At 58.8% G+C, this 114041-nt stretch carries 112 protein-coding genes, 2 tRNA genes and 3 pseudogenes (1 of these 117 running past the window's edge); 63 read left to right on the forward strand and 54 right to left on the reverse strand.

The window, feature by feature from the left end; all coding sequences use genetic code 11:
• Window positions 1-342 precede the first annotated feature (342 nt).
• From HMPREF0183_RS02660 to dnaA, 9 genes are all read right to left on the reverse strand, one after another.
• Window positions 343-415, reverse strand: a tRNA-Ala gene (locus HMPREF0183_RS02660).
• Window positions 416-578: 163 nt separating this feature from the next.
• Window positions 579-652: transfer RNA gene (locus HMPREF0183_RS02665), tRNA-Ile, on the reverse strand.
• Between the two features lie 210 nt (window positions 653-862).
• Window positions 863-2137 (reverse strand): DUF3566 domain-containing protein, encoded by a 1275-nt coding sequence (locus HMPREF0183_RS13175; protein ID WP_245527087.1) that lies wholly within the window; start codon window positions 2135-2137, stop codon window positions 863-865.
• Window positions 2134-4782, reverse strand: a complete 2649-nt coding sequence (gene gyrA, locus HMPREF0183_RS02675; protein ID WP_005882566.1) for a DNA gyrase subunit A — start codon at window positions 4780-4782, stop codon at window positions 2134-2136. The genes HMPREF0183_RS13175 and gyrA overlap by 4 nt, the downstream gene beginning before the upstream one ends.
• A 60-nt stretch (window positions 4783-4842) precedes the next feature.
• The gene (gyrB, locus tag HMPREF0183_RS02680; RefSeq protein ID WP_005882568.1) at window positions 4843-6837 is read right to left on the reverse strand and encodes a DNA topoisomerase (ATP-hydrolyzing) subunit B; all 1995 of its coding nucleotides are present in this window, start codon (window positions 6835-6837) and stop codon (window positions 4843-4845) included.
• A gap of 206 nt (window positions 6838-7043) precedes the next feature.
• On the reverse strand, window positions 7044-7565 hold the full coding sequence (locus tag HMPREF0183_RS02685) for a DciA family protein (protein WP_005882570.1): 522 nt from the start codon (window positions 7563-7565) through the stop codon (window positions 7044-7046).
• Window positions 7565-8683, reverse strand: coding sequence for a DNA replication/repair protein RecF (gene recF / locus HMPREF0183_RS02690; protein ID WP_005882572.1), 1119 nt, complete (start codon window positions 8681-8683; stop codon window positions 7565-7567). The genes HMPREF0183_RS02685 and recF overlap by 1 nt, the downstream gene beginning before the upstream one ends.
• A 12-nt stretch (window positions 8684-8695) precedes the next feature.
• Window positions 8696-9835: a DNA polymerase III subunit beta gene (gene dnaN, locus HMPREF0183_RS02695; protein ID WP_245527088.1), complete on the reverse strand. Its 1140-nt coding sequence runs from the start codon at window positions 9833-9835 to the stop codon at window positions 8696-8698.
• 464 nt (window positions 9836-10299) lie between these two features.
• The gene (gene dnaA / locus HMPREF0183_RS02700) at window positions 10300-11730 is read right to left on the reverse strand and encodes a chromosomal replication initiator protein DnaA (RefSeq protein ID WP_005882576.1); all 1431 of its coding nucleotides are present in this window, start codon (window positions 11728-11730) and stop codon (window positions 10300-10302) included.
• Between the two features lie 452 nt (window positions 11731-12182).
• Between dnaA and rpmH the strand changes: the two genes are divergently transcribed.
• The 8 genes from rpmH (at window position 12183) to HMPREF0183_RS02725 (ending at window position 17335) form a co-directional block, all read left to right on the forward strand.
• Complete coding sequence (gene rpmH, locus HMPREF0183_RS12415) at window positions 12183-12320, forward strand: 50S ribosomal protein L34 (protein WP_005882578.1); 138 nt, start codon at window positions 12183-12185, stop codon at window positions 12318-12320.
• Window positions 12321-12665, forward strand: a complete 345-nt coding sequence (rnpA, locus tag HMPREF0183_RS12420) for a ribonuclease P protein component (RefSeq protein WP_083801424.1) — start codon at window positions 12321-12323, stop codon at window positions 12663-12665.
• A gap of 107 nt (window positions 12666-12772) precedes the next feature.
• The gene (gene yidD, locus HMPREF0183_RS12425) at window positions 12773-13054 is read left to right on the forward strand and encodes a membrane protein insertion efficiency factor YidD (RefSeq protein WP_342610868.1); all 282 of its coding nucleotides are present in this window, start codon (window positions 12773-12775) and stop codon (window positions 13052-13054) included.
• A gap of 11 nt (window positions 13055-13065) precedes the next feature.
• Window positions 13066-14025 (forward strand): membrane protein insertase YidC, encoded by a 960-nt coding sequence (gene yidC / locus HMPREF0183_RS02705; RefSeq protein WP_005882585.1) that lies wholly within the window; start codon window positions 13066-13068, stop codon window positions 14023-14025.
• Window positions 14026-14031: 6 nt separating this feature from the next.
• On the forward strand, window positions 14032-14535 hold the full coding sequence (locus HMPREF0183_RS02710; RefSeq protein WP_005882587.1) for a Jag family protein: 504 nt from the start codon (window positions 14032-14034) through the stop codon (window positions 14533-14535).
• 2 nt (window positions 14536-14537) lie between these two features.
• On the forward strand, window positions 14538-15167 hold the full coding sequence (gene rsmG, locus HMPREF0183_RS02715; RefSeq protein WP_005882589.1) for a 16S rRNA (guanine(527)-N(7))-methyltransferase RsmG: 630 nt from the start codon (window positions 14538-14540) through the stop codon (window positions 15165-15167).
• A gap of 151 nt (window positions 15168-15318) precedes the next feature.
• Complete coding sequence (locus HMPREF0183_RS02720; protein WP_005882591.1) at window positions 15319-16215, forward strand: ParA family protein; 897 nt, start codon at window positions 15319-15321, stop codon at window positions 16213-16215.
• Window positions 16208-17335 carry a ParB/RepB/Spo0J family partition protein gene (locus tag HMPREF0183_RS02725; protein ID WP_005882593.1) on the forward strand — a complete coding sequence of 376 codons (1128 nt, stop codon included), beginning with the start codon at window positions 16208-16210 and terminating at the stop codon, window positions 17333-17335. Before HMPREF0183_RS02720 ends, HMPREF0183_RS02725 begins: the two co-directional genes overlap by 8 nt.
• A 54-nt stretch (window positions 17336-17389) precedes the next feature.
• Here the strand turns inward: HMPREF0183_RS02725 and HMPREF0183_RS02730 are convergent, their stop codons facing one another.
• The 7 genes from HMPREF0183_RS02730 to HMPREF0183_RS02760 form a co-directional block, all read right to left on the reverse strand.
• Window positions 17390-18526 carry an N-acetylmuramoyl-L-alanine amidase gene (locus tag HMPREF0183_RS02730; RefSeq protein ID WP_005882595.1) on the reverse strand — a complete coding sequence of 379 codons (1137 nt, stop codon included), beginning with the start codon at window positions 18524-18526 and terminating at the stop codon, window positions 17390-17392.
• Between the two features lie 67 nt (window positions 18527-18593).
• Window positions 18594-18914 carry a thioredoxin gene (gene trxA, locus HMPREF0183_RS02735; RefSeq protein WP_005882597.1) on the reverse strand — a complete coding sequence of 107 codons (321 nt, stop codon included), beginning with the start codon at window positions 18912-18914 and terminating at the stop codon, window positions 18594-18596.
• A 14-nt stretch (window positions 18915-18928) separates the two neighbouring features.
• Window positions 18929-19867, reverse strand: coding sequence for a thioredoxin-disulfide reductase (gene trxB / locus HMPREF0183_RS02740; RefSeq protein ID WP_005882599.1), 939 nt, complete (start codon window positions 19865-19867; stop codon window positions 18929-18931).
• A 70-nt stretch (window positions 19868-19937) separates the two neighbouring features.
• Window positions 19938-22196, reverse strand: coding sequence for a protein kinase family protein (locus tag HMPREF0183_RS02745; protein ID WP_005882601.1), 2259 nt, complete (start codon window positions 22194-22196; stop codon window positions 19938-19940).
• A 94-nt stretch (window positions 22197-22290) separates the two neighbouring features.
• Window positions 22291-23904: a murein biosynthesis integral membrane protein MurJ gene (gene murJ / locus HMPREF0183_RS02750; RefSeq protein WP_040347822.1), complete on the reverse strand. Its 1614-nt coding sequence runs from the start codon at window positions 23902-23904 to the stop codon at window positions 22291-22293.
• Window positions 23905-23971: 67 nt separating this feature from the next.
• Complete coding sequence (locus HMPREF0183_RS02755; protein ID WP_005882605.1) at window positions 23972-26095, reverse strand: DUF6049 family protein; 2124 nt, start codon at window positions 26093-26095, stop codon at window positions 23972-23974.
• A complete protein-coding gene (locus HMPREF0183_RS02760; protein WP_040347783.1) occupies window positions 26092-26583 on the reverse strand; it encodes an NUDIX hydrolase in 492 nt (163 codons plus the stop codon). Before HMPREF0183_RS02760 ends, HMPREF0183_RS02755 begins: the two co-directional genes overlap by 4 nt.
• 107 nt (window positions 26584-26690) lie before the next feature.
• Between HMPREF0183_RS02760 and HMPREF0183_RS02765 the strand changes: the two genes are divergently transcribed.
• From HMPREF0183_RS02765 to rplI, 8 genes are all read left to right on the forward strand, one after another.
• On the forward strand, window positions 26691-28208 hold the full coding sequence (locus HMPREF0183_RS02765; RefSeq protein ID WP_083801429.1) for a tRNA nucleotidyltransferase/poly(A) polymerase-related protein: 1518 nt from the start codon (window positions 26691-26693) through the stop codon (window positions 28206-28208).
• A 42-nt stretch (window positions 28209-28250) separates the two neighbouring features.
• Complete coding sequence (locus HMPREF0183_RS02770) at window positions 28251-29963, forward strand: AMP-binding protein (RefSeq protein WP_005882610.1); 1713 nt, start codon at window positions 28251-28253, stop codon at window positions 29961-29963.
• A 234-nt stretch (window positions 29964-30197) separates the two neighbouring features.
• Window positions 30198-32504 (forward strand): transglycosylase domain-containing protein, encoded by a 2307-nt coding sequence (locus HMPREF0183_RS02775; protein ID WP_005882612.1) that lies wholly within the window; start codon window positions 30198-30200, stop codon window positions 32502-32504.
• Between the two features lie 83 nt (window positions 32505-32587).
• A complete protein-coding gene (locus HMPREF0183_RS02780; protein ID WP_005882614.1) occupies window positions 32588-33901 on the forward strand; it encodes a diguanylate cyclase family protein in 1314 nt (437 codons plus the stop codon).
• 107 nt (window positions 33902-34008) lie between these two features.
• Entirely contained in the window at window positions 34009-34299 is a 291-nt protein-coding gene (gene rpsF / locus HMPREF0183_RS02785; RefSeq protein ID WP_040347787.1) for a 30S ribosomal protein S6, read from the forward strand.
• An 88-nt stretch (window positions 34300-34387) separates the two neighbouring features.
• Window positions 34388-35023, forward strand: a complete 636-nt coding sequence (locus HMPREF0183_RS02790; protein ID WP_005882618.1) for a single-stranded DNA-binding protein — start codon at window positions 34388-34390, stop codon at window positions 35021-35023.
• A 23-nt stretch (window positions 35024-35046) separates the two neighbouring features.
• Window positions 35047-35286, forward strand: a complete 240-nt coding sequence (gene rpsR / locus HMPREF0183_RS02795) for a 30S ribosomal protein S18 (protein WP_040347790.1) — start codon at window positions 35047-35049, stop codon at window positions 35284-35286.
• Window positions 35287-35303: 17 nt separating this feature from the next.
• On the forward strand, window positions 35304-35762 hold the full coding sequence (gene rplI / locus HMPREF0183_RS02800) for a 50S ribosomal protein L9 (protein WP_005882622.1): 459 nt from the start codon (window positions 35304-35306) through the stop codon (window positions 35760-35762).
• 130 nt (window positions 35763-35892) lie between these two features.
• Here the strand turns inward: rplI and HMPREF0183_RS12020 are convergent, their stop codons facing one another.
• Window positions 35893-36813, reverse strand: a complete 921-nt coding sequence (locus HMPREF0183_RS12020; RefSeq protein ID WP_005882625.1) for an endonuclease domain-containing protein — start codon at window positions 36811-36813, stop codon at window positions 35893-35895.
• Window positions 36814-37065: 252 nt separating this feature from the next.
• Between HMPREF0183_RS12020 and HMPREF0183_RS02810 the strand changes: the two genes are divergently transcribed.
• The 6 genes from HMPREF0183_RS02810 to HMPREF0183_RS12735 all read left to right on the forward strand — a co-directional run bounded on the left by HMPREF0183_RS02810 (window position 37066) and on the right by HMPREF0183_RS12735 (window position 42779).
• The gene (locus HMPREF0183_RS02810; protein WP_005882627.1) at window positions 37066-38376 is read left to right on the forward strand and encodes a DUF445 domain-containing protein; all 1311 of its coding nucleotides are present in this window, start codon (window positions 37066-37068) and stop codon (window positions 38374-38376) included.
• Between the two features lie 109 nt (window positions 38377-38485).
• Window positions 38486-39292: an ABC transporter ATP-binding protein gene (locus tag HMPREF0183_RS02815; protein ID WP_005882629.1), complete on the forward strand. Its 807-nt coding sequence runs from the start codon at window positions 38486-38488 to the stop codon at window positions 39290-39292.
• Complete coding sequence (locus HMPREF0183_RS02820; protein ID WP_083801425.1) at window positions 39289-40797, forward strand: FtsX-like permease family protein; 1509 nt, start codon at window positions 39289-39291, stop codon at window positions 40795-40797. The genes HMPREF0183_RS02815 and HMPREF0183_RS02820 overlap by 4 nt, the downstream gene beginning before the upstream one ends.
• 51 nt (window positions 40798-40848) lie before the next feature.
• A complete protein-coding gene (gene dnaB / locus HMPREF0183_RS02825; protein WP_005882633.1) occupies window positions 40849-42225 on the forward strand; it encodes a replicative DNA helicase in 1377 nt (458 codons plus the stop codon).
• Between the two features lie 63 nt (window positions 42226-42288).
• On the forward strand, window positions 42289-42477 hold the full coding sequence (locus HMPREF0183_RS02830; RefSeq protein WP_005882635.1) for a hypothetical protein: 189 nt from the start codon (window positions 42289-42291) through the stop codon (window positions 42475-42477).
• A complete protein-coding gene (locus tag HMPREF0183_RS12735) occupies window positions 42456-42779 on the forward strand; it encodes a hypothetical protein (RefSeq protein ID WP_005882636.1) in 324 nt (107 codons plus the stop codon). The genes HMPREF0183_RS02830 and HMPREF0183_RS12735 overlap by 22 nt, the downstream gene beginning before the upstream one ends.
• A gap of 50 nt (window positions 42780-42829) precedes the next feature.
• Here HMPREF0183_RS12735 and HMPREF0183_RS02835 read toward each other — a convergent pair whose 3' ends face one another.
• Complete coding sequence (locus tag HMPREF0183_RS02835) at window positions 42830-43369, reverse strand: DUF2306 domain-containing protein (RefSeq protein WP_005882638.1); 540 nt, start codon at window positions 43367-43369, stop codon at window positions 42830-42832.
• Window positions 43370-43452: 83 nt separating this feature from the next.
• Between HMPREF0183_RS02835 and HMPREF0183_RS12025 the strand changes: the two genes are divergently transcribed.
• Window positions 43453-44061: a MerR family transcriptional regulator gene (locus tag HMPREF0183_RS12025; RefSeq protein WP_005882639.1), complete on the forward strand. Its 609-nt coding sequence runs from the start codon at window positions 43453-43455 to the stop codon at window positions 44059-44061.
• Window positions 44062-44082: 21 nt separating this feature from the next.
• Here HMPREF0183_RS12025 and udk read toward each other — a convergent pair whose 3' ends face one another.
• Complete coding sequence (gene udk / locus HMPREF0183_RS02845) at window positions 44083-44688, reverse strand: uridine kinase (protein WP_005882641.1); 606 nt, start codon at window positions 44686-44688, stop codon at window positions 44083-44085.
• A gap of 165 nt (window positions 44689-44853) precedes the next feature.
• Here udk and HMPREF0183_RS02850 point away from each other — a divergent pair, with 165 nt between their 5' ends.
• Genes HMPREF0183_RS02850 through HMPREF0183_RS02860 form a run of 3 tightly spaced genes read left to right on the forward strand, consistent with a single transcriptional unit; the run spans window position 44854 to window position 47207 of the window.
• Window positions 44854-45681, forward strand: a complete 828-nt coding sequence (locus HMPREF0183_RS02850) for a trimeric intracellular cation channel family protein (protein ID WP_005882643.1) — start codon at window positions 44854-44856, stop codon at window positions 45679-45681.
• Window positions 45682-45690: 9 nt separating this feature from the next.
• Window positions 45691-46764 (forward strand): phosphotransferase, encoded by a 1074-nt coding sequence (locus HMPREF0183_RS02855; RefSeq protein ID WP_005882645.1) that lies wholly within the window; start codon window positions 45691-45693, stop codon window positions 46762-46764.
• Between the two features lie 32 nt (window positions 46765-46796).
• Entirely contained in the window at window positions 46797-47207 is a 411-nt protein-coding gene (locus tag HMPREF0183_RS02860) for a Rieske (2Fe-2S) protein (protein WP_040347792.1), read from the forward strand.
• A gap of 58 nt (window positions 47208-47265) precedes the next feature.
• Here HMPREF0183_RS02860 and HMPREF0183_RS02865 read toward each other — a convergent pair whose 3' ends face one another.
• The 4 genes from HMPREF0183_RS02865 to HMPREF0183_RS02880 are packed head-to-tail and all read right to left on the reverse strand — an operon-like array spanning window position 47266 to window position 50013.
• Entirely contained in the window at window positions 47266-47688 is a 423-nt protein-coding gene (locus tag HMPREF0183_RS02865) for a hypothetical protein (protein WP_005882650.1), read from the reverse strand.
• Window positions 47685-48734 carry a serine hydrolase domain-containing protein gene (locus HMPREF0183_RS02870; protein WP_005882652.1) on the reverse strand — a complete coding sequence of 350 codons (1050 nt, stop codon included), beginning with the start codon at window positions 48732-48734 and terminating at the stop codon, window positions 47685-47687. Before HMPREF0183_RS02870 ends, HMPREF0183_RS02865 begins: the two co-directional genes overlap by 4 nt.
• Window positions 48735-48770: 36 nt before the next feature.
• Complete coding sequence (locus HMPREF0183_RS02875) at window positions 48771-49343, reverse strand: ArsR/SmtB family transcription factor (protein ID WP_005882654.1); 573 nt, start codon at window positions 49341-49343, stop codon at window positions 48771-48773.
• A 25-nt stretch (window positions 49344-49368) separates the two neighbouring features.
• On the reverse strand, window positions 49369-50013 hold the full coding sequence (locus HMPREF0183_RS02880) for a hypothetical protein (protein WP_040347796.1): 645 nt from the start codon (window positions 50011-50013) through the stop codon (window positions 49369-49371).
• Between the two features lie 112 nt (window positions 50014-50125).
• On the opposite strand from HMPREF0183_RS02880, the gene HMPREF0183_RS02885 reads away from it, so the two are divergent.
• The gene (locus HMPREF0183_RS02885; protein ID WP_050775325.1) at window positions 50126-50698 is read left to right on the forward strand and encodes a hypothetical protein; all 573 of its coding nucleotides are present in this window, start codon (window positions 50126-50128) and stop codon (window positions 50696-50698) included.
• Between the two features lie 19 nt (window positions 50699-50717).
• Here HMPREF0183_RS02885 and HMPREF0183_RS02890 read toward each other — a convergent pair whose 3' ends face one another.
• The 3 genes from HMPREF0183_RS02890 to HMPREF0183_RS02900 form a co-directional block, all read right to left on the reverse strand.
• Window positions 50718-51923, reverse strand: a complete 1206-nt coding sequence (locus HMPREF0183_RS02890; RefSeq protein ID WP_245527089.1) for a sensor histidine kinase — start codon at window positions 51921-51923, stop codon at window positions 50718-50720.
• Window positions 51924-51968: 45 nt separating this feature from the next.
• On the reverse strand, window positions 51969-52769 hold the full coding sequence (locus HMPREF0183_RS02895; RefSeq protein ID WP_005882662.1) for a response regulator transcription factor: 801 nt from the start codon (window positions 52767-52769) through the stop codon (window positions 51969-51971).
• A gap of 68 nt (window positions 52770-52837) precedes the next feature.
• Window positions 52838-53470: a hypothetical protein gene (locus HMPREF0183_RS02900; protein WP_050775326.1), complete on the reverse strand. Its 633-nt coding sequence runs from the start codon at window positions 53468-53470 to the stop codon at window positions 52838-52840.
• 46 nt (window positions 53471-53516) lie between these two features.
• Here HMPREF0183_RS02900 and HMPREF0183_RS02905 point away from each other — a divergent pair, with 46 nt between their 5' ends.
• From HMPREF0183_RS02905 to HMPREF0183_RS02920, 4 genes are all read left to right on the forward strand, one after another.
• Window positions 53517-53774, forward strand: coding sequence for a hypothetical protein (locus HMPREF0183_RS02905; protein WP_005882666.1), 258 nt, complete (start codon window positions 53517-53519; stop codon window positions 53772-53774).
• A 67-nt stretch (window positions 53775-53841) separates the two neighbouring features.
• Window positions 53842-54048: a heavy-metal-associated domain-containing protein gene (locus HMPREF0183_RS02910; protein WP_005882667.1), complete on the forward strand. Its 207-nt coding sequence runs from the start codon at window positions 53842-53844 to the stop codon at window positions 54046-54048.
• Window positions 54049-56202, forward strand: coding sequence for a heavy metal translocating P-type ATPase (locus tag HMPREF0183_RS02915; RefSeq protein WP_005882669.1), 2154 nt, complete (start codon window positions 54049-54051; stop codon window positions 56200-56202).
• Window positions 56199-57953, forward strand: a complete 1755-nt coding sequence (locus HMPREF0183_RS02920) for a sensor histidine kinase (RefSeq protein WP_083801426.1) — start codon at window positions 56199-56201, stop codon at window positions 57951-57953. The genes HMPREF0183_RS02915 and HMPREF0183_RS02920 overlap by 4 nt, the downstream gene beginning before the upstream one ends.
• A gap of 55 nt (window positions 57954-58008) precedes the next feature.
• On the opposite strand, the gene HMPREF0183_RS13475 is transcribed toward HMPREF0183_RS02920, so the two are convergent.
• A complete protein-coding gene (locus tag HMPREF0183_RS13475) occupies window positions 58009-58716 on the reverse strand; it encodes a CPBP family intramembrane glutamic endopeptidase (RefSeq protein ID WP_050775328.1) in 708 nt (235 codons plus the stop codon).
• 182 nt (window positions 58717-58898) lie between these two features.
• Between HMPREF0183_RS13475 and HMPREF0183_RS02930 the strand changes: the two genes are divergently transcribed.
• Window positions 58899-59621, forward strand: coding sequence for a response regulator (locus HMPREF0183_RS02930; RefSeq protein ID WP_005882675.1), 723 nt, complete (start codon window positions 58899-58901; stop codon window positions 59619-59621).
• A 91-nt stretch (window positions 59622-59712) separates the two neighbouring features.
• On the opposite strand, the gene purB is transcribed toward HMPREF0183_RS02930, so the two are convergent.
• Window positions 59713-61131, reverse strand: a complete 1419-nt coding sequence (gene purB / locus HMPREF0183_RS02935; RefSeq protein ID WP_005882677.1) for an adenylosuccinate lyase — start codon at window positions 61129-61131, stop codon at window positions 59713-59715.
• Between the two features lie 245 nt (window positions 61132-61376).
• Here purB and HMPREF0183_RS02940 point away from each other — a divergent pair, with 245 nt between their 5' ends.
• The 6 genes from HMPREF0183_RS02940 to HMPREF0183_RS02965 all read left to right on the forward strand — a co-directional run bounded on the left by HMPREF0183_RS02940 (window position 61377) and on the right by HMPREF0183_RS02965 (window position 67264).
• Window positions 61377-61631, forward strand: coding sequence for a hypothetical protein (locus HMPREF0183_RS02940; protein WP_005882679.1), 255 nt, complete (start codon window positions 61377-61379; stop codon window positions 61629-61631).
• On the forward strand, window positions 61628-62188 hold the full coding sequence (locus tag HMPREF0183_RS02945; RefSeq protein ID WP_005882681.1) for a hypothetical protein: 561 nt from the start codon (window positions 61628-61630) through the stop codon (window positions 62186-62188). Before HMPREF0183_RS02940 ends, HMPREF0183_RS02945 begins: the two co-directional genes overlap by 4 nt.
• Window positions 62188-63630, forward strand: coding sequence for a hypothetical protein (locus tag HMPREF0183_RS02950; RefSeq protein ID WP_005882683.1), 1443 nt, complete (start codon window positions 62188-62190; stop codon window positions 63628-63630). Before HMPREF0183_RS02945 ends, HMPREF0183_RS02950 begins: the two co-directional genes overlap by 1 nt.
• 140 nt (window positions 63631-63770) lie before the next feature.
• Window positions 63771-64907, forward strand: a complete 1137-nt coding sequence (gene pdhA / locus HMPREF0183_RS02955) for a pyruvate dehydrogenase (acetyl-transferring) E1 component subunit alpha (RefSeq protein ID WP_005882685.1) — start codon at window positions 63771-63773, stop codon at window positions 64905-64907.
• A 2-nt stretch (window positions 64908-64909) separates the two neighbouring features.
• Window positions 64910-65884 (forward strand): alpha-ketoacid dehydrogenase subunit beta, encoded by a 975-nt coding sequence (locus HMPREF0183_RS02960; RefSeq protein ID WP_040347797.1) that lies wholly within the window; start codon window positions 64910-64912, stop codon window positions 65882-65884.
• Window positions 65885-65893: 9 nt separating this feature from the next.
• Complete coding sequence (locus HMPREF0183_RS02965) at window positions 65894-67264, forward strand: dihydrolipoamide acetyltransferase family protein (protein WP_005882689.1); 1371 nt, start codon at window positions 65894-65896, stop codon at window positions 67262-67264.
• A gap of 95 nt (window positions 67265-67359) precedes the next feature.
• On the opposite strand, the gene HMPREF0183_RS12740 is transcribed toward HMPREF0183_RS02965, so the two are convergent.
• Complete coding sequence (locus HMPREF0183_RS12740) at window positions 67360-68181, reverse strand: hypothetical protein (protein ID WP_156798072.1); 822 nt, start codon at window positions 68179-68181, stop codon at window positions 67360-67362.
• A gap of 394 nt (window positions 68182-68575) precedes the next feature.
• Between HMPREF0183_RS12740 and rpmB the strand changes: the two genes are divergently transcribed.
• The 7 genes and pseudogenes from rpmB to HMPREF0183_RS03005 all read left to right on the forward strand — a co-directional run.
• Window positions 68576-68812, forward strand: a complete 237-nt coding sequence (gene rpmB / locus HMPREF0183_RS02975) for a 50S ribosomal protein L28 (protein WP_005882693.1) — start codon at window positions 68576-68578, stop codon at window positions 68810-68812.
• The gene (rpmG, locus tag HMPREF0183_RS02980; protein WP_005882695.1) at window positions 68812-68979 is read left to right on the forward strand and encodes a 50S ribosomal protein L33; all 168 of its coding nucleotides are present in this window, start codon (window positions 68812-68814) and stop codon (window positions 68977-68979) included. Before rpmB ends, rpmG begins: the two co-directional genes overlap by 1 nt.
• A 3-nt stretch (window positions 68980-68982) precedes the next feature.
• A complete protein-coding gene (gene rpsN / locus HMPREF0183_RS02985; protein WP_005882697.1) occupies window positions 68983-69288 on the forward strand; it encodes a 30S ribosomal protein S14 in 306 nt (101 codons plus the stop codon).
• Between the two features lie 60 nt (window positions 69289-69348).
• Window positions 69349-69633: an HU family DNA-binding protein gene (locus HMPREF0183_RS02990; protein ID WP_005882699.1), complete on the forward strand. Its 285-nt coding sequence runs from the start codon at window positions 69349-69351 to the stop codon at window positions 69631-69633.
• A gap of 124 nt (window positions 69634-69757) precedes the next feature.
• Window positions 69758-70624 carry a nitrilase-related carbon-nitrogen hydrolase gene (locus HMPREF0183_RS02995; RefSeq protein WP_040347848.1) on the forward strand — a complete coding sequence of 289 codons (867 nt, stop codon included), beginning with the start codon at window positions 69758-69760 and terminating at the stop codon, window positions 70622-70624.
• A 34-nt stretch (window positions 70625-70658) separates the two neighbouring features.
• Window positions 70659-72779, forward strand: a complete 2121-nt coding sequence (locus tag HMPREF0183_RS03000) for a bifunctional copper resistance protein CopD/cytochrome c oxidase assembly protein (protein WP_005882703.1) — start codon at window positions 70659-70661, stop codon at window positions 72777-72779.
• A gap of 137 nt (window positions 72780-72916) precedes the next feature.
• Window positions 72917-73831: pseudogene (locus HMPREF0183_RS03005) on the forward strand (MFS transporter); the annotation flags it as partial.
• Here the strand turns inward: HMPREF0183_RS03005 and HMPREF0183_RS03010 are convergent.
• From HMPREF0183_RS03010 to merA, 6 genes and pseudogenes are all read right to left on the reverse strand, one after another.
• Entirely contained in the window at window positions 73826-74827 is a 1002-nt protein-coding gene (locus HMPREF0183_RS03010) for an IS481 family transposase (protein WP_005882707.1), read from the reverse strand. The pseudogene HMPREF0183_RS03005 and the gene HMPREF0183_RS03010 overlap by 6 nt on opposite strands.
• Window positions 74828-74896: 69 nt before the next feature.
• Window positions 74897-75442 (reverse strand): hypothetical protein, encoded by a 546-nt coding sequence (locus HMPREF0183_RS13180; protein ID WP_005882709.1) that lies wholly within the window; start codon window positions 75440-75442, stop codon window positions 74897-74899.
• A gap of 377 nt (window positions 75443-75819) precedes the next feature.
• Entirely contained in the window at window positions 75820-76344 is a 525-nt protein-coding gene (locus tag HMPREF0183_RS03020) for a TlpA family protein disulfide reductase (protein ID WP_005882713.1), read from the reverse strand.
• The gene (locus tag HMPREF0183_RS03025) at window positions 76341-76640 is read right to left on the reverse strand and encodes a hypothetical protein (RefSeq protein ID WP_005882715.1); all 300 of its coding nucleotides are present in this window, start codon (window positions 76638-76640) and stop codon (window positions 76341-76343) included. The genes HMPREF0183_RS03020 and HMPREF0183_RS03025 overlap by 4 nt, the downstream gene beginning before the upstream one ends.
• A gap of 29 nt (window positions 76641-76669) precedes the next feature.
• Window positions 76670-77331: pseudogene (gene merB, locus HMPREF0183_RS13480) on the reverse strand (organomercurial lyase MerB).
• A 45-nt stretch (window positions 77332-77376) separates the two neighbouring features.
• Window positions 77377-78801, reverse strand: a complete 1425-nt coding sequence (merA, locus tag HMPREF0183_RS03035; protein ID WP_005882720.1) for a mercury(II) reductase — start codon at window positions 78799-78801, stop codon at window positions 77377-77379.
• Between the two features lie 105 nt (window positions 78802-78906).
• Between merA and HMPREF0183_RS03040 the strand changes: the two genes are divergently transcribed.
• The 4 genes and pseudogenes from HMPREF0183_RS03040 to srmL all read left to right on the forward strand — a co-directional run bounded on the left by HMPREF0183_RS03040 (window position 78907) and on the right by srmL (window position 82408).
• Window positions 78907-79296: a heavy metal-responsive transcriptional regulator gene (locus HMPREF0183_RS03040; protein ID WP_040347802.1), complete on the forward strand. Its 390-nt coding sequence runs from the start codon at window positions 78907-78909 to the stop codon at window positions 79294-79296.
• Window positions 79297-79626: 330 nt separating this feature from the next.
• Entirely contained in the window at window positions 79627-80808 is a 1182-nt protein-coding gene (locus HMPREF0183_RS03045) for a Cmx/CmrA family chloramphenicol efflux MFS transporter (RefSeq protein ID WP_005882723.1), read from the forward strand.
• 17 nt (window positions 80809-80825) lie between these two features.
• Window positions 80826-81080: pseudogene (locus HMPREF0183_RS13200) on the forward strand (helix-turn-helix domain-containing protein); the annotation flags it as partial.
• A 209-nt stretch (window positions 81081-81289) separates the two neighbouring features.
• The gene (gene srmL, locus HMPREF0183_RS03050; RefSeq protein ID WP_005882727.1) at window positions 81290-82408 is read left to right on the forward strand and encodes a PheS-related mystery ligase SrmL; all 1119 of its coding nucleotides are present in this window, start codon (window positions 81290-81292) and stop codon (window positions 82406-82408) included.
• A gap of 31 nt (window positions 82409-82439) precedes the next feature.
• Here srmL and HMPREF0183_RS03055 read toward each other — a convergent pair whose 3' ends face one another.
• The gene (locus HMPREF0183_RS03055) at window positions 82440-82904 is read right to left on the reverse strand and encodes an anthrone oxygenase family protein (protein WP_245527090.1); all 465 of its coding nucleotides are present in this window, start codon (window positions 82902-82904) and stop codon (window positions 82440-82442) included.
• Between the two features lie 29 nt (window positions 82905-82933).
• Window positions 82934-83803, reverse strand: a complete 870-nt coding sequence (locus tag HMPREF0183_RS03060; RefSeq protein WP_040347804.1) for an NmrA family NAD(P)-binding protein — start codon at window positions 83801-83803, stop codon at window positions 82934-82936.
• A 145-nt stretch (window positions 83804-83948) separates the two neighbouring features.
• On the opposite strand from HMPREF0183_RS03060, the gene HMPREF0183_RS03065 reads away from it, so the two are divergent.
• The gene (locus tag HMPREF0183_RS03065) at window positions 83949-84905 is read left to right on the forward strand and encodes an AraC family transcriptional regulator (RefSeq protein WP_005882732.1); all 957 of its coding nucleotides are present in this window, start codon (window positions 83949-83951) and stop codon (window positions 84903-84905) included.
• A 15-nt stretch (window positions 84906-84920) separates the two neighbouring features.
• On the opposite strand, the gene HMPREF0183_RS03070 is transcribed toward HMPREF0183_RS03065, so the two are convergent.
• Window positions 84921-85502 (reverse strand): CDP-alcohol phosphatidyltransferase family protein, encoded by a 582-nt coding sequence (locus HMPREF0183_RS03070; RefSeq protein WP_005882733.1) that lies wholly within the window; start codon window positions 85500-85502, stop codon window positions 84921-84923.
• Window positions 85499-86134 carry a DedA family protein gene (locus HMPREF0183_RS03075; protein WP_245527091.1) on the reverse strand — a complete coding sequence of 212 codons (636 nt, stop codon included), beginning with the start codon at window positions 86132-86134 and terminating at the stop codon, window positions 85499-85501. Before HMPREF0183_RS03075 ends, HMPREF0183_RS03070 begins: the two co-directional genes overlap by 4 nt.
• Window positions 86135-86215: 81 nt before the next feature.
• On the opposite strand from HMPREF0183_RS03075, the gene HMPREF0183_RS03080 reads away from it, so the two are divergent.
• Window positions 86216-87637: a sensor histidine kinase gene (locus tag HMPREF0183_RS03080; protein ID WP_239271272.1), complete on the forward strand. Its 1422-nt coding sequence runs from the start codon at window positions 86216-86218 to the stop codon at window positions 87635-87637.
• Window positions 87634-88311: a response regulator gene (locus HMPREF0183_RS03085; protein WP_005882736.1), complete on the forward strand. Its 678-nt coding sequence runs from the start codon at window positions 87634-87636 to the stop codon at window positions 88309-88311. Before HMPREF0183_RS03080 ends, HMPREF0183_RS03085 begins: the two co-directional genes overlap by 4 nt.
• Window positions 88312-89075: 764 nt before the next feature.
• Here HMPREF0183_RS03085 and tet(33) read toward each other — a convergent pair.
• Complete coding sequence (tet(33), locus tag HMPREF0183_RS03090; RefSeq protein WP_074436872.1) at window positions 89076-90299, reverse strand: tetracycline efflux MFS transporter Tet(33); 1224 nt, start codon at window positions 90297-90299, stop codon at window positions 89076-89078.
• A 38-nt stretch (window positions 90300-90337) separates the two neighbouring features.
• Here tet(33) and HMPREF0183_RS03095 point away from each other — a divergent pair, with 38 nt between their 5' ends.
• The 4 genes from HMPREF0183_RS03095 to HMPREF0183_RS03110 all read left to right on the forward strand — a co-directional run bounded on the left by HMPREF0183_RS03095 (window position 90338) and on the right by HMPREF0183_RS03110 (window position 94572).
• A complete protein-coding gene (locus HMPREF0183_RS03095; RefSeq protein WP_005882738.1) occupies window positions 90338-90907 on the forward strand; it encodes a TetR/AcrR family transcriptional regulator C-terminal domain-containing protein in 570 nt (189 codons plus the stop codon).
• A gap of 347 nt (window positions 90908-91254) precedes the next feature.
• Complete coding sequence (locus HMPREF0183_RS12750; protein ID WP_069408167.1) at window positions 91255-91455, forward strand: hypothetical protein; 201 nt, start codon at window positions 91255-91257, stop codon at window positions 91453-91455.
• Window positions 91456-91549: 94 nt separating this feature from the next.
• Window positions 91550-94099, forward strand: a complete 2550-nt coding sequence (gene mobF / locus HMPREF0183_RS03105) for a MobF family relaxase (protein ID WP_005882740.1) — start codon at window positions 91550-91552, stop codon at window positions 94097-94099.
• 56 nt (window positions 94100-94155) lie between these two features.
• Window positions 94156-94572: a recombinase family protein gene (locus HMPREF0183_RS03110; protein ID WP_005882741.1), complete on the forward strand. Its 417-nt coding sequence runs from the start codon at window positions 94156-94158 to the stop codon at window positions 94570-94572.
• Here HMPREF0183_RS03110 and HMPREF0183_RS03115 read toward each other — a convergent pair.
• Both HMPREF0183_RS03115 and HMPREF0183_RS03120 read right to left on the reverse strand, forming a co-directional pair.
• The gene (locus tag HMPREF0183_RS03115; protein ID WP_040347806.1) at window positions 94561-95562 is read right to left on the reverse strand and encodes an IS481 family transposase; all 1002 of its coding nucleotides are present in this window, start codon (window positions 95560-95562) and stop codon (window positions 94561-94563) included. The two genes, HMPREF0183_RS03110 and HMPREF0183_RS03115, sit on opposite strands and share 12 nt — an antisense overlap.
• The gene (locus tag HMPREF0183_RS03120; protein WP_005882743.1) at window positions 95559-96734 is read right to left on the reverse strand and encodes a Cmx/CmrA family chloramphenicol efflux MFS transporter; all 1176 of its coding nucleotides are present in this window, start codon (window positions 96732-96734) and stop codon (window positions 95559-95561) included. Before HMPREF0183_RS03120 ends, HMPREF0183_RS03115 begins: the two co-directional genes overlap by 4 nt.
• A 181-nt stretch (window positions 96735-96915) precedes the next feature.
• Here HMPREF0183_RS03120 and HMPREF0183_RS03125 point away from each other — a divergent pair, with 181 nt between their 5' ends.
• The 3 genes from HMPREF0183_RS03125 to mmsB all read left to right on the forward strand — a co-directional run bounded on the left by HMPREF0183_RS03125 (window position 96916) and on the right by mmsB (window position 99455).
• A complete protein-coding gene (locus tag HMPREF0183_RS03125) occupies window positions 96916-97425 on the forward strand; it encodes an MFS transporter (RefSeq protein ID WP_005882744.1) in 510 nt (169 codons plus the stop codon).
• A gap of 166 nt (window positions 97426-97591) precedes the next feature.
• Window positions 97592-98476 (forward strand): LysR family transcriptional regulator, encoded by an 885-nt coding sequence (locus HMPREF0183_RS03130; protein WP_005882745.1) that lies wholly within the window; start codon window positions 97592-97594, stop codon window positions 98474-98476.
• Window positions 98477-98546: 70 nt separating this feature from the next.
• Window positions 98547-99455, forward strand: coding sequence for a 3-hydroxyisobutyrate dehydrogenase (mmsB, locus tag HMPREF0183_RS03135; protein WP_005882746.1), 909 nt, complete (start codon window positions 98547-98549; stop codon window positions 99453-99455).
• Window positions 99456-99470: 15 nt separating this feature from the next.
• Here mmsB and HMPREF0183_RS03140 read toward each other — a convergent pair whose 3' ends face one another.
• The 5 genes from HMPREF0183_RS03140 to moaA form a co-directional block, all read right to left on the reverse strand.
• A complete protein-coding gene (locus tag HMPREF0183_RS03140; RefSeq protein WP_005882747.1) occupies window positions 99471-100187 on the reverse strand; it encodes a YggS family pyridoxal phosphate-dependent enzyme in 717 nt (238 codons plus the stop codon).
• Window positions 100184-101461: a MalY/PatB family protein gene (locus HMPREF0183_RS03145; RefSeq protein ID WP_005882748.1), complete on the reverse strand. Its 1278-nt coding sequence runs from the start codon at window positions 101459-101461 to the stop codon at window positions 100184-100186. The genes HMPREF0183_RS03140 and HMPREF0183_RS03145 overlap by 4 nt, the downstream gene beginning before the upstream one ends.
• Window positions 101458-102303 (reverse strand): fumarylacetoacetate hydrolase family protein, encoded by an 846-nt coding sequence (locus tag HMPREF0183_RS03150; RefSeq protein WP_005882749.1) that lies wholly within the window; start codon window positions 102301-102303, stop codon window positions 101458-101460. The genes HMPREF0183_RS03145 and HMPREF0183_RS03150 overlap by 4 nt, the downstream gene beginning before the upstream one ends.
• Window positions 102304-102375: 72 nt before the next feature.
• The gene (locus HMPREF0183_RS03155; RefSeq protein ID WP_245527092.1) at window positions 102376-102669 is read right to left on the reverse strand and encodes a MoaD/ThiS family protein; all 294 of its coding nucleotides are present in this window, start codon (window positions 102667-102669) and stop codon (window positions 102376-102378) included.
• A gap of 1 nt (window position 102670) precedes the next feature.
• Window positions 102671-103813, reverse strand: coding sequence for a GTP 3',8-cyclase MoaA (gene moaA / locus HMPREF0183_RS03160; RefSeq protein WP_005882751.1), 1143 nt, complete (start codon window positions 103811-103813; stop codon window positions 102671-102673).
• A 39-nt stretch (window positions 103814-103852) separates the two neighbouring features.
• Here moaA and HMPREF0183_RS03165 point away from each other — a divergent pair, with 39 nt between their 5' ends.
• Both HMPREF0183_RS03165 and HMPREF0183_RS03170 read left to right on the forward strand, forming a co-directional pair.
• Window positions 103853-104848, forward strand: a complete 996-nt coding sequence (locus tag HMPREF0183_RS03165; RefSeq protein ID WP_005882752.1) for a molybdenum cofactor biosynthesis protein MoaE — start codon at window positions 103853-103855, stop codon at window positions 104846-104848.
• Entirely contained in the window at window positions 104845-106050 is a 1206-nt protein-coding gene (locus HMPREF0183_RS03170; RefSeq protein ID WP_005882753.1) for a ThiF family adenylyltransferase, read from the forward strand. Before HMPREF0183_RS03165 ends, HMPREF0183_RS03170 begins: the two co-directional genes overlap by 4 nt.
• Here the strand turns inward: HMPREF0183_RS03170 and HMPREF0183_RS03175 are convergent.
• From HMPREF0183_RS03175 to HMPREF0183_RS03200, 6 genes are read right to left on the reverse strand one after another with little or no spacing between them, the layout of a single operon-like run.
• Window positions 106047-106706, reverse strand: coding sequence for an ATP-binding cassette domain-containing protein (locus HMPREF0183_RS03175; RefSeq protein ID WP_005882754.1), 660 nt, complete (start codon window positions 106704-106706; stop codon window positions 106047-106049). The two genes, HMPREF0183_RS03170 and HMPREF0183_RS03175, sit on opposite strands and share 4 nt — an antisense overlap.
• Entirely contained in the window at window positions 106703-107518 is an 816-nt protein-coding gene (locus HMPREF0183_RS03180) for an ABC transporter permease (protein ID WP_005882755.1), read from the reverse strand. The genes HMPREF0183_RS03175 and HMPREF0183_RS03180 overlap by 4 nt, the downstream gene beginning before the upstream one ends.
• On the reverse strand, window positions 107515-108264 hold the full coding sequence (gene modA / locus HMPREF0183_RS03185; RefSeq protein WP_005882756.1) for a molybdate ABC transporter substrate-binding protein: 750 nt from the start codon (window positions 108262-108264) through the stop codon (window positions 107515-107517). The genes HMPREF0183_RS03180 and modA overlap by 4 nt, the downstream gene beginning before the upstream one ends.
• Before the next feature lie 39 nt (window positions 108265-108303).
• On the reverse strand, window positions 108304-108705 hold the full coding sequence (locus HMPREF0183_RS03190; RefSeq protein ID WP_005882757.1) for a TOBE domain-containing protein: 402 nt from the start codon (window positions 108703-108705) through the stop codon (window positions 108304-108306).
• Window positions 108698-109246 carry a cyclic pyranopterin monophosphate synthase MoaC gene (gene moaC, locus HMPREF0183_RS03195; RefSeq protein ID WP_005882758.1) on the reverse strand — a complete coding sequence of 183 codons (549 nt, stop codon included), beginning with the start codon at window positions 109244-109246 and terminating at the stop codon, window positions 108698-108700. The genes HMPREF0183_RS03190 and moaC overlap by 8 nt, the downstream gene beginning before the upstream one ends.
• Before the next feature lie 44 nt (window positions 109247-109290).
• Complete coding sequence (locus tag HMPREF0183_RS03200) at window positions 109291-110598, reverse strand: molybdopterin molybdotransferase MoeA (protein ID WP_169309655.1); 1308 nt, start codon at window positions 110596-110598, stop codon at window positions 109291-109293.
• 139 nt (window positions 110599-110737) lie between these two features.
• On the opposite strand from HMPREF0183_RS03200, the gene HMPREF0183_RS03205 reads away from it, so the two are divergent.
• Complete coding sequence (locus tag HMPREF0183_RS03205; RefSeq protein WP_040347813.1) at window positions 110738-112654, forward strand: NHL domain-containing thioredoxin family protein; 1917 nt, start codon at window positions 110738-110740, stop codon at window positions 112652-112654.
• Between the two features lie 4 nt (window positions 112655-112658).
• Here the strand turns inward: HMPREF0183_RS03205 and HMPREF0183_RS03210 are convergent, their stop codons facing one another.
• Entirely contained in the window at window positions 112659-113612 is a 954-nt protein-coding gene (locus HMPREF0183_RS03210; protein ID WP_005882761.1) for a hypothetical protein, read from the reverse strand.
• Between the two features lie 85 nt (window positions 113613-113697).
• Between HMPREF0183_RS03210 and HMPREF0183_RS03215 the strand changes: the two genes are divergently transcribed.
• Window positions 113698-114041: the beginning of an acyl-CoA thioester hydrolase/BAAT C-terminal domain-containing protein gene (locus HMPREF0183_RS03215; protein ID WP_005882762.1), read on the forward strand. The gene runs 676 nt beyond the window's last position; 344 of the gene's 1020 nt are visible here — the first part of the coding sequence; it begins with the start codon at window positions 113698-113700; the stop codon falls past the right edge of the window.

Consider the following 114041-nt stretch of genomic DNA (forward strand, 5'->3'; position numbering starts at 1 on the left):
AAAATGGCTAACAAGCAACCAACCCCGCCACGACTTCAGTACCAGCACCCGTTCGTTTACCCGGCATACACAGTGGTGCTGGAATGTGGCACCAACCGTGGTGCCTACCAGTGAAATACACCACCAGATCATGCTTGATGGCACCTACTTCAACGGGTGGTGCGTACTCATCGCACACACCGGCACCCATGTCATTGACTGGCAATGGTGCGACCGCGAAAAACTCGCCTCCTGGACAACACTACTAGCCCGAATCCCACCACCGGACGCAACGCAAAAGCCCTGGTGGGTTTTCCCACCAGGGCTTTTGTTTTATGAGTGCTGTCTCACTAGCTTCTCGAGTGGAGGTAAGGGGACTCGAACCCCTAACCCTCTGCTTGCAAAGCAGATGCGCTACCAATTGCGCCATACCCCCAAGCGGTGAAATCTACTCTATACCGAGTCGGTGTAAGATTTCCACTCCTGGTGGCCACGCTGCCGCTGTGATCTTAGTCGCAACACACAACCCAAAAGGGCCACTAACAGTGTGACCGGCAACCATTTCTTCACGTCGTTTCCTCCGATCGGATGTGGTCACGTGGGCCTACCTGGACTTGAACCAGGGACCTCTTCATTATCAGTGAAGCGCTCTAACCGCCTGAGCTATAGGCCCTGAACCGAAAATCAAATATACACACGTTTCAAACACTTTGCAAAACACGTACTCGCACCCGCTCAAACCGTGCACATTTCACACCTAAAACCCCACACCGCACACTCAAAAAACAATTCTCGCCCGGACACTGCAAACAGCATCCGAGCGAGAGCTCACACACTCAGCCAGCGTCAACCGCCAGCCAGGGCCGCAGCCACAAAATCAGCCTCAGTCGTCGACCAGCGTCAAGCGGAATCCGCCCACCATCGACGATCCGATGTTGTACAAGAACCCAAATAGCGTCGCCAGCGCCGTCATAAGCACAACGTTTACCACGGCCAAAATCACCGCGAAGCTCACTACCGGGCCAAACCCAAGCAGCTTCAGCATTTCTTCTGCCGACTCAGGTCCCGCGATCTCACCCAAGGTTCCACGGATGCTCTCCAGCGTTCCCGTCGCCTGCAACACCAGCCACAGAATAATGAACGCCACAATCGTCGCAATACCCAGCGCCACCGACAGCAGCAGCGTCATCTTCGAGACCGACCACAGGTCAACACTGGCCACCGTCAGGTTCACACTACGCGGCCCCGACTTCTTGTTGCCCTTCATCTTCACGCCGGCAGAGCTCGCGCGCACGCCATCCTTGGACTTCTTCGCGCCACTGGTCTTCGCAACGTTGGAGTGGTCCGGCCCGGACCCTGACTGGTTTGCCGCCGCCGAGGTCGCAACACCACCCGCTGCAGACGCACCCGCGCCTGCCCCGGCTACAGCACCTACACCGCCAACCTGCGTGGGAGCCGACCCGCGCTGCGTCTGTGAGGACGGGTGCGATTCGCCACCTCGGTCGCGGGACGTATCTGGTCCTGAACCCTGCTGTGTTGGCGCCCCGGAACCACGTCCAGCCGCAGCGCCTCCGGTACCTCCGCCGGCACTGCCAGCGTTACCACCAGCCCCGCCCGAGGTCGCTACCACCTGAGTCTGCCCAGCATCTGACTTGGAACCGCCCAGGCGAACTCCCTGCGATGTGGAGCGCACACCCGAACTGTTTGCCTTGGATGCGTCAGTAGCTTTCGCGCCAGTAGCACGCGAGTTGCCAGCCGTGCCAGCGTTGCCCCTCGCACTACTATCTCCCGCACCGGACTTTCCAGAGCCGGAGGCGCTTGCAGAGTCAGTTCCAGCGGCTGGAGCCTGCGCAGGCTTCGCGGGCTGTGCCTTCACGGGTTGCTCCCGCTGTCCCGACGGCTTCCCTGCCTGTCCTGCTGACCCAGCCTTTGCCGGCGTCTGTGCCTGCGTCGACGTCTTTGGCTGAGCATTCTGGCCGGCCTGCTGCGACTGCGCCGGTTGCTGTGGCTTCGCCGGCTGACCGCCGCCAGCCCCAGATGCCTGCTTGTTCTCAGTAGCACCACTCTGCGACTGACCAGTGTCAGACGACCCCGCCGTCAAGCGGGTCTTCCCTGCTGAGGTCCTGAGGACCCTTGGCTTGTTCTCGTTATCGCTCACTGGTGTCCATCACCTTCGTCTGCTGATTGAGTTTCGGCTGACTGGTCGTCCTGAGTTTCGGTTGACTGGTCCGAGTCTACTGACTCGCCATCAAGCTCAGCATCAGAAACCGTACTTTCGTCGACTTCATCCAGAATGTCTTCAGCTTCCGGTCCCCGAGTCACCGCAATAATACGGTCCTTCTTACCCGGTTTCGCAAACACAACTCCCATCGTGTTACGGCCCTTGGCAGGAACCTCATCGATCTTGGAGCGCACAACCTTGCCCATTTCCATGACAACAAACACGTCGTCACCCTCGGACACGATCAGTCCGCCAACCAGATCTCCGCGCTGTTCAGTGATCTTAGCGACCTTAATTCCAAATCCGCCACGTCCCTGCAAACGGTATTCCTCAACCGGGGTGCGCTTGGCGAATCCGGCCTCCGTCACCACGAACACGTACGTGCCTGGGGTGACGACGTCCATGGTGAGCAAGGTGTCTTCACCTTTGAACTTCATTCCGGTAACGCCCGAGGTGGCACGGCCCGTTGGCCTGATTGTCGAGTCGTCCGCGGCGAACCTGATCGACATGCCTTTACGGGACACCAGGAGCAGGTGGTCTTCAGCGTCGACCAAGCGCGCTGAAACCAATTCGTCAGACTTTCCATCTGCCATTTCGCGCAGGTTGATTGCGATGACACCACCGGTGCGGTTGGAGTCGTATTCAGACAGGCGCGTCTTCTTCACCAGACCAGACTTCGTGGCAAGCATCAAGTACTGCGCCGCGTCATAGTCCGGGATCGACAGGACTTCCGCAATCTCTTCATCCGGCTGAAGCGCCAACAGGTTCGCTACGTGCTGACCCTTAGCGTCACGCATACCTTCTGGCAGCTCATACGCTTTCGCACGGTACACACGCCCTGTGTTGGTGAAGAACAACAACCAGTTGTGCGTCGACGTCACGAAGAACTGCTCCACCACATCGTCCCCACGCAGGCGGGCACCCGTGATGCCCTTACCACCTCGGTGTTGGGCCCGGTACAACGCAGACTGGGTGCGCTTCGCGTACCCTCCGCGAGTAATGGTGACGACCACTTCTTCTTCAGGGATCAGGTCCTCCATGGACACATCACCGTCGAAACCAGCCAAAATCTTGGTACGGCGGTCATCCCCGTAGCGCTGCACAACCGCGTCAAGTTCTTCAGACACAATCTCACGCTGACGCGCAGGCGTCGCCAGGATCTCGTTGTAGTCCTTGATCAGCTCTTCAATCTTCTGCGCTTCTTCTTCGATCTTGAGACGTTCAAGCGCTGCCAGACGGCGCAACTGCAAGTCCAAAATCGCATTTGCCTGGATTTCATCGACGTCCAACAGCTCCATCAGGCCGGTCCGTGCTTCATCCGAAGACGGCGAACGACGGATCAACGCAATCACTTCATCAAGTGCAGAAAGTGCCTTGAGGTAACCGCGCAGAATGTGAGCGCGTTCTTCGGCCTTCTTCAAGCGGAAACGCGTACGACGCACAATCACGTCAATCTGGTGCTTGACCCACAGACGCAAGAACGCGTCAATGGACAAGGTACGCGGCACATTGTCCACCAGCGCCAGCATGTTCGCTGAGAAGTTCTCCTGCAGCTGCGTGTGCTTGTACAGGTTATTCAGCACGACCTTTGCGACCGCATCGCGCTTCAGGACAATGACCAAGCGCTGACCGGTACGCCCAGAAGACTCGTCACGCAGGTCAGCAATACCAGCAACCTTGCCGTCCTTAACGTACGAAGCGATCTTGTTCGCCAACGTGTCCGGGTTCACCATGTACGGAAGTTCAGTCACCACCAGGCACGTGCGTCCCTGGATCTCTTCCACTTCCACAACCGCGCGCTGCGTGATCGATCCACGGCCGGTACGGTACGCGTCCTCAATTCCCTTGCGCCCCAAAATGGTGGCGCCGTTGGGGAAGTCTGGCCCCTTGATAATGCCGAGCAACGCTTCAAGAGCTTCGTCGTTTGTGGCATCCGGGTGGGCCAACAACCACTGAGCACCGGCTGCTACTTCACGCAGGTTGTGCGGCGGAATGTTCGTGGCCATACCCACCGCAATACCGGCCGAACCATTGACCAGCAGGTTTGGGAACCTAGCCGGCAGGTACACCGGTTCTTGGTTACGCCCGTCGTAGTTGTCCTGGAAGTCAACCGTGTCTTCTTCGATGTCACGCACCATCTCCAAGGACAGTGGCGCCATTTTGCATTCCGTGTAACGCGGAGCAGCCGCCCCATCATTACCGGCCGAACCGAAGTTACCCTGCCCGTCAATGAGCGGATAGCGCATGGCCCATGGCTGAACCAAACGCACCAACGCATCGTAAATCGCGGAGTCACCGTGTGGGTGGTACTGACCCATCACGTCACCCACAACACGTGAGCACTTGGAGTAGTTGCGGTCAGGGCGGTACCCACCGTCATACATCGCATAAAGAACGCGACGGTGAACCGGCTTCAAACCGTCCCTGGCGTCAGGAAGCGCACGCCCCACAATCACACTCATTGCGTAGTCCAAATAACTACGCTGCATTTCAAGGTTGAGGTCAACCTTTTCAACCCGTGAGGCCACTACACCTTGCGCGTCTTCCGGTGTATGATCCTCACCGTGAGTTTCGTCGGCCACTTAAGCCCTCCTCATGTCTGAACGCTGACTCGCACACGCGAGCTGGCAACGTCGTATGTCTTAAATGTCTAGGAAGCGAACGTCTTTTGCGTTCTCTTGAATAAAGCGTTTGCGCGAATCCACGTCATCGCCCATGAGCACCGAGAAAATCTCGTCGGCCACCATCGCGTCGTCCAGCGTGACCTGCTTGAGCAGACGGTGATCAGGGTTCATGGTGGTCTCCCACAGTTCGTGGTAGTTCATTTCACCAAGACCCTTGTAGCGCTGGATACCCAGTTCTTTAGGCAACCGCTTCCCGTTGGCACGCCCGTCAGTCAGGAGCGCGTCACGTTCCCGATCTGTGTACGCAAATTCATCCGCAGCATTCGACCACTTGATGCGATACAGCGGCGGGGTAGCCAAGTACACGTGACCACGCTCGATGAGCGGCTTCATGTACCGGAAGATCAGCGTCAGCAACAGCGTGGTGATGTGCTGGCCGTCAACATCGGCGTCAGCCATCAGCACAATCTTGTGGTAGCGCAGTTTCTCGATGTCGAATTCGTCGCCGATTCCGGTTCCAAACGCCGTAATCATCGACTGCACTTCCAGGTTCGACAGCGCACGGTCAAGCCTAGCCTTTTCAACGTTGAGGATCTTTCCACGCAACGGCAGAATCGCCTGCGTCAGTGGGTCACGGCCCTGCACCGCCGAACCACCAGCGGAGTCACCCTCCACAATGAACACTTCTGAAATCGACGGGTCCTTTGACTGGCAGTCTTTGAGCTTTCCAGGCAGACCCGAAGACTCCAATAGGGACTTCCTGCGTGTCGCCTCGCGAGCCTTGCGGGCAGCCATCCGTGCTTGGGAAGCCTGGATTGCCTTGCGGACGACCTCTTTGGCTTGCATGGGGTTGGATTCCAGCCAGTGCCCGAGGTGGTCGCGGACTACCCGCTGCACAAACCCGCGTGCTTCTGAGTTCCCCAGCTTGGTTTTGGTTTGACCTTCGAACTGTGGTTCACCCAGTTTGATGGAGATAACCGCAGTGAGTCCTTCACGCACGTCATCACCAGTGAGGTTGGTGTCCTTTTCCTTTAAGAGCTTTTGTTCACGCGCGTACGCGTTGATCAAGTTAGTCAACGCGATGCGGAAACCTTCTTCGTGCGTTCCACCTTCGTGGGTATTAATGGTGTTGGCATACGTGTGAACCGATTCTGCGTAGCTCGACGTCCACTGCATTGCGACTTCAAGCGCAATGGTTTCTTCAGTGTCTTCGGCTTCAAACGAAATGATGTCTTCGTGAACTGGCTCAGACTTCTTAGTGGAGTTCAAGTACTTCACGTAATCAAAGAGTCCGTTGTCATACTTAAACGTGACTTCACGTGGCTTGAACTCTTCTTCTTGTTCTTCTAACTGAACGTCGTCGTCATTGACCTGTTCGGCGCGTTCGTCGCGCAGAGTAATGCTGAGTCCCTTGTTCAAGAACGCCATCTGCTGGAAGCGAGCGCGCAACGTTTCAAAATTGAACTGGACGGTGTCAAAAATCTCTTCATCCGGCCAGAACGTAATGATCGTTCCGGTGTGGTCAGCCGCTTCGCCCTTGGTGACCTCACCCGTGGGTACACCACGTTCGTAGCTTTGGCGCCACACAAACCCGTCGCGGTGAACTTCTGCGTCCATCCTCTTCGACAGCGCGTTAACCACTGAAGAACCCACACCGTGCAAACCACCGGATACTGCGTATCCGCCGCCACCGAACTTACCTCCGGCGTGCAGGATCGTCAGAACCACCTGCAAGGTGGGGACCTTCTCAGTGGAGTGAATGGCAACCGGGATACCACGACCTCGGTCTTCTACCCGCACTCCCCCATCAGCCAAAATGGTGACGTGGATTCTGTCGTTGAACCCGGCCAGAGCCTCATCGACAGCGTTGTCGACGATTTCATATACCAAGTGGTGCAGACCACGTTCGGACGTTGACCCGATGTACATACCGGGACGCTTACGAACCGCTTCTAAACCTTCCAGGACGGTAATATCGTCCGCGTCATAATGCCGGTTGTCGTCCGCTGTCATGGGTCTCCTCGTCTGAACAATACGTACTGCTCAATAGTACCGTGTTCGCGGCCCTCATACCTTTATATAAGGCGTTTGAACCGGGCAAATTTGGAAGTTTATCCCGATTCACACACCGCCCCTTAGCTCCACGGGTGTGCGGCCGTTATTTGGGCGTTCAGCGCTTCGCCAGTTTGCGGACTTTTCAGACGTACAAACGATGCCTTCTATCCGTACGTATCCCTGGGTCCCCGACCTTTAACTGAGCGTCTTCCACGCTTCCACGACTTCTGAGTTGGACCCAGAATTTCAATGTCGTCAATGATGCGCCTGCCCAGCTCCTTTTCTAGCCGATCCAAAAGCATCATCGACATCACCCGCATCTGCGTAGCCCACGTACTCGAACTCGCACGCACTACCAACTTGGGCGGTTCACACACGACCGGTACACAGTGCTCAGCCACATTTGCACCCACAAGTTGCGGCCACCTACCCATCAGCTCACCCACATCGAGCTGGGTCTCCCACCCGAACTTCTTCGTCAGCGTAGCCAAGCTGATACCCAACTTCTGCGGATCCCGGGGATCCTTACCAGGACCGGAATAGACGACCTCGGCGCGGGTAAAACTACGCCACGAACGCTTTGCACCAGTTGCCAGATCCGCACCGTCCCCCATGCGGCGCACCCGGTCCAACGCCTCTAACACCGCGACCGAGGTGGTGGGATTCCCCAGGGTGTACTCCCCCACTACGCGTCCCGTAAGTTAATAATGGTCGAGTGCAAGGACTCCGGGACGTCACCAGGGACCGCGGCGGTGATCAGAACCTGTTGCGCAGGCTCAAGCATTCCAGCCAAGCGGTTGCGACGGCCCTCATCGAGTTCAGCAAAAACGTCATCGAGTACTAAAACAGCAGAATCATCCGGGCCACTGTTGTCTTCTTGAAGTACGTGCCAACCAGCCAACTTCAGCGCCAAGGCCACTGACCAGGACTCACCGTGCGAAGCATAGTGCTTTGCCGAAACTCCGCCGATCTCCAGTTCAAGATCGTCACGCTGTGGCCCCACTAGCGTGAGACCCCGGTCAATTTCGGGCACCCGACGGGACTCGAGTGCCTGAATAATTGCGTTCTTCGCATCCGTTGTATTGCGGATATCCGAATAATCAATCCGCGACGTATAGGTTGCGGTTACTGATTTGCGGTCTTCATTGGCATCCTGCGCCAATGTGGCAAAATCGTTCTGCAAAGGCTGGGTCAGGCGCTTCACCAAATCCATTCGCCCTACCACCAGCTGGGATGCAGCCTCCGCAAACGCCTCATCCCAAATTGCAAGCGTTGCCTCAAGACCTGGATCGCGGTTGTTTTTCAGTTCCTTCAGCAAGGCGTTTCGTTGCTTGAGCGCCCGGTCAGAATCTGCCCGCACAGCCACGAATCTAGGTGACTGAGTCACCAACAAGTCATCAAGAAAATCCCGCCGTTGAGCCGGTTCACCCTTCACCAGACCCAAGTCTTCTGGCGCAAACACCACACACGGCAACAGACCAACCAACTCACGCGGACGCACCGACTGACGCTGGATCCTGGCCGAATTGGCCCCTTTGGCACGGACGGTGACTTCTAAGGCCAACTGGCGGTCACCTCGGTGAGCCAAAACCGCAACCGTTGCCTCATCACAACCCGACCTCACCAACGGCAAATCCTGGGAAACTCGGTGGGACTTCAAGTGTGAGACATACGCCAACGCCTCAACAAGATTGGTTTTTCCCCATCCGTTAGGTGCAACGAACGTGCTTACGCCCTTTTCTAGAGCGACATCGAAGGACTCGTAGGAGCGAAAGTTACGCAGACGCAGCTGCGAAACCCACATGTTTTACCTCGCTTAGAAACGCAGAATCGGCATGAGCAGGTAACGGTAAGCCGAATCGACTTCGCCATCAGGTTCCTGCATACCAGAAATCACTACCGGTTTCTTGGGGTCCGTGAGGCTGAACCGCACATACGGAGTATCGATTGCGTTAAGTCCCTCGGAAATGTAGTGCGGGTTAAAGCCAGTGAGAATGTCGCCACCCTCGATTGTGGCCGGAAGCGCTTCGCTTGCTTGCGCATCGTCACCAGCGCCAGCACGAAGAACAAGAGAACCGTCGGTGAACTCAAACTTGATAGGAGTGTTGCGTTCAGCGACAAGTGACACACGGCGAACCGCTTCCCGGAGTGCTCCCACCTGCAAAACTGCAGTAATCGTTGATTCTTTAGGGAACAACGAACGCACCTTAGGGTAGTCACCTTCAATGAGAAGTGAGGTCACAACTCGGCCGTCGGAAGTAAATGAAAGCATTTCCTTGCCGTTGGATTCTGCAATCGAAATCTCGAGATCGCCCGACATTGACTTAGCGACTTCAGACAAGGTCTTAGCGCGAAGCAGGGCATTCGCAGAAAAGTCTGGTGTACGCGGGTTCCACGTGAACTGGCGAACGGCAAGACGGTAACGGTCAGTTGCAAGAAGAGTGACCTTGTCGCCCTCAATTTCAATGCGGACACTCGTCAAAACAGGCAATGTGTCATCACGTGAAGCAGCTACGGCAACCTGCGACACAGCGTGCTGGAAGGTGGATGCGCTCACAACACCTGTTGTGTCAGGAATTGTTGGCAGGTCAGGGTATTCCTCAACTGGCATGGTCATCAGCGAAAAGCGCGATGAACCACAGGAAATGTCTACCTTGCCATTGTTGAGTTCAAGAACAACTTGCTGAGGTGGCAAAGCACGCGCGATGTCAGCCAAGAGGCGACCAGAAACCAGGAATGTTCCCGGTGTTTCAACATCAGCTTCAACAGTGATGCGTTGAGAAACTTCCAAGTCATAGAACGCAAAGCGGACGGTGCCGTTACTATCTGCTGTTACTAACACACCTGTGAGAACAGGAATTACGGGACGCTGAGGCAAATTCTTGGCTGCCCAAGTCACTGCGTCGGCAAAGACGTCACGTTCAACTTTGAACTTCACGGTGCTGTCTGCGTTCACGTCTCTCCCCAAAGTTCGTACTTATTCGCAGATTGCAACTTTACACGCCGGTGATACCCCGAGCAATTCTTGTAATTACTCATTCGCAAATCGGTTCACAGCAGGGTCCTCAGAGCAGTGCGCGGCGTCCCTTCTTGTTATTCAACTTGAAAATATTTGCAGTAGTAGGACTTGTGGAAACTGTGGAATTACATCGATGTCGTCGAGCTTTTATGCGCCCGAGCGACTGATCAGCCGTGTGCACATGTGTGTGCGTAAAGTTCCACGTGTCAGTGGATGCTTGTGAGTTACATTGAGGTAGTTACACAGGCATCCACCGGAGGTCATGAGAAGTTCATTCATCACCCCACAGGAAAACATGCAATATGCACAGGCTTTTCCACAGTTGTGTACAACGCATTTTCTGTGTTAATTACGTGCGTGCGCACGTTTTATTGAGGACGTTGGCTCCTAGCCGCTGAGGCTTAAAGCCGGTGCTGTTGCTTGATCCGGTTAGTGAGTTCCGTGACCTGGGTGTAGATCGCGCGACGTTCAGCCATCTGGGTACCGATCTTGCGGTTGGCGTGCATGACCGTGGTGTGGTCGCGCCCACCAAAGGCTTCACCAATCTTGGGAAGCGATAGATCCGTGAGTTCACGACACAGGTACATTGCGATCTGACGCGCAGTAGTCAACGTGCGCGAACGACTAGACCCCTGCAGGTCCTCGATCGACAGATTGAAGTACTGGGCGGTCTGGCCCATGATGTCTGTCGCCGTGATTTCGGGCGTTTCATCGTGGGTGATGAAGTCCTTCAGCACGGTTTGAGCAAGTCCAACGTCAATAACCTGTTCGTTGAGGTTAGAGAACGCGGTGACGCGAATGAGTGCTCCTTCGAGTTCTCGAATATTCGACGAAACGCGGGAAGCGATGAACTCCAAGACCTCGTCTGGAACGGCCAAGTTCTCGTTGGCGGCCTTGTTACGAAGAATCGCAAAACGAGTTTCCAAGTCTGGTGGCTGGACGTCGGTAAGCAACCCAGACTCAAACCTGGACCGCAGTCGTTCCTCGAAGCCTTTCAGCATCTTCGGTGGCTGGTCAGACGTGATGATGACCTGCTTGTTTTCAGCGTGCAGAGCATTGAAGGTGTGGAAAAACTCTTCGACGGTTGCGTCTTTGCCCTGCAAGAACTGAATGTCGTCAATCATGAGAATGTCGACTTCCCGGTACCGGCGCTGGAACGCAGGACGCAACGTATTCGACGTCACTTGAGAACCAACCGTGTTGATGAAGTCGTTCACGAACTCTTCACTGGACACGTATCGCACCCTGATCTTTGGGTAGAGCTGGAGCGCATAGTGGCCCACCGCGTGCAACAAGTGAGTCTTACCCAGCCCGGAATCTCCGTAGATGAACAGCGGGTTGTACGCCTTGGCAGGTGATTCGGCTACCGCAAATGCGGCCGCGTGGGCGAAGCGGTTGGACGCACCAATAACGAAGCTGTCGAATGTGTACTTGGGGTTCAGATCTGAGCTTCCCACCTCGGGAGACTCTGTAGGCGCTACCACCGTGGGTTGGGCAGGTGTTGCAATCTGGGGTTCCGGCGCCGAGGTCGTTGCAGGTTCCTCTGCAGGTGTGGGATCGGTGTTCATACTGGAATCAAGCGCGAAAGCAAACGACACAGGCCTGCCAAGAGCTTCGCTGAAGGCCTGTCCCAACGGTTGCCGGAGTTCACGCTCAAACGTGTGGCGGGTGAGATCGTTGGGGACAGAGATCACCACTAAGTCTTCAACGATCGCTTTGGGGGCGGCGAGCCCCAAAAAGCCTTTCAGCCGAGGTTGAAGTTGTGAATCAGTGCGCATTCCTTCAACGACATCGGTCCAGATTTGTTGGAGGTTTTCGTTTTCATTGGTCATGTGGTTCCTAAGGGTGCGTGAACACACGTGTGGATAGAGATGGTTCCTACTTCCACATAGTTTTCCACACAATGTGGAATTCTCAACCCACTTCCCTTGATTTATCCACATCGGTGGACAACCTTGTGGATAACTACATGCTTGTCATTTGTGGAAGGGGTTGTTTAAAACCTCGTAGAACGACACACGTGTAATTGAAAAGAAGACTTGATGTGTACGTGAGGTAACGGGCAGGATGTGCAAGCAACGTAGAAATGACGAGACTGTGAACCTCAGCACCGATGAGTCAATAGGGTTTGACCTGCGAGGCTCACACGCTTTATGCTGGAGTGTCCTGTGTTGCGGGCCTTTGCATGATGTGACTGATCCGGCCTGGTCGCAGGAGCGCCGTAGATCGCGCACCGTGCCAATCATGGCACCGCAAACAGTTTCCACATAGACGGAGTATTAAAGTGAGCAAGCGTACTTTCCAGCCCAACACCCGTAAGCGTGCAAAGACCCACGGTTTCCGTGCGCGTATGCGTACCCGTGCCGGACGCAGCATCCTTGCTGCTCGTCGTCGCAAGGGTCGCGCTAATCTTTCAGCCTAAGTGTTACCGGTCGGGAACCGGGTTCGTAGCTCTGAGGACTTTCGGCGCGCTTTTCGCTCCGGTCTGAAAGCCGGGACCCGGAACCTGATCCTTCACGTAGCACTCAACTCGGAATCCCACGCCCCGCGCGTGGGGTTTGTTGTCTCTAAAGGTATTGGAAATGCTGTGACGCGTAACCGAGTAAAGCGTCGGTTACGTGCGATCGCTCATGAACGTTTGACTCACATGCCACCAGGAATCTACGTGGTGCGAGCACTCCCCCAGTCAGCTCGTAGTGAGTTTATCTACTTAGAACGCGACTTCGACGTTGCGCTCAGCCGGGTACTTTCAGAGGACAGCCAGTGAAGGATTTGGAGAACACTCCGTCATCGCTCCCACCGTGGCCGCGTGGCGTGTGGGCAAAGATTGGACATGCGTGTGTGATAGCACCACGGATGCCAGCTGTTCTTTTTATGCGCGGGTATCGAAAAACCGTGTCGAAGCTGTACGGGAACGTGTGTAAGTACTACCCCACATGTTCGAAATATGCGTTAGACGCGTTTGAAGTAAGAGGTTTGATTGTGGGTACGGCCATGACAGTGTGGCGACTGCTCAGGTGTAACCCCTTTTCGCAAGGTGGCGTCGACTATGTACACGGGTCGGTGCTTCACCAGCGGAGTTTGGAAATGAAGCGAGCGAACAATGGCACAATGGTGCCTGACGCTTTTACAGATGACGCTTCTCGCAGCGTCTAGGAGATTACTACATGGACTGGCTAGGCAAGCTACTTCTGCCCATTGAGTGGGTCGTCGCTTGGATTCTTGCATTTTTCCACATGGCGTTCACCGCGTTGGGAATGAGCCCAACCGCCGGGTGGACGTGGGTCGCAGCGATTGCAGGTTTGACCATCGTTGTGCGTGCTGTGCTGATTCCCCTGTTTGTCTACCAGATCAAGGCGCAGCGAAAGATGCAGCTTTTGCAACCAGAAATGATGGAGCTGCAAAAGAAGTACAAGGGTAAGCGCGACCAGTTCTCCAGGCAACAGATGGCAGAAGAGCAGCAGGCACTGTTTAAGAAGCACGGTACCAACCCATTCGCTTCATGTTTGCCGTTGCTGGTACAGATGCCTATCTTCTTCTCGCTGTTCCGCGTTATTCGCAACACTGAAGGAATCGGCAACGGTGACATTCCGCCCATCGGGGGTCTAACACAGGAGCTTGCAAGCCAGGCAACCCACGCCTCGATTTTCGGCGTAGAGCTTTCCGACACCTTCCTTCAGGGTGACCTTGGAACGAAGGTCCTCACCGCGATTCTGATCGTGATTATGGGTGTTACCCAGTTCATCACTCAGCGCCAGATCATGGCAAAGAACATGTCGGAAGCAGCTATGAACAATCCGTTCATGCAACAGCAGAAGATGCTTCTGTACATGATGCCAATCATCTTCGCTGTGGGTGGTATTTACTTCCCACTGGGTCTGATTGTGTACTGGCTGGTTTCAAACGTGTGGACAATGGTTCAGCAGTTCATTGTGATTCGCAATATGCCTACACCTGGTTCAAAGGCCGAAAAAGAACTCATTGCCCGTCGTGAACGCCAGGGCAAACCGCTTCCAAAGTCGATGCAGCCAAAGAAAGCTGCTGAGTCGGAGGCAAAGCCTAAGTCAGGCCAGCGTCGACAACCCATGAGCAAAGCTCGTCAAAAGAAGAAGAATAAGAAAAAGTAGAGAAGCATGACTGACGAAATCGTTGAAAAGAAGCCCACACGCGCCGAACTTCTTGAAGAAGAAGGCGACATTGCAGCGGACTATTTGGAAGAACTGCTCGACATTGCTGACATCGATGGTGACATTGACATCGATGTGAAAGAAGGTCGCCCGCAGGTTGCCATTGTCTGCGACGAAGAAGACTCCAACCTTTCCACACTGGTGGGTAAGGAAGGTCGCACTCTTGCAGCGCTTCAGGAACTGACCCGTTTGGCAGTGCAGTCTGCTACCGGTCAACGTTCATGGATGATGCTCGATATCGATGGTTTCCGTAACCGCCGCCGTGATGCGTTGAAGGACTTGGCACGCGATTACATTGAGAAAGTGAAGGCGTCTGGCGAACCGGTATCGCTCAAGCCCATGAACTCGTTTGAACGCAAAGTCATTCACGATCAGGTTTCCAAGGCCGGTTTGGTTTCCGAATCGGAAGGCGAAGGCGACCGCAGGCACGTGGTTATCTCAGCTGAGTAATCATGTCTCAGGTAGAACCAGTACCCGCATGCGCGGAACAGATTTTTGGCGAGCGTCTCCCCCACGCTCGCACCTATGCCGAACACTTGGCTACCACTGGTGTGGAATGGGGTCTTATTGGGCCACGTGAGCTCGATAAGTTGTGGACACGTCACATTCTGAACTGTGCAGTCGTAGCTCCCCTTATCCACGATGATGACGTCGTGGGTGATATTGGTTCGGGTGCTGGCCTGCCTGGCCTTGTCTTGTCGCTTGCACAGCCTCACGCCTCGTTCGTGCTTATCGAAGCAATGGAAAGGCGCGTTGACTGGCTAGGGATGGTTGTCGACGACCTTGGTATTGAGAACGTTCGTATCATTCGCGGGCGCGTTGAAGACCTGGTAGACGACGAAGTCTTTACTGTGGTGACCGCACGCGCAGTTAAAGCGTTGAACGTGCTGGTCGAATGGTCGGCCCCAGTTCTGAGCCCAGGTGGAAGGCTGCTGGCCCTCAAGGGACTTAAAGCTCAGGAAGAGATTGACAAGGCTAAGAAGGTCCTCAAGCGAGACAAGATGACTCCCCCGGTTATCAAACTCATGGGTGAGGAGTTCCTTGAGATTCCTACACGGGTCGTGGAAACCGCACGTCGCTAAATAGTACGTACATTCGATATATAGACGACTCTTAGTTATTGTCGAGTTTCCTTTTTGGAATGTTTCACGTGAAACATTCTGTTTAGATCGTTAGAAGTGACAGTTCGTATGTGGCCTAGAATGGAGTAGTCACGATACGAACGGAGTCAAAATGCCCATTTTGGATGATTCGACTCCCCTAGGTGCAGAGATCGCTCGAAACAGTCGTCGAGCTGAGCGTCTAGAGGCGAAGCGCTTCCCCAAACCGCAAAGTACACGTATATTTACGATCGCTAACCAGAAGGGTGGAGTCGGTAAAACTACGACGACTGTCAATATTGCCGCTGCCCTGGCCAAGCACGGACTGCAGGTCCTTGTCATCGATATTGACCCACAAGGCAACGCAAGTACTGCTTTGGGTATCGAGCACTCAACTGATGTGAATTCAGTTTATGAAGTGCTACTGGACGGTATGGAAATGGCCGAGGTCGTCAGCGATTGCCCTGATATTGAAAACCTAAGCGCTGTGCCGGCAACAATAGATCTTGCAGGTGCTGAAATTGAGTTGGTATCCGTTCACGCGCGTGAATTCAGGTTGAAACGAGCTCTCGAGAGCTACTTGGAACAACGGAAAGCTGACGGTAACCCAGTTGATTATGTGTTTATCGACTGTCCGCCAAGCCTTGGACTGCTCACAGTGAACGCATTTGTCGCTGCAGAAGAAGTTCTGATCCCTATCCAATGTGAGTATTACGCGCTTGAGGGCCTTAGCCAGCTACTGAACAACATTCAGCTCATTCAGAAGCACTTGAACCCTCAGCTGTCAGTAAGCACTATTCTTTTGACGATGTATGATGGGCGGACCAACCTGAGTTCACAAGTGGCTGAAGACGTGCGCGCTCACTTCCCAGCGCAGACTCTCAATACCCCTATCCCCCGCAATGTACGAATTTCAGAGGCGCCTTCCTATGGGAAGACCGTCATTACTTATGATCCAAACTCCCCCGGAGCGCTTTCGTATCGAGAGGCTGCGGAGGAAATAGCTGAGCGAGGAGCACAGAATGGCTGAGCGTAAACGAGGACTAGGCCGCGGAATTGGATCACTCATTCCTGATGTGATCAATGAGGACCGCCCTGTGGATGTCTTTTTTCCTCAATCCAACAAGAGTGTTTCACGTGAAACATCTAAGGATCCCGCGGAATCGATGCGACAGTCACGCGCTTCGAAAAAGCTACTCCCCCGCACGACACACGAAGGTAACGCGACAGCTTCAAAAAATAACGCTACAAGAAAGAAGACAACGACAGCGAAGGCGTCATCAACTCGCAAAACGACGAAGCAAGCTTCGAATGACGATGTTTCACGTGAAACAGAGCTAGTCGCAGTACCTGGAACCGCATTCGGAATGCTAAGGCTTGATACGATCTCACCGAATCCGCGACAGCCAAGGACAGTTTTCGACGAAGATGATCTCGACGAGCTCGTTACCTCAATTCAAGAGGTAGGCGTTTTGCAACCAGTCGTCGTTCGCGTCGTTGACACCAAGAAGCCGGCATACGAGCTAATTATGGGTGAGCGAAGGCTGCGCGCATCAAAGTTAGCTGGGCTGAAAGAAATCCCTGCTATTGTTCGCGAAGTAAGTGATGACGACCTGTTGCGTGATGCACTGCTTGAAAACCTGCATCGATCGGACCTCAATCCGCTTGAAGAGGCAGCGGCGTACCAGCAATTGCTGGACGACTTCAAATGCACACAGGAAGAGCTTTCTGAACGAATTGGCAGGTCGCGCCCTCAGATTGCGAACACGTTGCGTCTTCTGCGACTGCCGGGGTTAGTGCAACGCCGAGTAGCAGCGGGTGTTCTTTCACAAGGTCATGCACGTGCGTTGCTAGGACTCAATGATCCTGCTCAAATGGAAGAGCTTGCACAGCGCATCGTCGCAGAAGGTTTATCCGTCCGAGCCACCGAAGAAGCTGTAGTTCTTCTGAATCGTGGTGATCAAAAAAATGTTTCACGTGAAACACGGAAAGCAGACGCTGAGCTGGTGTCGTTAGCTCAATCAGTTGGTGACAAGCTCGACACCAAGGTCAATATAGTGATGGGGAAGCGCAAAGGGAAGATGACAGTTGATTTTGCTAATCAACAGGACCTAGAGCGAATTCTCAAGGTACTAGGTCTTAACGAATAGCTTCAGTATGCAATAGCCGTCGGTCGAAGGACCGGCGGCTATTGTCATTAAAAGCTACTTTGCAGAATAAAGATTGCGCATTTCACGGATTGACTCGACATTCAAAGTTCCGGTGTCGTAGTCATTGTCCTTGTGCAAAAACAATCGCTGAACAGCTACGGAAATACCTTCTGCAATTGAATCCCGGACGGACGTTTGCGCTAACAGCTCCCGGTCATGTTCGTTGGACGTATACCCTGCGAACACTTGAACCTTTGGCGCTTTGACGTTGCGTAAACTTTCCCACGTACGCGCATGAACACCACAGTTCAACAGGGGAGTGCGGGCAACAACCTCACGGTGTACTAGGCCACCCAAAGAACGACCGATAGGAGAGACCATGTTTGAGTCTTTGTTCTGTCCAAAGTAAAAAGTGGCTATACCGTTTGGGGCAGGGGAGGGAGCGTAATCTTGATTAACCGTTATAACTGCCGCCGCGTTTAGAACGTCGGCGAGGTGCGGTTTATCGCTGGGAATGTGCACAATCGATGCGCCAAGAGCACTCAAACGGCCTTCGACACGGGAAGCGATGTCGCTACTCCAGGTTCTTTCTTGTTCAAGTGACTGCGAGGTGGCAGTGGTGTTCACAAAATCGCGCGCGGTTGTACCAGACTCAATCACAATGGTGCGCCCGGTCAATGACTCGCCTGAAGCGGTTACACGTGCACGTTCTTGGAGCGCCCACAAGTTGCCATGCGACGACTGGCGATACACGGCCGAAAGCGCAGCTAAGGTAGACGGCCCAACAACGCCATCGGGGGAGAGGCCCAGCTCATTCTGAATTTCGCGCACTGCGTTGTGTGTGGCTGAACCGAACTCAAATGTGATTGATTCCGTGTAGACACCTAAGCGTGAGAGTCGGTGTTGAAGTTCAGTGACGTCGTCACCTTGCAACGGCCTAACAGGATCAAAGCGGAGAACACGATCACCTAGCTTGTAGCGCGCAATTTCTAGTTCTTTAAAAGTCTCCGCGCCAATCACACCGTCTACAACGATCCCACGGGACTGTTGAAACTCCCGAATCACGGATTCGAACTGGTGATCGAATAAGTCAGAGCTAGGGTCGCACTGATAACCCAACCTGTGAAGTTGGGCTTTGACCGTTGCGACTAACGGGTCTGAATCGCCAGGGTGAATCGAGGAAACTGTCATGATCCTTACCGTGAAGAAGGGTGCCTGTTGAGTTTACAACAGGCACCCGTAAAGAGTTCTCAATGGATTAACCGATGAATTCGGCCAGTTCCTGTTCCAGTGCAGGCTTAGGACGTGCACCAATAATGGTCTTGGCCACTTCGCCGCCCTTAAACACGTAAAGTGCTGGGATGGAAGTAATGCCATAGGCCGAGGCGGTCTCCAGGTTATCGTCGGTGTTGAGTTTGACGACCTTGAGTTTGTCTGCCTGTTCCTGGGCGATTTCGTCCACGATCGGTCCAACCATGCGACAAGGGCCACACCATGGTGCCCAAAAGTCCACGAGGACAGGAAGATCGCTCGAGAGAACTTCTTCCTTGAATGTTGCGTCAGTAACTTCCTGTGCCATGTTTTCTCCTTTGTTTATGACTGGTCAGTGAGTTCGGCCAGGTAATGTTCGGCGTCGAGAGCTGCCACACAGCCGGAACCTGCTGCTGTGACTGCCTGACGATATACGGGATCAATGACGTCGCCTGCTGCAAAGACTCCCTCGACCGATGTCTTGGATGTACGTCCGTCAACGGCCAAGTAGCCGTCTTCTCGCAGATCAAGAGTGTCTTTAAAGAGATCTGTGCGTGGGTCTGAACCGATCGCTACAAACAGACCAGTAACTGGAAGCTCGGATTCTTCCCCGGTAACTGTATTGCGGACGGTGAGGCCCGTGACAGAGGTGTCACCGTGGATGCTTGCGACCTCGGAATCCAAGAGAAACTCCAACTTGGGGTCTGCTTCAGCGCGCTTCTGCATGGCCACTGACGCTCGGAATTCCTGCCTGCGGTGAATGAGGGTCACCTTTGAAGCAAAACGGGTGAGGAAAGTGGCTTCTTCAAGAGCAGAGTCGCCCCCGCCAACTACAGCGATGTGCTGATCCTTAAAGAAGAACCCGTCGCACGTGGCGCACCAGCTCACACCGTGTCCAGACAGTGCTTCTTCACCGGGGACATTCAAGTGACGATAAGCCGAGCCTGTAGCCAGAATTACAGCCTGCGCTGTGTACTCGCTTCCAAGCGCGGTGGTGAGCTTGTGTGCACCTGGTGTGAAATCAATTGAAGCGACGTCGTCATACACGACCTGGGCACCAAAGCGTTCAGCTTGTTGGCGCATGTTCTCCATGAGGTCGGGCCCTTGAATTCCTTCTGGAAATCCGGGGAAGTTTTCAACATCAGTGGTGTTCATGAGTTCACCACCAGCGGTGACTGACCCGGCGATAACGACGGGGGATAGGCCGGCGCGTGCGGCGTAGACGGCAGCCGTGTACCCAGCTGGCCCTGAACCTACGATGACGAGTTGTGTCTGAGTCATTGATCTCCTTTGTCGTTCAAGGCAACACTGTGCGTTACTCAGTTATTCCATGTGCTTAGTGCTGCGTGACTTAAGACAGTGTGACGTTAGGAATGACGGCACGGTAACCGTCGCCGACTTTAGGAAGTTCTTTAATCCAGATGAACACGTGAGTGGCTTCTGCGGGATCATCGATCGTTACAGTGGTCACTTTACCTTTTTGGAATTCGCCAGATCCCACTTTTTGAGCTTTGTCGATGTTTTTATCGGTTCCTACAAGGATGTCAAAGGATCCGCCGCCTACTTCGGACTCAACTCCGACTTCCTTGACTGTAGTGCGCTCTTTCAGCTCAAGAGCGATTCCCACTCCCTTTTTGAGCTGGCCAAACTCCTTTGAGTTATACCGGTCAGTCTCCCAGCTTCCTGCTTCACCAGGGATCAGATTCTTCGCTTTCGCGTTACCCTCTTTACCGTCACCTTCAGGGTCTAGGGGCGTGGCCTTGTTGATTTCAGGTGCGGGACCTTCTGGCTCCTTGGGAGCGGGAGGCTCCGCTTCTTCCTCGTCTTGTTTATCCTCGCTTTGGTCTTCCCCTTGAGATTCTTCGTGGTTCTCTTGTGAGGCGGTAGTGGTTTCGCCGGACCCCACTGATCGCACAATCACGACACCCACCAAAACGAGAGCCGCAATAATGGCTACAACCCCGAATAAAACTCCAAAGCGACGCTTCCCTGATTTGTCGGACTGCTCCGGCTTCTCGGACTGTATTTTGCTCGAATCTGACGGTTCCGACTCGGCTACTTTCTCCGAACGCGTTGGTGTCACGACTTTGGGGCTCGTCGCGGCTGCTCCGCCCGCCGCCGAGGTGACCGCCGGCTGAGTTCGTCGGGCACGTTCGCGTGCCTGTCGCTCCAGTTGGCGTTCACGTTCAAATTCGGCTTGTTGTCTGGCAAAGGCTTGTTCGCGGGTTTGGAATACCCCTCCCATGAACCAGTCGTTGCTGTTGTCCTCAGATTCTGCAGTGGCATCTGATTCGGGACTGTCGTCGAGGTTGTTTTCCGGTTCGTCCCAAAGACGGTCTTCTGAGTCTTCGGTCTCGCCACCGTATGCATACCCGTCCCGCGCGTAAGCACCTTCAGCTACACCGGGTTCAGTAGCGCTACCCGTGAACGCGTCATCGCGGTTGAGGATTCGTGCGGTCTGGTGTGGGTCTTCTTCTGATACGTCCCCGGGCCCCTGTGGCCGTTCTTCTGACCATTCTTCGACCTGCGGGAGCTTGTCGGGAGCGATAGGGAACGTGCTTGCTCGGCGCATCTGGATGCGGTCGGCGTAACGGTCGGGGTGGGCGGTGTTGACGCCCGCGGCTGCCCCGTGCATTCCGGGTCGTGTGAGGCCAATGCGTTCCAGTGCGACTGCGAGCTGAGCTGGTGACGCACCGGGGGAGTGGTCGGACTTTGCTTCGCCTCCAGTTTCTGGCGCCACAACGGTCTGGGGGTCGTGGGCTCGGACTGAAAACAGTTCGTCTTCGGTGCGTGAAGACTGGTCGACTGTGCTGAGGAGGCGAGTGTCCCAGGGTTCGAGGAACCGCACAACTTCACTGGGGGAGCGGGGGCCTGGGTCTTGTTCGCCCATAACTCCTGAGGCGAACTCTTCGATCGATTCAGGAACCGTGTCTACGAAGTGGCTAACGGGCAAGATTCGGTTGTTTTTGCGTCCCGAGGCGTCAAGTCCTGCCCGTGGTTCGTCACCTGGCCATTTGCCAGTGAGGCACGCATAGAGGATAGCGACAAGTGCGCGGGCGTCCGTTTGGCTGAGTTCGGATTCGGTCATGCTTCCCGTGCCCAGGTTCAAGGGTTCCTGAGCGACGGCCGCATCGAGTGAAATACCTCGGACCACAATATCGCCGTCGGCGGTGATGGCAACTGATTCGGGCCCTAGAACCCCGTGGTGGAGACCTCGGGAGGCAGCGTGCGTTAGAACTGTGGCAAGTTCACCCACTACAGCGGTTGCAACGGGTGTGTCAAGTGGGCCGTTTGCGAGTACTCGAGCTAGTGACGTTCCACCCGTGCGTTGGACAACAACGTAGTCGAAGTCATTCCACGTGCCCGCATCTTCGATGGCTGGTACGCGTGGGTCGGCGAGGAGTGCGCTTCGGCCGGCTCGTTCTAGCAGGGGTCCGGAGTATTCGGTGGGGGAAACGTAGACAATGCGAGGTACATCCAAGATAGCGTCGAGTGCTAAAAGGATTGACCCACGCTCGGGGAAATCTACGAGCCAGGGACGTAGGATTTCGGACACGACGTACCGGTCTGCGATAGCTGTGCCTCGTTGGATCTGTGGCAGTTTCCTCACCTCCTGCTCATGTCATCTTAACGGACTGCGAACCTCACATGTCTGCCACCGAGCTGAGCTCGGCAAAGTAGTGTCCTGAACTTTCAGGGGTCGCTTACCGCCCTAATTTGGTGCGGACAGCTGTGACGAGCGAACGCATTTCTGGAACTCGGATCAGCCACGCGGCCAGCATGAAGACAGCCAGCATGACACATCCAATAACGGCGCACACGATGAATGCGCGTGCACGCCCTGCCCACATGGGATCGGGCAGGAACCACATCATGGCAAACCCAACCGCCCCGCTGACCAAGCCAGCGAGTCCAAATCGAAGGTGGGCAAAAACGGTGGATGCAATGGGAAGTGCCGGCAGACGTTTACGTAAACACCAGACTGCCACGGCCAAAGCGAAAACATAGCCCAGTGACATGGAGGCACCAATTCCAGCGACGATGTACTGCTTGGGAAGGAATGCCGAAGCGATCACACCGGCTGATTGAATGATGATCTGGGGAACCTGGATCCAAAACGGTGTCCGGGCGTCTTCGTATGCATAGAAAACACGTTGTGTGAGATACATGCCACTAAACGGAATAAGCCCAATGATCATGGTGATCACGATGAGACCAACCGCATGGGCCTGTGTCTGGTTCGCTCCCGCCATGACCATCGACATGGGGGCAGCCAGCACAATGAATGCCACGGTGAAAAACGTGTTGACAAACCCCACAACTCGCACACCTTGTGTGTAAGTATCAACCAACTTTTCGTCGTTCTGATCAGCTGCCGACTGCGACAGGTCAGTAAACAGTGCAGTAGACAGTGACACCGCGACCAGCGAGTGCGGAAGCATAAACGTCATGTACGCAGCCGTGTACGCTGCCAAGGAAGGGGTCACCTCGGTGCCGGAAGACGATGCCGTGGACGCAACCTGCGAGGTCACAATGAATCCCAACTGGCCCACAAGGACCGCGGCGAACGTCCACCCGGCTACCTTGCCAGCGGTACCCAAACCCACACCTCGGAACCCGAAAGTAGGGGTGTACTTGAAGCCGATCCGTTTGAGCGGCCAAATGAGAATGAGAGCCTGAGCGACAACGCCCAAGGTTCCGGTTCCGGCTATCACCCAAATCTTGGCGGCGTCCCACGTTCCCACGGCATGTTGTCCCAGGTCACCAGGGCCAAACAAGAAAATGAACAAGCCCAGCCCCGCAATGGAAACCAGATTGTTCAGAACGGGCGCCCACATGTATGGCCCAAAATTTTCCTTTGCGTTGAGCACTTGGCCCAGCATGGTGTACAGGCCAAAGAAGAAAATCTTGGGAAGAGAAATAAACGCAAACGCAACTGCTAGCGCAATCTTGTCAGCATCCCATGTGGGGCTGGCATAAATGCGCACAAGAATTGGGGCAGCCAGCGTTGCGACCGCGGTGAATCCAGCCAAAAGCAGAATCGACAGGGTGAGCAGACGGTTGATGTAGTCGGCGCCACCGTCAGCCTGTTTGGACGCGCGCACAATTTGAGGCACCAGAACCGCGTTGAGAATACCGCCAGCCAACAACATGTACAGGTTGTTGGGCACCTTGTTAGCTACGTCAAAAGCGTCCGCTGCACCTCCGATAGCCAGTCCGATCGCGGCGGTGAGAAGAACAGTCTTCACCAGACCCAAAATGCGTGAAACCAGCGTACCCGCAGTCATGACCGCTGAGGATTTCGCAAGCGATGACATCGATGCCACGGACTGCCCTTTCGATATGCAAGAAAACGGAAACTCAAACAGAGGCTAAAAGCTTCATCTACTGTTCGGCGCGGGCCAGAGCAGCTTCGAGCTGGCTCTTTGGAATCTTGGGGCGTCCGCGACGCACAGAGAAAAACAATGCAACCACAAAAACGATCGACAGCGAAATACCAATTGCCGCTATACCGATGTTTTCCCAGTCAACTCGCACCTGAACCTGTAGGGGCGAGGAGTCGCGCACGGTGTAACCGTCGGTGGCGACAATATGGATCGTGGTGTCGAGGTTCGCATTCGCTAGCCCGGTGACCGGAACTTCGACGCGCGCTCGCTGCCCAGGTGGAATTTCAACTAGGGGTGAGTTCCCCACTTTCAGTTGTGGTGATGCGGAATTGATGCGTACGCGCAACCGGGCTGCGTGGTGCGTGGTGTTGTGAATTGTGACGGGGATGGTGGTCTTTTCACCCGTCACCAAAAGGACGTTCGACCCGCGTTCAATGTTGAGTCCCGACATTGTCGAACCAGCTGACTTTGCGAAGTTTTTGGTACACGTCTTCGCACTGGGTTGGGTGCGCCACGCAATCGACGTGCATGTTAGCGCTGAACGGTTGAACTCTTGTCGCACGTCTGCGCGGTGAACGAAAACTGAGGAAAACTCGTTGAGGTTCGCGCCGGGTTCTTTTAGGTCGTTGAGCGCCGTACTGATGTCAGAGGGAACGTCGCCGTCTTGTAGGGGAAGGCGGGTTCCGGGTTCAGCTTTCAGGGTGTCGTCGAAGGTCTGTGGTTTCACCCACGGCAGTGACGCCAGAGTGCGAACTTGCTCGGTCCATGTTTTCTGGGTGCCACCTCGGGGGAGCGCCAGGACGAGGGAACGCTGGTCAAAGGGGCGTTCGTTGGTGATGAGGGCGCTTTTAGCGGCAAGTTCGGCGACGCGTGTGGCGCGGCTGGATCCGGGGGTGACAAAGGTTTCTGCCAAGTTCGCCGAGGTGGCAACGGTTGTCATGTCCGGCTTGCGTTCGCGTGGGATGGTGGTGAGTGGGGTAGTTGCGCTGTCTCGTTTCCACAAGTGTTGGACGGCATTGACCGTGCCGCTGTCGGAGGTGGGGAGTTGGGTGTCGCTGAGCATGACGTTGGTGACGCCGTCGTTGGCGAATTGGGCCAGACTGTCCATGCTGGCGCTTCCCGTTCCGACCCAGGCCCACGAGTCGAGGGCGTTGGGGAAGTGGCTTTTGACGATTGAACGCGAGCGCAGGGCTTCTTTTTTGTAGTTGCTTAAGTCGTGTTGTTGCAGGCCAACGAGGTCGGCGTCGGCCCAGGGGAGGGCCACTACGGTAGAGGCTTCGGCTTCTTTTTTGAGTGCGTCCCACCAGTCGGTGATGCTGCGGGGAAGTTCTTCGGGGTCTTGTGGTGGTGCGGTTTGTTCCGGTTGCTCCACCTGTGGTGGGTTGAGTGCTCGGTCGACGGATTCGACCACCCGTGGGTCGATTGCCAGAGTGGCGTCCGGGTAGGAGCGCGCGATGTCGAGTGCGGTTTTGAGCGGTCCGTCGTCGGTTGCTGTAGCTAGTTCGTCTTGGCTGATGAGGCCGTCTTCGCTGTACCCGGTCAAGGTGATGGGGACGACCATGTTGATGCGGGTGGGGTCGATTTTGGGGTGTGGGTACCACGTTGTGAATGTGGTTTGGGGTTTGGCGACGGTGTCGTTTTGGGTGTCGCCGCTCAACGCGACGGCGATTCCGCGCACGCCCCATGTTGAAAGCGGGTTTCCTTTGCGCAGTCCCATTTGGGTGGGTGTGAGTTCGAACGAGAACGAGGTTGTGGTGCCGGCGCGCAGTTCTTTGGGGAGTTCTTCTGCGGTGGCGAGTTGGTGGGTGCCTGTTGGTGTGCCTTCTTGCCAGGTGCGGGCGGAGTCCACGCTGGAGAGTGAGTTGCGTGTCATGCGCAGACTGAGGCGCGGGTTCTTGATGTTGGCTGTGGTTTCGATTTTTCCGGCGAGTTTAAACGTGCCGTTTTCGTCTAGCCATGGGGTGGCTTCGGCGATGTGGATGGTCGCCGAGGTGTCAGCAGCTTCTGTACTGTCAGTGGGCTGTGGGGTGGGGCTGTTGGGTTGCGCTAGGGCCCCGGTGGAGGGCGTGACGATGAGTATTAAGGCCAGTAGCAGTGAGCCTAGTGTGGTCAGGATTTTCATGACAGGTCGAAGCGCGGGAGGGTGTGGCGGGCTGCGATGACGATGCGCCGTTCATTTGCGAATGACAGGCGTTGGGGGAGTTCTTCGAACGGAACCCATGCGGCAGCGACGGCTTCGTGGTCAGGGTCGTTTTCAATCGTGAGTTCGCCGCCGATTGCGCGGAGCAGAAAATGGTGGACGACCTTGTGTACACGGAAGCCGGCTGCGGAAAACCAGTAGTCCACACTGCCTAAGGGTGCTAAGACTTTTCCCACGATTCCGGTTTCTTCTGCGACTTCGCGCATCGCTGCTTGGGCGGGTGTTTCTTCACCCTCCAAGTGTCCCTTAGGTAGGCACCATTCGAGGCGACCGGCACGGTTAATTCGAGCAATAACTGCGACTTCGAGCGCGGGAGAGTTGAGGTTGACCACGATTCCACCAGCGGAGGTTTCCTCCACTGTGCGTGATAGGGCCGGGTAACGGCCCGGTCGCGGAAGTGGTCTACTCATACTTCCACCCTACGTTGCTAGTTTGAAGATTCCCTAGACGTGTAATCTTTCATGGGACGCAGGAAGAAAGGAACCCCGTGTTTGCTGCGGAAGCGCATGTCCGGCTCATGGATGTACTCGACTCATTGGACCCGATTGTGGGCGAGCTAGGGAACCGTTTTGACGAGGCAGGTTTTGAGCTTGCCCTGGTGGGCGGTTCGGTACGTGACGCTCTGCTGGGCCGGGAAATTCCAGATTTAGATTTCACTACTGACGCTCGGCCCGACGACATTGAGAAGATCATTGCACCGTGGGCTGATACGTATTGGGATATTGGCCGGAAGTTCGGCACTATTGGCATGATGAAGCGGGGTTATCAGGTAGAGATCACCACGTATCGTGCTGATTCGTACGACCCGCAGTCTCGCAAGCCCACCGTGGCTTTTGGCGACAATCTGGATGACGATTTGGTGCGCCGGGATTTCACGATCGGTGCCATGGCGGTGCGTCTTCCCAGCCGCGCATTTGTGGATCCGTACAACGGTCTGGGTGCGTTGGAGAGTCGCACCATTACTACCCCGGGTAGTGCAACGACGAGTTTTACTGATGATCCGTTGCGCATGATGCGGGCAGCGCGGTTTGTGTCGCAGTTGGGTTTTTCTCTGGCTCCCGAGGTGCGTGCCGCGATGTCGGATATGGCAGATCGCATTGCGATCGTTTCCGCTGAGCGGGTGCGTGATGAGTTGACCAAACTTATTGTGGGTGCTCAGCCGTGGGAGGGTATCGACGCCCTTGTTGATACGGGCTTGGCTGACCACATTCTTCCCGAGGTGTCAGGGCTGCGTTTGGAGCGCGATGAGCACCATCGCCACAAGGACGTGTATCAGCACAGTCTCACGGTGCTGCGCCAGGCTGTTCAGCTTGAAGCGGAGTATGCAAAGCGGGCGCTGAGTAACGCCGAAGGCGAAGCGGGAGATTCTGTGGCTGAGCAGGCGCAGGACACTGCGAAAAGAGCCACAGTGGACCCGGAATTTACCGCACCTGACTTTATCGTCCGTTTCGCTGCACTGATGCACGACGTGGGGAAACCGGCAACTCGCAAGTTCGCGCCCGGGGGTGCGGTGACGTTCTACCATCACGATGTGGTGGGCGCTAAGCTCACGCGCTCCCGCATGAAGAAGTTGAACTTCGATAAAGAAACGACAACCAAGGTGGCTCGTCTGGTGGAGCTTCACTTGCGGTTCTATGGCTACGGGGACGCCGGGTGGACCGATTCGGCCGTGCGCCGTTATGTCACTGACGCAGGTGATCTGCTCACGCGTTTGCATATTCTTACCCGGTCTGATGTCACGACTCGGAACCGCAGAAAAGCCGAACGGTTGGCTTTTGCCTATGACGATTTGGAAAGTCGGATTGAAGCGCTCGCACAAAAAGAAGCGATTGGTGCGATCCGCCCAGATCTCAATGGGCAGCAAATTATGGAGATTCTGGAGATTTCTCCTGGGCCGGTGGTAGGGCGTGCGTATAAGCACATGCTCGACATCCGGATGGAGCGTGGTCCGCTATCCTATGACGAAGCTCGGCTTCAGCTTCTCAACTGGTGGGAAAGTACGGAGATGGGCTCAGGTCAGCAACAAAATCCGTAATGTATATTGTGCGTTACAGCACATTCGTCATAGGAGAGCCGGATGAACCCACAAACAGAGCAGTTTCGTGAGGCACGTGACCTGCTGATCAACCTTCGAGAAGACTACGACGCCGCGTGTGAACAGTTCAGCTGGCCACGCTTTGAGAACTTCAACTTTGCCCTGGATTGGTTTGACCAGATCGCGCAAGGCAACGACAACCCTGCTCTGTGGATCGTGGAAGAAGATGGGGCAGAAGGAAAGTGGAGCTACCAAGAACTTTCTGAACGATCCAACAAACTTGCCAACTACCTGCGTAGCTGCGGCGTTAAGCGTGGCGATCACATCATGGTCATGCTCACCAACCAGGTGGAACTGTGGGAAACGATGCTTGCCGGCATCAAGCTGGGTGCCGTCATCATGCCCACCACCACACAGTTGGGACCCATTGACCTGTCTGACCGTGCAGAACGCGGTGAGGCCCAGTTTGTGGTTGCGAACGAACAAGATTGCGCCAAGTTTGACGACGTCGAACACCCGCTCGTTCGTATTGTGGTGGGAGCCGAACCTACTCGCGAAGGTGATTTCGCTTACGCCAACTACGTCGACGAGCCAGCCCAGTTCGACCCCCAGGGACAGAGCAAAGCTGACGATCTGATGTTGCTGTACTTCACCTCGGGAACCACGTCGAAAGCCAAGATGGTGGCGCACACCCACGTGTCTTACCCGGTGGGGCACCTGTCCACGATGTACTGGATGGGATTGGAACCCGGTGACGTTCACCTCAACGTCGCCTCCCCAGGATGGGCCAAGCACGCATGGAGCAACATTTTCACCCCGTGGATCGCTGAAGCGTGCGTGTTCCTCTACAACTACTCCCGCTTTGACGCCTCCAAGCTCATGAGTGTCATGGAACGGGTGGGAGTGACTTCCTTCTGTGCACCGCCTACCGTGTGGCGCATGCTTATTCAAGCGGATCTGCGTGAACTCAAGACGCCGCCCACAAAGGCGCTGGGTGCCGGTGAACCACTCAACCCAGAAGTTATTCAGCGCGTGCAGAGACACTGGAACGTCACTATTCGCGACGGGTTCGGGCAGACGGAAACCACTCTGCAGATCGGTAACTCCCCGGGCCAGGTCATGAAGCCCGGGTCCATGGGACGCCAGTTGCCCGGGTTCAACGTGGTTCTGCGTGACCCTGCCACTGGCGAACTTGGTGACGAAGGTGAAATCTGTCTGACCTTGGACCCACGTCCGGTGGGCCTTACCCAGGGCTACTGGAACAACGAAGCAAAAACGGCAGAAGCCTTTGCTGACGGCGTCTACCACACTGGTGATGTCGCAGCCAGGGATGCTGACGGCTACATCACGTACGTGGGCCGCGCCGACGACGTGTTCAAGGCTTCCGACTACCGCTTGTCACCGTTCGAACTCGAAAGCGTGCTCATTGAACACGAATACGTGGTCGAAGCGGCTGTGGTTCCGTCCCCCGACCCAGTTCGTCTGGCAGTGCCTAAGGCGTACGTGGTGCTGGCACCCGGAATTGAACCGGGACCGGAGACCGCTAAGGAGATTCTGCGCTTCTGCCGTGCAGAACTGGCGCCGTATAAGCGCATCCGGCGCATCGAGTTCACCGAACTTCCCAAGACTATTTCTGGAAAGATCCGTCGTGTTGAATTGCGTTCCCGCGAACAGCAACTGCACCCCGACTTTGGTGACCCTACCGTGACGGGACAGGAATACGCTGACACGGACTTTCCTGAACTCAAGGGCTAACTCGCTTTTCAACGTAAGGTGACACACACCCGCGCAAGGTGACACACACCTCGGCGGGGGTGCTTCACCGCCAAGCGGTCCACTCACATGCGACAATGTGAGTGGACCGCTTGTGCTGTACCGGGTCCCGAACATGTTCCAAGACTCATACAAAGTTAAACAAAGTAAACTCTCAACTTTGAATGGCAGAGTAGTGGGGCTAAGCGCACTGACTTTTGTGGTGAAGGGAGACGCGTGGGGACGCGGACACGAAAAGATGAGACCAAGAGCCTGCTGAACTACCCGCGGGCCGGGCACACGGGATGGGCCAAATGGTTCCCATCGTTGCGTCTGGTTGGCTTGGGTATTTTGACCGGTTTCGTTCTCATCATTGGTCTTTTCACCGTTGGTTACCTCAGCACATCGATCCCCGAGCCCAACGCCGAAGCGGCAGGTCAGACTTCCACCGTGTACTACGACGACGGAAAAACCGTGATCGGTACCTTCAAAGTTGAAGACCGCAAGAGCGTAGACATTCAAAACATCTCGCCCAGCATGCAACAGGCCGCGATCGCCGCAGAAGACCAGTCGTTTTATGAAAACCGCGGTATCAGCGTCAAGGGTTTGTCTCGTGCCGCCGTGGGTGTCATCACTGACAATTACGCTGGTGGTGGGTCCACCATCACACAGCAGTACGTCAAGAACTACTATCTGACCAACGAGAAAACGCTCACGCGTAAGCTCAAGGAAATGTTCATCGCGATCAAGATCGACCAAGAGAAGTCTAAAGACCAAATCATGGCCGATTACCTCAACACCATCTTCCTGGGACGAAAGTCCTACGGAATTGAAGTCGCGGCACACAACTACTTTGACACCTCGGCGAAAGAACTCACGGTAGAACAGTCCGCCCTGCTAGCAGCGATGATCCAGCAACCCAGCTTGGCTGACCCGTCCGAACACCCTGAAAAATACGAAAGCCGCTTCCGGTACGTTCTCAACAACATGGCCGAAAACGGGTTCATCACTTCAGAAGATGCGAAGAACGCGCAAATGCCCGAGGTGAAAAAACCGCGATCGGACAACGAACGTTTGGGACAGGCTGGCTACATGATGGACGCCGTTCGATCCGAACTGAAGAAACAGGGCATGAGCGACGACCAGATTGACCGTGGCGGACTGAAGATCACGTCCACATTCAACCGCGACATGATGCGTGACGCTCAAGATGCGATCGACACGTTACCCAAAATGAAAAAGGGTATGCACGCGGGACTTACCTCAATTGACCCCGCAACTGGTGAGGTCAAGGCGTTTTACGGTGGCCCTAAATACTTTGAACGGATGCAGAACAACTCGACGCAAGACACCGCGCAGGCTGGGTCTACGTTTAAGCCGTTTGCGCTAGTTGCGGGGTTGGAAGCGGGTTACCGTCTGAACGACACGTTTAATGGATCAGCTGTGACCTTCCCCAATAACGGGAACCCGTGGACACCAAAGAACTACGGTGGTGCGTCCTATGGTTCGGTGACGTTGCTCAAGGCGACGCAGAGCTCCATCAACACGGCGTACGCACAGCTCAACATCAATGTTGGTCCGGATAAGACCCGCGATGTAGCTGTTCGCGCTGGCCTGCCTGAAAACACGTTCGGGCTCGAAGGCAACGCCGCAAACGTGCTAGGTACTGCAAGTCCAACGACGCTGCAGATGGCTTCGGCTTTCTCAACCTTCGCAGCTGAAGGTATGTACCGGTCGCCTCACTTTGTGCGCGAAGCCGTAGACCCAAGCGGTGAAACACTGTACAAGCCCGACACCAAAGGTGAGCGTAAGTTCGAACAGGACATCATGGCGGAAACCACGTATGCCCTGTCGCAGGTGATTCAGAGTGGGTCGGGATCGTACGCGCAAAACCTGGGACGCCCAGCGGCCGGTAAGACTGGTACGTCCTCGGATGCGTATTCAGCGTGGTTCGTGGGGTACACCCCGGAACTTTCAACCGCTGTGTCCCTCTTCCGTGAAGACGAAGAAGGTCGTCCGCAGAGGATCGGGTCCTACGGTGGACGTGGCGAAGTCACGGGTGGGTCATTCCCTGTCCAAGTGTGGACAAAGTACATGAGTGATGCTTTAGAGGGAAAGCCCAAGAGCAAGTTCCCTAAGCGACCTGACCTGCCTGATAAGGAAAAGCCAACGAATAAGTCGGGAGTTTCAAAGTCCGCACCCAAGAGCAACTCGTCAGGTTCGTCAAGCAAGAAACGGAGCGATAAGGACGACTCGAAGGACAACAAGGACAATAAGGACGACGAAAAGAAGCCTGAAGACCAGAATGAATCAGACGATTCAGACAAGGATTTAGGCGACTCAGATGATTCGGGTGACAAGGGCTCTGAGGACAAGGGTGATTCCTCCGGGAACGACTCAGGTGGCAAGAAACCAGGGAACGACAAACCTGGTGGCGAAGATGGCAAGAACCCACCTAAGCAAAAAGAACCCAAGAAGCCACAGCCCAAGTCGAACTCTGACGGCAAATCTAAGTCGTCGAAATCCTCAACCACCACAGGGTAGACATGACACTATGAGTGGGTAGGGGCCACCGCGCGTGCGTAAGAGACACCTCGGGACGGAAGACAAGAGTGAAGGCGACATCCATGTACTCACCTGCTGAGCTTGCAGGCATTCCGCGTGGAAAATTCGTGGGTCCGGCAAACCGTCGGTACTTGATCACGAACGCGGTGGCGCTTCTGGCTCTGCTCTTCCTCAACCTGATGGCTGGTGTTGTGAAGCAGGCGCCCTGTTTTGGCAAAGGGTATGAACTACCCAGTGCGGTTTTTCGAGTGTGTCAGTCGCCCCTGGCCACAGCCCTGGGCGCACCCGGCACGCCCAGCACGGACGGCACCACACAGTTGATCGCGAGCAGCGTGTTCACCGACTATTTTGTTCGCGCATTCGGGTCAGGTGACAGTGTCACTACTGCGATGATGCTGGCGGTGGGGGTCAACGCATGTGCGTGGATTGTCACGGGTTGTTTGCTGTTTCGGATTTTTGCCGATGCGGGCCGGCAATGGTTGGTGTTCGTGTTTGCGTCGCCCATGATTGCGCTCACGCTTGGCCAGTCATTCGACCCAGTGGGCATCATGTTTGTTGTTGCCGCGTGGTTCCTGCTGCTGGAACGGCGCGACGGGGATGCTCTGAACGGGGTTCCTGGAGCTCCTGTGCTGGCCGGGATTGCTGTTGTCGCGGCAGTGTTTGTGCAACCGTTTGCCGTAGTGGTTGGGGCTGCCCTTATCACGTGGCTACTGTTGTCGGGGCGCAAGAGCGATGCGCTGAATCTGGCCGGTGTCGCGACTATTCTTATGGGTCTTCTGGTGATGCTCGACGCATCACTCACCGAACGGATCCGGCAGGCGTTTACATCCGGAGTGACCTGGGGTTCTGTTGGTTCCCTTGTGGGTTCACGAGTCGATCACAACGTGATTGTGGTGCTTTCGCTCCTGGCGTGGATTGGCGCCGTGGCACTGACATTGGTTCTTTTGCAGAAAGCCGGTGTGACACGGCCGTCGCTTCCGCTGCTTGTCAGCGTGTGCGTGGGGTGGGCGCTGTTGACGCTGCCGTCGTCGCCAACGAGTTTGGCTCTGTGGGCCCTGCCGTTCTTTGCTCTGGTTGTCCCGTATGTGTGGGCCCACTTGGCATGGAATCTGGCCGAGGTGGCCCTCCTGATCGCAGTGAACCTCAACGTGGCGTTTCATTTGGAAAAAGCCACGGGACTGAGCGACGCGTGGTTGGCGTTCCTGACGATTGTGCGATTGGGGCTTGTAGGGCTCATGGTGACGTATGTGTGTAGCGAACGTGGGGGTGTATCCCAGAGTTCTGTGTCCAGCGAGCCCTCAACCCACGAACAGTCGAAAACAGAGACCGAGGTGGCTGCCACCTCGGCGGTTGCCCCAGACTCCCAAGCCAACTAGAATTGACGGGTCTGTGTGCTCTTGGCAATTGAGAGTCCACATACACGCATTTACCCTCCTGCCATGGACCGACCATGGCCGTAAAGACCAAAGGAGGTGGGTTACACGTGCGTAAATATGAGCTCATGCTCATTCTTGACTCGGAACTCGACGAGCGTTCCGTAGAAACCACTGTTGAAAAGCTGCTCCACGTCATCCCCGCAGAAGGCGGAACCGTGGACAACGTAGACATCTGGGGTCGTCGCCGTTTCGCGTACGAAATCCAGAAGAAATCGGAAGGCTACTACGTAGTCGTTGACTTCACTGCAAACCCAGACACCACGAAGGAACTTGACCGCCAGCTTGGCATCAACGAAATCGTGGTACGCACCAAGATCGTTCGCCCAGACGCTAAGTAAAACTAGCTCGCACACATCCGCTCAATCTCACTATCGTTGAATACAACGCATGTAGATTGAACGAAAACGTCTTCTCAAAGGAGTGCCCATGGCAGGCGACACCGTCATCACCGTGGTAGGAAACCTGACCGCTGACCCTGAACTGCGATTCACCCCCAACGGTGCGGCAGTAGCCAACTTCACCGTGGCATCAACTCCGCGTACCTTTGACCGTGCCTCGGGCGAATTCAAAGATGGCGAAACCCTCTTCTTGCGTTGCTCAGTGTGGCGCGAATTCGCCGAAAACGTCGCTGGGTCACTGTCCCGCGGCACCCGCGTGGTGGTGCAAGGACGACTGAAGTCGCGCACCTTCGACACAAAAGAAGGAGACCGTCGCACCGTCTTCGAACTCGACGTCGACGAAATGGGTCCGAGTCTTCGATACGCAACCGCAAGCGTTTCACGTAACGAACGCAGTGGCGGCTACGGAGGCGGCAACCAGGGCGGACCCGGTGGAGGTCAAGGGGGCCAGGGAGGTCAGGGCAACTGGGGTAACCAGGGTGGCTCTGGCTGGAACAACTCCGGCGGGTCCGGTGGCTATGACGACCAAAGGCAATCCGGCGGAGGCTGGAACAACTCGGGAAGTGGCTCCGGAAACCAAGACAACGACCCATGGCAGTCATCACGGCCACAGGGTAACCAAGGCGGATGGGGCAACCCAACGAACGAAGAACCACCGTTCTAAAAACTTTTCAACAGGAGATAAAAATGGCAAAGCCGGAAATCCGGAAGCCGATCAAGAAGAAGGCAAACCCGCTCAAGCCGGGCGAAGCTGCTTCGATCGACTACAAAGACACAGCAACTCTGCGCAAGTTCATTTCTGACCGCGGAAAGATCCGTGCGCGTCGCGTCACTGGTGTATCCGTCCAGGAACAGCGCCTGATCGCCAAGGCAGTTAAGAACGCTCGCGAAATGGCACTTCTGCCCTACACGAGCTCAAACCGCTGAGGTAGAAGGGAAGAACATTGCCTATTCGTAAAGTCATTCTTAACCAAGAAGTTGATGGACTGGGTGCAGCTGGCGACGTCGTCGACGTCAAGGCTGGTTACGCACGCAACCTGCTGATCCCTCGCGGCTGGGCTTCACCATGGACCGCAGGCGCAGAAAAGCAGATTGAGATCTTGCGTAAAGCACGCCAGGTCCGCCAGATCGCTGACCGCGAAGCCGCTGTGGAACTCAAGAACAAGCTCGAGTCCACTGTTGCACGCATCGAAATGAAGGCCGGAAAGGGTGGACGCCTCTTTGGTGCCGTCACCCCCGTCCTCGTTGCTGACGCACTCAAAGAATCCACCGGTCACGAATTTGACCGCCGTCAGGTAGCCCTGACCGGCCACGTCAAGACCTCTGGATCCTACGTCGCAACCGTGCGCGTACACGACGAAATCACCGCGAACGCAAAGTTCGACGTGATCGGTAAGGCCTAACGAGCCAACCTACCCTTTTGTAGGGAAACACCACGGGCGTCACAGCATTTGCTGTGACGCCCGTGGCGTTTCTAAAGCCGGATGACACCTCGGCGACACTTCAATGACGGCCGGATGACACCTCGGCGAATTACAGCCCCAAAAACTCCTGCACCTTGACCACCACTGAGTCGAAACTGTGCAGCGACGTCACCCGAATCACCGTCCACCCCAACAAGCTCAGTTCGTAGTACCGTTCAGTGTCCTTGAGCACCTGGTCCGTGAGTTCAAAGTGATGGCGTCCTTCGTATTCGATTGCGAGCTTGGCAAACGCATAGGCCAAATCTGGGTGGACGAACCTGCGAAACTTTTCGATCCACACAGGTGGTGCCACCTGTGGTTCCGGCAAACCAGCCCGCACCAACGCCAGCCGCAAACGAGTTTCCTGTGGTGACGCGACCCTTTCGCGCGCCAATGTGAAAGCTTGTTTGAGCGTGGACCAGGAGGGACCTCGGGGGAGGGAGTTGATGAATGTCTCAAGTTCAGCTCGTGTCATTTCAGCTGGCCTGCGCCACGGACCCAGAATCGCGTCAAGAACTGTGACTAGGTTTTCCACAGGTTCCTGCCGGGCAATGATGCTGAGAATCCCGCCGAGGTCGTGAATCCGCAGGCCTGCTTTTTCTACTGACATCGTGTTGGAAACGCGGAAGGTGTTGACGTTTGGTCGTTTGATGATGCCTGCGTGCTGGGGCACAGCGATGTCGAGTTGTGGCCTGAGCTTAACCGGGAGTCCACGCAAGTATGCAGCACTATTGCCCGTGACCATTGCATGAGGGCGGCCAGTTGTTAAGGATCTGAGCTGGGTAAACAGTGTCCACCACAGTGGGTCTTGAGTAGCCCACTGCGGAACAGTGACGGTTTGTGTGTGCCGTTTAGACGTGTAGACACCGTGTAATTTTTGCCCGTGCAGGGTCACGGGTTTGAGGTCTGACTGGTTCAGGCCAAGGGTGCGAGCGTCAGAGAGCTTCAGTGGAAGCGCAAGTTCGCGTTGCCTGCTGGTGTGGTGTTCCATGCACTGAAGCTAGCGCTGCCCAGGTCTGGTTACTAGGGGGTGTTTTCGTTCTGTGGATAACTCGTTTGGATACAGTCGAGAACCTGGACTGTATCCAAACGGCCGGATTTTTGGTGTTTTTAGGGGAAAATCCGTGAATGTGGGTGCTTTTGGCTACAGTCGAGTTCAGATCAGGGCCTGGACTGTATCGAAACGAACGGAAGCACCACCCGCTGCAACCCCAAAGGCACCCCAAGGACTAAAGTTGGGGGAGTGGACGCGGAACACATGAACCAGAACACCCCACCGTCGCTGGCCACTCCGCCGGGGGAGACACCCGAAGACGAACAGGCCAGACGCGCGGCGCTAGCCCGCATGCGCGCAGTCGCAACGGGGCTGCTCATCCTGGCAGCCTTGATCTTCATCACCGTCCACCTGTTTACTGACCAGACCGGTGTGTGGGGGTTTGTGTCCAGGGCGTCTGAAGCGGCGATGATCGGTGGCTTGGCCGACTGGTTCGCTGTCACCGCACTGTTCAGGCACCCCCTTGGGGTTCCCATCCCGCACACCGCGATCATCCCGCGCAAGAAGGACGTGCTTGGCCAATCCATGTCGACGTTCGTGGCCATGAACTTCTTGCGCGCAGAAACTGTGGCCCCCAAGATCCGTTCCGCTCAGGTGACGAAGCGTGTGGGCACGTGGTTGGCCGTGAAACGCAATCAGGACATTGTGGTAGAGCGGGCCGGTCAGGGCATTAACTACGTGCTGGCCAGGGTCGATGATTCCGCCATCGAGTCACTCACGCGCAACGTTTTAGTCCCTAAACTCATCGCTACGCACAAGTCGCCCGTGGTGGGGCGGCTACTCACAGAGATCGTGCGGGACGGCGCGCACCACCGGCTCGTGGATCTAGTGGTGTACGAAGCCCACGTGTGGCTGGAACGGAACCCGCAGGTCATTGAACAGATTGTGGGCGATCGTGCCCCAGAATGGGTGCCCAAGTTCGTCAACCGGACGGTCGCCTCCCGCCTTCAGACCGAGGTGTTGGGCTGGGTTGCTGACGTGCGCGACGACCGTTACCACCAGGCACGACAGGCACTGGATCGGTGGTTGCTTGAGTTGTCGCGTGACTTGAGTGAGGATACGTCAATCGCCCAGCGCGCCGAGGTCGTTTTTGATGATCTGTTAGCTCAGGATGGCGTGGTGGAGTCCGTTTTGGACATCTGGACTTCACTCAAGCGGTTGCTGTACGCGGCCGTTGAAGACAGCGATGGTGAAGTGAAGGCGCGCGTTCGCCAGCTTCTTGCTGAAACCGCAGACCGCATGCAAAACGACACTGAGTTTGCCACCATGCTGGACCAGAAGTTAGCCACGACGGCTGGGGATTTGACGGAGTCGTTTGGTCCGGAGCTCGCGTCAGTCATTTCTGACACGATCGCAAGTTGGGACGCCAAGGACGCCGCGGACAAGATCGAACTCTATGTGGGCAAGGACTTGCAGTACATCCGCATCAACGGAACCGTAGTGGGCGCGTTGGTGGGTCTGCTCATTCACGCGGTTACGGTGCTAGTGCCCGGGCTGTAGAGCAACACCCCAGCGCAGGATTCCCGGATCCAGCCACGGAGGTTTTCCCTACCTCAACCTGACGGTCATCTTCCTAGTGGTGTTCCGGGTCCCGTACAACGATAGAAGCATGAATACTTCATCGGTTATCACTGCTTCTGAACTCGGAAAATCCTACGGTAATACTCACGCTCTGCGCGGTGTCAGTCTGAACGTCCGCGAAGGCGAATCGCTCGCCATCATGGGGCCGTCTGGTTCGGGTAAGACCACGTTGCTTCACGCCCTGGCCGGCATGATCTCGACTGACCACGGCCGCGTCCAGTTGGGTACTACTGCCCACACGCAACAGACCGACATCACCGCTCTCAACGAATCTGGGCGCACCCGTTTGCGTCGCGAGGTGTTCGGGTTTGTATTCCAGCAGGGCCTCTTGTTACCCGAACTCACTGCAGTCGAAAACGTCGCCATGGCCGCCATGCTCAAAGGTGCTCAACGCCCTCAAGCCATGGCAATGGCCGGCGATTGGCTCAACCGACTGGGTCTTGCGGAACACAGTTCCAAACTGATCGGCCAGCTCTCTGGCGGTCAAGCGCAACGTGTTGCGATTGCTCGCGCTCAAGTTACCGACCCTGCTCTGGTTTTCGCGGATGAACCCACCGGTGCGCTGGACTCGCAAACCGGCGCCGAGGTCTTACACACTCTCCTTTCCACAACCACCGGCCGCGGCCGCACCTTGATTATGGTGACGCACGACGAAAACGTTGCTGCCACGTGCACGCGAACCGTGCGCCTCCGTGACGGGCAGATTGTTTCAGACACCGCCCCACCTTCCACCTCAGCTGTCTCTCACAGCGGTCCAGCTACCACCTCGGCGCAGGTGCCCCCTCAACCACAGCACCAACCGGCTCCGACCACCTTTTGCCAGGGGCAGCCATGAAATTGCAGAACTCATACGCAGAGCCCGACTACCAGTACGGAGATCACGTGTACTCGCAGACAACATCAGTGACGCAACCGGCACCTAGAAACGAAGCACGATCAAACGTGGATACAAGAGAACCCGCCTCAAACCCGCCAGTCCCAACCCGCAATTCACCTTTCGCACTCACAGCCCGAGTCCTCCCAACCCTGTTCTCATTCCGCAGGTTCACACGCACCCCAACGGTGCTGATGATGCTGGCGTTTGCGGCGACCTCGGCGCTGTTGCTCACAGTGGCCGCTGGAACTTTCGCGATTTTTGCGTGGGACACCTCGGACGAAATTGTCGGTAGCTACCGCATGTTGGCCGCGTTCGCTACGACACTGCTGGTGGTGCCGGCGTTCACCCTGGGCCAGTCGGCAGCGACTTTGGCTACGCGCAGGCAGGACGAACAGCTTTCAACGCTGGCGCTCCTGGGAGCCCCGAGGTCAACCATCGTGGCCGCGGCACTCACCGAACCGCTGGTGGCAGCGACTGTGGGCGCGTTGGCTGGAGTTGTGGGCTACTTTGCGCTCGCCCTTCCGGTCAGTCTGGTGCAGTTGCGCGGCGAACCCTTGGGGTACGGCAACATGATTCTGCCGTGGTGGATGATCTTGGCGACTGTTGTTGCTCTTGTTGCCGTCAGCACGGTGGCAGCTCTGATGGGACTGCGCAAGGTGGTCGTCTCGCCTCTGGGCGTGCGTACTAAGGCACTGTCATCGTCGTTCCCGTGGGGTCGGATTGTTGCCTGTGTTGTGCTCCTGATGTGCGTGGCCGTTGGAATGGCTGTGTCGCGGATGGGTGGTGGTATGGCCATTGTGTTGACCGGGTTCTTAGGCATGGTGCTTACTGGTCTGCTGGTGGTCGACGTTCTGGGCGTGCTGGTGGTTCGCCTGGTGGCACGTATCCGCCGAGGTAGTAAAAACGTCCACGTCATGGTGGCTTCCCGTTTGGTGAGTGCGATGCCTAAGTCGTACTGGCGACGAGTTTCCGGTCTAGCTTTAACCTCGTTCATTGCCACGTTCTGCGGAACTGGGGTTTCGCTGATGCAGTCAATCAAGACGACTGTGGGGAACAATAACCTCACTCGCGAAGACAGCCTGCTGCTGACAGACATGTTTACGGGAATTCTTCTCACCCTGGGAATCGCGTTCGTGTTCATCACGGTGTCCGCGGTGATTAACCAGGCGGCCGATATTTATGACCGTGCAAGCACTTTCCAGGAACTCAATGCGGCAGGAATGGACAACGGGACCATCCGGAAAATTTCCGTGGCATCGGTGATGTTGCCGGTTGTGTGGATTAGCGCTATCTCCGCTGGCCTGGGCTTGTTCTTGGTGCTTCCATTTGCTGGGGCGGCGGTAGTTTTGTCGCCGTATTCGTTCCTCACAATCATCAGCATGGTGCTTGTGGGAGCCCTTGTTGTGCGCGCGGGCTTGGCCGTTACAAACCCGCTTATTGCGAAAGTTATTGCCCGTTCCTGACCTTCCCGAGGTCGGCTACGATGAGTAGGCAATCGGCAGAAAGGTGAGAGCGTGGGTTCGCAGCAGGGTAACGAATGGTCCGGGGACAACTGGCAACGAGCTGAATCGGGTGTACGCACCCCGCCTCAGGATTTGGATGCGGAAACCAGTGTTTTGGGTTCCATGATGTTGTCCAAGGACGCCATTGCTGACGTTGTTGAAAACCTGCGCGGTGAAGACTTTTACAAGCCGGCTCACGAAACAATCTACGACGTGATTTTGGACTTGTATGCGTCTGGTGAACCCGCTGACGCGGTGACCGTGTCGAACGCTTTGTCGAAGTCCGGTGACCTCGCTCGGATCGGAGGGGCAGCGTACCTTCACACACTGATCCAGTCGGTTCCCACCTCGGCGAACGCCATCTTTTACGCCGAAATTGTGCGGGAACTTGCCCTTCTCCGCCGCCTAGTGACAGCGGGCACCCGCATTGTGCAGATGGGGTACGACGCGCAGGGTGACACGGACGACCTCATCAACCGCGCACAGTCCGAGATTTACCAGGTGACCGAACGCCGTTCCAGCGAAGACTATGTGCGGCTGTCAGAAGTGTTGCAACCAACGGTCGAAGAGATCGAACGCTCCGGGTCGCACGACGGCGATACGGCAGGTGTGCCCACCGGGTTCTTCGAATTCGACGAACTGACCAACGGTTTACACCCCGGCCAGATGATCGTGATTGCAGCGCGTCCCGGTGTGGGTAAATCCACCTTGGCGCTGGACTTTGCGCGGTCAGCAGCCATTGACCACGGGCAGACCACAGTGATCTTTTCGCTGGAAATGGGGCGCCTTGAGTTGACCACGCGTTTGTTGTCAGCCGAATCGGGTATTCCGTTGCAGAAGTTGCGCCAAGGGAAGCTCGATGATGAGCGTGGTGACTGGACCACGCTGGCCAACACCATGGGCAAGATCAATGACGCGCCTCTGTTCATCGATGATTCGCCCAATATGGCGCTGACTGAGATACGTGCTAAGTGCCGTCGTCTTAAACAGCAACACGATCTGAAGATGGTCGTCATTGACTACCTGCAGCTGATGACTTCCGGTAAACGGGTTGAGTCACGCCAGCAGGAAGTTTCCGAGTTTTCGCGTTCGCTCAAGCTTCTGGCAAAAGAACTCGAAGTGCCTGTGATTGCCCTGTCGCAGTTGAATCGTTCGTCCGAGCAGCGTAATGACAAGCGCCCCATGGTGTCCGACCTGCGTGAGTCCGGTTCGATTGAACAGGACGCGGATATGGTGTTGCTGATTCACCGTGAAGACATGTATGACAAGGAATCCCCGCACGCGGGTGAAGCGATCATTATGGTGGCAAAGCACCGTAACGGACCTACGGGCGAAATCACCGTGGCGTTCCAGGGAGCGCGTTCGCGGTTTGCGAATATGCCTAGGTAGAGGCTTCGAAAACTGTGTCAGACCCTGGACGTACTGTGTCATAGTAGAAAAGAGGGGAGAGTCATGGGATCAGTAGTTTTCGAATCACTGTCCAAAGAGGAGCTTGAGGATGAGCTTGTGTGGCTTAAGGACCGATTAGGCATGCCGCTAGATGTTGCCAAAGCGATGGCTCAGGCTCATGTCTTGGAAGCCGACAAGTTCCGGATCCTTTGCAGAATCGAAGACTTGCAGTGGCTTCGATCGATGAATTAGAAAAAGTCCCTAAGGAATTTGCCGGACAACTTGCACGTAGTCTCTCAGCATTTGCTGACTCAAATGTTGAACTACGCGCAATTACGTACGAAGAAACACAGAAGTGTGTTGTCACGAACCGTGGCAAAGGGGTGAGCGTCAAAGCTAAGCGGGGTGCGTCGCTTACGTTGACCGTACGCTATAAGTGTTCGTGGGACAGCGAGAGTTCGTATTTGAAGGTTCTGAAGTCCTCTGTAGCAGTAGTAGCGGGGCCGGGCGCAGAGTCAGATCCGCTTTTCCGCTACGAGGTGGTTGCACTATGAGTGCGGTGTACAAAGACGTGCGGTGCCAGGCCGAGATGACGACCTACCTGCTATGTGGCAAGACCACGTCGACGCGTTATGCGAGGCTTGAACAGCGTCAGAACGTAGAGCACCCAAGCTGTAGCAAGAACCACAAGTACCATGATCACAGACCACAAAAGAACCGGATTCTGGACCGCGAGCACGGGAATAAATCGGCCCGGAACGAACGCGGCGAACACGCCAGCGATCAGCGCGCCTAAGTAGCCTCCCACCATGTTCCCCACGTGTGCCGTTACCCGGTTACGACGAATGCTTATCACGCCCAGAGTTGTTGTGATGAAGGTTAAGATCGCGAGTGCATGGAAAATTGTGAAGCCACCTGAGATGGTGTAGATGAACATGCCGGAAACGCACGTGGCGTACATAGCTACAACCCATGAGCGCCCCAACGCTTTGTGCTTAGAGTCTTTTTTCTTGCGCAGCACGTTGACGGGACCGATGAGAACAACAAGGGAAGCCGCGATGGCATGAATCGTGATGACGGTATGAGTGAAACCGGGGTGGACCGTGACCGTGGCCAGAGTGAGCCCGGCGAAGATGCTGTTCATGGTTATAAGATAATTGCACTATCCAACTGGTGCCAACGTAGATAGTCGAGCCAACTTCTACTATCTGATTGAGAGCGTGACAATTGAAACTCGCCGAACTCTCCACCCGTAGCGGAGTCAGTATCGCCACGATCAAATACTGGATCCGGGCCGGGATTTTGCCTGCGGGGGTTAAACGCAACGCGACCACAGCCGACTACACAGACCGACACCTCGCACGCCTGAATCTCATTCACTTGCTACGCGACGACCTCGACACCCCGATTGATGAAATCCGAGAGCTCACCCACCTCATAGACACGCACGCTCCCAACACCCGCATCATGGAAAAGAGTCAGTGCTTAGCGCTGCGGCTGACACATCCGCCACAGAATCAAGACTCGTCAGAGCACCAACGCGTGCGCGCCATTAGCGAACAGCTGGGCTGGCCCGATGTGCCCTCTTGGGCGCGGGAGGAACTGGTGGTGGTCTTACGTAGGCTCGGTGATAAGGGACTAAACGTTGACAACGACTACCTGCTGGAGCACGCGCGTGCGTTTGCGAAAGTCGCGTCACACAACGTTGGCTACGCCTTGACGGCCCGCGAACCGGACGAACTGGCTATTCAGGTCATCCGCGGAGTGCGCTTGAGCCGTGACCTCGAAAACGCTATCAGCGCGCTCGCCCACACCTCTCACAGCCTAAGTCGCTAGCTCGCTCGGCCTACAAAAACCCTACAGTTCGCGTGACAACCGGTGTACCAGCATGTCTAAAGCAACCAGGTTGTGACCACCGTCAGGAATGATGAGATCGGCGTTGCGTTTTGAGGTTTCAACATAGAGTTCGTGCATGGGCTTCACAGTTTCCAAATACTGTTTTTCCACCGACTCAATCGACCGGCCACGCTCCAACACGTCACGTTTAATCCGGCGCAGAATGCGCACATCAGCATCCGCATCCACAAACAATTTGATATCTAAAAGGGAACACAAACGCGGTTCGTGTAACAGCAAGATCCCCTCGACCAGAATCACACTTTCTGGCTGAATATCCACGGTTTCATCTGTGCGGTTGTGAATGCTGAAGTCATACACCGGCCCTTGCACCGGGCGCATCGCCTTCAAATCCTCAATGTGCTCAGCCATGAGATCAATATCAAAAGCGTCAGGTGAGTCGTAATTGACGCGTGTGCGCTCCTCAAACGTCAAATGATCCTGGCGTTTGTAATAGTTGTCTTGATAAATCACCGTGGTGCGCCCAGCAAATTTCTCCGCCAAAGCCTGCGTCAGCGTGGTCTTCCCACTGCCGGTTCCACCAGCAATTCCAATGACGATAGGCACACCCGCTCCTCACCCTGCAAACGCATTTAACTGCAACCAATCTACTGCACTACACTAAATGCTCCACGCGAAAAGCAGTGCCAAATTCGATCACCTAACCGTCACCCAACAGCCAGTCACAGGGCCACAAGTCAATTGCCCACTTCTAACCCTCCAAAGGAACCCATGGATCTTCCCAGCGCACAGCTTGTCCTCCTCCTCGCTGACCTCGTAGGCGTGTTCTTTTTCGCTCTTTCCGGAGCGGTCACAGCAGCACGCAAAAACTACGACATCACGGGAAGTTTCATGCTGTGTCTGCTGGTGAGCCTGGGCGGCGGAATCACCCGTGACCTCATGCTCAACGAAGTCCCCGCCTCCCTCCAGCAACCCATCTACTTGCTACCCCCGGCAATCGCCACCGTCCTCGTGTACCTCATCGGTACACCTGCCCTCCGCACCCGCCGGTCCATCATCTTCTTCGACGCCTGCGGGCTGGGCCTTTTCGCGGTGTCCGGCACGATCATTGCACTCACCCACGACCTCCACATAGTCTCCGCAGTGTTCTTAGGAATCGTCACCGGAACCGGAGGAGGACTTCTCCGTGACGTCGTCGCCAACCAGAACCCTGCCCTGTTCAAAGCCTCCGACCTCTACCTCACCCCAGCGTTTATTGGTGCACTCCTCACCGCGATTCTGTACTCCAATGGAATCTGGTCCTACTGGATCATGTTCGGCACCATTGTCCTCGTTGTCACCGTGCGCCTTCTGGCCATCTACTTCCGCTGGCAACTCCCATCAACTGTCCGCGGCTGGACATATCCACGGTTAACTGAAAAAGCCCGCCGCCTGCGTGAACTCACGCGCTTACGGCGCGCAGGCAGCCACGCCCGAGGTCGTTCCACTCAGCAACACCTCCCACCCTCGCAGGTTGAGGGCGACGACGAGGCCGGACCAGCAGACCCAACTGGTTCAGAAAACTCCGGACCTGCAGACCCAACCGGCCCAGTAACGTAGTCTTGTTATATGAGCAGGTCACTTCGCACACTCACAGATGACGAAATTCGTGTGCTCGTCAGCGACAACTTTGGCCTCGATGTTCAGATGGACCAGTTCTTGTCCGGTGAAATTGCGATCAACGCCCGCGTGACCGCCCAAGATTCGGCCTATGTGTTCAAGGCCGAATACCCTTCACGCACCATGACCCCCGAATACGCCGACTGGCTCAGCACCGCCCACCAAGCGGCATATGAATCAAACGTGCCGGTTGCACGGCAAATCCCGGCCATAAACCCTTTCCAGGCCACTTCAGGAAAATCTTCCGGGTTCGTTTCAGTCGCCCACATCGATGACGAACCGGTGATTGTGCGCCTGCAAAGCTTCCTCACCGGTACTGAAGCGTCCACGGCTGAACTCACCGATGACTACCCAAGCCAGGTTGGCACCCTCGCCGGACACGTGGCCACCGCATTGGCAAACGTGTCCCCGGACCGTGACATGATCCTGCACCCGTGGGCGTTTGAATCCACAGGCGTGAACGTCAAGTTCGCATCTGAGCGACTCCAAACCTGGGAGGCATCCGGGCACGTTCCCGCTGACATCGGCCCGTCGCTCACCCGGGTGCTGGCGTTCTCACGCCACATCGCCCACGAATTTGAAACCACCGTCAAACCTCTCCTCGACGACTTCCCCCAGCAGGTCCTCCACCAAGACATCAACGACCAGAACGTGCTGGTCAGTGACGGAAAGATCACCGGTCTGTTGGACTTTGGGGACTGCCGGGTTGCCGCCCGCATGGCCGAGGTGGCAATCGCCTCCTCCTACGTACTCACTATCCGTGGAGGCAGGAGCGGGGAACCACCTCGGGACGTTATTTCCCGCGTAGCGGACGCCTACCAAGATGCCACCCAGGGCACCGACCAGCACTTGACCAGCACGGAGCTTGACGCGCTCGAAACTGCTGCAATCACCCGCCTGTGTTTGGGTGCGTGCACGTGGGCGGCCCGCGTGCTGACGACCCGGCCTCAAGAACCCGCACACGCATATGGCCAGAAGCGCTTGGCTCGCACGTGGCCGGTCATCGAACAACTGGCACAGTGAAACACCAGGCTCAGCGAACAGAGAGGAACAGCATGAATCAGCACAGTCGCCGTCAAGTTTTCAAAGCAACAGGTGGCGTCGCCGCAACCGTTGCGGTCGCCGGTGGGCTTTCGGCGTGCGTCAACGATTCCTCGAACACCGAGGACGCTGAACCGGAAACCGTCGCAAAAGACAAAGTGCCGGTAGGTTCAGGTGTTGTCGCCGGAAGCTACGTGGTGGTTCAGCCAACCAAGGGAGACTTCAAGGCATACACTGCGGTGTGCCCGCACCAAGGGTGCCTGGTGCGGACCATCACGGAAGAAGAAATCGTGTGCCCGTGCCACTCATCTGGCTTCTCAACCCAAGACGGGGCCAAACTGTATGGACCCGCGAATGATGGACTGAAGAAAGCCAAAGTCGCAGACAACGGCGACTCTTTACAAGTGGGGCCGCTGGAAGGCTAAGCCGCTCCAGAGCTAGAACAGCCCCGGCACAAGAAGCCCCAGCTAAGAGCAGCCCCCGCTAAAACAGCACTGGCGCGAACCAGTACAGAACGGCAAGCACAAGAAGAACCGCAGCGGTGATGACTGTGCCAACGCCTTGGCGACTGCCCACTTTCACACCGTCGCTCTGAAGCGAAGCCACCAACTGTGCGTTGTGTTCCTTAGACGGCCATAGTTGCACCACGCGGAACGCTATGAACCCCAGCAGCAGAAGCGCGACGATCCAGGCAATACCCAGTACTCCGTCAAACATAAAGAAGATACGAACCAGCACAAAGTAAATAACTGCCCCGGCACCTACCGCCAAGAGCCCACCGCGGGTGAGGTGTTTGCGGGCTTTGGGCTTACGTTCACCTCGTGTGGGGCGAACACGCCAAGCGAGTGAACCTAAGCCCACAAGCAGAACGAGGACACCAATAAGAGGAATGAGAAGTTGAATCATTTCGTGTCCTCCGCATCGAACAAGTAGTCAATGACATCGTCAGAGTTGGTAGCGGTGTTGTTGAGAACGACCACGCCGTCGCCGTTTGCGTTGAATCCGGCAAATGACGTGTATCCGCCGGTTCCTCCGTTTTTCCAAATCACCGTTGCACCATCCTCTTCTTTTGTGTTCCATGCCAGGCCCAGTTTCTTTGTATCTTCTTCAGCTCGGACCTTTGTAGGTTCAACTGACGACCCCGGCGCTTTCCCGTCCCTGACAGCAATGAGCCATGTGCTGATGTCTTTGGTTGTTGACCGGATTGACCCGGCAGGAGCGTACGCGTGCATGGTCCACGCTCCTGCCGGAAGACCCTTAGCGGTGTACCCCGTGGGGTGGTCAGCTGGCAAGTCTTCCGGCGTACTGGGAACCGTTGTCTGGTCCATGCCTAACGGTTCCAGCAACCGTTCGCGCACCAGGGTGGGGTAGTCCTTGCCGGCTTTCTTGGCAACCGCCTGCCCCAGCAGCGCATATCCCGTGTTCGAGTACGCAATCTCACCCGGTGTGACTTCAAGATCGGAAACCGTGTCGAGGAATTCGCCCAAGTCAGCGGTGTACGGGTCTTTTCGCGTGAAGTTGCTACTCATGCTGACGTTGGTAATGCGGGGGAGTCCCGAGGTGTGCGTCGCCAACTGCTCCATGGTCACCTTCCCTGCGGAAGTCCCCTTCAGTTCGTCGAAAACGTCTTCAACTCGGGTATCCGCGCTGATTTCTTGACGCTCAATCGCGTCAGCAAGCAGGTGTGCTGTGAACGTTTTCGTGATCGAACCGATCTCAAACACCGTGTTCTCATCGGCTCCCCAACCTGCGAACGACGGTTCGCCAGACGGGGGAATGATCGCTACTGCTGCTTCACGTCGATAACCGTGTGACAAGTATGGGCCGGTGGTGTCAAGCACGTGCTGATCGCCGGATCCGCGGTGCGGAAAACCAAACGACCACGGCACGCAGATCGCAGCAACGGCGACAACGACACACGCTACGACTCCAGCTATGAGTGTTCGTTTCATGAGTGCTCCTTGGGGTGGTTGAGGTGAGTCCTGTTATTACTGGGCGGCCAAAATGATGGTGAGAAGGGGAATGACTTTGGATGCTGGGACCTCCCACTGGCCGCGCTTCACAGACCGGATCCATCCCGCTGCGTTGAGCTGGCTCAAGTGGTGGTAAACCTGCCCTGAAGTGCCCACTTGTTCAAGTTCTCCCAACTGCGCCGAGGTGGTAGTCCCGTTGATGATCGCCAACAACAGGGTGAGGCGGATGGGGTGGGCGATGGCCTCGAGAGCAGGCGATACCGCGAAGGCGTCGGTGTCCATGAGGTTTTCAGCAAAGCGTTCGTACTGCCACATGACTGGGCCACCATCGGTTTTTGCCGTTCCTGCGAACATGACCACCGGTTGGTCATAGCGTTTGGACAGTTCGTTGAGCGCCCAAAACTCGTGATCGCCAGATTCCGTGGGTAGTTGCGGCTGTGTGACTTCAGCGTCATGTGAACGCGTGTGCGTCTCACGGGGCTCACCTCTCAACCGATCTTCAACATCGCGTAAGCGTGCATCGAGCCGGGAGAGTTGCTGCGTAATGTCTTCGCGCAGTGCGCGTAGCTCATCGGAAGAAGTACTCACACCCTAATAATACATAATTCCGTAATTACGTAAATAGCCCAATTCCCAGTCCGATAACGAATCCCACCAGCGTGGCGATACACGAAGCCGGCCGGATCATCGACAGCCTGCGACGGAAGCGGTTGCGCACGCTAAACACTTCGTTGGGGTCGGGGCCCAAATCGTTCGAGGTAGCGCGTGTATCAAACACCACGCGGGATGGCGCTTGCGGGTCAATGCGCACCGGGATCGTGGCTCCCGGCCGTAACTTCAATGCGTCAACCGCTGACAGTTTCCACACCAGCTCCGACCTATAGACCCGGCTTGAGCTACTTGCGACGTCCAGGGAGACAGTCAAAGTCTTAAATGACCCGTTCGTTGTGGAGTTCAGGTAGCGAATACGCGCAAGTCCCGGCGTGCCCTCCTGCTCGAGCGCGTTCGCGGTGCTCACACTGATCGCAATTCGCGAAGCCGGCATGGTTCCAATCACCAGGAGAACCCCGCCCATCAGACCAATGAGCAGTGGCCACATGAGCGTGAGAGCTGATGAGTACTGCGGATGCCCCACGTTGAACAGAACGTGGACGGCCCATCCGATGACCGCGCCTAAACCGTAACCCACGCACAACCACAGCGCCGACCGGCCCAATGGCAGGTTTCGGCTGAAGTCTGTCGAAGAATTTGCGCGCACAGTTATCACTCGTCACATGGTGGATTCGACGAAAGTTTAGTGACGCCACACGACCGGACCGCAAACCTGAGGGGTCGCTCCGGTGAACTTCAGTGGGCCCTACACTAGTGGGGTGACCCAAACGTCAGAAAAAGAAGTTCAGCTTGCCACCGCCCCGTGGATGATCGCCCGAGGTGTTTTGGGCGTTATTTTCGCAATCGTCGCCGCGTTCGTGCCTCGTGAACAGTTAGGTTCCGTTGCTCAGCTGGCGCTCCGTGTCGACTTTGTCGACTATCTGCTCATGGGATACATCGGGCTGAATGCGCTCCTTTTGGTGGGCCAGGGTTCCGCCACGAAACCGCTACGCACTCACCTGTGGGGTCAAGCCGTCATTGCGATCCCGGCTCTGGTTTTCCTCATGTTCGCAAGCTACCCCGGTCAACTCCGCGCAGCCGTTATGGGGTGGGCACTCCTGCACGCAGCACTTGAACTGTGGATGTACAAAGACATGCGCGGAACGGCGTCAGCGTCGGACTACCTGTACTCCGGAATCGCACACGCGCTCTTGGGAATTCTCCTACTGTTCGGCAACAATTTCGGAGCCCTCACCATCATCGGTTTCACCTCGGCGGCCGTCCTTATCGCAGGTGTCCTGTACATTCTGGGGGGACTCACGCGACGCAAACAGGGCCGCAAAGACTCTTAACCGCCAACTAGCGCGGACCCTACTCGGGGAAAACCACCTCGGCCTGGGCGCCACCTTCAGGAGCGTTCCGGAACTCCATGCGCATACCCAACAGCTTCGCCTGGCCCTGCGCAATCACCAGGCCCAAGCCCATACCTCCACCGCCGGAGGACACAAAACGGGTGGGCCCCTTGGCGATGATGTCCGCCGGATAGCCCGGGCCGCTGTCGGTCACAATCACTGAGTGTGGCGTGGTTTCGATCCGGATGGGGTCGGCCCCGTGCTTGATCGAATTGGCGATTAGATTAGACACGATGCGTTCAAAGCGACGCGGATCTGTAGTGATCTGCGGGGACGGATCTGCATACACTTCCTGGATCTCGTGATCCACAATGAGCCCAGACGACCGCAGATTCAGGAGCAACGACTTGAGCATGTGGTTGATGTTGACCGTCTCGAAATCCGGCGTGGTGCTCCCGGCGTCCAGGCGCGACACCTCCAGAAGATCCTCAACGAGGGTCTGCAGACGCTCAGTCCGCTCACGCACCAACTCAGCCGGACGAGAATCCTCCTCCAAAAGATTCGCCGCATTCACCAGACCAGTCAAAGGCGTGCGCATTTCGTGCGCCAAGTCCGCCGTAAACCGCTGTTCCGAATCGAGTCGTTCAGCAAGGCGTTCGACCGCGGTATCAACAGCTTCCGCAAACGCGGTCACCTCATCATCGCCGTGCTCAACCACATCAGAGATGCGCACCGTGGTGTCACCTGAAGCGATCCGGCGTGCGGCCTGTGCCCCCAAGGTCAATCGGCGGCTAATCTGACCTGCAACAACAAACCCAATTCCGCCAATCACCACGGCCGAGACCAGCATGGAAATCAGAATCGCACGGTCAATATCGCCAACCAACTCACGCGACTCCGCCGTCGTTGTTCGCACCGAAATGACCGCCGTGTGCGAACCCACCATGATGGGCGCGGCAGCCCACACGACCTCGGTGTTATCAATTTCAGACCGCATGGTCACGGACTGCCCATTGAGAGCAGCTTCCTTAGCCGGCTCAGGCAACGCCGGGTCATCGACTGCTGCGTTGAGCGTGAGAACACCGGTTTCAGAGTAGATCGATGAGGCTTCGCGCAACTGGCTGGAAATGTTGTCGCGCATGCGGTTGTCTTCGGCGCGGGCGGCGGCTTGGCGCACAATAAGACCGCACGTGAGCACCGCGATGACCACACTCGTGACAATCACGATCAGGATTTTGAACCTGAGTGAGGCAGGGCGAAGTCGCATGGGTTACGCGCAGAACCTGTAGCCGAAACCGCGCACGGTTTCGATCATGGCGGCACCGATCTTCTTGCGGAGTCGCTGAATGTGAACGTCCACCACGCGGGAGTCGCCACCCCATTCGTAGCCCCACACGGTGTAGGCGATCTTTTCGCGCGAAGACACGTGCCCCACTTCTTCGGTCAGCAACATGAGGATCCGCAGTTCGGTGGGTGTTAAGTGGATTTCTTCACCGTTGACGTAGACCATGCAACGAGCGGTGTCCAAAACCAAGGTGCCCAACCGGTTCTCGACCCGGATTTCCGTAGACGACTGCTGGCGCGGCGTGGGGTTGGTGTGCCCCGGCGTGGGTCCCAAGACTTCCGGGATACCCTGCGTGTCCAGTGACACGGAGCTCTCTTCTTCCGGCTCCTCCGACTGAGGAGAAAAACCCATCTGCGCGCTTTCCGCAGTAATGAAGCGTCGCACCACCGTGCGAATGCGAGCGTTGAGCACCTGCATGTCGAACGGTTTGGTCAGGTAGTCGTCGGCGCCGGCTTCCAGCGCCTGAACAATGTCGATGGGCTCTGAGCGCGCAGAGATGACAATGATGGGCACATTGGAACGTTCCCGGATAGCACGAGTGATGGACGCGCCGTTCATGGTGGGCAACATCAGATCCAGCAAGACAACGTCGGCGCCCTGCGACGCAATAAATTCGTATCCGTCGCGGCCATCTTCAAATCCGGTGACGGTGTACCCAAAGCGTTCGAGAGCGAGTTGCGTGGTCTCACGAATCACCTCGTCGTCTTCGACAAGAACAATGTGCACGCGCGCCCCCTTTCACAAGCTTTAACTAATACTAGTCCAGCCGAGTCTAGTTGAGTTGGCGTCAAGTTTTAATCAAGTCGGCTGATACGTTGGCCCGCTTCAAACTTTCCGTCGTGGTAGCGGAACACGCGCACGGCCCATCCAGACGGACAACACGGTTCGTCATTGGGTTTAAACACGGACTCTTGCGCAACCAGCGTGCCACCTCGCCCGGGTGTCACGGTGAGTTCGTTGCCCACCAAGATGAGCTCGATATTGGGTTGCCCTTCGCGTTCACCAATCACCACAGTGGCAAACGACTTACGGTCAGCCGGCGTGTTGATCTTGGCCATTTGAAACTTGTCGCCAAGAACAACCAGAGCCGGGTCCATTTCCATACATGATTCACACGCCAGCACAATGTCGTGAATCTCATCAAAGCCCTTGACATTGCTCACCGACGGGTTTTGTAGGAGTTCGTCGCGGATTTGGGTGGCGCTGAAGGGTTGGTCGCGGGGTCCCGCTTCCGAGGTGGGAGGGGCTTCTGGTGCGTTGTCGACGTGTTCTTCTTCGACACGCAGGCTGGTATCGGGTCCGCACGCCGTGAGTGAACCAGCAAGTCCCAGGGTGCAGAAAAGTGCGCATAGAACGGTGACGAGAGTTCGATAAGAAGAGCGGAAAGACGCCTTGAAGTGCGCGGGAATATACGGCGTCGATACCATGTTCTCAGTGTAGTGACGAAACATGTGAAGAGAAAATGGTGAAGGTATGACTTCCGCGCACAAGCGTCCGGTCGCAGCTCCGTACAAACATGCAGTGATTTTTGGAGTGATTTGCGCTTGGGTTGTTTTGATCGTGACGATCGTTTCGATGGGCGCGTGGAAATCGTCTCAGGCACTGTTGCTCGCCGTGGGCTTTTCCGCCGGAACTTTCGTTGTGGTCACGCTGATCGCTATGGGTCTCAATGCGGTGGTCGCCAAGCAGCACCATGAGAGTGACACGCAAGACGGCCCCGTGCTGCACTAGCGACCCGCGCTCCAGCACCTGTTCGTGGCACACATGTGAAGCACACAAGTGAAAAGGAGTAAGCGATATGCCAATCAGTACTTTTTCAGTTTCCGGAATGACCTGCGAGCACTGCGTACGTGCGGTGAAACAAGAAGTCGGTGACATCAGTGGCGTCACGCAGGTCGAGGTTGAGCTGGGCACCCCGTCGACCGTGACCGTGCAGTCGACGGAACCCATCAGTCACCAGGACGTTGTAGCGGCAATCGACGAGGCCGGATACGAGGTCGTCTAAATGTCTGGCACGCGTACACGCGACGTTGAACTCGACATCACAGGAATGACGTGTTCGTCGTGTGCCAATCGAATCGAAAAGAAACTCAACAAACTCGACGGGGTTCAGGCTACCGTCAACCTGCCTCTGAACTCCGCTTTGGTGGAAGTCGGTCCAGACGTTCCCAACGACCTGCTCCTCGCGACTGTCGAAAAAGCCGGATATTCGGCCACGGTTCACAACCCAGTCGATCCAGTCCCGGACAACCCTGACCCCCGAGGGTTCAGGCCCCGGTTGCTGGTGGGTTTCATTCTGGGTATCCCCGTGGTCGTCATTTCGATGTTCGTCCACTTCCCTGGCTGGCAGTGGGTGGTTCTTGCGCTCGCCCTGCCCATCATTACGTGGGGCGGTTGGCCATACTATGTGGCTGCGTATAAAGCCGCCCGAGGTGGTTTAGGGACCATGGATACGCTCATCACCTTGGGTGTATGGGCAGCCTGCGGATATTCGTTCTACCGGCTTATCCGGGCAGTGAGCACACAGGGTTTTGCGATTTCACCCCACGAATACGTGTGGTTTGAATCGGCTGTCGCCATCATCGTGTTCATCACGCTGGGACGCCTGATCGAAGAAGGAGCAAAGAACCGCGCCACGCGCGCACTCAAAGAGCTACTTGAACTGGGAGCGAGCTCTGCGAACGTCATTCGTGACGGACGCGAATGGAAAGTCCCGGTCGAAAAGCTCAGCGTGGGTGACGAGTTCCGCGTGCGGCCAGGCGAAACGATTGCCACCGACGGTGAAGTGATCAGTGGCGAATCCGCAGTCGACGAATCCGCTCTGACAGGTGAGCCCACTCCGGTCGACGTAGGTCCGGGGTCCACTGTCACAGGCGCGACGATCAACACCACTGGATCCATGGTTGTGCGGGCAACACGCGTGGGGGAGGACACTGCCTTTGCCCACATTGCTAAGCTGGTATCCCGCGCTCAAACCAGCAAACCAGCCATGCAACGGTTGGCCGACAAAATCTCCGGAATTTTCGTCCCCGTCGTCATCGTCATTGCGCTCCTCACGCTCATGGTGTGGGGCGTCAAGGGAGACTGGACCGGTGGCCTCTACGCCATGATCGCCGTCCTGGTCGTTGCGTGCCCGTGTGCTCTGGGACTGGCAACCCCCATTGCTGTCGTGACCGTTTCTCAGCTGGGATCTGAAAACGGAATTGTGGTCTCTGGGCCAGAGGTTATGGAGCACGCACGCAAAGTGACCACCGTTGTGCTCGACAAAACCGGCACGCTCACACGGGGACACATGCAGGTCGTCAGCCACGACCTCGGCGAGCGTGAGCTCACCCTTGCCGCGAACGCTGAACGCAACAGCGAACACCCCATTGCGCGTGCGCTGGCCGAAGCCAGCACGGAAGAACTCGACGTCACCGACTTCACCAGTATCCCGGGTGGGGGAGTGCGCGCCACGGTGGACGGGCACTCCGTTTTGGTGGCTCGCCCGCAACTTGTGAGCGAAGAAACTGGCGCGCAGATTCTGCCAAGCGACACCACGCGAGTGGCAGTTGCTATCGACGGGAATTACGCGGGTGTTGTCGACGTGGCTGACACCATCAAAGACAGTTCAGCCCACGCGATTGCCAGCCTGCACAAGTTGGGACTGAAAACTGTGATGCTCACCGGCGACGCCCCTGGACCCGCCAACGCCGTTGCCAACGAACTGGGTATTGACACGGTGATCGCGGACGTTCGGCCTGAGCACAAGCTCGACCACATTGATCAGCTACAAAAGTCCGGTGAGCACGTGGCCATGGTGGGCGACGGAGTCAACGACGCAGCCGCGTTGGCCCAGGCCAACCTGGGGGTAGCCATGGGCGAGGGGACAGACGCAGCGATTGCCGCCTCGGACGTCACCCTCACCCGTTCAGACCCCGCCGCCATTCCCGCCGCGATCCGCTTAGCCCGCATGGGCGTTGCACTCATCAAAGTCAACCTGTTCTGGGCATTTAGCTATAACCTGGTCATGATCCCATTCGCGATGTTCGGAAAGCTCGACCCCATGCTCGCGGGTCAAGCGATGGCGATGAGCTCGATTCTGGTGGTTCTTATGTCCCTTGTATCTGTGGTTCCCATGTCGCGGGTGCTCGAACGAACCATGCAGGGGAACACGTGAGCACCACTTCAAAAGCAGGGTGGATGCCCATGGGCGTTGCCGGGCGAATCCTGGTGGCGTCGTCCGTTTTGCTTTTGGGAATCGTGATCGTGATCTCTACGGTCTTGTACATCTTCTTTTCGGACCGGCATTCGCAGGACGAAGAAGAACGCGTGGTTTCCACCGCCGTGGCCGTCGCTACTACCGTTGATCTGCACAGTATGGGACATTCCCAGCTTTCGAGAACTCTGTCGGAACTCAAACGGCTCAACGAGCTTGACCTCTTGGTGTCCGTTCCGCTCAGTGAACTGAAAAAGGGCAAGCCCGGTGTCAGCGACCCGCAAGGCGCGGTGGGCGATCACGATGCTGACCGAGCGGGAACTCAGGTGCACACTGGTGGCAACTTGGACGAGGTGCCGGATTTTTCCCTCAGTGTCATACAACAGGTTGCTAATGGAGACACCGTCACCGTTTATCTGCCCGATGAACACGGTGGAACTCTCTACACACTGGTGGGAGTCAAACCCACTCCACCGGGTTATCAGCGTGCCGTGATTGTCGCTGGGATTGACAGGTCAACGGTTCGGGCAAGTTTCCAGCCTGTTGGCAACCTATTGATTGCAAGTGGGGCATTTACTTTTGTGCTGGGAACAGCTGCGATTTGGCTGACATCGCGAGGACTTAAACGTGTCACTGGGGACTACGGAACAAAAGAACTGGCACATCTGATCGCGTATTACAGATCAGTTTTGGAGGCCGTGAACGACGGTTTGCTGTTGGTTGACAGAAACGAGGGGATCGTTCTGTATAACGACACTGCTCGTGAACTCTTAGGGCTACCGGTAACAGATTCGTCTATTCAGTTCGACCAAATACCCGTGCCCGAAACGCTCCGCAACCTCATTGAATCCGGCAGGTTAGTGCGCGATGAAATCCACTACACCGCGTCTCGCGTGCTACTTGTCAATCAGCAGCCCGCACGTGAATATATGCACGATGAACCCAATGTCGACACGTGGGTGGTCACGGTGCGTGACCACACTGAACTGCGAAAACTCACTGGTGAGCTGGTGTCCATTCGGTCTTTCTCGGATTCTTTGCGCTCGCAGACGCACGAATTCGCCAACAGGATGCACATCATTGCTTCGCTTATTGAGACAGGAAACCCAGAAGAAGCACTTGAGTTTGCTACCCAGTCTGTCGCCCACACGTCTACCGCACCGGAAGATCTGCTGGGCGGGTTCAATCAGCCGGTGATCGCAGCGCTTGTGTACACCAAGCTTGCTCAAGCTAAAGAAGACAACATCGAACTGCACGTTGACGCGTCGAGTTTAGGAAGCACGATCCCTGGTGATGAACGCGACCTAGTGACAGTGCTAGGTAACTTGCTCGACAACGCTTTCGACGCGGTGAACCGCCCGGACATTCCAGCCGACCGCAAGAAGGTGGAACTCACCATGTCAGGGTCTACCGCCTCGGGATACACCATCACCGTGCGCGACGACGGACCCGGAATCCCCGACGACACCGTGGACAACATTTTTGAACGCGGATGGTCAACCAAACACGACGGCGTCGAGCACGACACAGGGCAGGGGGTCAAAACCGACGGATCGCGTGGAGTGGGACTCGACATTGTGGTGCAGGCCGTCAAGCGGTTAGGTGGCGCAATTGACGTAGACGGCGGGCTCGGAGACGAAGCAGACCAGGGTGAGCTACGCGGCGCTGAGTTCTCCGTGTGGTTGCCCGGCGCACCAGATGTGACCGGTTGATGGGGTGGTTTGAGGTGATGTCTTCTGTAACTGCAGGTGTATTGCCTCTGTTCTTCTATATCGCTACTAGGGCCATTATGGAAACGACGAGGTTGTTGAAAGCGTGAATGAGAAATGGTGCTTTCATCGTTTTAAACCAGAATCGGGCGAGTGTGAGTGAAGTCCCTAAAAATAGGGTGTAGGTCATCAAAGGCGGAGCGACGTGAGCCAAAGAGAAAACTAATACTGAGATCAACCCTGCTACCCACACAGGTGTGAAGCGCTGGAGCCAATCAAGTAGAGCCCGTCGGAAGAAGATTTCTTCTAGAAACGGTAGGGCTATTCCGGAGCAGAAGACTACTGCAATTTGTGGGACAATGCCCAGGTGCATGCTTTCGTCGAGACTTCTTTCTCCAGGTGCTACCTCGAATAGTGAGCCGACAACGGCAGAGGCGGTAGCACTTAGGAGGAGTGTAAGCGGTGCCCACCAGAGTAAGTGCCACAAGGAACGTGAGCTGGTTCTGAACCCTAATTCAGAAAGGGTCCACTTCATTCGGTGGCGCAATCCAAACCATAGAGTGCCAAGTCCACCCACTGCGCCGAAGACGGCAACGCCAAAGGCGATCCATGAACCGGACTTAACGATAAATCCTAGAAACAGTCCGCCTACTAAAGCTCCGGCACCCATGCCGAACATGCTGAGTACGGCCCAAACTAGATGAGGCAATAGAACCGCAGGAGGAAGCGAATAAATAGGTACCGCGGGGGTCCAACTTTTCTCCATACATAACTATTATGTCCGGGATCTACGCGGAGCTCAAAACTCCGTGGGATTGCTCGGTGAAACGCATGTAACTGAGTGACAACCCGATGTGTCGTGCCTGGCACACGAACACGTCTCTCGTGTATCGAGCGTTGGATATAGTTCGAAGCAGGAACACCTGGTCGTGCAAAGTGTAGGAATCAATGTGGCGTAGTAGTGAACAGAAGTTTGGCGTGCTTGTCGTCGAAGATGAAGAGGTCGCTGGACGTGCACACGCGAACTACGTGAGTCGTCTGGACGACTTCTATGTCGTGGGTATCGCCAAGAACGCTAGCCAAGCCTTGGCGGTCATGTTGGGCCAGGTTCCTGCGATCGATCCAAAAGCGATTGACCTGGTTTTGTTGGATATGAACTTAGGCGACGGACACGGGATTCAGTTACTTCGAGCATTTCGGACACACCGCGTCAATGTAGACGCGATTGCAGTGACCGCTTCCCGCGAATTCAACGTGGTACACAACGCGAAAAGCTTGGGCGTTTTCCAGTACATCGTCAAGCCGTTTACCTTCCCGGTGTTCCGAACGAAGCTGGAAGCCTATGTCGAATACCGACGCTCACTCGAAGACTGCCCAGAAAAGGCGTCGCAACAAGAGATCGACGCTCTCATGTCAACGTTTTCATCCGAACCCAAGGTCCGTCTGGCCAAAAAAGTTCCAGCCGATATTCAGCACGCTGTTCTTGCCGCTTTGAAAGGAGGGCAGGCTCTTTCGGCGGCCGAAGCGGGAGACCTTCTGGGGGTATCCCGAGTCACCGCTCGCAGGTACTTAGAAGCGATGGCCAACTCTGAAATTCTGAAACGTCAGCCACGTTATGGTTCTGCCGGTCGGCCGGTTCTGGAATACACCCTGCCGGACGGCGCAGAGTAACCCGCACCTCGTGGCGGGGCGCGCTCTACCCCGGCGAGCACTGTGGCTCGCCCCGCCCAGCCTGGAAGCTAGCCAGGCTGGAAGGTGACGGTCATGCGCGCCAAGCGGCCACCTCGGTGCGGGCCAAATCAGCAGCCACACCCGTGTACGTTGCAGGTGTCAACTGTGTCAACGCTTTTTCGAAGTGAGCCGGAAGACCAAGACCTGCGATGAACTCGCGTATTTGTTCCGGCGTAACACGGTGACCGCGCGTGAGCTCCTTGAGCTTTTCGTACGGGTTGTCCATGCCTGGAACGCCCAGGAGGTACGCCGCGCGCATGACTGACTGGATGGGTTCAGCCAAGACCTCCCAGTTGGAGTCGAGGTCGGCGTTGAGAGCGTCAGTGTTGATCGCGAGGCGACCCAAGCCCTTGACCAAGTTGTTCAGCGCCAGCACCGAGTGGCCGAACGCTACACCGATGTTGCGTTGTGTGGTGGAGTCGGTGAGGTCGCGCTGCAAGCGGCTGGTGACCAGTGTGGAGCCCAACGAGTCCAGTAGCGCGCAACTGAGTTCCAGGTTCGCTTCCGCGTTTTCAAACCGAATGGGGTTGACTTTGTGTGGCATCGTGGACGATCCAGTGGCGCCTTCAACCGGGATCTGGATGAAGTAGTTCATCGCAATGTACGTCCACATGTCGGTGGCCAGGTTGTGCGCGATGCGGTTGAAACGTGCCAGGTCAGCGTACAGTTCCGCCTGGAAGTCGTGGGATTCGATCTGCGTGGTCAACGGGTTGAACGTCAGGCCCAGTTTCTCCACGAACGTCTGCGCAACGTGTGGCCAGTCAACACCTGGGGCTGCAACCGTATGAGCTGCATAGGTTCCGGTAGCGCCGTTGATCTTGCCCAGGTATTCAGTGTTTTCGATACGACGGTACTGACGAGCCAAGCGGTGCACGAACACCGCGAACTCTTTACCCATGGTGGATGGGGTTGCAGGCTGTCCGTGGGTGTGGCTGAGCATAGGGGTGTCAGCCAGGTCTTCAGCCATCTGAGCTAGGGCGTCGATGAGCGCGCGTGCGCGTGGCAACCACACGTCTTCGATAGCACCTTTGAGGCCCACAGCGTAGGACAAGTTGTTGATGTCTTCTGATGTGCAGCAGAAGTGGACCAGTTCGCTCAGATCGTCTGCACCAATGTGTGACAGTGCCTCCTTGATGAGGTATTCGACGGCTTTGACGTCGTGCACAGTGACGGCTTCAAACGCTGCAAGTTGCGAAATAGTTGAGTGGTCGAACGTTTCGACGAGCCCACGCAACTGGCGCTTTTCGTCGTCATGGAGTTCGCGAACACCTTGGAACACATTGGATTCGAGCAGGTGGATGAACCATTCCACTTCCACGTGAATCCGGTTGCGGTTCAGGGCTGCTTCCGAAAGGTAGTCAACGAGTGGGGCGGCGTCGCCACGGTAACGGCCGTCGAGTGGGCCCAGAGCAATTGCGGGGTCAAGGTCAGCAAGAGTCACACGAGTCATACCGCCATTGTTTCATGGCTCTTGAGTAGCCAGAGACGTGTGGACTGTGCGGTGTTGGACTGGCAGGTGCCTGTGGAGTGCGCGGGGGAGTGTCCAGGGTGGTGGGTTGAGGTGGGGTTTTGTTCCGCCGAGGTCGTTCCTGGGCGAGCGTCCGGATGGCCCTCAGTCTGTGGATGGGCGGGTGCTTTCCACAGGCGGTGATTGTGTGGTGGTGCTCCTGAGCGTGGAAGCGGATTCTGTTTTGCATGGATACTTCATTTGAAATTGCGATCAAGGAATGGATGCACATCGCAGACACCTTGCGCACACACGGTCATCAGACCAGCAATCTTCAAGGCGTCGCGTGGCACTCGATTTCAGCTGACGCGTTTAAACGTGACGTGGAAGCCCGGGCAACAGACTTTCACACGGCCGCGAGTTTAGCAGAAAGAGTGAGTCACGCGCTTGCGGTTCACGGGCAAGCCGTTGAAGCGGTGTCGAAGGTGGTGCTGGGCAGATGATCGTAGGAATCAACACAGATGTTTTGGATGACTTTTCAGATGAGTTGACGCGCTGTTGGCCGGAGTCGATGCGACCCCAGGACCCTAAAAGTGACGGTCCGCGCGAGTTCCATCAATACGTGGTTCACGCGTTCTTGGGTGTCATGAACGTAGCCGAAATCGTCGCTCATGTGCGGTTCACAGGTGAACATGACATCAGGTGCTGCGCGTATATGGCCGGTCCGACATGTGTGGCGCTCATGCAGTACGCCGGTGATGACTGTCCCGAATGTGTGGAGAAACGTCACATGGTGGTGGGCTACGTGATTCAGCCTGCGTACTTTCCCGTCCTGTGCTCTGAAAACGTCCTGCCTCAGGGACATATGAACATCACGGGTCTGATCCGTCCTGGGCTGGCGGTTCTGGAACGAGCCGGGCAGAAGATTCCTTGGTCTGATGCCCCGTTAGCGGTGACCGGTCAGGCTCCAAGTCTGCAACATTCAGTTGAAACCGCGGTGCGCGCTCACATGCGCAATGTGGGGATGTACATCGACACCGTGAATAATGCGAGCACGTGATGAGCGGCGGGGCACGAGGTGTCAGCGCCCACCTCGACGACATGGAGAAGAAAGCGGACGAGCTGGAGCGTTTGGCGCGTGAGTTAGCGCTTGTAGGGACGCGCTCGCTAGTAGCGCAGGGTGACCTTGAACTGGGAGTCAGTGTCATTGCGTCTGTTCCCACCTGGCTGGAAGTGCGTCAGACCATGGGCGAATTCACGGTGTTCGTGGGGGCGAGCGCCACGCGACTGGAAGCTACTGCAGTGGCCTTACGGGCCAGTGTCAGAGCGTATCGGCAAGCTCAGCAGATCAGCGAGCGCATTATTGATGATGCTCTCACTGCCGTGGGCAATATCGCGGGGCATGTAGCGCGAGGAGCTCTCTTTCTGTTAACACCAGCGGTGATAGCGACGTACCTTCCCGTGCTTGCGGTGGACCTTCAAACGAACCTGGTTCGCAGGGTGTTGGGGCATGATGGACCAGACTTCGTTTTGACGCGAACACTTGCAAAAAACGCTCGTGATATTGCGCAACGTGGCATTGACAACCTCACTCAGAAGGCATTTACGCACCCTGAAGTGAGCCGGCCGGTCATCGAGTACGTGATCCCCGGTTTTGTCGGAGGGTTCGTGGGACTTCCACCCAATATCCAAAACCTGTTTCGCACACCTCACTCCTCAGAACAGGTCACCACAATGATGGTGAACACGGGATACACGGTGGGGGTATTTGATTCGAGCGTCACTGTGACCAAAGTGGGGGAGTCACGTGAGCTACAGACGCACCCCACTAACTTGAGCGAACTGTACGCGCGTCAACGTTCCGTACATTCGGGAAAAGACAATGGCCAGGTCCGAGTCGACAAGGTCCGCGGAGCTGACGGCGTTGAACGTGTGGTTGTGTACGTGCCCGCGACAACGGACTGGTCAGTTGGAAGTGGGAATGGCACTGACATGCAAACGAACCTGGAAACTATAGCGGGCAAGGACTCAGCTATGCGAAAGGTTGTTCGGCAGGCACTTGAAGATGCCGGAGTAGACAGTTCAACCGAGGTCATGATGGTGGGGTACTCCCAAGGCGGAATCGTCGCCATGTCACTGGCAGATGACCCAGACTTCACTGCAAAATACAACGTCACCACGGTTGTGACCGTGGGGTCGCCCGTTTCCGACTACCGGGTTCCCGACAGTGTGGAAGTGTTGTCGATCGAACACGACCACGACCTCGTTCCCCAACTCGACGGGCGGAAGAACCCAAACCAACACAACTGGACAACCGTAACCACTTCGCCACACCTCGGGCAGGGCCAACAAGCCCAAGACGCACACAGCGGTGACGTTTACGCGGACGCCATTTCAGGGATCGAAGATGACCCAGACGTTCAGGAATTCAAACGTAAACGAGGCGAATTTTTTGGGGGCACTGTAACAGAGTCACACCAATATGAAGGAACCCGTCCGTAGAGTGGTGCGAAACACGAGTTTCAGTTAGATTATGTATCACCTTATGAAATAGCTCACTTTGGACTTGCGCGCCACAAGCTGCGGTCCACTTCGTTTGGCTGACTTAACCCAAGGCCCAGCCCTGACGCTAAGGAGAAGGCATGACATCGACGTCAAATCCAACCACGGGTGTGGACGATGTAGTCCAGATGCTAACGCCCGACGGAACTCGCGTACCTAACAGCGACTTCGACGCATACGCCCACGAACTCACCGTTGACGATCTCAAAGGCTTCTACCGCGACATGGTGCTGATCCGGCGCGTCGATGCCGAAGGCAACGCTCTCCAGCGCCAAGGCCAGTTGGGCCTGTGGGTGCCACTGCTGGGGCAGGAAGCAGCACAGATCGGGCTGGGACGCGCACTGCGCCCACAGGACTACGTGTTCCCCACCTACCGGGAACACGGTGTTGCCTGGTGCCGAGGTGTCGAACCAGAAACGCTGTTGGGAATCTTCCGCGGACAGAACCACTCCGGCTGGGACCCCAAGGACAACAACTTCAACGTGTACACGATCGTGATCGGTTCACAGGTCATGCACGCGACCGGTTACGCCATGGGCGTGCAGATCGACGGTGCGGTGGGAACCGGTGACATGGACCGCGACACCATTGCCGTGGCCTGCTGTGGTGACGGTGCCACCAGCCAGGGTGACGTTTCAGAAGCACTGACCTTCGCTGGGGCCTTCCGCGCACCAGTCCTCTTCTACATTCAGAACAACCAGTGGGCCATTTCCGAGCCCAACAAGGTGCAGACCTCGGTCCCTCTCTACACCCGTGGCCAAGGATTCGGTGTGCCAGGTGTGCGCGTCGACGGAAACGACATTCTGGCCGTGTACTCCGTGTGCCGTGCATACGCCGACCGCATCCGCTCAGGTCAGGGCCCCATGCTTATCGAGGCATACACCTACCGCATGGGAGCTCACACCACGGCCGATGACCCAACCAAGTACCGCGACGACGCCGAGGTCGAGGCATGGAAGCCAAAAGACCCTATTCTTCGCGTGCGCAAGTATCTCGAAAACACTAACGACGTGGACGCGGCGTTCTTTACCGCAATCGACGACGAAGCCGACGCTTTGGCAGAACGCATCCGAAGCGCGTGCGTCAACATGGAACCACCACCGGTCGATGAAATCTTCGACTCGGTTTTCGTGGAACCACACCCGATGATCGAAGAAGAACAGCGCGAATACAAGGAATACCTGGCCTCGTTTGCAGACGTAGAAGGGGACAACTAACAATGACAACAATGCCCCTTTCGAAAGGCATCACCGCCGGTCTGCGCAAGGCCATGGAAGACGACCCCAAGGTTGTTCTGATCGGTGAAGACATTGGAAAGCTTGGAGGAGTTTTCCGTGTGACTGAAGGTCTGCAAAAAGACTTCGGAGAACACCGCGTCATCGACGCACCACTGGCTGAATCCGGGATCGTCGGATCCGCAATCGGAATGGCCAAGCGGGGCTTCCGCCCTGTAGTCGAAATCCAGTTCGACGCGTTCATCTTCCCTGCGTACGACCAGATCGTCACGCAGCTCGCAAAGATGCACGCCCGTACCCGTGGCGCAGAAAACCTGCCTGTTGTCATCCGCGTGCCCTACGGTGGTGGAATCGGGTCCCCTGAACACCACTCGGAAAGCCCAGAAGCTGTTTTTGCGCACCACGCCGGGCTCAAGATCATGAGCCCTTCCAACGCGCACGACGCTTTCTGGATGATCCAAGAAGCGATCCACAGCCCCGACCCTGTCATGTACTTCGAACCAAAGCGTCGCTACTGGTTGCGTGGCGAGGTCGACGAAGCAAACCGCGGTCTGGACCCGTACAGTGCACAGATTGTGCGTCCAGGAACCGACCTCACGTTGGTCACGTACGGCCCGCTTGTCCCCACCGCAATGGACGTGGCCGTTGCTGCCGAAGAAGAAGGTAAGTCACTCGAAGTTATCGACCTACGTGGGCTTAACCCCATCGACTTCTCCGTGATCGAGGACTCCGTCAAGCGCACCGGGCGTCTGGTTGTCACTCACGAAGCCCCCGTGTTCTTAGGCCTGGGATCAGAAATCGCTGCCCGCATCACTGAACGCTGCTTCTACAACCTGGAGGCGCCCGTTATTCGCGTGGGCGGATTCCACACCCCGTACCCTGGTTCCAAACTCGAAGAGCACTACCTCCCTGACCTCGACCGCATTCTGGATGGCGTGGACCGCGCCCTCGCCTACTGAGAGGACTACATGTCTAACGAATTTAACCTTCCCGACGTCGGAGAAGGGCTCACTGAAGCTGACGTCGTTTCGTGGAAAGTAGGCCCCGGCGACACCGTGACCGTCAACCAGATCCTGGTCGAAATCGAAACCGCTAAATCGCTTGTGGAGCTCCCCAGCCCACAGGCCGGAACCATTGAAGCGATCCTGGTGGAAGAAGGCGAAACCGTAGAGGTGGGTACGCCCATCGTCCGTTTTGGTGGCGCTCAGGGAGTAGCAACTCCTAACACCGCGGAAGGTGCCGAACAGAACCAGTCCGCTGGCGATGAGGAAAGCGGCCCCAACCTCGTGGGGTACGGAACCAAAGCCAGCTCCACAAAGCGGCGCCCACGTAAGGGGGGTGCAACGCCAGCTGCGGCCACCTCGGCGAAGGCTGAACCAGCACCGGCACCAGCGCAGGGGGCATCCGCAACTGCCACAAGCGCGCCTGCGGAGACCCGTGCCTCAACACCATCGAAGCCACTAGCCAAGCCACCTGTGCGCAAACTTGCGAAGGATCGGGGGTTCGACCTGGGCGAAGTCACCCCAACTGGACCCAACGGGCAGATCACCCGCGAGGACGTCCTCAACCATGGGACCACCTCGGCGCAGGGAGCCGCGGAAAGCCACGCCCAGACAGCCGCCCCGGTAGGAAGCGGTGCCCTGGACGGCACGGAAGAACGCATCCCGTTCAAGGGAGTCGTCAAATTCATGGCTCAGGCCATGGTCGACTCCGCGTTCACGGCCCCGCATGTCACCGAATTTGTGGACGTGGATGTCACCGAAACCATGAACCTGGTGCGGAAGTTCAAGGCAAACGAAACTTTGGGCGAAGGCGTCAAGGTCTCACCGCTTCTCATCCTGTCCAAGGCCGTGTGCTGGGCCGTTACGCGGAACCCGCGGATCAATTCCGCTCTTGACGGCGACTCGATCGTTGTGAAGAAGTACGTGAACTTGGGTATTGCGGCAGCCACGCCACGTGGGCTGATTGTGCCAAACATCAAGAACGCGCACGCCATGGGCTTGAGCGAGCTGGCCACCGAACTGGGCGAACTCACTCGCACTGCGCGGGCTGGCAAAACCACGCCAGCGGATCAGGCAGGCGGGACCATTTCGATCACCAACATTGGGGTTTTCGGAATCGATACCGGAACGCCGATCATTAACCCGGGTGAAGCAGCGATCCTGGCGTTTGGCCAGATTCGTAAGCGGCCGTGGGTCGTGGGCGACGACATCGTGCCACGCGAGATCACCACGCTGGGTGTTTCCGCAGATCACCGAGTTGTCGACGGAGAAGTGATTTCGAAGTTCTTGGCCGACGTGGCTCGTGCCATGGAAGACCCAACACTTCTGCTGGTGTAAAGCGCACCGAGGTCGTTCTTGTTAGGGTGACTGCCTCAACAACATGTGTGGGCTACGGAAATGATTTCCCGTGGTCCACACATGTGTATCCGGGCTTAATCGCGCAGTTTGGTGGAGCCGTCGGGGCCCTTCGTGTGGCTTAGGCGCTTAGCAAAACAGTTATCGCGGTCAAGTTTGAACTCTTCGCATTTCTTCAACGCCGGTTCGGGGGAGTCATACCCGGTGGGGATGACGGTCACCCAGTAATCCTTGACGCGAAAAGACGACCAATCTTCACTTTTTAGCATGGCGAGTGTGCCGTACGTCTTTTCGTTGTCTTGGTACTCCTTCAGTATCTTGGAGTAGTCCCACTCTTCGTCGCCCGCGTTGTCGTTGGGCTGTTTGGCAGACAGTTGCACAACCCACTTTTCCTCCAGTGCACTGAGCTCAGATTTGCTGTCAGAAACAATCGTTTCGAGTTCGCTCTTCGCCTGTTCGTTTGTGGACTCGGGCTCGTCTGGAGAACTGGGAGCGTCATCGGACTTGGTTGCCGGTTTTCCCTGTGGCGGTGTGGGTTCCACGCCCTTGTTGGGACCCAGAAGAACAACCCCCACTGTGATTAAGAGGGCGACAACAGCAATTGCTGCCATAGCTGACAGCCACATGGAGCTTTTAGATTTCCGAGGTGCCGGTGGCGGCGTAGCTTGGGTCGGTTGACCATGTAGCTGGCTGTGCGCCTGGTTGTGTTGAAGACTTTGCGGAGAAGGCTGCTGTGCTGAGTTCTGGGACGGCTGGATAACCTGCCTTTGCTGCGCAGGTTGGGCCTGTGGATCCGAGTTAGCGGTCTGCCGTTCGAGGTACTCGTAATACGAGGAGCTGTCGAAACGATTGCTGACTGCTGGACGGATCCGCGGCCGTGAGCCGTCACCGTTGTGCATGCTCTTAACCTTCGCACGGCCCGGAGCAATGAGCAACTACCAGTTGGTAATACACGTGTGTCGCGGGTGAACCCCATGGCAGCGTGCTGCGAGTGGCGTGTCTGTTTGTCATGTGCGAACTTGCGGTGTATGTGGGTTTCCACTTAATATGAATGACTGTTGTGTTGACCATTGGTCAACTGTGCTCACACTGCGAACAACGAGCTCGGCCCTCTCTCACAGGCCATCAGCTTTTCCCCGCTGGTGTGACATCTGTTTTAAGCGAGCCATCCAACTTGCTTAAACACGGCCCTCACCGGGCATTAACGTCACCGCAAGAAACCATAGTCATGCTTAAGCGTGAAGGATTCGGCCCGGTGAACCTGATGTCTAATTAGTGAACTGGAGGAGAGACATGGCAGCTGTCTGCCAGGTAACCGGGACCACCCCCGGTTTCGGACACAATGTGTCCCACTCGAACCGCCGCACCAAGCGCCGGTTTGATCCGAACATTCAGAAAAAGAAGTACTACGTACCGTCCCTGCGTCGCAACGTCACGCTGACCGTGTCTGCACGCGGAATCAAAGTCATCGACCGTCGCGGAATCGACACGGTTGTTGCCGAACTCTTGGCTAAGGGAGTGAAGCTCTAATGGCAAAGGCACAGGACGTACGCCCAATCATCAAGCTCAAGTCAACCGCTGGCACGGGTTACACCTACGTGACGCGCAAGAACCGTCGCAACACACCCGACCGTCTCGTCATCAAGAAGTACGACCCAGTGGTCCGCAAGCACGTCGATTTCCGAGAGGAGCGCTAATTCATGGCTAAGAAGTCAAAGATCGCTCGTAATAGGCAGCGCCTCGAAATCGTCGAGCGCTACGCGGAGCGCCGCGCAGAATTGAAGCGCCAGCTCGTCAGCCCAGACTCCACCGACGAACAGCGTGAAGAAGCACGCCTGGGACTCCAGAAGCTCCCCCGTGATGCTTCCCCAGTTCGTCTGCGTAACCGTGACCAGGTAGATGGTCGTCCACGCGGTTACCTGCGTAAGTTTGGTCTCAGCCGTGTTCGCTTCCGCGAAATGGCACACCGAGGCGAACTCCCTGGTGTCACCAAGTCGAGCTGGTAGTCTGAACTCCGTTACTATCGGAGAAGCCGATTAACCGTCCTATCAGAGGAGAACACTTACATGGCTAAGAACCGCAGCGAACTCGTAGCTGAAGTAGCAGAAAAGACTGGCCTCACCCAGAAGCAGGTTTCGGACGTTCTGGACGGCGTTTTCGACTCGTTCGCAGACGTTGTTTCCAAGGGTGAAAAGCTCACCGTTCCCGGTTGGCTCTCAGTTGAGCGCACCGAACGTGCAGCTCGCAAGGGTCGTAACCCACAGACCGGTGAAGAAATCCAGATTGCAGCTGGCTACTCCGTTAAGCTGTCAGCTGGCTCCAAGCTCAAGGCTGCTGCTGGCAAGCCCTGATATGTAAACCTCTACGGTTTTGTGTTGAGTTGCTCCCCGCCTCATGGTGGGGAGCAACTTGCTTTTCCGGCCGAGGTGGTAACGCTGTGACCCTGCCGAAACTGGGCACGGTATCCTTATGCGTATGCGAGTATCTGCTATTCAGCTCGGTTATTCGGACAGTGAAAGCCTCGAGGATCGCGTTGAGCGTGCTACCCACATGGTGGAATCTCAACGTGAAGCTGATCTGATCGTTCTTCCAGAACTGTGGGCGCCCACAGGTTTCGACTACACCAAGTGGGGTAAGGCAGCTCAAGCAGTAGACGGCCCTGTGATCGAACGGATCGCCCACGCTGCGCGCTCAGTGGGCGCATATGTACACGCCGGATCCATCATCGAAGCAAGCCCCCACGCGCTGGACCGGCTCAAAGACGCCAACTATGACGTCAAAGCCCTCCCAGTGCTTGCTGACGACGAACGCGGACTGTGGAACACCTCTGTCCTTATCAACCCTGACGGGCAGATCCAGGCGACCTACCGCAAGATCCACCGGTTCGGGTTCGGGTCCGGGGAGCCTAAACTCTTACAACCCGGAACCGAAATCGTGATTCCCACGCTCAACATCGACGGCCGGGAAACCAAGTTCGCACTTGCCACGTGCTACGACCTGCGGTTCCCAGAACTGTTCCGCCAAATGGTCGCACAGGGCGCAGAAGGCCTCATCATCCCGGCTGCATGGCCGGCACCCCGCGTGCGCGAATGGTCTGCACTCTTGCTCGCCCGATCCATTGAAAACCTGTTCCCCATCGTCGCGGTCAACACCGCCGGATACCACGGTGGCACGCAGATGGGTGGGCATTCGGTGATTCTCGACGCTGCTGGCCTACCGTTGGCAGAAGCAGGCGAAGCGCAGACCATCATCACTGCGACCATTGACCTCGACGCGACCGAGGCCCGCCGCGAACGATTCCCCGCGCTGGACGACCGTCGCCTCAACTACACGCTCAACTAACGACCACCTCTGACTCAACGACAACACTCACTGAATGACAACACTGACCACCCGGACTGACACGAAAACCACCGCGACCGCCTCGGGAAAGGGCGCACGCACATGGGTCATGCCCATTTACGTGGTATTTGGTTTGCTGGGTGGGGCTGCTGCGATGGTCCTCACCGGGGCGTGGGCACCCACCCTCATCGGTGATGCCGGACCACTAGCCAGGCTTGGTTTGCCGGTTGCTAAATTCGTCTTTAACTCAGCGATGACCCTCACTGTGGCAAGCCTCATCATGGCCTCCATGGTGTTTCCTCGCACAGATTCTGTGCCACGAGATCGCAAGAAAAGTGCGACACGTGAAGAAGACCTCGACCTGGCATGGCTGGGGTCTGTGCAGATCGCGCAGGTGGCATCCGTTGTGTGGACTGTGGCCGGTGTTGCGGTGTTGGTGCTGGCCTATGTCTCAACCGCCGGCGGACAAGCGTATGCTGGCAACTTTTCTGCACAGTTGGGCCAGTACGTGAGCCAGGTGGATTCGGGGCGGCTGTGGCTCACGATTGTCCTCGCCTCAGCTGTCACTTCCACGGTGATTTTCGCGGTGCGGAGTTTTGCCGGTATTGCATGGGCCACCGCTTTTTCGCTTTTCCCCCTCATCCCATTGGCACTCATGGGTCACACGGTTGGAGCGTCCGGGCACACGCAGGCTGTCAACAGTCTGGGCCTGCACCTTTTGGCCGTCATCATGTGGGTGGGTGGAATCCTGGTGTTGGCGCTCTTGGCGCCTCGCCTGATTCACCGGGCCGATCTGCGCAACATCGTGGAACGTTACTCGCAGCTGGCCCTGGCCGCGGTTCTGGTGGTGGGCTTTTCGGGTTTCATGAACGCAATTCTGCGCGTGAAATCCTTGAGCGACTGGCAAACACCTTATGGCATGCTCATCATCGCCAAAACCGTCGCCACCATCGCAGTCGCTGTGATTGGTCTGTGGCACAGGAAGTTTGTGATCGGGCGTTTGGGTGAGTCGCTCAACACGCGAGCTCAGCTTCGTGCGAAGCGTGGTGCTCAACCCACCGCTGACCAGGTGTCGGCACGGGTCGAGTTCTGGCGACTTCTCCTGGTTGAAACGGCGCTCCTGGCAGCAACGTTGGGGGCTGGGATCGCACTGGCTCGATCGCAACCACCCATTCCCCAGGAAGCACCTCCAGCTCCCACGCCGGCGGAAATTCTGTCCTATGAGTCTCTTCCCCCGGAACCCACGTTCTCCAACTACTTCACCCAGTGGCTGTGGGACCCGCTGTGGCTGGTCGTCGCGGTAGGCGCCTCGTACCTGTACATTCGCGGCTATCTGGCGATTCGTAAGAAGGGCGGCGAATGGCCCGTTATGCGAGTGATCTGGTGGATTACCGGTATGGCGCTGTTGGTGTACGTGACGTGCGGTGGTCCCGTAGTGTACGGTCGCGTGCTGTTCTCTGGACACATGATCCAGCACATGCTTTTGGTCATGGTGGTTCCCCTGCCCATGGTTCTGGGCGCGCCAATCACGCTCCTCATGCGGGCGGCCCCTACTCGGCAAGATGGGTCCCGAGGTTTCCGCGAGTGGATCTTGCTTCTCATCCACTCCCGCTATTTGAGGTTTTGGGCCCACCCGATTGTCGCGTCAATCAACTTTGCGGGTTCCCTGGTGGTGTTTTACTGGGGTGGTCTCATGTGGCCAGCACTTAAAACACACGTGGGCCACGAGATTATGATCATTCACTTCTTAGCAGCCGGGTACTTGTTCTCTGCTGCCCTTGTGGGTATTGACCCAGGAACTAAGCGTTATCCACCAGCGATTTCGTTCCTCATTTTGCTCATCACTATGGCGTTCCACGCGTTCTTCGGTATCTCGATTATGGGTGCTACAACACTCATCGAAGGCGATTGGTTTGGAAACATTGGACAAGAATGGATTGCAGCGATAGACGATCAGCAGCTTGGTGGCGGTATCGCTTGGGGAATCGGTGAGATCCCAACGTTGCTCATGGCAATTATTGCTGCGATCCACTGGAACCAGCAGTCCGAACGTGAAGCGAAGCGCCGAGACAGGTCGGAAGACCGCACAGGCGACTCGGAACTTCGCGCCTACAACGAAATGCTCGAACGTTTGAATAAGGCGCAGAAGAGGTAACCCTCTGCGCACATAAGCACACTGGCTCTGCGAATTAGTAGTGCGTGAAGTTGCTGACATCACATGGCTTGTGGGGTTAGCTTTATGTACAACATGTATATACATGTGCGTGTGCACAATGACGTGATGGAGTTTCAATGAGCACGCATACTCAAAAGACGGCCGATACGAGCACGCTTTCGCGCGTTGTTGCGGCATCCATGGCAGGTACCGTCGTCGAATGGTACGAATTCTTTTTGTACGCCTCGGCCGCAACCTTGGTGTTTAACAAGATTCTGTTCCCACCAGCCGACGACCCGCTCACACCTATTCTTCTCGCGTTTGCAACCTACGCAGTCGGCTTCATCGCCCGCCCTATCGGCGGAATAGTGTTTGGTCACTTTGGCGATAAGCACGGACGTAAAAAACTGCTTCAACTGTCGATCATCTTGGTGGGTGTTTCGACATTCCTGATGGGTTGCTTGCCAACTTACGCAGCGCTCGGTGCGATCGCTCCGATCCTTTTGGTTCTCTTGCGCTTTGTTCAGGGTTTTGCCGTGGGTGGCGAATGGGGCGGAGCCGTTCTCCTTGTCGCCGAGCACTCGCCTAAAGAGAGTCGCGGGTTCTGGTCCTCATGGCCACAGTCGGGAGTGCCCCTGGGTAACCTGCTGGCAACGGCTGTTCTGTTTGTACTCACGGCAGTTCTGCCTGAAGAACAGTTCATCTCATGGGGTTGGCGCATTGGTTTCTGGCTCTCCGCCGTTATTGTGCTGATCGGTTGGTACATTCGCACCCGAGTGTCGGACGCCCCGATCTTCCAAGAAGCCCAAAAAGAAATCCACCACGAAGACAAGTCCTACGGTTTCTTCGAAGTGTTTAAGCGCTACCCTCGCGGAGTGTTCTGCGCTATGGGCCTGCGTTTGGTGGAGAACATTCACTACTACCTGGTGGTGACCTTCTCGATTACATACCTGAGCACTCAGGTGGGCATCAAGTCGCACGAGATTCTGGGCTTGCTCCTGGGCGCCCACGCGATCCACGCAGTGTGTGTTCCGTTCGTGGGACGCCTAGCTGTATGAGGCCAGGACGTTGTTGACGCGAATTGGCACGAGCGTGGCCGGCGGCTGACCGTCCGCGGCACCGTGCGGGCGGTGGTAGTTGTAGTGCAGGTTCCAGCGCTCGAGGGCGTTGGCGCGTTCGTCTTCTGAGGTCCATGTCCGTGCATAGAGGAACTCTTCGGCAAGGATCCGGTTGTACCGCTCGATCTTTCCGTTGTGGCGGGGCGTGTAGGGCGTGATCCGTTGGTGCCGCGACCCGGCCAGTGCATCGGCGAACGCTGAGGCGCGGTAACAGGATCCGTTGTCGGTCACGATCCGTTCGATGTGCGTGATGCCATGAGCCGCGAACCATGCCCGCGCTCGCGCGAGGAACGCAACGGCCGTCGCGGCCTGCTCGTTCGGCAAAGCCTCGGTGTACGCGAGGCGTGAGTAGCCGTCAATCGCTGAGTGGAGGTAGACGTAGCCGGCTCGCGTGCCGCGGGTTTTCGTCCGCGCGACGGCGCGAGCTTCCGGGCTGTCCTTGCCATGAGCCCGCCATCCGCCGCCATCGGGGATTCGGACGACCTTCTTGACGTCCAGGTGAACCATGTGGCCGGGGCACCGAGCGACAATCTTCCTCGCTTCGCGGTTACTTTCCCCGGTCGGGTCGATGAAGCGGCGCCGGTTGAGCTGCAGGTCGGTGAGGATGCGACTCACCGTGCGCCGACTGATCTGAATGCCGACCTGTTCGAGCTCGAACGTGATCCGAGCCGCTGACCACTTGTGCTCGCGCCGCATGCGTTCGACTTCGCGAACAACGACGTTGGGGGTGGCTGTCGGGGATTGCTTAGGCGTCGATGAGCGGTCGAGCAGACCGACCTCACCGAACTCACGATGGCGATGGACCCACTTTGACGCGGTAGCGCGGGAGATTCCCATCTCAGCTGCCACGTGAGCGATCGGCCGGGTCTTGCAACGCTCGACCAGCCGCCGACGTCCCTCGACTGACAGTGGCGAGTTGCGGTGAGTCATGCACGTCCTTCGAAGAATGTTCCAGTCGAGTCGCTGAGTCCCGGACCAAGCCCCCCATTCAGCCGTCGGCTACTGACCCTCGTGGTCGCCGCCTGACACGCCGAGCCCGACGTTCGTGGTGTCGCAGCAGGCCTCCGGCGATTCGGAACTGGCTCGACGCCGCCTATGGGCGGCGCCAAGGGCGAGTACTACGAGGAGGGAGATGACCGCGAGCGCCGCGATCGGCGCCGTGTGAGCCTGAACCCAGCCGGACAGGGTCGTTGAGAGCCTGGCGACACCGCCGGCACGGCCGGTCGCGACGAGGTTGTTGTCGGCGGTGGCGGCGGGCCACCAGTACCACGCGAGGTAGACGCCGGTGAGCAGCAAGACGGCGCCGGTGATCCGGGGGCCATAACTCCCGAGGCGTGCGACGTGGCGGGTTAGGCCGGTACCCGCGGCGGTGGTCGCGAGTGCGAGCAGCAGCAGGATGCTGGCTGAGCCGGCGGCGTAGACACCGAAGACCAGCAGCAGCCCCGCGTAGCTGGCGGTGGCCTGTGCCTGGGCGATGACAGCAAGGATCACTCCGAAGGTGCACGACAGGGAGGCGAGGGCGTAGCCGATCCCGAAGACCAGCATCCGGGCGGTTGGCGGAGGCCTTCGGTTGCTCGGCCGGTGATCCGGGGCAACCGCACGGAGATCGAACGGCCGGCCAGCATCCACAGGCCGAGGAGCACCAGTAGGACGCCTACGGCGAGACCGAGTTTGGGCGCTGCCTGGATCAGGCCCCGAGCCCCGGCGCTCACCAGCAGGCCCGCAGCTGCGAGGGTGCCGGCGAACCCGATCGCCAGTGCGATTCCGGACCGCAGGGCCCTCAGCAGCCGCACCGGGACGGGCGAGGCGTCAGCGTCGCCGAGGGTCTGGCTGATCCAGGCCGGCAGCAGCGCGAACCCGCATGGGTTGACCGGCGCCACCATGCCGGCGGCGAAGGCGAGGCTGAGCAATCCGCCCATGGATCAGGCTCCGGCCTTGACGAGTTCGGCGGTGATCGTCTTCGCGTCGGGCTCGGTGGCACGGAAGGTCACCTTGCCGTCGCCGTCGATGACGATGAGGGTGGACAGGGCGGCAACGTCGAATCGCTGGGACAAGGCGGCACCCTCGTCTATGGCGGCCGGGACGTGTTCGGCGTCGACGTACTCCATGAATCCCTCGATGGTCTCCTTGGACTCGCCGGGGTCCATGTCGACGGCGAGGAAGCTCGCCCCAGCACCCGACTTCTCGGCAGCGGTGGCGGCCTCGCCGAGGGAGCGGACGCCTTCAACGCATTCGCCGCAGCCGACGGAGAAGAAGAACACCGCGGTCGGCTTCCCGCTGGCGGGCAGGCTGACCATCTGGCCGTCGATGCTAGTAACCGCCGCTGGCGTGCCCGCATCTGCGGCTGGTGTGGCGTCGGTGTTTCCGCAGGCGGTCAGAGCCAGGGAGCCTGCAAGCAGGAGGCCGGCGACCGAGAGGGTCGCGCGGCGGGTGCGGGTAAGCGTCATCGGTTCTGGTCGTCCTTCGTGTCGCTGGGGTGGGTGGAGTTCACAGGCGGGCAACAGCCATGCCTGGCGTTGTTGCCGCCGCTGCGGCGCCGCGTGGTCGCGAGGACCGCGAGCACCAGGACGGCGATGCCGGTGCCGATCACCCAGGGGTTGCCGAGGAACCCGCCGACACTGGCCAGCAGACCACCGGCGAGGAGCAAGGGAAGTAGGGCGCAGCAGGCGACCATGAGCAGCGCGGCCCCGGCTCCGAGGAGCAGGCCGCTGCCTCCCGGTTGGTCGTCGTGGTTGGACTTCATCGGAGTGGAGTTCCCTTCGGTGTTCTTGGTCAGCAGCGGCAGTGGCCGTCGTCGGCCACTGCCGCGTTGGCCTGGAACTGGTTGAGGAAGCCGGTCGTGAGGTCGGTACCGATCCGATAGGCAACGGCCACGGGCACGACCTCGGCGCGGGGGTGCTCGGCCAGCCAGCCCGCGGCGTCCTCATCGGAGGTGAAGTAGTGGACCTGGTTGCAGAAGGAGGACCGGATCGAGGTGATCTGGTCGGGGTTGACCAGCGACACCACCGCGGTGGCGGGTTCGACGCTGGTGACGCCGGCGACGGGGTCGATGGTGACCCGGATCGGCTCGCCGCTGGTCGGGGAGACCGACTCCACGCTCGCCGCGCGCTCGAGCAGGGTCGGAAAGATCAGGGTGTCCAGGCGCACCAGGTGTAGAGCTCCTCACCGGCCACGGTGAACCGGTGAGGGGTGGGGCGCAGGGTGAGGCCCTGGCCGATGATGCGGCCCTGGTCGTCGTACTCGGTGTCCGGCACCGCGGCCAGACCCGTGCGTACGGCGTCGACCGGACGGCCGGCGGCCGCGGCGAACTGCTCGACGGTGACCGGGCCGCCCTCGACGATCAGCCGCAGCAGCGGGATCAATAGGACGGCGTCAAGGCCGGTCTCTTCGGTGTTGTTGAGTCGTTCGGGCAGTTGCGTCGTGAGCTCCGACATGGCGGTACCTTCTTCATGAGTCGGGTGGAGGCTGTCGGCTGCGGGTCACGCGCAGCAGGACAGCTTGGAGATGTCGGTGGTGAAGGCCTTGGCGGCGATCCGGATGCCTTCGGTCATGGTCAGGTAGGGCGCCCATGCGTCGGCGACCTCGGTGACGGTCTTGCCGAGGATGTGGACACCGGCGGCGGCGAGCTCGCCGGCGTCTTTGGCGACGGCGGTGAGGCCGAGGATCTCGCCGGTCTCAGCGTTGGCGACGATCTTGATGAAGCCGCGGGTGTCGCGGTTGACCAGCGCCCGGGGCACGTAGTCCAGCGGCAGGACGCGGCAGTCGCAGCGGATCCCGGCAGCGAGCACCTGGGCCTCGGTCATCCCGACCGCGCCGATCGCCGGACTGGTGAAGGTCACCCGCGGCAGCCGGCTGTGGTCCACCGACCGCTCAGCGCCAGCGAACGTGTTCTCAGCGACCATGTTGCCGTGGTGGGCGGCGACGTAGACGAACTCGGGGTGCCCGGTCACGTCGCCGGCTGCCCAGATCCGGGGGTTGGAGGACTGCAGTTGGTCGGTGACCACGATCTCGCCCGTGTCGCCGGTCTTCACCTCCACCGCATCGAGGTTCAGCCCATCGGTGACCGGTCGGCGGCCGAGGGCGACGAGGACCTGTTCGGCGTGGAATTCCTGCTCGCCGCCGGAGATGTCAGCGGTGACAACAACCTGGCCCCTGACGTCGTCACGGGCAACGTGGGTCGGGACCGCACGGCGGACCACGCGGATGCCCTCGTCGGCGAAGACCTCCTGCAGCGCCTTGGATACCTCCGGCTCCTCCTTCGACGCCAGCCGGGAACGAACCAGCAGGGTGACCTTCGACCCGAGCCGGGCGAACAGTTGGGCCTGCTCCAAGGCGACGTAGCCGCCGCCGAGCACCAGCAGCGAGTCGGGAACCTTGGTCAACTCCATCGCCGTGGTCGAGGTCAGGTAGCCGGCCTCCTCAAGACCGTCGATCGGTGGGGCCCATGCGCTGGCGCCGGTGGCGACCAGGTAGTGATCAGCGTCGATCGTCTCGACCGCACCGTCAGTCGCGGTGACCTCAAGAACGGGCGCTTCTGGCGTGCCGGCGAACGCAGCGTCGCCGTGGCGGATCTGCCAGCCGTAGGCGTCGGCGACGTCGACGTACTTCTCACCCCGAAGTTCCTCGACGAGGTCCTGCTTGCTGCTGATCAGCGCGGGCATGTCCACGTCGTCCGCTGTGGTGGCGATCCCCGGGAAACGGTTGCCCGCCTCGGCAGCGGTCTGGCGGGCTTCAGCGGCGGCGATGAGCGCCTTCGACGGCACGCAGCCGGTGTTCACGCACGTGCCGCCGAAAGTGCCGCGCTCGATCATCACCACCGACTTGCCGAGCGTGGTCGCGCGGATGGCGGCGGCGAACGCGGCGCCACCCGATCCGATGATCGCAAGGTCGTACCTGGACTGCATCCCGATTCCTCCCCTGAGTCTTGAGAATTGCTCTTGATGCAGCCACAATGGACCTTCCAGTACGGGGGAAGGTCAAGTGCGACCTGTGACACATCGGAGACCCAGATGAGGATCGGCGAACTCGCCGAGGCGGCCGGCACCACCGCCAAGACCCTGCGGTTCTACGAGGAGCAGGGCCTGCTTCCCGCGGCCGAGCGCACCGCGTCGGGATACCGCGACTACGATCCGGAAGCAGCGACTCGGATCGACTTCATCCACCGCGGCCAGGCTGCCGGACTTACCCTCGCGCAGATCAAACAGATCCTCGACATCCGCGATGGAGGCGAGATTCCCTGCGGCCACGTCCGGGACCTCCTAGACGTTCGTCTGAAGGACATTGAGCGCCAGATCTCGGATCTCGTCTCCCTCCGCGACAACGTTGCCGCCCTCCGCGACGCAGCCGCAGAACCCGAACCCGAGACCTGCAACGCCGACGAGGTCTGCAGGTACCTGTAGCCAATCCGAGATGACGCGCGCAGAGGCGGAGCCTCCTGCCGCGACCTTCCTACGTGACCACAACGTTATGGCCAGCAACAGTTGTTGCTGGCCAGGATGTTGTTGATGCTTCTTGGGAACTGCGGCGCAGACGGGTAAGCTGAGCCGTATGTCGAGCCCTGAATCGGACACTCAGGGGCTTTCGGTCACGCCGTCAGCCCCTCACCTCAGCTGAGCCCCTAGCTCTGCCGCCCAGTACTGCACGCAGCACGACATTCGGGTGTTTCTTCGGGCGCTGACCGTGGTGACGAGACGTTCTCTTGTTCGTACTCTCGCTTCGGAGCTATCTCGATGCCTTTCTCTCTCTATCTTCTTGCCCTGGTGGTCTTCGCCATGGGTACTTCCGAGTTCATGCTCGCTGGCCTCGTGCCCGACATCTCCACTCACTTCGGCGTTTCCTTGGGGACTGCTGGCCTTCTGACCTCGGCATTCGCCGCAGGGATGATGATCGGCGCACCTGCGATGGCCGCGCTCACTCGTCGCCTCCCCGTGAACGGGACACTCCTGGGTTGCGTGATCGTGTTCGCGCTGTCCCATGTCGTAGGCGCACTCACGCCGGACTTCACTGTTCTGTTCGTCACGCGCGTGATCGCCGCGATCGTCAATGCGGGCTTTTTGGCGGTCGCGCTGGGAGCGGCGACGCAACTCGTGGCACCGGACGCCAAAGGTCGGGCCGTGGCGGTTCTGCTGGCGGGTACCACCGTCGCCACCGTCGCCGGTGTCCCCGCGGGCGCTCTGCTTGGTACGGCACTCGGTTGGCAGTCGACGTTCTGGGCGATCGCTTTTCTCTGCGTCCCCGCTGCGATCGGCATCGCCGCGGGCTTCACCACTCGAACTGACAGCTCATCAAGGGAGGATCCGTCCTCGACGTCGCTGCGGGTGGAGCTGGCGCAGCTTGCCTCTCCGCGCCTCGTCTTGACGATGATGCTGGCTGCCCTGGTGAATGCCGGGACCTTTGCCACACTGACCTTCCTCGCGCCGATCGTTACGGAGACCGCCAGTCTGAGCCAGTGGTGGGTGTCGGTGGCGCTTGTGCTCTTCGGCGTCGGCTCCTTCATCGGTGTCACCGTTGCGGGACGGCTCTCGGATGCCCGACCTCGCGTCGTCATCGTGGGCGGTGGAAGTGTTCTTGTGCTCGGGTGGCTCGCTTTGGCGCTCTTCGCGACGAACCCCGTTGCCCTGCTCGGGCTCGTTTTCGCTCAGGGAGTGTTGGGCTTCGCTGTCGGGAGCACGCTGATTACGCGAGTGCTCTATGCGGCGGCGGGTGCGCCCACCATGGCCGGGTCATACGCGACAGCGGCGCTCAACGTGGGCGCAGCCGTCGGTCCCGTACTTGCCGCTGCCGCACTCAGCGTTACGCCGGGCGCGCTCGGGCCGGTTTGGGTGGCCGTCTTCGCGACCGCAACGGCATTGCTGCTCGCAGTTCCGCTTCTTCGACTGATTGCACCTGTCGAGAGCGAAGCGGTCAAGTGACGCACCCAGACTCACCCTTGACGGTCGAAGGTTGTCCCCGGCTCATCGCGCGTTGTCGGACTTGACCTCTCGCGCATGTCGCCGCCGAGATGGGCATCTCTCGAGCCACCGCATCCAAACGGGTTGGACGCTACCGTTGATTCGGTGAACTCGGCTTGCACGACCGTGCGTCTGCACCTATCCGCCAGCCAACGGCAACGCGGAACGAACTCGTGATGATTATCGAAACCATGCGACGTCACCACAAGTGGTCGGCTTCACATGGTGCACATCGACGTGAATGAAGAGCGGACACATCCCGAACGGCGGTGCCGATTCCTGCTAGAATTCCTCCCATGAGTTGGCAGCAGCGATTTTCCAGCCCCCGGCCGGGTAACGGCCGCGGGGTTCTCGACGTGCGCCTATAGCTCACTGGGTCTCCGCAGGCGCGGCCGGGGGTGTTCTCCTCGTTCATCAGCCCACGATCCTGTTGGAGACTCTCATGGCTTATGCCGATTACTTGACCCCTGAACAACTCTGCCGCGCCCTCGACCTCCGGGATCTCACCGATCCCGCCCAGGGCGAGCATGCCATCCAAGCTCTTCTGAGTGCCGTCGTCGCAAGCCTCGAATACACCTGGGGCAGCACGATCCGGTACGTGCGCAGCTCTCCCATCGTCTCAATCACCGCGAACTACGACCGCCTCGGTTACGCCCGAGGCGACGTTACCCGCGCCCGCCGCTACACCCGATACATCAGCCCGACGGCCATGTTGCGCAGCCACATGAGTGCGGAGCTCCCCACCGCGCTGGAAGCCTACGCCGGCTGCGGAGATGTCGATGAGCTGATCGTCGCGCCGGGGCTCGTGTATCGACGCGACGCCGTCGACCGCAGCCACGTAGGAGAACCTCACCAGGTCGACCTCTGGCGCATCCGCAGCACACCAGACACCAGAGACGAGGACATGCTCGACATGATCGAAGAACTGGTCGATGCCGTTCTCCCAGGAGCCGAGTGGAGGATCACCGAAGCCGACCACCCCTACACCGTGGGCGGGCGTCAGATTGATGTTCGACATGACGGTGAATGGCTCGAACTCGCCGAGTGCGGACGCATTCACCCAGAGGTGCTGCGCGGCTCAGGGCTCGACCCCGAGCAGTGGTCGGGACTGGCGCTCGGGATGGGGCTCGAACGGGCGCTCATGCTGCGCAAGGCGATCCCGGACATCCGCTATCTGCGAGCCGCCGACCCGAGGATAGCCGAGCAGATGCTGACCCTGGAACCGTGGCAACATGTATCCTCGCTGCCACCGGCCCGACGTGATATCTCCGTAGTCGTCACGGACGAAGAGGACGAGGAGACCCTTGGCGATCGCATACGCACGGCGCTCGGTGACGACACTGACCTGATCGAGACCGTCGCAGTGCTCAGCCGTACCGAGCATGAGAACCTACCCGAGACCGCACGAGCGCGGTTGGGGACGCGGCCGGGGCAGGTCAATGTGCTGCTGCGGATCGTGCTTCGCCCGATCGACCGCACACTCACCGCAGATCAGGCCAACTCGATCCGCAACACGATCTACCGCGCCGTCCACGAGGGGCCGGTGATGGAACTCATCTGAACCCGATATGCCTGCGTTGCGAAGGCTCCCTTCAACTCTGACCGGATGCGGCGATCACCAGCGTTACGAGTGCGCCAGTGCTCAAGACGGTTCGGGTGTGGTTCCATCTGTTCCAGGGAGCCTCGAAACCCTTGCGCGTGTCGCGGAGCCGCTGTGCCGTGTCTGCGGGTGCCCGGTCGAGCGCGCGGTTCAGCGGCACGTTCCCGGCGGCAGTGATGCCGAAGGAGAGCACCGAGCAGGCAGCGCCCACGACGAGCCATCCGAAAGCCGAGACGTCCTCTCGGCCGACGGCCAGGATCGCGCCTGCGACGGCAGTGAGTGGTGCGACGAGGAAAACGCTGAGGAACCAGCCGTTCAGGATTACCCCGTTGATGGCGCGAAAGGCTCCGACGTAGCTGCGATCGTCGATGTGTCGGAAGCCGGGGTTGATCGCACAGGAGAACGCGAAGAACACCCCGGCCAGCAGTCCGTTGGTGACGACACCGGCGACAAGCACGGACGTGAAAATACAGTCGAACACAATCGTCACCCCAAGCCGGAGGTGAGCAGACGATCGATCGTGACCTCGAGGCTCGACTCCCCACGGATAATGCGGTCTCCGCGCGGGGCAAGCAACCCTTGCTCGTCAGCCCGGTACAGTTCGGCGAGACTCTCGGCAATATGCGGACGGAATCCCGCATTGACCAGTACCTCGATCCAGGTGTCCTCGGGCATCGTCGCAACGTGCAGCTCGCGCCCGAGGGCGGTACCGAGCACCCTGGCGACATCGCGTTCCGAGTAGGCAGGGCCGACGATATCGACGCTCTCGCTGCGAGCTGGCGGGGAGAGCAGCATCTGGGCCGCGGCGACACCGATGTCGCGAGTGGCGATCATGGGAATCGGCGCCTCGGCTGACGCTGCGAACACCGGGTAGACGCCACTGTCACGAGCGACGCCGACCACGTCGACGACCTTCTCCTGGAAGTGCCCCGAACGCAGGGCCGTCACCACGGCACCAGTGGTGAGCAGCGCCCGCTCGAGCCGATGCAACCCCACGATCGGACCGGTACCCTCGGCCAGATCCGCCCCGCCCGAGGACAGCATGACGACGTGCGGAACCCGTCGATTCACGACCGCGCCGCTGATCGAAGCGATCAGGGCATCGGCGTGCGCATCGAGGTCGTCGGCGGTCAGATCGAACGGCAGCAGCGCGAAGACCCCGGTCGCTCCCTCAAGCGCGTCGCTCAACGCCGTCTGGTCGCTCAGCTCCACGACGCGGGTCTCGGCACCCTGCGCTGTCCACGCTTCCGCATCTATCTGGCGGCGCACCAGAACACGCACGTCGGCACCGGCATCCAGCAGCCTTCGTGCAGTGACCGATCCGACCCTTCCTGTGACCCCAGCGATGATGTACATGTTGTTTCCTCCTGTGAGCATCGATTGATTGTTCTTCGACGCTATGCGGCTCCATGCGGCAGGAGCATGCTTATATATCCAGATTTCTTGCTCATTCGTCCGATTCAGTGAGCGTATTTGCTCAGAGGTGTGACACGATTGCAACATGGAGGTCATCCCACGCTTCGAACACCAGGCTCGGGTGGCGCGCGTGCTCCACACGCTGCGGATGCGCAGCACCTTCTACTGCCACGCCGAACTCTCGGAGCCTTGGGCATTGGAAATGCCCGCGATCGCCGACTCAGTGAGCTTCCACGTCGTCACGGCAGGGACTTGCTGGCTGCGCCTGCCCGAGGCCAACTCAATCGAGCTGCGCGCCGGAGACCTCGCACTCGTGCCGCACGGCCTCGGCCACCACCTGCTGAGCGAAGCCGATGCGCGTCGTGGCCCAAGAGTCGACCTTTTGCCCCAGGAGTACCTGAGCACCAACTACTCGATCCTCCAGCACGGAGGCGGTGGTCGAACAGCGCAGCTGATCTGTGGTGTCGTGTCTTTCGACGAACCCGCCGCACGAGAGTTGATGCGCACGCTTCCCGCCGTGATGTTCATCGGTGGCGACACGCTCTCGGCTGCGTCCTCGATCAAAGACACGCTGCGCCTCATGGCCGGCGAGCTCGGCCACCCGCAGATCGGCGGCGAGGCCATTGCGACCAGACTTGCCGATGTTCTCGTCGTACAGGCGATCCGCTCCTGGCTCATCAGCGACGCGACGGCCCCCACAGGCTGGTTGCGCGCACTCGAAGACGACAGGATCGGTCGCGCACTCGAAGCGATCCACCAAAACCCCGGCGACGACTGGAACCTCGGTCGTCTCGCCAAGGTCGCCACAATGTCCAGATCGTCATTCAGCAGCCGCTTCACCGCACTGACCGGTGAAGCACCGATCGCCTACCTCACCCGCTGGCGCATGAGCATCGCCTCATCACGGCTGCGCGAAGAAGACATCACCATAGCCCGCCTCGCCTCCGAACTCGGCTACCAGTCCGAGGCCGCATTCAACCGCGCCTTCACCCGGCTCAACGGCCAGCCCCCAGGCTCTCAGCGTGGACGCCGGAGAAGATAGTTGAACAACCTGAGCTCACATATCGGGCGGATCTGTGTGGCTGTCACGGAGGAGAGCACGGACATAGCCAAACCCTGCGACGGCGTGGAGGAACGCTCCTATGACGCAAAGGATTCTGCCTGCGGTTCCGACTGGAAGGAGCGCGGGGACCAGGCTGAGTCCGATGAGCGCGAGGCCTGACATGAGCACCGCGGTACGTACCTTGCCGACGCGGGAGACCTTCGGCGCTCGTGCAGGACGAGTCACCAGGTAGGTGACGGCGAGTGCAGCGTCGACGGCTGCGATGGTGAGAACGACTCCGAGGGAGAGATGCCCTGCTACGGCGAGGGCGAGTGCGATCATCGCAACGCCGATGCGGTCTGCGACAGGATCGAGTACCGCTCCCGTGGCACTGACCTGGTTCAGGGCGCGAGCGAGATAGCCGTCGATCCAGTCGCTTGCGCCGAAGACCGCCAGGAGTACGACAGTGAGGACGGGCTGGGCATGGTTGAGGACGAGGATGACAATCGGAACCACGAACCCAAGCCGCAGCAAGGTGATGAGATTGGGCAGAGTCGCCCAGTCGGGGTGCGGGTGTGCCGAGGACATGCGGTTCATGCGCGCACCCCCCGCTTGTGGCGTGCGAAGAGCCAAAGGACGAGTGCAGCGGCCACGACGATGAGTGCGGGCAGAGTGTAGCGCTCAACGACATCGAGCAGTGCGTTGCCGATGAGCGCACCACCCACGACCCAAAGCCCCGCCCAAAGCAACGCCGCAACACTACAAGCGGTTGCGAACCGCGAGTATGGCACCGCTGAGGCGCCAGCTGCAGCAGCGACGAGGGTGCGGATACCCGGAAGCAGACGGGCGAGGATCACGATCCAGAATCGGCCGGCAACGTAATATCGTGCCTTCTCCCAGCGATCCCGACCCAGGCGCTTGATCAGTCTGGTGTCGCCGAGGCGGGCTCCAAGACCGCGTCCGACCGCGAACCCCACATGGTCTCCGAGAAATGCGCCCAGCGCAGCGACGAACACGCCGGCGGCGAGCAGCTCGGCACGGTCAGAGAGCGTAACCGCGGCCAGGACGATGCCCGTTTCCCCTGGGAGGACAGCACCGATACCGAGGGCTGCGTCAACGGCCGCGAACAGGAGCATGCAGGCGAGCACGAGCGTGACGTGCTCGCCTGCCTGTGCAAGGAACATGCGGAGAAGATCGACCATGCATACGACGGTAGATTCATGGGTCAACGTGCCGATATTGCCGAATGCCCATTCATGACCTAACGATCGTGAGTTCACCGGTTGGAGCCGCGCGCATAGATTGGGAGTATGAGTGGTAGCTCCAATGATCCTGCGGCACTCCGCCGTCGGCAGACCATCGTTGGATGCGTCGTCGCGATCAGCGGCGGCATGTCGACGCGTTGGTTGCCCGATGCTCCCGTGCTGGTGCTGAGCCTTATTGCGACTGCTGCGATCGTGCTCATGTTCGCAACCCCGGCTGCGCGGGTGTGCGTGGTCCTTGCCGGTTCCGTACTCGCCGCTACCGTCGTCAGACTCCCCGAACTGCGAGTTGAGGAGATCGTCGAGGGCCTCGTGTATGGTCTGCTGACCGCCCTGGTGCTCGCCGCACCGCTGACCACGCGGCGCGCGGTGTCGCAGCGGCGAGAGTTTCACCGCCGGGGCTGGGAGCTTGCCGCGATCGAATCCAGACGACGAGCAAGCCAGACCCGTGAGATCCTGCAACGAGAGCGGATGAACCTTGCCGCGGAGATGCACGACGGCCTCGGCCACTCCTTGACGCTCATCGCCGTCCGGCTCGGACAGCTCTCCCTCACGCCCACGCTTCCGGATACCGACCGAGCAGAGGTCTCCGGTATCCGCACGATCGCAGCGGACGCGGCGGATCAGCTCGGCCTCGCCGTTCGACTGCTGCGCCAGTCCGAAGACCCGGCTGCCGGATGGAGCGCCCCGAGCATCGACGAAGCAGTGATCGGTGCTCGTCAGGCCGAGATGCACGTGGAAACGCACATCGCCGCAGATCTGACTGACCGACTCAGCGATGAAGCGCTCAACACTGTCGCGCGGGTGGTGCAGGAAGGACTCACCAACGCGTCCAAGCACGCTCCTGGGCAACCGGTCACCGTGCGCGTCGAGGTCGAGGGCGATACTGTCACTGCGATCGTTTGCAATCCGCGTGACGAGGAGGCGTCCTCAGCCCATCCGCTCGATGGTGGATTCGGACTGCATGGCCTGCGGCATCGCGCCGCGATGCTGGGCGGCGCCCTCACCGTCCATCAGATGCCGACCCAGTTCGCACTGACTCTCACCCTTCCGGCGCACGCACGCCCATCTGCGGACAGCGCAGCATCTGATGGCGACATCGTCGCCGCCGAGGACGATGCCGCGACCCTTCGATCCCGCGCCACGCGTGCTGCCATCGCCGTTCCCTCAGCCATCCTCGGCGCACTCGTGTTCATCGCGGTCGCTTACTTCGTGCTCGCCAACACGCTATCGGTGATGACCACGGCACAGTTTGCGGACATCTCCGTCGGAGACACCCAGGAGACGGTCGAGCGTTCCCTCCCCGCCCTGGAGATGCTCGATCCTCCACGCGATGAGTTCCCGCCTCGCCCCGACGAGACCTGCCACTATTACGAGGCGGAAATCAGCTTCTTCGAACGAGTCGACGTCCACGTCGTCTGCTTCGCCTCCGACCAGGTCAGCAGGATCGGAACGGTTCCTGCGCCATGACCCCGGAGGATCGCACCGACACCCCACCGATCCGTGTCCTGATCGCGGATGACGACCAGCTCGTCCGCACCGGCGTCGCCGCTATTCTCGCCTCCGCCACTGACCTTGACATCACCGCCCTCGCCAGCAACGGCCACGAGGCCGTCGACGCCGCGGCAACACACCGCGTCGACGTCGCACTGCTGGATATCCAGATGCCACGACTCGACGGCATCGGAGCTCTCCGTGAGATCCGGCACCGACAGCCCGAGCTTCCGATCGCCATGCTCACCACCTTTTCCGACGACCATCTCATCGCCGATGCGATCAACGCCGGCGCCCTCGGTTTCCTCCTCAAATCCGACGAGCCTCAGCAGCTTATTGCCGGCGTCAGGGCCCTCGCGCACGGCGGCGGCGCGTTCTCCCCCCGAGTCGCCCGCTGGCTCGCCACCGAGCAACAGGCGGGCCACCGCACCCGAACCGCGCGAGACGAACTCACTGCCCTGCTCACCGAGCGCCAGATCGAGCTCCTCACCCACATCGCTCGCGGACTCTCCAATGCCCAGATCGGCCGGGCCATGCACCTCTCCGAAGGCACCGTCAAGCAGTACGTCTCCCAGCTCTTCAACACCCTCGGCATCGACAACCGTGTCCACGCCGCCATCACCGCCTACCGACACGGACTCATCACCTGAAGCCGACCCTGACCGCGCTAATGCTGGGTAGTGGAACACTCGAGAGCACGGTCACCGTCGGGATCCAGATGGCGGTCGTCTACAGCGGCGCAATCTTTCAACCAGAGTGGACAGCGCGTTCGCAATCAGTTCCCGCTCACCTGACCTCGAAGGCAGTGGCGTCGTGACGGTTTCGATGCGCGTGATGATCGCGAGGGATGGCTACTAGCACCTTCTGCGCACGGTCGCGGCTCAAAAGCAGTTGCGTTTCGATCGGGTGGTTTCTGCGGTTCCTAGATTACGGACTCAAGAGTCGCTCATGCTGTCCACAGAGGCCTTAGCCAACCTACGTCTCGATACAGTAGCTTCGCAGTTCTGCGAACATCGCGGTCTTCGGGTGCTAGACGAAGCGGAACGCATGGCTGAAACGGACGTGCCTTCCTACAGACTCGAGGTATCCATCGTAGGAAGCGCGTCGTCCGTGGGCGATGACCGAAATGACTTCCACCCGCTCGGGAGGACGGCGGGCGCACCTCTCGGGCTGCACTGGGGCCGCTGTGTGTGGATTTCTCGATGAGCGTCCAGCTCATGTCATCGGCAAGCTACTCGGAGAGGGCCTCCGGCTCTCCCTTGGCCTTCTCCGCGATCGGCACGCACACTTCAATGGGTCTTTAGACTCCCAGCTGACCTATCCTTGGCAGATGATGCCGAGTTGCCCGGTGGCACCGACTCGCTCGTCGGCCGTGGCGAAGACGTGTCGCCGTCATGTTGCTCCTGCTCACAACTCACATCGAGTCGCCGCTCGCCCATGAGCCGAACTTCGGGGACGCCGCTGTACCACGCACGATGAGAATCACGCAGGGCACGTAGAGTGCTGCGGCGCAGAGCCAGAGGAAGCCGTCGGCGTTGATGTAGGTGAACGCGAAGATCGTTGTGAAAGCGACCGGTCCGAAGATCGATGTGACGCTGTTGATGCTGGCGAGCACACCCTGGAGGCGCCCTTGCCGCTGTTCATCGACGCGCTGGGAGAGAAGGGTTTGCAGAGCGGGGAGGCCGATGCCACCGATCCCCAATGCCGCCAAGATAGGCGCCATGGACAATCCGTCAGTGACTATCGCCAGGCCTACGAGACCCAAGGCGTCGGTAACACACCCGATGATGACTGTTTTTGCCTCACCGATCCACTCCACGATGCGGCCAGTAAGGAGGGCCTGCACGAGAACCTGTACGATCCCGAAGACGGACAGGGAGATTCCAACTTCGACGGGACTCCAGTCGAGGCGGTGTTCAGTAAACAGCACCCAGGTCGCACCTGGAGCCTGCCCAATGAATTGAACAAGGCCGAATGCGACTAATAGGAAGGTAATCCCAGGCACCGCGCTGAGGCCGGGGCGACCACGATGCTGAGCGAGCGACGCAGAGCGCGCAGGGGAATCAGGACGGGTCTCGCGTAACAGGATAAAGGTGAGTGCCAGATTGCTCGCTGAGAGAAGAGCAGCGAGCAAAAACGGCAGATGTGGCGAGATGGCACCGAACAGTCCACCCATGGCTGGCCCCGCGATCATTCCGCCGCCATAGCAGGCACTGAGTAAACCGAAACGCTTGGCGCGCTGGTGGGGTGGCGTGATGTCGGCGATCACGGTGGCGGTGACCGCATTGGTCGCTCCGGTTATCCCAGCCACTGCGCGGGCGATATAGAACACCGACAGAGCGGACGTCGTGGCGAGCACGAGATAGTCGACGGTCGCACCGGCTAGGGAAACAAGCAGCACCCGGCGGCGGCCGAATCGGTCCGACAGCGTTCCCAGTACGGGGGCAAAGATGAACTGCATTACCGCGTAGAGCGCGATCAGCACTCCGACGTTCAGCGGAACCGCATCAGCGGTGACCCCTGCCTCGTGTAGCAGTGCGGGAAGAATCGGCATCACCAGGCCCATGCCGGCGGCGTCGAGGCTAGCCGTGATGAGGACCGTGGCCAACGAGCCACGAGCGGAAGTGAGAAATGACACCTTATCAACGATAAAGTTATCGATGATAAAGTGCAAGCATGGCTCAGAAACAAGCGCGACTCGATCGTGCAGCAGTCTTGCGCGGTGCGAGGCATGTGCTCAATAACACGGGGATCGACGGTTTCACCACGCGGGCGCTGGCTGCGCATCTGCGGGTGCAGCAGCCAGCGCTCTACTGGCACTTTCGGACAAAGGCCCACCTGCTCGGATCGCTCGCAGCTGATGTGCTTGATCGCGAACACCACGCCTCACTCCCAGAGTCAGGGGAGCGCTGGGACGACTTTCTCCTGCGCAACGCGCGGAGCTTCCGGACAGCGCTTCTGGCAGTCCGGGATGGAGCACGGCTGCACGCAGAGTTTCACCGTCAAAAGAGTGACCAGATGCCAGCGGGCTCGGATGCCCCCGAAAGTCAGATCGAGTTTCTCGTGTCCGAAGGATTCGCTGAGGGCTCTGCGGTCCGAGCTCTCATGGCTATCAGCCGCTATACGGTCGGTTTCGTACTAGAAGAACAAACAGCGCTCGACAACGGATGTGAGCCTGTCGATCAAGACCTAGATTTCGAGTTCGGGTTAGTTGCAATGGTTGAAGGGCTGGCATCAAAGCGATGAGGGATGCTCGCACTTTGGGTCTCTGCGTCAGTAAGGTCAATCCTTTCCCGCTCCCGCAGCACCTCCTCCGCGATACTGACGATTCGCTCATGGCTACGGGGCTCACAAACGAGCAAATCAGGGACCGTGTGTATGTCGCGTCGCGATCGCGGAACGGCACATCAGCAGCATCTTCACCATGCTCGACCTTAACGAGCGCACAGGGAACAAGCGCGTCATCGCCGTCCTCGAGTACCTCAAGAACTAAGCGTCGAGTGCGCGACCGGCGCGATGACCATAGGTAACGGCGGTTTAGCATCGGTGCCGCATCTTGACCCGACTCAATCCGCGACAGCTAACCTCCGCATATGGAGTTCGACGGAATGGAGATCCCCGACGATATCGAGGTCACGGTCTGGGGGAGCAACGAGCACCGGCTCTGTAACGTCTGCCGCGCAGAATGCGACCCCGAGCCGAGCGGCGCCGACGGGTACGGCGTGCGAATCATCTACGTCTGCCGCGACCACGGACTCCAATCCGTCGTGGACCCATTCGAGCATCTCCGTTGAAGCGCGCTCTTCGCTATCTCCCTGCATTGACGCAAACATCGCGCTCTCCGCCTTCCGAGGGTAGATCCCAAGATCTGCGGCGCACCTGCCCAGTGTGACGATTTCGATCAGGGTCATGACCGCTGGGGACGGGTACCGGTACCTGCTGAACGCAGTTGTCGCTGGCGACGGGGATCGCGATGCGTCGTCAGCGCTGACAAGGTACTACCTTGAAGCAGGAACGCCTCCCGGCATCTGGCTCGGGGCCGGCCTCCCAGGACTCGCCGGAGAGATCGCCGTCGGTGCCTCGGTGAGCGAGGAGCAGTTACGGCGCCTCATGGGGCACGGGCAGGATCCGAACAGTGGCGAGCAACTGGGGCGCCCGTACCGGAAGTTCGCGACCGCGGGCGAGCGGACGCAGCGCCGCCTCGATCAGCTCCCGAAGTCCCTCACCGCAGGTGAGCGTGCCGCGCAGCAAGCGCTGATCGAGGCGGAGGAGGCACAGAAGCCGACCAATGCGCCGGTCGCGGGGTTCGACCTCACGTTCTCGGTGCCGAAGTCCGTGTCGACCCTCTGGGCAGTTGCCGATGGCGGAACTCAGGCACTCGTCGCTCAAGCCCATCACGCCGCGATCCGAGACGTGATCGCCCTGCTTGAGCGCGACGTCGCGATGACCAGGGTCGGCGCGAAAGGGCCGCGCGGAGCTGTCGCGCAAGTCGACGTGCGGGGTGTGATTGCGACCGCCTACGATCATTACGATTCCCGCGCCGCGGATCCGCAACTCCACACGCACGTCGTGATCGCCAACCGCGTCCAAGCCGTCGATGACGGGAAGTGGCGCACGCTCGATTCCCGCGCTATCCACGCCGCCGTCACGGGCCTATCGGAGCATTACAACGCCGTCCTCTCCGACCATCTCACCCAGATCCTCGGCGTCGGGTGGGAAGCCCGCGACCGCGGAGCCGGACGCTCCACTGCGTGGGAGATCGTCGGCGTGCCGCAAGAGCTGATGGATGAGTTCTCTTCCCGCACACGCGATATCGAGCAGGTCAAAGACCGGCTGGTCGACGAGTACGTCTCGAAGCATGGCAGGCAGCCATCCCCGAAGCTGGTGTGGCAGTTCCGGCAGCAGGCCACGCTCGAGACCCGGCCCCCGAAGCAGCAGCACTCCCTCAGCGACCTCACCTCCCAGTGGCGAGAACGCGCGACCACGTTGCTGGGTGAGGACGCGCCAACCTGGGCGTCGGCACTGCTCGCCGGTAGTGAGCAGGAACCGTTGCTGCGGGCGGACGATATCCCGTTGGAAGATCTCGAGCAGGTCGCCGAGGTTGTGGTGCAGCAGGTAGGTGACCGGCGGGCGACGTGGAAACGGTGGAACCTTCACGCGGAGGCGATACGGCAGACGATGGATCTTCGCTTCGCGTCCGCGAACGACCGGGACGCTATCACCCAGCAGATCGTCGATGCCGCTGAACGGGTCTCGCTGCGTCTCACCCCGCCCGAGCTCGCGACGAGTTCATCGCGGTTTCGCCGTGCGGACGGGTCGAGCGTGTTCCGACCCAAAGGCGGAACGGTGTTCTCCTCCGAGCAGGTGCTCGCGGCAGAAGACCGGCTCCTTGCCGCGTCGAATGATCGATCGGCGCCGACCGTGCCGCTGGCATGGATTGAGGACGCCGCCAGAACGAAGAACCGCGACGGGCACACCCTGTCGGTGGATCAGGAGCAGGCGATCGCGAAGATCGGCGTCTCCGGCCGCGTCCTCGACGTCCTCGTCGGCCCCGCAGGGACCGGGAAGACCACGACGATGCGTGCCCTGCGCCGCGCCTGGGAGCGACGCTACGGGCAGGGCTCGGTGACCGGGCTCGCACCCTCTGCCGCTGCCGCCGACGTCCTCGCCGGGGATCTGGAGATCGGTACGGAGAACACGGCGAAGTGGCTGCATGAGCATCGCCTCGGGAAATGGAACCTCACGCGCGGGCAGCTCGTCATCATCGACGAAGCCTCGCTCGGTGGCACGTTCGCGCTCGACGCCATCACCAGCCACGCCCAGCAGGTCGGCGCGAAAGTGCTGCTCGTGGGCGATTGGGCGCAACTCGCCGCCGTCGACGCGGGCGGCGCGTTCGGGATGCTCGTGCGTGATCGCGGCGACGCCCCGGAACTGGTCGATGTGCGCCGCTTCAAGAACGACTGGGAGAAGCAGGCGTCCCTGCAGTTGCGGATCGGCGACACCGACGTCATCGATACCTACATTGCGCACGAGCGCGTTACGCCGGGCGGATATGACGAGATCCTCGAAGCCGCCTACCAAGCCTGGCGCACAGACCTCGCAGCGGGAAAGAGTACGGTGCTGATCGCGGAAACCCTCGACACGGTCTCCGCGCTCAACACCCGCGCCCGCACCGACCGAATCCTCCAGGGCGACGTCGCCGTGGACGGTATCAAGCTTCACGACGGCAATGAGGCGTCTCGCGGAGATCTCATCATCACACGGGAGAACAATCGGCGCCTCTCGCTCGGGCGAAGCTGGGTGAAAAACGGCGACCGCTGGAACGTCGCCCATGCGAACGACGACGGATCCCTCACCGTACGGCGGGCAGGGTCACGGCGTCGCACCACGATCACGCTGCCCGCGAGCTACGTCGTCGAGCACGTCGACCTGGGCTAGCCGAGGTTCCCTAAACGCACCTACCTCTCACACGAGTAGGAAGGTGGGGCCGAAGCATGGGCCACAACAAGCAAGAACAAACCACGGAGCCTTTGCGGGCAGTGGTGTACGTCAGGATCAGCGACGATCCCGAGGGTAGCGAGCGTGGCGTTGACCGGCAGGAGGTCGACTGTCGCGCTTACGCCGCTGCGCACGGGTGGGAAGTAGCGGCGGTGTTTCGTGAGAACGACACGTCAGCGTTCAAGCAGCGTACGATCACGTTGCCGTCGGGTGAGCGGGTGCGGCGAGTGATCCGGCCCCAGTTCCGCGCCATGCTCAAACACTTGGGCACTGGTGAGGCGCAGGTGATGGTCGCCTACGACCTGGATCGTGCGGTACGCGACCCGAGAGACTTGGAGGACTTGATCGACGCGAAAGTCCTCGGCGGGTTCACTGTCCGCTCGGTAACCGGCTCACTACGGTTAGATGTATGAGGCCAGGACGTTGTTGACGCGTAATGGTGTCGCGGATGCGGGCGGCTTCCCGTCATGCACACCGTGGGGCCGGTGGTAGTTGTAGTGCAGGTTCCAGGTTTCCAGCGCTTTCTCGCGCTGGTCTTCTGAGTTCCAGGTCCTTGCGTACAGGAACTCTTCAGCGAGGATGCGGTTGTAGCGTTCGACTTTCCCGTTGTGCTTGGGCGTGTAGGGCTTCGTACGGCGGTGCTCCGCGCCATTCAGAGCGGCGGCGAATGCCGCGGAGCGGTAGCAAGCGCCATTGTCGGTGATGATTCGCTCGATCCGGGTGATGCCGTGAGCGGCGAACCACACCCGGGCGCGGTTCAGGAACGAGACGGCGGTGGTGGCCCGTTCGTTCTCGAGCGATTCAGTGTATGCCAGGCGGGTGTGCCCGTCGATTGCGGAATGGAGGTAGGCGTACCCGGCGCGTGCCCCGCGGGTTCTCGCTCGGGCGGCGGCACGAGCCTCAGGGCTGCCTTTGCCATGAGCCCGCCAACCACCGCCGTTGGGGATGCGTCCGACTTTCTTGACGTCGAGATGCACCATGTGCCCGGGATGCTTTGCCGTGATCGTCTGCACTTGCCGGTTCGTCTCGCCGTTTGGGTCGATGAATCGACGGCGGTTCAGGCCGAGCTCGGCTAGGTGCCGAGTGACGGTGCGCCGACTGATCGCAACGCCATCTCCATGCAGTTCGAAGGTGATGCGGGATGCTGACCACTTGTGCTCGCGCCGTAGTTCCTCGATTCGCGCTAGCGTCTCGCCAGGTGTCGCGCTTGGCTGCCGGATTGGAGCAGATGAGCGGTCAAGCAGGCCGAGTTGACCGAACTTGCGGTACCGGGTTACCCACTTCGATGCGGTTGCGCGGGAGATGCCCATCTCTGCGGCGACATGCGCGAGGGGTCGAGAGCGGCAGCGCTCAATGAGTCGGCGACGGCCTTCGACTGTCAAGGGCGAGTTAGCGTGCGTCACTTGACCACTTCGCTCTCGGCGGGCGCGATCAGCCGGAGAAGGGGAATGGTGAGCAGCAATGCCGCTGCGGTCGTGGTGACGGCCACCCAAACGGGCCCGAGCGCACCGGGTATCACGCCGAGCGCGGCAGCGGCAAGTATGGGACCGACTGCTGCGCCGACGTTGAGTGCCGCGGTCGCGTACGAACCCGCCATGGTGGGTGCACCCGCCGCCGCATAGAGCACTCGCGTAATCAGCGTGCTGCCGACAGCGAACCCCAACACACCCTGAGCGAAAACGAGCCCGAGCAGGGCAACGGGGTTCGTCGCGAAGAGCGCCAAGGCGACCCAGCCGAGTACAAGGACGCTTCCACCGCCCATGATGACGACGCGAGGTCGGGCGTCAGCGAGCCGTCCCGCAACGGTGACGCCGATGAAGGAACCGACGCCGAAGAGCACAAGCGCCACCGACACCCACCACTGGCTCAGGTCGGCGGTTCCCGTAACGATCGGCGCAAGGAAGGTCAGCGTTGCGAAGGTGCCGGCATTCACCAGGGCAGCCAGCATCATCGTCAGAACGAGGCGCGGAGAGGCAAGCTGCGCCAACTCCATCCGCAGCGAGGACGAATCCTTCTCGGACGTGTCGCCAGCTTGAGTGGTGAAGCCCGCGGCAATGCCGATCGCAGCGGGGACGCAGAGGAGAGCGATCGCCCAGAACGTCGACTGCCAGCCAAGGGCCGTACCAAGTACGGCACCCGCGGGGACGCCGGCGACGGTTGCGACGGTGGTGCCCGCCAGCAGAATCGATACGGCCCGACCTTTGGCGTTGGGTGCCACGAGTTTCGTCGCCGCGCCCAGTGCGACCGCCAAGAAGCCTGCGTTGACAATCGCGGCGATCACGCGCGTGATGAACAGAACAGTGAAGTCGGGCGTCAGCGCCCCGACGACATGAGCCGCCGCGAATACAGTCACGCAACCCAAGAGTGTCGATTTCACGGGGAGGCGACGAGTGAGGGCGGCCATCGCAGGTGCGCCGATCACCATGCCCGCGGCGAATGCCGATGTCAGGAGACCAGCTGTCCCCACGGGAACGCCGAAGTATGTGGAAATGTCGGGCACGAGGCCGGCGAGCATGAACTCGGAAGTACCCATGGCGAAGACCACCAGGGCAAGAAGATAGAGAGCGAAAGGCATCGAGGTAGCTCCGAAGCGAGAGTGCGAACAAGAGAACGTCTCGTCACTACGGTCAGCGCCCAGAGGACACCCGAATGTCGTGCTGCACACAGCACAGGGCAGCAGAGAGCTGAGGGCTCAGCGAAGGTGAGGGGCTGACGGCGTGACCGAAAGCCCCTGAGTGTCCGATTCAGGGCTCGACATGCGTCCCAATCTACCCGTCTGTGCCGCTACCCCCAAGAAACGTCAACAACCTCATGGCCAGCAACACCTAGCTGACATCTTTGGCCGTAAACCTCCGTACTTCATCGGGATCGTGTTGACGGCAACTTGGGGCTTTTTCGCCTTCCCACTGTATGACACTGGGCAGCCACTCAACATCTTCATTGCCCTGGTGATCGGCCTGTTGTTCCACGCTCTGATGTACTCGGGCCAGCCTGCAATCATGGCGGAAATGTTCCCCACCCGCATGCGCAACTCAGGTGTGTCCACGGGCTATCAGGTCACGTCGATTGTTGCGGGATCCTTCGCCCCCATCATTGCGACGTTCCTGTTGCGCGAATTTGAATCGTCCGTACCTATTGCGGTTTATCTGCTTATCGCCTGTGCAATCTCCATCGTGGCGTTGGTATTCACACGTGAAACCCGAGGTGTCGACTTTGCTGAGATTGACGCCGCAGACCGGGAAAACCGTGAGGTGCGAATCGGATGACCGGTAGCCGACCTCAACGGATCGGCACATTCGATTGACGGGGGTTGGGTCGCACAGTAGTCGGCACGTAAACATGCGCCCAGCAGGCGGCAAGGCACGTACGTCATACACGCGGAAGGCACTTGCTAGGCCACAGTTCGAGCCACCGTGCCGATAAACTTTGGGCATGATCAGCGCTCGCAGTCGGATTGCTCCCGACGACCTTCTCACCCTGTTGACTGTGGCCCGTTTGGGCAAGTACACGGCTGCTGCTCAAGTGCTGGGAGTGAATCACACCACCGTGTCTCGGCGCATTGCGGCGCTGGAAAAATCGGTTGGCGAGCCTGTGTTGGCAAGTTCGCCTGACGGGTGGGAAGTCACCCAGGCGGGGGAGCAGTTGATTTCCGCGGCCGAGGCCGTTGAGACCGCCCTGGAAGAGGCCGGCAAAGTGCGTGGAATGTCGGGGGTGAGCGGTGTTGTTCGGATCGCTGCCCCGGAAGGGTTCGTGGATTATGGGGGCTTTGATCGAATCATGGCCCTGCAGAAGGCGTATCCGGATGTGCAGATCGACTTGGTGACGGCCACGCAACGAGCCAGTAAGTACAGGTCGGGTGTTGATATTGAGATTGTGGTGGGAGAACCGTCTGCGCCTCACTCGCAGTTACAACGGATGGGCAATTATTCGTTGGGGCTATACGTCTCCCAGGAATATGCGCGTGAGCGAGGAGTCCCTGAAACGATCGAGGACTTAAGCCAGCACCGGTTTGTGTTTTATCCGGAGCACTCCTTGGGTGTTGAGGGGCTCGAAGGGGCACCGGCGGAATTTCCACGACCGGCCGGGTTCTTCCGGTCGAATTCGGTGCGGCTGCACGTGGCCGCCACCCGAGCTGGAATCGGTGTGGGTCTGCTCCCGGACTTCGCATCTCAGGGTCTGGTGCGGGTCGTTTCCGAGTTTTCCGCGCCTATGGAATATTGGGCGGTTGTGCGGAATGAATCGGCGCGGCGCCAGGTGGTCGTCGAGGTGGTTCGTGCACTTGCGCACACACGTAGTGCGCAAGTTCCGCCGGCCTGATAAGTCCCAGGGTGTGACCTACGGCATAAGGTAGTCGTCAAAAGAAGAAAGTCACTGCAAGGAGGCAATCATGGCAGTAATCGGATGGATCGGTCTGGGGCGCATGGGTGGTCCTATGACCAAAAACTTAATCGCTGCAGGTCACACGGTAAACGGGTTCGATGTTGTCCCAGCTGCGGTTGAAGCGGCTGCTGGTCACGGTGTTGTGGCCAAGAGTTCAATCGCAGAAGCCGTTGAAGGCGCAGATATTGTTTTTTCGATGTTGCCCAAGGGTGAACACGCCAAGACCGTGTACCTAGGTGAGGGCGGCGTTTTTGACAACGCGTCAACATCGACGTTGCTCGTTGACTCGTCCACGATCGACTTCGACACTGCGACCGAACTGCACCAAGCCGCACGTGACCGTGGCTTCAAGTTCGTCGACGGACCAGTGTCCGGTGGCGTTTCGGGTGCGGCTGCCGGAACTCTGACGTTCATGCTCGGTGGGGATGACGTCGACGTTGAAAACGCTAAGACCTTCATTGAACCGATGGCCGGAAACATCTTCCACGCAGGCGGTGAAGGCGCTGGTCAGGCAGCCAAGATTGTAAATAACATGCTTTTGGCAATCAGCCTACAAGGTGTTGTCGAAGGTGCCGTTCTGGCGCAGCGCTTTGGTCTTAAGCCAGAAGTGTTCTACGACATTGCAAAGGTTTCATCGGGTGACTCCTGGCCACTGCGCACCTGGTACCCAGTGCCGGGCGTGGTCGACACGGCCGCTGCAAACAACAACTTCGAGGCCGGGTTCTCCACCATGCTCATGCACAAGGACGTGGGCTTGGCGCTCGACGGTGCGAAGACCCAGGGCGTCACCTTGTCAGCAGCTGAACTGGTCTACAGCCGACTCCAGCAGCTCATTGACGACGGAAACGGCGACCTCGACTGCTCCGCGATTATCGGGCTGGTCGACGAGAACGCTGAAGGCCTGCCCCAGGACTAAACCGTGTGCGCGGGCTTAGGCCCGCGCACCAAAAACACTCGAGCCAATCCGCACCATGGTGGCGCCTTCGGCAATCGCAAGCTCGAAGTCGTTGCTCATGCCCATGGACAGTTCGGTCGCGTGTTCTGGTAGAAGCCCGGAATCAAGGTGGGTGTCGCGGAGGTTCCGAAGGTCGGCATACGACGGACGCACCTCGGCCTCGGTTGACCCTGGTAGCCCAATCGTCATGAGCCCGCGCAACCGAATCCGCTCTAACGGCGCAATCTCCGTGAGCAATTCGCCCAGCTGCTCCGGCGCCACCCCTGATTTGGTGTCCTCACGACTGGTGTTGACCTGCACAAACGCCTCGACGGTCTGGTCTAAAAGCTCCAAACGGTTGTGAATCTTGGTGGCGAGCTTCATCGAATCGATCGACTGAATACACGACGCTTGACCCAGCGTGTGGTTGACCTTGTTGCGCTGTAACGGGCCAATGAGGTGCGTTTCGTGCGGGATATCCGCCAGATCATCGAACTTCTCGTTGAGTTCCTGCACCCGGTTCTCACCAATCAACGTGAACCCGTGCTCCAACGCAACCCGGATTTTGCTCGCCGGCTGCGTTTTCGTGGCCAGCAGGATCTGCACGCGGTCGACGTGTTTCGACGCTTCACTCGCCGCCCGCACACGCTCTGCCACATCGTCTAGTTTGCTCCGAATCTGCTCAGCTTCGTGGGCACTTACCGGCTCACTCACGCGGACCCCTCCCCAGCGTCCCCAGCCTGACCGGCCTCGGAACCGTCTGCCACCTCGGCCACGGAACCAACCGGCGCAACTGGGGTGCCGGCGACAGCCGCGCCCAGTCGCTCCACAATCTCTTCCAGGATTGGAAGCGACGTCCCCATGTTGAGTCGGATGAAGCCTCGGCCAGCTTCTCCACACAACGCCCCGTCAATGATGGACACGCGCGCCCGGTCCACAAAGAACGACGTCAGGTCATCGCCCAGGTCGTAGGCACTCAGGTCAATCCAGGCCAGATACGTCCCCTCTGGTGGTTCGTACACGGCCTGTGGCAGGTGGCGTTCCAAAAGGCCGGGCAGTGCGTCGCGGTTGCGTTCTAAGTACGCCGAGGTGTCCGCCAGCCAGTCTCGCGAGTCACGGTAGGCGGCCACGGCTGCCAGCAGCCCGGGGTTGGCCGCCGATTTTCCGGTGAACATGCCGTGCGTGGCCCATATGGCGAAATCGGCTTCGTTGGAGAAGATGATCTGCGCGCATTTGAGCCCGGGGGTGTTGAAGCTCTTGGAGTGCGAGGTGACCGTGACGGTGTGGTTCGCGGCTGCCTCGTTGATGGACGCATAGGGCACGTGGGTGTGGCCGGTGAAGGTCAGTGGCGCGTGGATTTCATCGGAGAACACACGGGCCCCGTGTTTTTCAACAATGCGGGACAGTTCTTCCAGCTCACCACGGGTGTACACGCGACCAATGGGGTTGTGCGGGTTGCACAGCACAAGTAGGCCACCGGACCCGCCGTCGGCACCGGCGGTGGACAGTGCGCGGTCGATCGCCTCGAAGTCCATGGTCCACGTGGGCTTAGCGTCGCCAGACCCGGATTCATTCCGCAACATGGGAACTTCGACGATTTCGCGACCATGAATCTTAGGCATGGTCAAGAACGGCATGTACGCAGGAGTGGGTAGCACCAGTTTGGCGCCCGGTTCGGTGTAGAAGCTCAGCACCGCTTGCATACCGGTGAGCACGTCTGACACGGGCGAGACCCATTCGGGATTGACGTCCCAGCCGTAGGTGTCGTTGTAGAACTGTGCGGTCGCCTGTGCCATGTCGCGCATGAGCGCAGGTGTGGAGTAGCCGTACAGGTCGCTGGCATCCAACTGTTCAAGAGTGGCGCGGATTGCTGGCGCTACCCCAAAGTCCATTTCTGCCGTCCAGGCGCCAATCGTGCCGGGGTAGGCAGACCATTTGAAGCTTCCCTTTTCAATCAGGGAGTCAATTGTGATGTCGTCGTAGCTCATGGGGCCATTATGCCAATCTGTGTGCGTTGTGTACCTAGTCCTTCGATCGCTACCTCGACGACATCGCCACTTTCCAGGTAGGGGTACTGCCCGGACATGGCGACACCTTGAGGCGTTCCGGTCGCGATCACGTACCCGGGTTCCAGTCGCATGTACTGCGACAGGTCGTACACCAGGTGAAACACGTCAAAAACCATGTCAGCCGTGGACGAGTCCTGCCGAGGCTCCCCGTTCACATGACTGGTCAGGCGGGCGTTCGTGGGGTCGAACACGTCGGCGCTCACCGCGACCGGCCCCAGCGGTAGCGCCCCGGGGAAGCACTTGCCTTTGGACCATTGCCCGCCGGATTCCTGGGTTTGAAACACCCGTTCGGACAGGTCGTTGGCAACCGTGTACGCGGCAATGTGCTCCCGCGCCTGTTCGGGGGAGTCAAGGTTGTGGGCGGCCCGGCCAATGATCACGGCAAGTTCAACTTCCCAGTCCAGTTGAGAAAATCGCCGAGGTGGTTCCAACTCATCGTAGGGGCCGGCGACCGTGTTGGGGGTTTTGAGGAAAACCACGGGGTGGGTTGGTGTGGGGAGGTTCGCTTCGGCGGCGTGGGCGGCGTAGTTGGTGCCGATGCAGATGATCGCGCCCGGCTGGGCTACGGGGGCTCCGATCCGCCTGGCGTCAATGTTGATTTCTTGACAGTCTTTGACTTGGGCCGTGGTCAGGGTGTTCATCCCGTGCGCCCAGAACTCAGCGTTGAAGTCGCCGGTGAGAGGCCGCACATCGTAGTGGCGGCCGTTGAGCCTCACTACAGGGATTTCCTGGCCACGCGGGCCAACACGCATGAGTTCCATGAGTTCTCCTTCACGAGTACGGGGTGGGGTAGAGGCATCAGGGCGTCGATCGCCGGCGGGCACGGCGGGTGCTCAGCCGCCCGCAAACGGGGGTAGAACATCGACGCGGTTCCCAGGCGCCACGGTGCTGTCGGTCAACGCGACACCGTCAACCAGGAACGAACATTGCGGCAGAACTCGTGACAGTGGCGGTTCGCCGGCGGGCACCTCGGGGTGAAGGGAGACGAGCAGTTCAATGAACTGTTCACGGGTTGCGCCGCTACTCAACTGACCATCCAGAATAACGTCTTCCTGTTCGACGCCAGTTGCGGCCCGGGCGGCGGCGAAGTAGCGAACTGACACCTGATTTTGGGCACCTTCACTCATGTCATCCTCCAATCGCGCTCATGGACCTGTTGGGCTGTTCGTATGCGTCCGAATCTAGGCCAGCCTCACCCATTCCGTGAGCCTTGGGTTTGAGCCACATGGCTTGCCGCCACGCTTGCGCAATCTGGTCGTCGCTGGCCCCGGAGCGCAGTAGCGCAGCCAGGTCGAACTCTTCGTGGGAAAACAGGCACGACCGGATCTTGCCTTCGGCCGTGATGCGCGTGCGCGTGCAGGCTGAGCAGAACGGACGAGTCACCGACGCGATGATCCCCACCTGCCCGGCAACTCCACAGGAGTCCACCAGGTCAAAGAGTTCCGCAGGTGCGCTCCCGCGCCCCGCCCGAGGTTGTAGCTCCCACCGCTGTTGTAGCTGGGTGGCGATGTCGTGGGCGGTGACCATGTTCTGGCGGGTCCATCCGTGGTCGGCGTCGAGCGGCATCTGTTCAATGAACCGCACCGTGATTCCGTGGTCGATTCCAAACTGGGCGAGGTCTACGGCCTGGTGGTCGTTGACTCCTCGCATGAGCACGCTGTTGATTTTCACCCCAAATGGAGCGCTATCCCCGGCGGTTTGGTCGCGGAGGCGCAGGGCCGCGTTGAGCCCATCCATGACTTCGGAGAACTTGGTACGCCGGGACAGTTGCGCGAACGTCGCGGGGTCAACGGTGTCCAGCGAAACGTTAATGCGGTTCAGGCCGGCTTGGTGAAGCGTGGGTAGGTGTTTCTCAAGACTAATAGCGTTGGTGGTCATAGCGATCGGCAGGTCCGGGTGGTTGCCACGAATACTCGCAACTATGTGCTCCAAATCTCGACGCAACAGCGGTTCTCCGCCGGTGAGCCGAAGCTCACGCACCCCCAGAACGTCTACTGCGACACGGACAAGCCGAACCACCTCGGCGGCGGTGAGGACAGCTTCCTTGGGCAGGAACGTCATTCCGGACGCAGGCATACAGTACGTACAGCGCAGATTGCACAGATCCGTGAGCGAAACCCGCAGGTCAGTGCCTGTGCGCCCGAAGGTGTCGGCCAGTGGGCCCGAGGTGGGGGCGTCGTGCGCCCGTCGCTCCAGCGTGTCCCGGGTGTGCGAGGCGCGGTCGGCGACACTTTCTGTGCGGATCGACGGCATTCCCAGTGACACGTTCATCTCACTAGGGTATCGGCGAGCGCAGGTAGTGTTAAGCGCATGAGGAAAAATGACGCTGCGTATGTTCTGGTGGTGTCGAGTTCAGTTGCTCGCGGTGACGCGACTGATACCACGGGGCCCGAACTCATCGAATGGTTGCGCGGGCTTGGCTTTGCGACTCCTGACCCGGTGCGTGTGAGCGACGGGCACGCGGTTGCCGATGCGCTTGAGCGGATCCTGCGTGACGCGCCTGCCGTGGTGATCACGACGGGTGGAACCGGGCTGACCCCGGACGATGTGACACCTGAGATGACGGCCCGTTTTGTTGAGCGCCGGGTTCCTGGGATTGAGCAGGCGTTGATCGCGCAGGGTCTGGAGCACACTCCTCATGCTGCTTTGAGTCGAGGAATCGCCGGGGTCGCGGGGTCGACGCTGGTGATCAACCTTCCGGGTTCGCGGTCGGCTGTTCGCGACGCCATGGTGACGCTTGCGCCTCTGGTGCCGCACGCGTGTGAGCAGATTGCGGATGTGCGCACCCACGGCCGAGGTGTCGACGAGGCCGCGTTGGACGCGCCTGCCCAGCCGGAGGCTTCCGGGGGCGCGCCCGCCGAGCTGGCAGACCAGCCGGCAACCACCTCGGCGGTGGTGGCAACCCGTATCACCCGGGACCCGTGCCTGACCGACGCGGCCAGCACGGTCGTCACCCCAGAGTGTGGGGCGGTCGTGGAGTTCAGCGGAGTCATCCGCAACCACGACTCCGGCCGAGGTGGCGTCGTGGGCCTGGACTACACGTGCCACCCGGATGCGGAGGAAATGCTCGCGCAGGTGGTGGGCGAGGTTGCCCAAGCGCACCCGGGGACTCGGGTTTTGTGCGAACATCGGGTGGGATCGTTGCAGGTGGGCGACGTGGCGATCGTGGTTGCGGTGGCTGCGGCGCACCGGAAGGCCGCGTTCGACTGCTGCGAAGACGTTGTCAACCAGGTCAAGGCGCGTGTGCCCATTTGGAAGCAGCAGCACTACGACACCGGCGGACACGACTGGGTGGGCCTGCAGTGACAGAAGGCGTGACGCATGGTCTGGGAGGTTCACGTGGCTTGGGCGATGACCGGGGCCAGGCCCGTGTGAGCGGGCGCTATGTGCGGCAGCTCAACGTTGTGGGCCTGACCGGGCAACAGGCTCTAGCGCGGGCTCGGGTGCTGGTCGTCGGTGCTGGTGGCTTGGGCTCCCCGGCGGCGATTTACCTGGCCAGCGCGGGTGTGGGCACGTTGGGGCTCATCGATGACGACATTGTTGAGACGTCGAATCTTCACCGCCAACCGCTCCACATGACTGAGTCGGTGGGGGAGCCCAAGGTCGAATCGGCGGCTGCGCATTTAACGGCCCTGAACCCAGACGTCCACGTGGTGACGCACCGTGAACGGCTCACCGCGGACAACGCCCGTCAGCTTTTGCGTGATTATGACGTGGTCCTGGACGGGGCTGATAATTTTGCCACTCGTTATGTTGTCTCGGATGCCTGCCGGGACGTAGGGGTTCCGCACGTGTGGGCGGCCGTGTTGACAACCGGTGGGCAAATGTCCGTGTTCATGCCCCACGGCCCCACGTACCGCGACCTGTATCCAGTTGCGCCAAGTGACGTTCCCACGTGCGCCGAGGCTGGTGTTCTGGGAGTTGTTCCCGGCCAGTTGGGGGTGGCCCAAGCGGCTGAAGCCCTCAAACTCATCACCGGCCTTGGCCAACCTTTGGTGGGGCAGGTGGGGGTCTATGACATGCTCACCGGCATGTGGGAATATGTGCCGTTGGTGGGCTCCGGTGGGGCGCCGCAGCCTGAGACTGGCTCAACGCGTCAGTCTGAAACCCACTCAGTGGGCGTGGAGGAGCCTGGCTGGTTTGAGCCCGCCGAGGTGGTTCCTGCGGAAATTCCCGCAGGCGCCTTTGTTCTGGACGTGCGGGAAGAATCCGAGTTCGATTCGGGGCATGCACCCGGTGCTCGCCTGTTGCCGTTGTCAACGATCATGGATAACCCGGAAGGGTCGGCGCGCGCACTTGCGCTTGAGGTTGAACACACACCAGATCCGCACGTTTATGTCATGTGTCAGGCCGGTGTGCGCTCGCAGTATGCGATCCAAATGTTTCACTCTCAACCGAGCGTGCAGCACGTCCGCCTCACCAACGTGATCGGCGGTATGTACGGGTGGATGGGGGCCGGGCTACCGGTTGTGCAACCCGCTCCGGGTGAAAACGAAACCGGGAACTAGCCCACGAGCTCGGTGGCGAGACCGCGGGGCTGGGCAGCGACCTCGGCCCTGGTACCCACCTGAACAACGTGCCCATCCCCAAGAACCACGATGTGATCTGCGAGTTCAATATCGGCCCGGTCGTGAGTAATGAGAAGCACGGGAGTGCTGAGCGAGCGCAGGTGCGTGCGAAGCTCGGTACGTGCAGGCGCGTCCAAAGCCACGAAGGGTTCATCCAACAACAGCAGTTCCGGCCGTGGAGCAAGTGCGCGGGCCAGGGCAACTCGGGCTGCTTGCCCGCCAGACAGGGTGCTGGGCATGCGTGCGCGCAGGTCGTCTACGTGAAAACGTTTCAGTTCTTCAACCGCGCGTGCCTTCTCACCTCGGGGTAGACCAAAAGCCACGTTCGCCTCCACGTTCATGTGGGGAAACACGTGTGGGTCTTGCATGACATAGCCGATCCTGCGTTTATGAGCCGGAACAGCAGGGGAAGTGAACTCTCGCTGCCCTACCTGCACGGTGGCGCCACGTACCGAAAGCAGACCGGCGATGACATCGAACGTGGTGGACTTACCCGCCCCATTAGGGCCAATCACAGCAGTGACACCCGTAAGCGGGACCTCAACGTCAATGTCCACCCCCCGCTGGGGCAACGAAAACGCAACATGCAGGGTCACTGGCGGCCACCTCGGGACGTTTTACGGTACATGGTAGCCACCACAACGAACGCCACAACCATGAGAACCACGGATACCGCTACCGCCCCTGGCGTGTCACCGGAATCAGACAGCAGATACACCTCAAGCGGAAGCGTGCGCGTCACCCCCTGGAGCGAACCCGCAAATGTCACGGTCGCCCCAAACTCACCCAGAGCGCGCGCAAAAGCCAACACCGCACCAGAAATGAGCGCGGGCCGGATCAGAGGCACAACAATGCGAAACAGCGTGCGGGTAGGGCCAGCGCCCAATGTCGTCGCGACTCTGGCGAACCCAGGGTCCAGCGAGGTGAGCGCACCTTCAACCGTGAGCACCACAAACGGCATCGCCACGAACGTTTGGGCCACAACCACCGCAACCGTTGTGAACGCGATCGACACACCTGCCGCTTCCAAAGAAGATCCGACGAGCCCCGCACGCCCAAAAGTTGCAAGAAGCGCAATCCCTCCCACAACAGGCGGAAGAACCAAAGGCAAAAGCACCACCGTGCGCAACAACCGCACACCCGGAAACTCGCGGACCGTCAACAACGCCAAAGGAATGCCCAGAAGAACCGACAACAAGGTTGCACACGTGGCTGTAATGAGCGACAGCCATAAAGCCTGTAGCGCAGACGGGGCCGTGATCAGCGAGAAAAACTCCGGCCAATCAGCCCGAACCACCAACCCCACAATGGGAAACGCCACGAAACTCGCCGCCACAACAGCCGGCACCCACATCCACCGAGGAAACGGTGTTGCAGACTGTGATGTCACATCAGCGTCTGGTTTCACGGCTGCCCAAAACCGTTCGCGTGAAGCACCTGCTGAGCACGATCAGACAAAACAAACTCAACGAACTGCGCAGCGCTCGCAGTCTTCTTACCGTGGGAGGTGACGGCGATGGGGTAACGGTTGACGACCTCGGCGGCCTGCGGAAAATCCACCGCCTCCACCTTGTCTGACGCGCGGGCGTCAGTCACGTACACCAGCCCCGCATCAACCTGACCAGACTCCACTTTTGTGAGCACGGCCGTCACCTTGGACTCTTCCGTTGCCGGGGCCAAAGACACGCCAGCAACATCAAGCACCTGCTTGGTGGCATGCCCACACGGAACGGCGGGGGCACACACGGCAACCTTGACGCCCGGCCGTGTAAGCGTCTCCAGGCTCGCGATGTTCGCAGGGTTGCCTTCAGGCACGGCGATCGTGAGCGTGTTCGAAGCGAAAATGCGCGGCTCCTGAACAAGCCCGGCTTGGGAAGCTGTGTCCATGGTGGGCTCATCGGCGGAAGCGAAAACCTGGGCCGGAGCGCCGGACTTCATCTGCTCAACCAACCCAGACGAACCAGCAAAGCTGAAGGTCACATCGGTGCCGGTTTCCTCTTCGAAATCCTTCCCGATTTCTTCAAACGACTTCTTCAACGAAGCTGCAGCGAAAACCGTGAGGGAAGATCCTGGATCTGCCTTATCGCATGAAGTGAGCGCACAACACGTCAGTGTGAGGGCGATCGCTACTGCACGTGGCTTCATCATGGTCATGCTCCCGATGGTACGACGCCGATGGGTCCAAACAAGACCTTAAATCCGTTCCAGTGCAATCGCTTGTGCCAGGGCGCTGGCGATCACAGCGTTCCCCGGGGTTAGTTGCATCCGATCAATCTCGTCGGTGCCCACCAAGGAAAAAATCCGGTGCGGGCCGGCCTGTATTTCGACCAACGACATGACATCACCGCGCTTCACGTCGGTGACAATGCCATAAAACCGGTTCGACACGCTCGTGGACACGTGACGCGGGTCTTCGGGCAGGGCCGTGATTTTGCGGGCGTGGCGAGCCAGCTCCACCCCGTCGACAACCGTGCGACCCGCTGAGTCAGTGCGGTGGGTGAGCGCGCCGGCTGCGATCCAGCGCCGTACCGTGTCGGTACTCACGTCGAGGAAGCGGGCAGCTTCGGAAACGCGGTACATAGGTGTGTCAGTCATCTGAATCCTGGGGTAGTGATGGGTGGGTGTGCCCGAGGTGGTTCGCGGCTTCACGGGACCAGTCGCCCGATTTACCACCGGACTTCGCATCAACCTTGATGTCCGTGAGAACCGCGTGCTTGTCAACGGCTTTGATCATGTCGTAGATGGTGAGCGCGGTCAGCGAAACAGCCGTAAGCGCCTCCATTTCGACGCCCGTTTTGCCCGAAGTCTTCACCACGGCCTGAATGTGTACACGGTCGTGCTCAAGGCTGAACGTCACGTCGATACCCGAAAGATCCAGCGGATGGCACAGCGGAATGAGGTCCCACGTGCGTTTTGCCCCCATGATTCCAGCAATGCGAGCAATGGGCAGGGCTTCTCCTTTAGGCAGGTTTCCTGACGCAATCAGCTCCATGACCTCGGGCGTGGTGATCACCGTGCCACTTGCTACGGCCCGGCGGGCTGTCACGGGTTTGCCGCCCACGTCTACCATGCGCGCGGCCCCGGATTCGTCCACGTGGGACAACTGGGGTGCGCTGCGCTTCGAACTCCCTGTCATGAGGCACACGCTAGCAGGTTCCAGTGCCTGCAAACCCCGGTAGCTTAGAGTGCGAGCGCCTCAAACGTGTCGCCGTCTTCGATGACTGTGACATCTTCAGGGATTATCATCAGCAGGGTCGCCTCGACCTGCCGGTGTAGCAGGTGCGAACTGTTACTCCACGCCAACTGTGCACTTCCATCAGCATCAAGGCGCGCGAATCGCATCTGGGTTTTCCCCATGGGACTGCTCAGTGGATCACCGCCCGGAGTTCGCACCGTGACGTTCATACGGTTTCGGGGCCGTGCTCCAAACAGCGAGGTACGCAACAACACCTCAATGCTCACCAGCGTAGACACCGGATTTCCAGGCAACGCAACCCACGGAACCTCTGCCAACTGGCCCACTGCCTGCGGACCGCCCGGCTGCATAGGAAGGCGACAGAACTCCATGCCACTATTTGGGAGCCTGGGAGACTGCGCACCGCCGTACCAGTTCTCGACTCCCTGTTGTACCTCCAGCTCTGAGGCCAATCGAATGACTTCGCGTGCCCCCATGGAAATGCCGCCCATCGACACAACCACATCGGCGCGCCGGGTGTCATCTGCCTGCCACGAACGCACCGCATCCAGGAGCAAGTCTGGATGGTCGGGGGCGTGTAAGGTGCCTACCACGTGGGCTCCCGCTGCTGAAAGTGCCGCCACCGCCGCCGAGGTGTTGGAATCGTAGATCTGCGCCGCACCCGGGCGCAGACCCGGCTGGCACACTTCGTCACCCGTGGACACCACCAGAACCCGCAATGGTTTAAACACGGCAATCTGTGTGAGACCCACGGACGCGAGTGACCCGAGTCGCGCCGGCGTGAGGTGATCACCAACAGCGCACAGCTCTTCGTCATAGTCGATGTCGCTACCCCGGTACCGAACGAACCTACCCGACTCAAAAGTCGCCTGGGGCGTAAACGTCACATGTGTCAGGTCATCGAAACCAGCCACTGTCTCTTCCACCGGAACCACACACAGATCGCATTCGTCATCGTCGAACGCCGCGCCATTCCAGTCGGGAATCTTCGCCCCCGTCATAATGGGCATCGCAAAGCCCGGTGTGAGCGGTACGGGGTTGTGCCCGGCGGCAGCCATGGGAAGGAGAGGAACGGGCTTACCTGCTACCACCTCGGGATCGTTGGGATGCACAACAAACCCGTCCATTTGGGAGTTGTTGAACCGGGGAACCTGCTCAGCGGACTTAACGTGCTGGGCTGCCCGCAACGGCATGGGATGGGTGGCCACCTGAGCAAGATCGCGGTACTCCCAACTACTCATGAGCAGGAGGATGTCGAAAAGTTTTTCGCGATAATCCGCAATCGAGACCATGTCAGTAGAGTACGGCCCGTGTCGCACGCGCGCCAGAGCGTGCCTCGCCGCCCAGTCCGCACGCCGCAGAGCACGCCCCTCCATGTCCATGTGTGACACCCGCACGCACGCTCAACCCAGAGTTTGGAACAATGAGAGCATGAGCAATGCGAACCGCGTAAAACTGCGTGCCCCCGAACTCGTTGGCCGACGCTGGATCAACACCGGCGGAAAAAACCTGAGCCTGGAAGATCTGCGCGGGAAGATCGTCCTCCTCGACTTTTGGACGTTCTGCTGCATCAACTGCCTGCATGTGCTCGACGAACTGCGCCCACTTGAAGAAAAATATGCGGATGTCCTGGTCACGATAGGTGTCCACTCACCCAAGTTTGAGTTTGAACGCGAAATCGAAGCCGTTGACCGGGCGGTCGAACGCTACCAAGTCGAACACATCGTGTTAGACGACCCCAACCTCGAAACCTGGAAAGCCTACACTGCACGCGCCTGGCCCACCCTGGTCGTCATCGACCCAGAAGGCTACATCGTCGCGTCCATGTCAGGGGAGGGGCACACCTCGGGCCTTATCAGCCTCATCGAAGAAGTCGCCGCGGAACACGAAGCCAAAGGCACTCTGCGCCGAGGTGACGCCCCCTATGTGCCGCCCGCACCTCGGGAAGGGGACCTGTTTTACCCCGGCAAGGTTGTGCGCCTGGACGACGGCCGGTTGATCGTCGCCGACTCCGGCCACCACAGCTACGCGCTCTACGACAGCGACGGCGCGAACCTGCTGGGACGGATTGGCTCCGGAGAACGCGGAAACGCCGACGGCGACTTCGCCACCGCCCAGTTCTCAGAACCCGGCGGTGTGGCCCAGCTGCCACCCGAAATCGCGCAACAAGTGGGCTACCACTTAGTCGCAGCCGACACGGTCAACCACACGCTGCGCGGAATCAACCTGGAAACCCAAACCGTGACCACAGTGGCCGGAACCGGCGAACAATACATGGTGGGAGCCAGCGACAACGTTCCTGATCAGCCAGGTTTTTTCGGACGCTACGACGGTCCAGCCACGGCCGTGAAACTCTCCAGCCCGTGGGACGTGGTGTACGCGCCCAAGACGTCCAACGTGGTCATCGCCATGGCAGGTAACCACACCATGTGGACCTTCGACCCGGTAGCCGGAACCGTCGCGCACATCTCCGGGTCTCTCAACGAAGGCCTGCGGGACACCTCGGCGGCGGCAACCCCGTTTGACCTGGACGAATGGTTCGCCCAACCGTCCGGCGTGCGTCTCGCCAGCGACGGTAACGTGTGGGTGGCCGACTCCGAAACCTCGGCACTGCGCAAACTCGACCCATCGACCGGTGCCGTCACGTCATACGTGGGCGTGGGCCTGTTCGACTTTGGATTCCAAGACGGGCCAGCCGAATCCGCGCGCCTGCAACACCCCCTGGGAGCGCTCGAACTTCCAGACGGCACGGTTGCCATCGCCGACACCTACAACGGCGCGATCCGCCGGTTCGACCCCCAAACTAACACCGTGTCGACCCTGGCGCGCGGACTGAAGGAACCATCAGACATCCTGTTGATGCAGGGAGACGACACCACCTCTGGCTACTTGTTGGTCGCAGAATCCGCGGCTCACCAGCTCACGGCCGTGGCCATTCCAGAGGAAGCTCTGGAAGTGAACGAAGGTGCGCAGCAGACCAAGAGGCCGGTCACGGAAATCGGGCCCGGGCCCCTGGACATCACCGTTGCTTTCACTGTTCCTGCAGGTCAGAAGCTCGACGAGCGCTGGGGTGACCCCACGTTCCTGCAAGTGTCCTCCACCCCTGAGAACCTCATCGTAGACGGGGCAGGCGGCAAGGAAGGCACCCAGCGCACAGTCACTCTCAACCCCGAGGTGGCCTCCGGTGTTCTGCACGTCACCGCCCGAGCAGCGGCCTGCGACGGCGAACCGGGCGGTGAGATTCCACTCCACGCCGCGTGCCACCTGTATCAACAGGACTGGGGTATTCCGGTTGCAGTGGTTGCGGACGGGCCAAACGATCTGGCACTGGACCTGCGCGGGGCGTAGGAGTCTACTCCGCTTCCTCCTGCACAACCGTGACGTTGTTACCTTCGATGCGGACCTGGGCGCGCATGCGAGCAGTGACCGTGTCCGTGAAGGTGGATTCAAACGCGGTGACAGCGTCGCGTTGTTTTCCGCTCACAGTGAGTTCCACATTGGCAGGTGCCATTTCAATGCCTGACGCGCCGTTTTCAAGCGTGACGTTCGGGTAGGACTTCACCGACCACTTAACGTCACCCAGAATCTGGTTGGTGGTTTCTTTCCCAAAGCTACAATCGGCCGGCATGAGGGTTTTCTCCTTGACGCACTGGTCAATCTGCTTTTTGAGGATTTCAGAGACCTTTTTGGTGAGCTCCGGGGTGGGTTTGCCCGTTAAGTGAACGGCCGAGGTGGTATCGGGTTCCGTCACATCGACTGTTTGGAGGTCTGAACGCAGGTATGTGCTGTTGAAGCCGACCGTGTAGGTGACGGGGAAAAGAACAGGGGTTTCGCCTGCAGGCACGGAAACGCCGTTGAGTTGCGCGGTGGGCACGCCACCGGTGTCGATCGTGATGACGGGCCACTGGTCTAACTTGATGTACCACTTTTGGACGGTGCCAAAAGTACGCTCGTCACGCTTCACGCGGAAGGTAGTTTCACGGGTGTCAGAGCCTTGGACGTACGAGATTTTTACGTTGTACGCGTCGTCGTTCACCCGGGTTGAGTCCAGCACTTTCGCTTGTCTGGGTACGCTCGCGGCGCCGGAAAGAATGTCGTCAGTGACACCGTTGAGGTTTGTGTTGCTCGGTATATCGAGCATGGATAAGGCTCGGTGGGTGTCGTGGTTTTCAAGGGCCTTGAAATATGTGAGTACGGCTCTGCCGGGTTTGTGAACAGTGAAGTTGAGGACGGGCACTGAGACCAGGGTGAGCACGCACACGATGAGTCCCGTGGAGATGAGGGCGATTGGCCGCTTACGCTTCATGTTCACCCCCTTGGGTAGAGCTTGGGTTCATCAGATAGAGCTTACAAAACAATTGCGTTCACATACGAGAACTTAGAATGAGAGCGTGAAGTTTCTGAAGTGGACAGGACGTATTGCTGGTGGAGTGGCGCTCACCCTCGTGGTGTGCGGTGGCACAGTTTTTGGGTTCCGTTTGTACAACAAGAACAAGTACCCGGTGACCCAGGCGAGCGCTGGCCTGCAGGACAAGGGTGCTTATCCCACGAATGACCGCATTCAACCAATCGAGGGGGAGTACCTCAACGGCTTCCACTTTTCTCCAGAGAAGCGCTCGCATGAAGGCACCGTGGTGGTCTATGGAGGTTCGGAAGGGTCGCCCTCATATGAACAAGCGAAGGCTTTGAGCGAAAAGGGTTTTGAAGTCTTAGCGCTCTACTTTTTTGGGCAAGA

It is taken from the genome of Brevibacterium mcbrellneri ATCC 49030 (assembly GCF_000178455.1).
GTDB lineage: Bacteria > Actinomycetota > Actinomycetes > Actinomycetales > Brevibacteriaceae > Brevibacterium > Brevibacterium mcbrellneri.

Coding starts and splice junctions, on each gene's coding strand:
- gyrB (WP_005882568.1), bottom strand. CDS start 6,837: ATGACAGCGGACGACAACCGGCATTATGACGCGGACGATATTACCGTC.
- recF (WP_005882572.1), bottom strand. CDS start 8,683: ATGTGGGTTTCGCAGCTGCGTCTGCGTAACTTTCGCTCCTACGAGTCC.
- dnaA (WP_005882576.1), bottom strand. CDS start 11,730: ATGACCAATGAAAACGAAAACCTCCAACAAATCTGGACCGATGTCGTT.
- yidD (WP_342610868.1), top strand. CDS start 12,773: ATGCGCGGGTATCGAAAAACCGTGTCGAAGCTGTACGGGAACGTGTGT.
- yidC (WP_005882585.1), top strand. CDS start 13,066: ATGGACTGGCTAGGCAAGCTACTTCTGCCCATTGAGTGGGTCGTCGCT.
- HMPREF0183_RS02710 (WP_005882587.1), top strand. CDS start 14,032: ATGACTGACGAAATCGTTGAAAAGAAGCCCACACGCGCCGAACTTCTT.
- rsmG (WP_005882589.1), top strand. CDS start 14,538: ATGTCTCAGGTAGAACCAGTACCCGCATGCGCGGAACAGATTTTTGGC.
- HMPREF0183_RS02720 (WP_005882591.1), top strand. CDS start 15,319: ATGCCCATTTTGGATGATTCGACTCCCCTAGGTGCAGAGATCGCTCGA.
- HMPREF0183_RS02725 (WP_005882593.1), top strand. CDS start 16,208: ATGGCTGAGCGTAAACGAGGACTAGGCCGCGGAATTGGATCACTCATT.
- HMPREF0183_RS02730 (WP_005882595.1), bottom strand. CDS start 18,526: ATGACAGTTTCCTCGATTCACCCTGGCGATTCAGACCCGTTAGTCGCA.
- trxA (WP_005882597.1), bottom strand. CDS start 18,914: ATGGCACAGGAAGTTACTGACGCAACATTCAAGGAAGAAGTTCTCTCG.
- trxB (WP_005882599.1), bottom strand. CDS start 19,867: ATGACTCAGACACAACTCGTCATCGTAGGTTCAGGGCCAGCTGGGTAC.
- murJ (WP_040347822.1), bottom strand. CDS start 23,904: ATGTCATCGCTTGCGAAATCCTCAGCGGTCATGACTGCGGGTACGCTG.
- HMPREF0183_RS02755 (WP_005882605.1), bottom strand. CDS start 26,095: ATGAAAATCCTGACCACACTAGGCTCACTGCTACTGGCCTTAATACTC.
- HMPREF0183_RS02760 (WP_040347783.1), bottom strand. CDS start 26,583: ATGAGTAGACCACTTCCGCGACCGGGCCGTTACCCGGCCCTATCACGC.
- HMPREF0183_RS02765 (WP_083801429.1), top strand. CDS start 26,691: ATGGATGTACTCGACTCATTGGACCCGATTGTGGGCGAGCTAGGGAAC.
- HMPREF0183_RS02770 (WP_005882610.1), top strand. CDS start 28,251: ATGAACCCACAAACAGAGCAGTTTCGTGAGGCACGTGACCTGCTGATC.
- HMPREF0183_RS02780 (WP_005882614.1), top strand. CDS start 32,588: ATGTACTCACCTGCTGAGCTTGCAGGCATTCCGCGTGGAAAATTCGTG.
- HMPREF0183_RS02790 (WP_005882618.1), top strand. CDS start 34,388: ATGGCAGGCGACACCGTCATCACCGTGGTAGGAAACCTGACCGCTGAC.
- rpsR (WP_040347790.1), top strand. CDS start 35,047: ATGGCAAAGCCGGAAATCCGGAAGCCGATCAAGAAGAAGGCAAACCCG.
- HMPREF0183_RS12020 (WP_005882625.1), bottom strand. CDS start 36,813: ATGGAACACCACACCAGCAGGCAACGCGAACTTGCGCTTCCACTGAAG.
- HMPREF0183_RS02815 (WP_005882629.1), top strand. CDS start 38,486: ATGAATACTTCATCGGTTATCACTGCTTCTGAACTCGGAAAATCCTAC.
- HMPREF0183_RS02820 (WP_083801425.1), top strand. CDS start 39,289: ATGAAATTGCAGAACTCATACGCAGAGCCCGACTACCAGTACGGAGAT.
- HMPREF0183_RS02830 (WP_005882635.1), top strand. CDS start 42,289: ATGGGATCAGTAGTTTTCGAATCACTGTCCAAAGAGGAGCTTGAGGAT.
- HMPREF0183_RS02835 (WP_005882638.1), bottom strand. CDS start 43,369: ATGAACAGCATCTTCGCCGGGCTCACTCTGGCCACGGTCACGGTCCAC.
- HMPREF0183_RS02850 (WP_005882643.1), top strand. CDS start 44,854: ATGGATCTTCCCAGCGCACAGCTTGTCCTCCTCCTCGCTGACCTCGTA.
- HMPREF0183_RS02855 (WP_005882645.1), top strand. CDS start 45,691: ATGAGCAGGTCACTTCGCACACTCACAGATGACGAAATTCGTGTGCTC.
- HMPREF0183_RS02860 (WP_040347792.1), top strand. CDS start 46,797: ATGAATCAGCACAGTCGCCGTCAAGTTTTCAAAGCAACAGGTGGCGTC.
- HMPREF0183_RS02865 (WP_005882650.1), bottom strand. CDS start 47,688: ATGATTCAACTTCTCATTCCTCTTATTGGTGTCCTCGTTCTGCTTGTG.
- HMPREF0183_RS02870 (WP_005882652.1), bottom strand. CDS start 48,734: ATGAAACGAACACTCATAGCTGGAGTCGTAGCGTGTGTCGTTGTCGCC.
- HMPREF0183_RS02900 (WP_050775326.1), bottom strand. CDS start 53,470: ATGGTATCGACGCCGTATATTCCCGCGCACTTCAAGGCGTCTTTCCGC.
- HMPREF0183_RS02905 (WP_005882666.1), top strand. CDS start 53,517: ATGACTTCCGCGCACAAGCGTCCGGTCGCAGCTCCGTACAAACATGCA.
- HMPREF0183_RS02910 (WP_005882667.1), top strand. CDS start 53,842: ATGCCAATCAGTACTTTTTCAGTTTCCGGAATGACCTGCGAGCACTGC.
- HMPREF0183_RS02915 (WP_005882669.1), top strand. CDS start 54,049: ATGTCTGGCACGCGTACACGCGACGTTGAACTCGACATCACAGGAATG.
- HMPREF0183_RS13475 (WP_050775328.1), bottom strand. CDS start 58,716: ATGGAGAAAAGTTGGACCCCCGCGGTACCTATTTATTCGCTTCCTCCT.
- HMPREF0183_RS02930 (WP_005882675.1), top strand. CDS start 58,899: ATGTGGCGTAGTAGTGAACAGAAGTTTGGCGTGCTTGTCGTCGAAGAT.
- purB (WP_005882677.1), bottom strand. CDS start 61,131: ATGACTCGTGTGACTCTTGCTGACCTTGACCCCGCAATTGCTCTGGGC.
- HMPREF0183_RS02940 (WP_005882679.1), top strand. CDS start 61,377: ATGGATACTTCATTTGAAATTGCGATCAAGGAATGGATGCACATCGCA.
- HMPREF0183_RS02945 (WP_005882681.1), top strand. CDS start 61,628: ATGATCGTAGGAATCAACACAGATGTTTTGGATGACTTTTCAGATGAG.
- HMPREF0183_RS02950 (WP_005882683.1), top strand. CDS start 62,188: ATGAGCGGCGGGGCACGAGGTGTCAGCGCCCACCTCGACGACATGGAG.
- pdhA (WP_005882685.1), top strand. CDS start 63,771: ATGACATCGACGTCAAATCCAACCACGGGTGTGGACGATGTAGTCCAG.
- HMPREF0183_RS02960 (WP_040347797.1), top strand. CDS start 64,910: ATGACAACAATGCCCCTTTCGAAAGGCATCACCGCCGGTCTGCGCAAG.
- HMPREF0183_RS02965 (WP_005882689.1), top strand. CDS start 65,894: ATGTCTAACGAATTTAACCTTCCCGACGTCGGAGAAGGGCTCACTGAA.
- HMPREF0183_RS12740 (WP_156798072.1), bottom strand. CDS start 68,181: ATGCACAACGGTGACGGCTCACGGCCGCGGATCCGTCCAGCAGTCAGC.
- rpmB (WP_005882693.1), top strand. CDS start 68,576: ATGGCAGCTGTCTGCCAGGTAACCGGGACCACCCCCGGTTTCGGACAC.
- rpmG (WP_005882695.1), top strand. CDS start 68,812: ATGGCAAAGGCACAGGACGTACGCCCAATCATCAAGCTCAAGTCAACC.
- rpsN (WP_005882697.1), top strand. CDS start 68,983: ATGGCTAAGAAGTCAAAGATCGCTCGTAATAGGCAGCGCCTCGAAATC.
- HMPREF0183_RS02990 (WP_005882699.1), top strand. CDS start 69,349: ATGGCTAAGAACCGCAGCGAACTCGTAGCTGAAGTAGCAGAAAAGACT.
- HMPREF0183_RS02995 (WP_040347848.1), top strand. CDS start 69,758: ATGCGAGTATCTGCTATTCAGCTCGGTTATTCGGACAGTGAAAGCCTC.
- HMPREF0183_RS03000 (WP_005882703.1), top strand. CDS start 70,659: ATGACAACACTGACCACCCGGACTGACACGAAAACCACCGCGACCGCC.
- HMPREF0183_RS03010 (WP_005882707.1), bottom strand. CDS start 74,827: ATGACTCACCGCAACTCGCCACTGTCAGTCGAGGGACGTCGGCGGCTG.
- HMPREF0183_RS13180 (WP_005882709.1), bottom strand. CDS start 75,442: ATGCTGGTCTTCGGGATCGGCTACGCCCTCGCCTCCCTGTCGTGCACC.
- HMPREF0183_RS03020 (WP_005882713.1), bottom strand. CDS start 76,344: ATGACGCTTACCCGCACCCGCCGCGCGACCCTCTCGGTCGCCGGCCTC.
- HMPREF0183_RS03025 (WP_005882715.1), bottom strand. CDS start 76,640: ATGAAGTCCAACCACGACGACCAACCGGGAGGCAGCGGCCTGCTCCTC.
- merA (WP_005882720.1), bottom strand. CDS start 78,801: ATGCAGTCCAGGTACGACCTTGCGATCATCGGATCGGGTGGCGCCGCG.
- HMPREF0183_RS03040 (WP_040347802.1), top strand. CDS start 78,907: ATGAGGATCGGCGAACTCGCCGAGGCGGCCGGCACCACCGCCAAGACC.
- HMPREF0183_RS03045 (WP_005882723.1), top strand. CDS start 79,627: ATGCCTTTCTCTCTCTATCTTCTTGCCCTGGTGGTCTTCGCCATGGGT.
- srmL (WP_005882727.1), top strand. CDS start 81,290: ATGGCTTATGCCGATTACTTGACCCCTGAACAACTCTGCCGCGCCCTC.
- HMPREF0183_RS03060 (WP_040347804.1), bottom strand. CDS start 83,803: ATGTACATCATCGCTGGGGTCACAGGAAGGGTCGGATCGGTCACTGCA.
- HMPREF0183_RS03065 (WP_005882732.1), top strand. CDS start 83,949: ATGGAGGTCATCCCACGCTTCGAACACCAGGCTCGGGTGGCGCGCGTG.
- HMPREF0183_RS03070 (WP_005882733.1), bottom strand. CDS start 85,502: ATGAACCGCATGTCCTCGGCACACCCGCACCCCGACTGGGCGACTCTG.
- HMPREF0183_RS03080 (WP_239271272.1), top strand. CDS start 86,216: ATGAGTGGTAGCTCCAATGATCCTGCGGCACTCCGCCGTCGGCAGACC.
- HMPREF0183_RS03085 (WP_005882736.1), top strand. CDS start 87,634: ATGACCCCGGAGGATCGCACCGACACCCCACCGATCCGTGTCCTGATC.
- HMPREF0183_RS03095 (WP_005882738.1), top strand. CDS start 90,338: ATGGCTCAGAAACAAGCGCGACTCGATCGTGCAGCAGTCTTGCGCGGT.
- HMPREF0183_RS12750 (WP_069408167.1), top strand. CDS start 91,255: ATGGAGTTCGACGGAATGGAGATCCCCGACGATATCGAGGTCACGGTC.
- HMPREF0183_RS03110 (WP_005882741.1), top strand. CDS start 94,156: ATGGGCCACAACAAGCAAGAACAAACCACGGAGCCTTTGCGGGCAGTG.
- HMPREF0183_RS03120 (WP_005882743.1), bottom strand. CDS start 96,734: ATGCCTTTCGCTCTCTATCTTCTTGCCCTGGTGGTCTTCGCCATGGGT.
- HMPREF0183_RS03125 (WP_005882744.1), top strand. CDS start 96,916: ATGCGTCCCAATCTACCCGTCTGTGCCGCTACCCCCAAGAAACGTCAA.
- HMPREF0183_RS03130 (WP_005882745.1), top strand. CDS start 97,592: ATGATCAGCGCTCGCAGTCGGATTGCTCCCGACGACCTTCTCACCCTG.
- mmsB (WP_005882746.1), top strand. CDS start 98,547: ATGGCAGTAATCGGATGGATCGGTCTGGGGCGCATGGGTGGTCCTATG.
- HMPREF0183_RS03145 (WP_005882748.1), bottom strand. CDS start 101,461: ATGAGCTACGACGACATCACAATTGACTCCCTGATTGAAAAGGGAAGC.
- HMPREF0183_RS03150 (WP_005882749.1), bottom strand. CDS start 102,303: ATGGAACTCATGCGTGTTGGCCCGCGTGGCCAGGAAATCCCTGTAGTG.
- HMPREF0183_RS03155 (WP_245527092.1), bottom strand. CDS start 102,669: ATGAGTGAAGGTGCCCAAAATCAGGTGTCAGTTCGCTACTTCGCCGCC.
- moaA (WP_005882751.1), bottom strand. CDS start 103,813: ATGAACGTGTCACTGGGAATGCCGTCGATCCGCACAGAAAGTGTCGCC.
- HMPREF0183_RS03165 (WP_005882752.1), top strand. CDS start 103,853: ATGAGGAAAAATGACGCTGCGTATGTTCTGGTGGTGTCGAGTTCAGTT.
- modA (WP_005882756.1), bottom strand. CDS start 108,264: ATGACCATGATGAAGCCACGTGCAGTAGCGATCGCCCTCACACTGACG.
- HMPREF0183_RS03190 (WP_005882757.1), bottom strand. CDS start 108,705: ATGACTGACACACCTATGTACCGCGTTTCCGAAGCTGCCCGCTTCCTC.
- moaC (WP_005882758.1), bottom strand. CDS start 109,246: ATGACAGGGAGTTCGAAGCGCAGCGCACCCCAGTTGTCCCACGTGGAC.
- HMPREF0183_RS03200 (WP_169309655.1), bottom strand. CDS start 110,598: ATGGTCTCGATTGCGGATTATCGCGAAAAACTTTTCGACATCCTCCTG.
- HMPREF0183_RS03205 (WP_040347813.1), top strand. CDS start 110,738: ATGAGCAATGCGAACCGCGTAAAACTGCGTGCCCCCGAACTCGTTGGC.
- HMPREF0183_RS03210 (WP_005882761.1), bottom strand. CDS start 113,612: ATGAAGCGTAAGCGGCCAATCGCCCTCATCTCCACGGGACTCATCGTG.